Here is a 106,847-nt window from a genome sequence, read left to right on the forward strand (position 1 = left end):
GAAAATAGCAAGTAACTTGGACCAGTGTTGATCATTTAGCATTGTTCGAGGCATAGCGAGTGTAAAATTGGGTTTGGCGATTTAATTTTACTATCTCGCTATTTTTTTAATCAACAAATGTCAACAGGCCCTATTTATTAATCAGTTTCATATTCGTCGCTGATAAATATGTCCATAATAAGTTTTGGCTTGCTGTCAAATTTGTCCAACGTTGATTGCCACCATTGGTACAGCTATATCGAATTAAATCCGCACGGTTATTTTGCAAACGTCCCGTATTTAAATCCATACATTGACCACTTTGACGAATCGTTGTAGTCGCAGGGTCCATGGTCCAAATTTGGTTGGTTTGGTTTAACATGCAGCGTTCTAGCGTCACTTTAGCTGAACCACCGTTGCCTGTTATGCATTGATCTGGATTTGACTTGCTGTGTATCCGACCAATCGCATCATATACCCACTGTTCCGATTCGTCCGCAGTACATCCGCTTGGACCACTAATATATAAGTTTAATTTTCCATCGGTTAATGTTTCTGCTTTCAAACAGTTATTACCATTTTTGATCAATGTTGCCTGATCAAACAAACCTTCCTGAGATACTGAAAGCTTTGTCATAAATGCGTCGAGTGCGCTTTGTGCCTCAGGAACTTGATTGGTTAGGTCTTGTGCATACACATTCATCCAACGATTTAGTCGGTATGCTGTGTTTTGTTGCGACTCATAACGGGTTAATTGCTGACGCGCCACACTATTCATCAATGACTTGTCATTTTTATATGACTCATACAGCATTTTTTCAGTTGGATTAAGAGCAACAACAGCATTTGCAGCTTGCGCTTCCAAAGCACTTTCTAATTGAGGAAGTTCGATAGCACGCAAAGCACTATAACCATGCTGACGTCCAATTTTGACGGCCGGCTTGATCGCTGTGCTGTAAACTGGAATATCAATATTTGCTAATAATTTGGCTTCTTCACCTGCTTTTTTACAGTATAAATTGACCTTCTGTGGTTGATCTGCCAAAGCTAAATTGACATGCAGTTTATTGGCATTACTACCTAGTCGTACAGGTGCTAAAGCAATATTGTTGACTTTATTCGTGTATTGCACATTCAACCAACATGCAGCTTGGTCTAAGGCCGTATTGGCCGCCGTTAAATCATAAACATTACCCCAGTTTGAACGTGCCGCAGGATATAACAAACCGACTTGATTGACAGGATCATAGCCCCCTAAAATGGTAATGACAGGCTGACCAAATACTCGTGGTCGTGGATAATTTTGATCTGCGTTATACCAAACCGGAGCCGTCGAATTTGGCATCTTCGGTTGAGCGACTTCCATTTCACGAGTGGTTTTATTCCACTTTTTGTAGCCGGTAGGTGATGTTTCATCCCAGACATAACGGTCAAAGTGCGGTTGAATTTTCAGGAATGTGCTGTAACCCGTATAGTGTGTGTAGCGTGATACATTACTATCAGGATACCCGCCGGACATGGCATCTTTTCCGTACGGAAACAAATTTTTAAAATTTGGGATACCATTCGCTCCATCCCACTTCCATGTCGCCGTCCATGATAGATTTCCGCGCATCATATGACGGTTAGCAATATAACCCCATCCACTGTCCGCATGATGTGCAGCCCAAAATAGATTGTCACCTACCTGACCAGGGTAATGTCCTAAACCATAGTGATGGCCAATTTCATGGCTAAATTCATTCCCTACAGAATCATAAAGTATCAGCATGCCATTACCACCACTCAGTCCATGAGTATGCACACCATTGGCATAGTTCCCCTTCGTATGATGGACAACTACTGTTTGGGTTAATTGTGGCTGACTTTGGTTGGCCATAGATGCACTAGTAATACCCCAGTTAGCAAGGTTTATACCAACACTAAAGGTTGATTTACCGACATCCTCGCGCATGTCTCCTGCATAAACACCACCATCTCCGGCACTTTTACTGTCATAAATAACACCTGAAGATACCATTGCACGTGTTAACTGAATATCATCATATTGTGCAACCGTCATTTCTGCTGCAGGAATGGTTTGGAAATAATCTGTGCCCGCTTTTTCAGGCTCTAGTAGCATATAGTGGCCAGTAGAATTTGGCTTATCTGCCAACATACCAACACGGATATTATTTAAAACCAATTCCCCTGGTGCAGCAAAATCGATTTTATCCTCAGCCAATTCACCGCTGACTTTATTTGCATCGATAAATTTTAATCTTAGACCGGGTTTAACTTCATCCCAATTGAGTTTCGTGGTCCACGCGCGTTTACTGTACCAAACATCTGGACGACCTCTTTGCCCACTCTGGTCTGAAACAGGCATTTGCGTCGGATCATCCAATGTCGCGGTACGAATTAAGCGATTGTTTTGATAGATTTCTACTTTGAGTTGCTTGATGTTTTGCATATCAAGTGTTGGCGTCACGATAAGCAGCGCTTCTTTTTCACTGGTTAACCGTGGCATTTTCTTGGCTTCGTTCGCATTCGGATCGACGACATGACTTTGACCAAATTGAACTTGCGCTGAAAAGTTGCCGACTAAATCATTTCGTATTTCACGAACAGCATCATTTGCATCGTAGTCATAAAAGCCAATACTGGTATCATCGACTATGTCTTGGGTCGGTTCTGGATAACTTGAAGTTGATGCAGAACCACTTGAACTATCACCACCGCCTCCGCCGCCACAAGCAACTAACATCAATGACACAATACAAATTGATAACTTGTTATATGAAAAACCTATCACACTTTTCACTACCACTCCCCAATTAGCCACAATAAAATCCAATAAAGAGACTTATATAAAATATATAAATCAATAATTTATAAAAAAGTTAATGCTATTTTCTTTTATTTAATTATTCAATTGCCGTGTTTTGTCACTTTTTAACAATTCAAATAAAATCTAAATATTTAGTATTGTCTGAATCACGATTGGTGTGACAGGTACTTCACTTTTCAACTAAAATTAAGATGTAGGCCTTTAAATACAATCGTATATTCCCGACAAAAATTGTCAGGATATTTTTAGAAACTTTGTAAATAAAAATTTTTAGAAATGGTTTAATCCCATATATTTTTTATGGTATTTTAATTTTCATCCTAGGCAGCCATTGCTGTACAAATGAAAAGAGGGATAAAAATGTCGATTAACCAATTTTTGCCATCATTAGAAAAATTTGCAGAAGCAGAAAATCAATATATTGAATATTTTACATCGAAAGGTGAAAAAGACATTTTAGGTAAAGTCATTTCAAATATGAAATCAACCGCTGAGATTCAAGCCTCTCAAGGCGTAGATTCATGGTTAGCATATGGCGTGTACTTACCAGCTGTAGAACGTATTTTTGCAATGCATCAAGGGGAAACAGAAGCTGAATTTTTTGAACGCACACAATATCCAGTTGAACTCGTACAAGCGTATAGCATTAAGGATCATGACATTGCGACATTGATTGCTGCAGACAAATACAGTCGAATCCACCAACAACATCTCCCTGTCAATACTAGTCGCTGGCCTTATAGTGACGACGGCTCAAGTATTGATTTAAATCAGTACCCTGCACGAATTAAAGCCAATATTTAATCTTTTACATAATGAAATACTGAAACAGATAAAAAAGGCATCCGCACATGGATGCCTTTTTTAATTTTTTTATTATTAGCAAAATTTCTTAAAGTTGCTGTTCAGCTTGCTGAAATTCACGAATATTTAATTCATTTAGTTCACCACGCCAGATCCATTTCAGTTTTGACTCAAGGAATACATCTCCTTCAAACCAAACAAATAGTCCTTCCATCATTTTCGGCCAGTCTTCGCGTGTCACGATATTTTTACCTGAAATAATGGCAAGAATTGCAGCCAAAATCGTGTCATGACTCACCGCTAGACTCAGCCCATAATCATTGGTTGGATGAGTGTTGTAAATCAACTCCAATACATCTACTACCCCATGAATGGGTTGTTTCATACCCGGCAAAGCATTATTCACAAAACTATTGATAAAGCCTAAAGCACCTTGCTTTTGAAAGTATGGTCCTGCTTTTTTTATATCGAGCACAAAACTTCCCGGCTCGACCAATAATCCTTGTTCAATGATCTCGATATGGTGGGTATTCGGTTCAATCGTGACATTATCTGCACCTTGAATCATCAATGCCGCCGTATCCACACAGCGCTGAATTGGACTCGAAATACAGTGCTGAATAACACGATCGGTATTTTCAACCAAATAGCTGCCCCACGCTTCGGCTAAATCACGTCCTTGATGGGTCAGTTGCAAGTCATAACCGGCCAAGCCTTGTCCTTGTACAACTTCACGAATGGAATGACGTGTAAACAATGTTACAGGCGTCTTTTCATCCGGCAATAAGTCTATTGCTTTCAGCATACTAGGAGGGAGCAAATCTAGGGCCATAATTGACAGTTCTTAAATGCAGGAGATTTAATGGAGTGTGCTGACACTATAGCATGAACCCGATTTAGCTCAAGTTTTGTCAGGCATGTTTGCCAAAGCATTTAAGGCCAATTCTTTCATTTCGGCATTTTTAAATGCAATAAATCCACCATTTAATAAAGTCGTGCGTTGGTTATATAGAAATGCGCGACCTTTAAAATCAATCAATCCACCACCAATACGCTCGATTAAACATTGTCCAGCACTAGTATCCCATTCACAGGTAGGATGAAAACGCGGGTAAATATCCACTCGATCTTCTAACATCATACAAAACTTATATGCACTACCAGCATGGTATGCCTGATAAGGACTAAGTTTTTCTAAAGCGTCTAGATAGTCCTTATAAATCGGCTTATTTTTAGCACTTTGACTCAAGCCAACGTGTACGACATTCTCTACAGAGGTTTGAACATATTCATACCATGTGGTTGACTGGCTATCATATTTCAGCGGCAGTCCCGCAAATGGACAAATATATACGCTGTATTCCCCGGGGATCGCCAATATGGCAAAGGTAGTATTAGCCCCCTCAACCAGACTCAGATTAATGGTAAATTCAGGTCTTTTATGTAAAAACTCTTTGGTACCATCCAAAGGATCAAGCAGCCAAAATTTTTGCCATTGCATACGTTCAGACTTGTCACCTTCCTCTGACAATACAGGCAAGCTAGAAACTTTAGATAATGCTTGGGTAATATAGCTATTTGCACGATAGTCAGCTTGCGTTACAGGTGAATCATCACTTTTACGTTCCACATCAAAATCTGCACCTGAGCAATAACGCCGATATTCTTCTCGCAAAATTTCGCAAGCTTGTGTCACAATGGGAACCAACTGCAAAATCAGTGGGTCTTGCGGTGCTGTTGTTGTTTTAAACATAGAATACCTTTATATGCCAAATTACTCAGAAAAGCCGACTATCATTTTCGATATGGACGGATAGCTTAATAAACCATTAATTTAAAATATTTATTTATAAAAAATACTCTAAAATAAGTTTTTATGTACACAATCTTGTACACATTTAATTATCTGCTCTGATTAAGTATAAGCAAAAAGTACTAATTTAATACTTTGAAATTATATAATCTAAGTATTACTAATGAAGTGGTAGCAACACATGATCGTCATGAAGAAAAATAAAAAGTACCTCTCTTATGTAAAACAAGAAGAGGATCTTGATTATTGGGAATAATCAGAAGTGAATTTTGTTGATCAGTCGGGCTGGCATTGGACCAGTGATTACGAAAAGGCCAAGTATTTCATGAGCGTTCGGGATGCGAATATATTCTTGGCAAAAAAGAAGGGTGATTTCTGGGAAGGTGTGGAGATAGTTAATGAGTGATTTAAAGAAGCCCTCAAGTGAGGGCTTTTATTTTAATTATCCTGAGCCGCATACTTCAAGTTATCTGCTACCCGATTCGTCCACCCTTTGCCGTATGTTGACCATTTACTAAGTGATGTGTAGAACTTCAAACGTTCAGCAGTCAATGAGAGCAATACATCATTAAGATCTAATGCATTCACCGCTTCAATTGTTTTAGGGCCAATAATACCGTCAGCAGTTACGCCAGCTACTTGCTGTAATTCTTTGATCGCTCGAACTTTCCCTGCATTAATTGCGAAATCCCAAAGCTGAAAAGTAATCGCTGAATGTAGGCCGTGACCGCCGAGCTTATCCCACCAATCTTTTTTATAAATTTGCTTTGCTTGAGCAAGAGTCAAATTTTTAATATCAAGATTAGGATAAGTATTTGCAGCTAAACCAAACTTAGTACCTTTCAGTGTACCTGCGCCCACCTTGCCGCCAGTCCAGTTACCCGGATCACGCTTATCAGTACTATATCCACCTTCGTGCCCGATCAAACGACGAAATGCTTCATCAAATGTAATTGAATCTGCTGGCATGCTTGCGAAACCCAATAATGTTGGCTCGGGATGCAATTCAGGTTGATATTTCTTTTTACCGAAATAGCTCAGAATCGGCAAGATAACTGATAAAAGTACTGCGTGGTATTCAACTGGTATCACTTGCGTATCTATACCCTGCTGTAAAGCAGTAGGAAGTAAACCCAAAATAAAAGCACCCCATAAAGGCCACTTCACAGATAAATACTTCAAAGGGTTGTCTGAAATAAATTTCACTTGTTGTCCTCCCTATGGCTTTGAAGTACAGCCATGTCTTGCTTAAGTTGATTGATCGAATTGATCGTCCATGCACCGCCTGTTAAAGCCACGCTTAGTATGAATCCCATACCAAAGCGAAGCATCGAAATTGCACCTTGATTTATATGATTCTGCTGTTCGAGCGCTTCAACTTTTTCACGCTGCTGATCTAGAGCTGTGTGATACCCCTTATTTGTTGCGTTCGCTTCAATCAGCTGCTCAGAAACTTTTTGCAGCCGATCTGAAACTTCATTTAATTTTTTCCACAATGCTGCACTAGGCTCATTCACTATTACCCCCAATTTTTTGACATTAAAAAACCCTGATCTAATTAAAGATCAGGGTTGGTGGTGGTTTGTTGGGTATCAAGAACTAAGCAATCATGCTATATGCTCCTCTAAATTTTTAAAAATCTGCATTGGTTCGCTCTATATCAGTTTTACAGATAATAGAACTTTTACCACAATAAACCCCTTTCGAGGGTTCTGGTTATACTGGGGTTATGCTTGCTGAATTATCAGTCGCAACCCACGTCGCTGTTGGTGTACCTCCAGTTGCCATCATAAATTTACCAGTTACATCATTGAACACAGTTTTTCCAATGTATTTGTTTTCTGTATTTACACTATGCACAGCACTTTGCAGACGTTCTGTAAATGTCCACGTCACATCGTTTCGACTAACAGGCATAGGACTCCAGACTGTGCTACCGTTACCACCTTTATTGCTAAATAATGCAATCTGAGGGTAGTTTGATAGGTCTGATATATATTGAATATTCTTGCAAAGTGGACTCATTGACTCTGTATAATTCCACAGATCAATGTACCCTTTGAACTTGTTTGGTGCGGTGAGCGCTGTATTTTCAATATAAATCATACTACTAGCCACTGTTGGCGCACCCCAGACTAAAAAATCTATTGATTGCGTAGTACCGCCGATAGAACCGCGTATGACTCTTGTGTACGGAGAGTTCTTTAGTTGCAATCCGCTTGCAGTATCTAAACCCTCAATATCAACATCAATTAACTTACTGTTCGCCTTGTTTGCAAAGTAGACGTATTTATGAATTAACCCTCGAATAAGAGAGACAGTTCTGTCATTGTGTATGTTCTCGTCGGGTGTTGTGAATGTAACACTATCAAAACTAGAATCAGTTGTTTTCAAATATTCCAACTCAGGCTTGTAACTAGTTGATACTTGATCGTAAGCGTGCAAAGCATAACCATCGGCTGTAATATCCTTAAAATAAACACCGAAAGATTTTATCACTAAAACTTTACCAATGCCCTCGGCTTTCACATCACTATACTTCAGATCATTTGCATAACGGATGGAAAACAAACCAGTGGTTTCGACTGTAGCAGACTTATCTTTGATGCTACGAAGATGCATATTTAAATACCCATTATTTCGTGAGCAGTAATCACTTGCTAAATATGTAGAGTTGTCACCGTAAACGCCATGGATAGTACAATCATGCGAAAAACTAAGCTCCACTACAGACTCAGCATTATTTGCAGTAATGTTTTCTGCATGACAATCCCATGAAGTATTGATGTAGAACCCTATGTTTGAGCCTGTAATACCATCTGCTGATTGTGTATTAATGTCTCTAGCAACACAGTCGTGACACCCCTCCCAAAGAATGATAGACGAGTCAACATTACCTAATAAATGCCCCTTACAACTCAAAAACTTAGACAAGTATGATCTGCGAATCTGCAAGCCAAACTTCTCTGTTTTTGATGTGCAATTAATCATTGCACTATCAACACAAGATGTTAGCTCTGCACCGTAGCCCAGACCAGCAAACGAACAATTTTCATATTTGACATTTAAAGCTAGACTGGCATGTAGCATTTTGTTCTGGGATGCTACATCTCGCTTGAAATGGGTATTCTTAAATACAACATTAGATGCCCCACCTAAACGTATAACATTCGGAGTGTTCCAGTTAGCATATTCAGGAAGCGCGTTTTCATTAAGAAAAATGCCTGTTGTTATTGGAACTAAAGGGTAATTGTGTTTAAGTTTACTCTCTAGCGCAAGTGTATTTCCAGTTACCTCTTTGACAACAGCAAACTCGCATTTCCACAATGGCACATCATCTCTATTCCAGATGTGCGCATTCGTTGCTGCATCACTTTCCATAACTCGCCACATATCACAATAACCGTTGTTAATCATGATTGTGTCGCCAACGGCAAACCCATCGGCATTTTGAACACGGACAGTAAGATCACCTTGAGCAGAACTGTACTCAAACTTAGAGAACGGTACACCAGCGTCCAATGCTTGCTGATAGCGGTAATAAGCTTCTGCGCCATAATGACCTGCATATTCAGTTCTAGCCGAATTGTATAGTGCGTTACAGAAGTTGCTAGACGTATTTACGGTAGCTCCTCTAAGATCGATAATCGTATCGTCAAAATAAATTACTTGACCAGTAATTGAGTGATTTTTAATGTTGGTTGTGACAACACCTCCGCCAAGCTCTTTTGCTTTCAGTAGCGCATTCTTAAACGCTGTTGTATTATCCCCACCCTCTACAGCACCAAAATCCTCTAAAAATATAAATCTTTCTTTTTGAAAGTTGTTAATCTCTTGCTGTGTTTTGCCACTTGCATCAACAACAAAAGAAGCGTCCCATCCCTTGTCTACGGCGATCTGAGCAAGTCGCTGCATTAGATAATTGTAATATTCATCCAACTGATCAAGTGCTACGCCTTGCTTTCTAATTTCTTCTAATAAGAAGGCTTTGAGTTCATCATCTTTTTTGTCGACATATTGCTTCATTAACCAATTAGCTACGCCTAACTCTTGAAGCTTCCACCAGATCCAATCAAAATCCTTATTGACTAGATCAGGCCGAAATGAATTGTCATAAGCTTGATAGTTACGATCACGTCGATATGGTGTATTGCGCTGCAGCGTAATCTTTTTGCCATTTTCTGGCGCTGCATTAAACGTCACTTGTTTATTATTTAATGACCATGTCGAATTATCAGTTTCGGCATCGTCAATCATCACAATTAAGTGATCTTTATTTTCACAATCAAAATCAAGCGGAAAGACTGTAGTAGTACCGTTTGCTGTATATTCTTTAAATGGCGTTTGAGGTTGTACCGCCATGAGAATCCCCTTTAATCAAAGTCTAAAGTGGCTTCTGCAATGCCACCGTTTGTCCTCCAATTAGGGCGCTCATTGGCTTCATTAGTTCTGTGTATTTTGCCGACACGTTCAGGCTGATCCGTGATTGCACCAGCGAGTGAATCTAGCTCATCATCTTCTTGATCGGTGATAGCTGGGTTAAAGGCACGCATTTTTTTATATTGTGGCGATGAGTTCTCACCTTCTTCTTGTGTATCGACGACTGAAGCATGCACCCATAGCAAACCTGAAACTAAAGGCCCTTCGATTGCACTTAATATGCGTTTGTTCTTGGCACCAACACTGTGATGCTCTGTTACACCACATCGAATGCCACGTTTCTTTAATGCCGCTTTAAGTGAAGCAGCTGCAAACCCACCAATACCATTATTCTCAAGCACGACGCGTGGCACGTGGAATTCTTCAATCAGGTCGCAAAGCTGCCAAACTTGACCGCCTGTAACATTGCCACTTGGATCCGTTTCAATTACCTCGCCTTTTAGAGCTATAGATCTGTGCCAATACTTATTACCAAAATCGTCATGTAGCACCAATGCGACCGATGAAATATCAGATTTGGTTTTACCGCTAGATGGGTCCCACCGGCATGTAATACCAATAATCTGACGTTCACCCAGCATCATAATGTACTGGCCATTTGCTCGTTTAAGCACAGGTTCACAGTCATAAACAATCATCTTGTCAGGATCAAGCCGCACCTCACCTACTGGCTTGGCATGCATCTGGTACTGTGAATCCCATTCATTAAGCGTTCGGCATTCTCTACGACGTTCTTCCATCACTTTCGGTGTAAAACGTTGTGGCCATAGTGATTCACTGTATAGATCAATCAAATAATGTGATTCTTTCAATACGATTTTGTAGGTTGAGCCAATTTTGTAAACAGCATAATCTTCATCAGGCTTCAACAACTTAGCTGTGTGACTAATACCACTAAAAACATATATTGGTTCAAAATCAACTAGGCATTCACTGACATGTTCATAGCGTTTTTCTTTTTCGAACATTTTTAAAATCATGCATTTTGCACCTTGTTTCTGTACTTGTGTATAAAGTGAATCGTGTGTGTGGGGAGTTCCTACAAACAGCTTTTGTCCACCTGGTATGAGAATGTGCGTTTGTTCAGATAAGCGATAGCGAAGTTTTTCACGCGCTTCTGGTGTTCCAATGTTGGCTGGCATTTCCACGTCATCGTTTTGAATCTCATTCGCACGTGCACCAGTCACGTTTGAAAGCACTCCACGCGCATGCAATGAACCATGGCGCACATCTTCAGATCCATTTACCCACCATTTTTGCAATTCGCCACGTGCTTTATGTACACCTAATAATTGGCAAAGTGGATGCTTTTCTATAACTTGTTGAGTACCACGGCTACACTTAGATGCATCTCCATCTGTTGCGCCTTGGTGCAGAATTAAATGCTGTTTATTTATGAATAGTTTCCAAGCATTATAAATATCGAGCATGGTTGATTTACCATGACCACGTGGCATCATCAACAAGCCTAAAGGCCCATAGTCTTCCAAGAAGTCACATACATCTAAGTGGAAGTCAGGCACGTCCCATCCCAATGCCTCTGCATAGATCAGGAAAAAGGCGGCAAACGGAACGTGAAATGACATTAGCTAGGTCGCTGCTTACGTTCTTCTAATTTCTTGGTTACAGATTCAAGTAACTTAGCAGCCTGTTGTTCAGGTGAAATTGATCGCCCATCCGTATTACCAGTCGTTTGTGCATCATCATTCAAAATGCGCTTTAATTTCTCCATGCAAGTGAGTGCTTCTTTTGCGCCTTTGTAGAGCCAAACTTTATCCCCACGCCCTTCCTTATCAAAAAGATCTTTACCATAAGCTTCTGTCACTAAATCAACGGCATCAGTAGCTGCCATTTCTAAACTAAGCTCCAATTTCTCTTTAGTTTCAGGCTTTAACTTTCCAGCTTTATTTTCATCTGCCATAAAAAATCCCCCTTATAAGCAACTTATAAAGGGGATCGTGATTAGCTTTGTTGGGTAAATTAATTAGCGATGGATAAACAACTAATTTATATGTATTATTTGTGCGCAATTTTACAAACAATTCGAGGGGGTATTTATGAAAACTTTAATTCTTGCGGCTATTTTAGCTTTACCTACTACAATGACTTTTGCTGGTTCATGCGATCATAGCTGGCAGTCTGCTAAAGACGGTTCATCTTGTGGTGATCGTGCTGCTGACCGTCGCCCAGGTGGTCGTTAATCAAAAGAAGAAGGCTGCGTAATGCAGCCTTTTTTTATTTATTGAATGACTCGCTCAAAATCAGGCGCTTGAATATCAGTAATATCATCACCCCAAAAGCGCGTACGATCATGTTGTCGTTCTGCTTTGCGCAAAAGTTTTTCTCGGTATCCGGGTGCAACCATATCTTGCATTTCATCAAAAATCATTCGATTAGCAACTGCCTTGGTGTACCACAAGTTTTGTGCAGGTATTTTATTTTTTAAAGCTTTGAATGCTTCATTGCCTGCGCTAGTATCCTTGCCCTCATAGTACTGTGTCAGGTTTCCAACTGTTAAGCCTAGTGCCGTTTTTACATCAGAACCGAAAGGGCCAACCATAAAATCTGTCGCACTTCGCCCACTGGTATCAGTACCCGCCACAAGAATGTCACCAAGAATAGATAAACCACCACCTTGCACGGCTGATTTCACTAAAAAATTAGAATTGAATCCTAGGGTGTAAGGGTTCTCACCATTCCATACATTTGCTGGGTCATTACCATTAGCAAGTTCTTTAAGTTGAATTACCAGCGCCCCGAGTAGCAAAGTCATTCCAAAAATAGATGCTCCATAGCCAGCCTTGCTCATTTTGGTAGGCTGGCTCATTGCACGACTACCATGGCGCATAAGAAATGCCACAGGGAATGATTTAAATTGCAGCATGGACTTAACAATTTCCCCCATGCCAGTACCTTTCTTTTGCCCTGCATTCATCCATGTACGTTCACGTAAGCCAGCTTCAACCACTGCCATACCTTGCTCATCCAACAAATGCGCTTGAAAGCTAGTGGCTATTTCATCTTTAACTTTTTGAGGATCACCAAAGGCTATTAGTTTTTCATCAGGTATTTCATAGATTGAACGAGCAGACATAAGCTGATTGCCCTTGCGATCGATAACTGGTTCAGCCAAACGCATGACTTCCCATGCTCGTTCACTGAGTCCTGTTTTAGTCATCAGTTCACGATCCATTTCACTGAGATCAGACCAAGCCTTATCACGACTAAGACGACCATATTTTTCCATCAGCATTTTTGTGAAGCCAACTTTTGAAGCAGCTGTCAGTGCATTCAGTCCAGATACTCGCATTACCTGTGAAGCTACGGCACTGGACACACGTGCAAGCTTTTGACTTTTGCCACTTACCGAAGTCAGGCCATCATCTGACCAACGCGCAATCGAACCTAACATTTCCTCAGTTGCTAGACCTAAGCTGTGTGCAAGCTGGCGATCTTCTTTATTTTTAGGGTTCAGTTGAGAAATGAGTTCGCCAAAAGTTTTACGGTAGGCGATGCCATGAATCGAAGCTGTTTTTTTAATCATGGCTTGATCCGTGATCGATGAGAGCGTTGTACCGCCTAGCATCGAAGCAACGTTCATAGATCGGTATGCAAGGCCCATATTTGCAAGAACTTCGGATTCGGGTGTATTAGCCCCCATAAACTCATCAAACATGGTCTGAGCACGGTTAAGAGTCTTGTTTTCTTTACTTAAAATCAATCCTTTTTCGCGGTCTTTTTTATTAGCTGCATCCATTAAAATACGCATGGCATTTTTTGGATTACTGCCTAAGTTTTCAACCAAAGCGATATCTTTAGACAGGCCATTAATATGCGCTTCAACCAAGTCTACAAACGGCATCCCACCAAAATCTGACTGATACTCAAGCCATGCATCTGCATCCTTAAAATGCAGTACCCGACTTTCACTATGGCGTGATGTAACTTTTGAATTACCGCCAAAGGATTGCCGACCTATTTCAGTTTTATTTGCCCCATTACTGGTGAGCGTATCGAATGAATATTCAAGCAGACTACGGATCTCTTGCTGTGAATAAAACGAACCATCTTCATGAACGTACTTTTCAGTATTGATTAACTGCTCAGCTTTATTTACCCACGCCTCCTTACCTGCCAAAAGTATTTTTTGTAGATCGTGGGTTTGTGGTAACCCCCAATCATCTAGCTTTCCAATATCACCACCTGAACGGTTAAAACGCTGACGCATACCTTCAAAGACTTCGCCCATCTTGTCACTAATCTGCTTTGCCAGTGGGTCGCCTGTGTTATCACCAAAACGTTCACGGACAATTTTCATTACTAATTCTTTGTCAGTGAATACGCCCAGGCCTCCTTTAACATTGGTGTAGAAGTCCACAAGCTCACCACGGTAAATTGCTGCAGTCGCACGTGCTTTGGAGTCAATCGACTGAATGCCGGACATATCACCATGCGGGGCAACCATGCGGTCCACGACTTCGGATGCAGATAAGGTCGGATGGTCAAGCTGTGCAAGGTTTTTGTTCTGAGTGAGAATGTCACGCGCTGCAATGGCATGTTTTCGTTTTAGTTGTGCCTGAATATCTTGTGCGACAAATTCACCGGCTTTAGTAAGCTTTTCAGCATCGGATAAATTACGCCATGCTTGAATGTCTTTGCGTGCTATAGCTTTTTTAGCATCAATTACACGTTGATCAATATTCGCGGCTTCTTGAGCCGTTAATGAGTCTTTGCCGAGTGCTTTGGCTACGGCTGCTTTGCATTGGTCTTTCATAAAAAATGCTCAAATGTTTTTAGCATCTGAGCATGGTTTTCAATTAAGTTTGTTGGGTAAACCTATTCCCCAAACTGTAAAGCACAACTAATCGCAGTCTGAGCCGCTAAAGTATCTTGCTGTGCCTGCTTCGCTTCTGCTTCCAGTTCATCCAAACGTTCACGTAAAGTCATTGTGATTTCTTCAGGATTTCCGTCAGGATCATAACGAGTCACACTGATATGCTGATCAGGGTTTTGCATAATGATATCGAGAGCTGCAGATTCTTCTGGACCATCACCGAATAATGAACCTTGTCGCGGATCTCCCATCCCCTCGATTCGATCAATCTCAGACTGAATATTTTCTGAAATGCCTTTAGCACTGCGTTTATTGGTATCAAACACGTTTAAAAACTGCTTTGCACCATCACTTAAACCGTCATCGATGAGCTGATTTTGATTTAAATAATCAGGTACGTTTTGACCATTGGCTTTCAAATCACTGAGCTTTTGTGCCGCCTGTGCCAAATCCTTAGACAATGTGTTTGCATGTCGACCACCTTGTTTGACCAATGCATCTAATTGAGCAAGTTGTGGAGCTGCACGAAGCAAGGCATTCAATACAGTCTTACTATCATCATCGATATTTTCATATAGTCTCGTTACAAGCCTAGAATCACCATACGCACTTTGCATAATTGCGGATTCAATGCGCTGTTTACCCGTTTGAGACAGGCGACCATCATCAGTTAGAACATTGGGTTTTTCTGATTCAGGTAGAGCATTCACAAAGCCGCGAACATAATCCATTGAACCATCAAGGTTAATCGATCCGTCGTTATTGATTTTAAGCATTGAGGCATCGGGCAAACGATCTATATCACTTACTGCTCGCTCAGATGCGCTGTATTGCGCCACATCCGCTTCATTGGCTAACTTGGTGAATTGCACACGGTCTGTGTCTGTTAAGCGTGTACGCACTAAGACAGGACGGTCAATACCTGAAATATCCCAACCCTTCTCCGCTGCATATTGGTCAAGGAAAGCACGGTAATCATCTGCTTTGCCTGATTCATAGGCTTTGGCAATTGCTAAGGTTCGACCGTTGCCCGACTCAACCACGTTATCCAAACCAATGATCGGCGCACCATCTGACAGCTTTGGAGATTCACCCAAAAACTGCGGCTTTAAATCGTTGGCCATATTTTCAATTTGTTGGCGACTGGCTTCACGTGTGCGGTCACGTGGTTGTAGATCCGCTGGATAAAGTGGGTTTACACCATAGGCTGTATCATTTGATGCAATTAGTTCACCAAGTGATTTAACCTCGAAAGCCATGTCATAGCTTGAGCCATCCAAGCCATAGGCAGTGGTAATATTATTACCAGTGTAATTTTTATATTTACCAGTATTGATAAATTCCCTTACACGATTCACATAATTAATGGTTTCTTGCGCCTTAGGTTTACCATTTTTCTGCATGGCTTTACCATTTGCAAAACCACCGTTGTAATGTGCCGCCAGTACTAAAGGATCTTTGGTTTTGTACTGCTCTGACATTTCCTTCACAAGATACAAAGCCATTTCTGTAGCGTGTTCTGGATTATTGATATCCCATTTCTTTTTATAGTTACGCTCAAGCCCTGCCTTGGTCTCTGGCATGATCTGCATAATGGACTGCGCACCTTTTGGTGATACCTGATTATTATGCGACTTCTCACCTGCACGACGAATTGAGAGTAAAAGCGGAACAGCCCACTCCATATCCATTTGCTGTGCTTTTGAATGCAATACAGAATCTAAACGTGGATCATCATAGCGAATGTTTTTGTATTCACTTGGATTGATCGTAACAGGCTTACGCTTTTCCTCACCTTCAACAGCATGTTGCACTCGTACAGGACGACCGGCACGAATATCACCAGTAGCACTATCCATATTTTTTAAATGATTATTGGCTTGAACTGCATTGGCTGGCTTCACAGGTGCGGCTGCATCATCAAACTCAAGCTCATTCAATACTAATGCAGCTTGCTTTTGCTCTGCTGTGACCTTGCTGTTATCAAGAAATGCACTTGCTCCACGTGCTGCACCAAAAAATAAAGTATTTAAAAGAATATCCGTTGTAACGGTCTCAGCATTGACCTCATATTTTTTGGCTTGTTTTTCATAGTCATTCGCTTCAAGTATCTGACCACTCACAAACTGCCCACCTTGTGATACACCACTGGCACTCAAGACAGATAAAAGCCCATCCTTAAGCACACCACCTGTTCCCTTAAAGCCATATGAAATCGGCAATACGGTAGCAACAGCAGCAACCGTACCATCCAAAGCAGCTACTTTAGTTGCTGTATCTTCGTCCACGCCCTTAGAGATCAAATCTTCGCGGCTATAGTTCATCTCTGAACCACCTGTTACAGCGGCTGCACCTAAAGGACCAGCAACCACACCGCCACCTAATGCACGTGTAGCAACGTCTGCAATGCCAAAAGTGATATTGGCGGCTGTACCTGAATTTGGTGCATCTTGTAGATCTTCAATTTGACTGACCAAAGCATCCCGACGATCTTTGTTTTTGGCTTCATGCACATCGGTAAATGATGGCTCTCGTACATCAAGTCCACCATCTAATCCACCGTTTTGTACATCATCAATTGCATATTGCAAATGGTCTGCAACACGCTCAAAGGGTTTCTTAGCAGTGTCATAAACTTTGATTGCACCAGCTGCGACACCACGCGGTACCGCCGTACCAATTCCATCAAATAGACCAGGTTCTTTTTTTGGAGCTTTACCAGTTAAACCCTTTGCATTCATGTCGTCAAATGACTGTTGCTCACCGTCATTTAATTCTGAAATCCAATTCGCCATTACTTAGTCACTCCGTTCATGTAGATCCGCCACTGCACGCCATTCACAACAAGTGGTTTACCACGTTCATTGATCAAGTCGTATTGGATATCACCTTTTTTAGTTCGCACTGTTGATTGACGTAAACGTAATGATTTAAGGTCTGATTCTGAAATACCTGTGCTTTTAGAAATGCCTGAATAGCCTGAATCTAAGCGATCTTCAAAAGAATCGTCAGACATACCGTATGGCTTAGATACTTTCCAATCTTGGACTTTGCCGTCTGCATAGTTTTTAAATGAGCCACGCTGAGAATAAACACCACCAGTAGCCATACTCAACGCAGTTTTAAGGATTTCCTTATTCGGCAAATCATCACTCTTTGCATGTTGATAACCACGTGCATCCATCGTGTCGACGTAAATAGCTTTGAATACATTAAACAGATTATTCGCAGTTGTTCCTGAAACGGTATTACCTACATACGCATTAAACTCTGCTTTTAGATCTGCTTCTTTAGGCATGATGAGCTGCTTGTTTTTTAGTAATTGTGTGCCGTTCACAATAGACGTAGCTAAATCACGGTTATCTGTAGACTTAAATCCATTTGATCGTGCTAAACCTGCAGCAATATAGTTTTGATCTCCACCACCCAACTGACCCAATGTTGCACCCCAAATGGTTGCCGCATTTGCATGGCCTTTACTCTGTGATTGGAGCTGAGCAATAAAATCTAATTTGCCTTGTACACTTAAACTATCAAACGCTTTTTTCGCTTCAGGTAAATCCTCCGCAGAAATAGGCCGTACTTTTACATTTGGATCTTTCAAAGCAAGCTGACTCGTACCATTTTGAACCGCCTTACTCACCCATGATGACGGATTTGATTTAAGCTCAGCACCGCTTAAGCTATGCACCTGTAAGCCAGTTTCACGCACAATTTGATTTGGATTGTTTTTCGCAGTTTCAAGTTTGTCTTTATACAGCCCCTCAAATACACCGAGCAGCTTTTCTTCTGTGACAGCATCAGCCGAAGCAGTATTTTTCATATTGGCTTTTTGCTGGTTAATACGCTTAAGCATTTCACTGGTTAGCAAGTTTGCAAACTTTTGAATGTTGACCGACTGCGCTTTATAAAATTGAAACTCCTGTTCGTATTCTGTGCCTTGTACTAATGATCCAATATTTGACTCATATTCTGAGTCTTGAGCACGACCAGTTAATACATTGGCTTTATATTCATTCAGGAATTTACCCGCTTCTGAATTGCGTTTATTGGTTTCTGCCTTAAGCTGGGTATTTAATGCGTCAATCCGACTTAAAACACGGTCTTTGTTTTGCTGGATTTGCTTTCCATCAAGATAACCGAACTTATTGGAATTTAAGTCTGTCTGTAGGGCTTGTAATGATTGAATATCTTTACCCTCTAACGCCACGGTGATTCGATCATCAATCTCTAATTGATCTCGCACACCCTCGTAGGAGTAAAGTCGAGACTGCTTATCAGCTTCTGATAAATTTAGTGTTGTTAGATTTGACTCCAGATAATCACGGCCCTTTACTCTGTCATAGCGTGTGGCAATCTCTCCATAACGATCAGCAAGAACCACGCCTTTTTGAGCATCTGCACGCAATTGCAAAGGCAAAAAACTAGAGGACTGTTGGTTAATATTTTCTGTCCAATAGGTTTTTAAATTTGATTGTGCATGTCCTGGTAATTCGGATTCTAATTCCTTGTAACGCACATCAGACCACGTTCTTAAAGACTGGTTGGCTACTTCTGCTGTTTTAGATCCATTCGATACATCGTTTTTCAACAATGTAATTTGCTCAGACATTTCAGTCGTTATTACATCATCAAGCTTTACTTTTGCTTCTTGAGCAGCAATCTGGTCATTTTGCAAAGCCAAAGCTTTTGCTGATGCTTCTGCCTGCCGCTGTTGTCTATCTTTGGTTTCTGCATACTGTCCAGCAACTTGCGACATATTCTGCAAAGCACCCGCAATCATCTTTCCTGTTTGATCTTCAGGTAAGTGAATACGCTCAACTTGAGGCATAGCATTACCAAAGTTACCCATTGGGATTCTAGCCATTACTTCCATCCTCCTGAGTTGTGACTTTGTTGAGATTGTTGTGTAAGTGCTGTATCAGTATTGGCTTTATCCTTTTTCCCAGCAAATTTACCCATGGCTGCAAAAGTATCAGCAACACCAACCGCTGCCGCGGTTTTAGCATTACTTTTAAATCGACTGGCTTCCGCTTTTAATCGTTGCGATGAGTTGTATCCTGTAATTTCAGCCATGTTTGCATCGTAATTGGCTGCCTGTTCAATCTCATCATTGATCACCAATGAAGTGCCTTCATTCACATCAAGACCATTTTCAGCAAGTGCAGCACGTGCCATAGACTGCGCTTTTTCTTTATCCTTGCGAATGCGCTCTGCTTCCAAACGTCCACGTGCTTTTTGAGCTTCTGCATCAGCTTCAGCCTGTTCACCAGCGGCCTTGTTGTTTTGATAGCTCGAATAACCTTGAATTGCTGTGCCCACAACTACGGCTGCTGCCGCTACATACGCCATGCTCATGCAATAAACTCCTTATCTTGAAAGCCGATACGTGCAAGATAGCTATCTATCTCTTCCTCAGGAACAGTCAGCTCATCTTCCAAAACATCGGGATCGGTTTCGTCTGTTGGGTGGATCGTCAGCCAAGAACTATCTTCGTGAAAATAACCAATGCGTTTTGTACCTGGTTGCGAAAGCATTACTTGCCCTGCATAAACAGTTTTAATGCCGTCCTCAGTGATGAGCGACACAGCGCCTTTAAGCAGAATATTGAAATGCTCTGTGCTGTGCATTTTGCTAATAACCAACGTGCCTGCTTTAGCATCCATTTGACGCATATAAACACCAGGACCAAAGTGGTGGACCACTGGTGGAGTTACCTCATCAATCTGATTTTCTTTAATTCCATCAATAATATGATTTTGAATTTTCTTAACGACTTCGATATATGATCGACGTTCAGCATTTCCTAAAATTTCAGTCAGTAAATTAATTTTTTCTGAATCAATAATTTCACTCATGCTTATAGCTCCATATCCAAAAGTGTGCCGTATTGCTTAAATCCAAAATGCTCGTACAGACGTACGCAACCACGTGTATTAATTCCTGTCGTGGTACCACACTGGATACGACTTGCGCCCATGTTTTTTGACCACGCAATGAAAGCATCTATCAGTAAGAATGATGCTTGTGTAGATCTATACTCAGGGGATACATAAAAGACTTGTTCGAATGCAATAACATCATCGTTGAACCAATCTTTTGTTGTTAAGCAAACGATACCGCCTGCAATCCTATTACCATCCTCAACAACAAAAATCACACCTTGATCATTCACCACACTTTCAAGATTTTGCTGTAATGCCTTGGCATCAAATTTTCGACTGGAATAGTTAGGGGCTTCGCTTATAAATTCTTGCCCCAATGCAACCAAGGCGGTCACATCGGGTATTTTTGCTACACGTAATTGCATTGTTATTTCTCATTGATAGACAACTGCATAGTGATAGCTTGCAAGTGGAACGGTAGCGGTTTGCTGTGTGTTATTACTAAAGGAATTCTATGAAGATCTTCCCATGATCCGCCTTCCTCTAAGTGATAGCCAGTTTTAGGTTTCCTTGGTGCAAGCGGGTTATCGTCATAGGTGAAGATTTCAATCATTTCACCGTTTAGTTCTGGTGCAATCGTATTGTTAAAAAAGAATGCGGTGCGATCTACTTTTGCCTTATGCAGCATACTGGACAATGGCGCTTGATTTAACTCAGGTGGGAATAGCTCAACAGTACAGTGGATCGGTAGACCCACCTTAATACCTTTGCCATTTAGATCATCGCCAACATTCAATTTAGTACCATTACCTTCAAAGGCTACTTGATAGATAAAGTCATTATCTTGGTGATAAATTGCAACATCTTCGAGTAGAGTTGGCTTCTCAATACCTCCACTCTCCACTGTCACTGTGTGCTGAGAATCCACATAAGCAGCAAAAGAAACTTCTTCAAGACACGTAGCACCAGAACGATTTACTAGCATAAATGTTCTATCTGAACCCAAGTGTGTTGGAATAGAACACATGCTAATAACTTCACCACTAAAGTCATGCTGCGCCCATGCCAGTACTTCTTGATCACGGTTAAATGTGATTGTTGCCACCTTGCCATCACCCAGCACCAACCAAACTAGGCTTTCAGGCTCTTGCATGTAGGAGATTTCGTTCACACCACCGTGCTGCTCACCAATGTGAGAAGAAAGCGAACTAACTTCTGGAGATACCAGACCGTCAACTTCATATCGATACGTTAATGCTCGGACACGCTCACCGCCACGCTGAACAAATAACAATTCATTGCCGACACGTTCGGGTCTGGTGGCTGGGTATGCACCGTATGCGCTGTGCTCATTGATGTTTACTGTTGTCGGAGTTAATGCCCCATCTGAATCAATCATGTACTCACCGCCCGATGTTAAGCACACAACACCGCGCTGAGCTTCTAAAAATAGAATACTGTTTGATAGGCCTGACGCAGACACAATGCTGAATGCATCCCCATCTTCCGTGGTTTCTAGGAAGTTACCATTACCCCCAACCGCACTAAACCACACCTTATTCGGTGCTTTTTTTGTATTCGATAGAACTAAGCGTTGTTTGAAGAACGTGCAGCAGCGTGGGTAGCCATTTTCTACACTAAAAGCAGGCGGCAAGATCGACCAAGAACGTTCAATAGCAGTAATGTCTGCATCCAATTTCTTAAGAATTTCACCATTTACATGGTTTGCATTAATGAACTGGGTGATCTTAATAATCCCGCCATTCACTTCAATCAGATTACCAATATCAGCAACTGTAAATGTTGCCCCCGCACTTACAGACACCTCTGCCCAATACAGCTCACTTGTATTAGGTTGCTTATCGGTACTGTCTCGTAACGCTTGATAATACTTGCCGCTATAAGTAACCACATCACCAGATAGATAAGCTTGAGTGCTTAACCAGCTGTTGTAAGCATCAAGAGTAAAAGACACTAATGCACCAATATCCTTTCCTGATGGCTTTCCTTTACGAAATGGAGATCGAGCATTCTCAGAATCCGTCGGCAACTGAGTGTAAACAAATTGGTTTAACTGCCAGTTTTCAAAGCTTGTATCACATAAAAGACGGTGCACCGGCACTTCGCTGTGCGTGAGATACATTTCATAGCGATACTGTACAAACTGTATATCGTGTATTTGATTCTCACTATATGGCGACACAATACTTGCAAGCACTTCGAGTGTTTTTGGGTTAATAATCTCAACCAAGTTCGGCTTAAAAACTATTAAAAATGCATTATCTGAATTGACTACAAATGGAATGAGTCGCACTGCACCCAACTGATCCGACAAATACAGCGTACCCGGTCTTTTGCGTACGCCACCTTCGACAAGTGGAATCACATTCTTAAGCGTTTTAGCTCCATTGCTGTACTGCTGAATATCTGTGCGCGTATACAGTGTTGGTGCCAATTCCCCAGCACTAAAGTTATTTTTCGTGATGACCTGCTTCATTAGTAGCGTACCCCCATTAAGTTAGGATCATAATTAGCAGCAAAGTCTTGTGATGGTCGTTCCTGACCATTGATTGCACGCGCTTGTTTCAGCATGTTTTGCAGCTTTTGCCACGCGCTGTCAGCTTCGGCATTGCTGCCTGTGATGGGTTTTGCCAATTTATTTACGATGTATAGCGACATGCATTCAGAAAACAGTGAATCCCAAAGCTCCTCGTTATCTTCATCGCAGATATAAACCAAGTTGATCAGACTTGTATTCGCCAAAATATGGCGGCCTTCCATTTCATAATTTTGCCGCCCTGAGTCATACACACGTAAAAAATCCTTAGGCAATGGGAAGGCATGGCTATAACCAAAGGCTGGGTGTGTCGTAACTGGGGCAAGCTGTGCACGTTTCTTAGCAAATGACCATGGGTGCATACGTAATAAAGAACGACGACTTGAATCATAGATAGAAGCACAACGTCGTGCGTTCTCTGTATTGTCATCAAAGGATTGAATTGTCTTAGCACCGATCATGCTCAACGCTTCATTACAGATAGATACTCTTGTAGTTGTCATAAAAAAAAGCCCTCAAGTTTTGATTAGCTTGAGGGCTTTTAGAATGCGGTTTGTTGGGTGTTGGATTAACCACCTAAAGCACTTAAATATTCTTGATCATATTCGATTCGAGAACCTAAAATATTAGAGTACTGCTCCATAGCTTCCGCCTGAAGCTCCAAACTGTTTACTTGCTCATCGGTCAAAAGTGGCGCTTGATCTGTACCAAGCTTAGCTAAAAATGTATTTAAGGCGTTGAGCTTAGTATCAAGTTCATGCTTTTCAGATTGCATGCGTTCGATGTGGGTTTTGGGTGCAAGCTTATAGGTTCGTTCGAATACATCTGCTGGCGACCAAGAAATATAACCTGTATGACGTTCATCATTTGGTTTACCACCATCAACATATTCCACTAAATAACCCGGTTCGACTGGATCTTCATTTTCAGGAATTTCCCAACCTCGGTACTCGTTATACTCACCACGTGTCATAGCGACAGCTGAAAGTGATTTAGTACCAATATACGCCACCATTGATAAAGCTAATAATTTTTTTGACATTTTAATTTTTTCCCATTTAGATTTATTAAAAAAGACCTAACACCCCATGCCAAGATGTTAGGCCAAAGCCCTGCTTATGCTGCTGCGTAATCAATCGCAACGACTTTCAGTTCATTCGCACGACCAGCTGCCATTGAATGAACACCGCCAACCTGTTTGATACGTTTCTTATCTTCACGAATACCGATACCAAAGTCAGTGATAGCAGCATCACCGTAATGCACCGCAGATTTACAGTACATTGGTGCACGCTTAGAACCTTCGGTAGCACCGGCAATAACTTTTTCGTATGCAATCCATTCAACACCAAGCCACTTTATACCCACTGCACCGTCTTGAAGCATTTGAATCTTCATGTGGTCAGCATTGGTCAACGTGTTGTCGTTCAGGAATTCTTCCATCATGTCGGCTGTGTAGATCTGGAACAGCTCCTCGCCATTCTGCTCATCACATTCGTTTTTACGGAACAATGATTTAGCTTTAATGATTTGCTGCTTTAAGGTCATGCCTGTTGGTGCAATGATTTGCCCAATTGGAAGCACCACGTTTGATGTAGAAGAAGAACCATCATCCGCCACAGTTTTACGTGAAATCGAACCAACAAGCGCTTGATAGATAATGTCATCTACTTTGCGATTGTGGGCGTTATGCAAAAGCTGCATGTATTTATCATCAGGATGCGCTTTAAGTTTTGGCTCATCGCGCTTTTCAATCGGAATGAATAAATCGAAGTCATTCATCAAGACTGAGCGAACACCAGCATCGGGGATCGTCCACTCAGTGTCACCATAACGTGCACCTGATGGCTTCATTTCCACTTGGCCCATATCATTAATCGTGAATGATTCACCATTGATACGACCACGGTTTGTGACTGTTTTAAGCAAGCGCGAGATATTCTGTGCACATGCCAATTCATAATTGTCATGGAACTGTTGTACAAACGCCGCCGTAATTTTATTTTCATTTGCAATAGGCATGAATTACCCCTTATTTAAATTGCTTCTGGTAAAAGCCTTCTACTTGAGCAAAAACACGCTTGTGGTCTGGGTGATTCGAATTCAAGTAAGCTTCCGACTTCATTAATGATTGAACATCAAGAGCACCGCTTTGTTGGGTATTAGAAGGAGGTGCATCTTCCTGTAGCTGCTTGCCGAAGTACGCAGCCATTTTGAGAACTAGCGGATTATTACCAAACTCAGGACTATTCACTTCCTCTGCTGTCAAAATGCCGTGTTGAATTGCATTGTTTGCAGCTGCCTGAGCAAAACCAAAGTTAGCCGAAGTTTCACCACCCCACGCTTCAGTCATTGCTGTTACGCATGCTTCATTGTCTAAGTGCTGGGTCTGTTCCATCAATGCAGGAAGTAAGTCGTTGTACTCACCCAATAAGAAATTCAGAGCATCGTTATTCAGTCCGGCTTTATGTGCGCGATCTAAGAACTCTTGGTTTTCAGGAATTGCTTTAAAGTCTTCATAGTCGAAGCCTTCAACATTCACTTCATAATCATCAATCGATTCAGGTGCACCAGCTGGCGGTGTCATCGGTTCGGCTGGATTGTTATCTTGTGGTGCTGGATTTTGCTCGCCACCCAATAAGCTATTGTCTACTGGTGGTTCTGCTGGAGTATTTGTTAAATCAGTCATTTACTTCTTCCTTATAGTTTGGATCGTTTGCACGATTAATTTGTTTAAGAATGAATTGAATTACTTCGCTCTGGCCTGCCCTAAAGCATGACTCTCGATCTGCTTCATGGCCGCCACGAACGTATGTTGATTTGCAGAAAATAGACGTTAGATGCTCTAAAACACGCATTCCATTTGCATCGATATCAAATAAATTGCGGTAAGTTTCCGCTGTGACAGGACGGTAATAGCGCCGCTTAATCAATGTTCCTGTTTCAGCTTCTGATTGATCGGCCTGGTTAAGTTTGGCTTTTGCTGCCAGTTCATCACTGAGCTGCTGTGTCAGCATGTTGCGCTCATTCCAAACCGACCAAAGCAACACAGATACAATGAGCAGTAGAATTGCCAATACAGCGATAATTAAGATCATTGCATCACCTCAGTAGGCATTTGTTGCGCCATTTGATTGCCCATACCTTTAGCAATTGCATCACCGGCTTTATCCATCATTGCCGCCTGCTGTTGTGCCTGAGCTTGCTCTTCTTGTGCCTTTTGACGTGCTTGGCGTAGCTGTTGAACTTTGTCGGCTGTACGCATAATGGTTTGAGGCACACCGCGCCCTGTGCCTGTAAGCACAGCAACAGCATCAAAATCGACGTTATCGAGAATGGTTCGATCGACTTTAGCAATGCTTGAAAGACTCATGATGTATTGCTCAGTTGCGTAGACTTCTTCCATGCGCTGACTTCGTGCCAGTGGTGACACAAATTTGAATGAAAGATTGCGCCCCCAAAGTTCCTCAGGTGCTTGCCCCAAAACATCATCACGTAATGCCAGGCCAAAACAGCGGTCTAAGATTCCACGCAAATACTCAGTTTGTAGGCGGCCATACATAGGTCCTAACAACTGACGGATCATTTCAACACGGGTATTAATCTCTGTTGCTGTCATTTGAGTGGTGCCGATTGGTGGCAATTGATCAGCCATGAGCTTGCGACGAATACCGCCTTGTAGACTGGTCAGAAGGTAATCTGCGATTTGAAAGTTTGTTCCATCATCCAAGCGCTTCATCGAATCAACACTATTGGCCACAATCACTTTACGTGGACCAATACGAACCGTATGAGGATTTAAGACGCCATCATCTTGAGCAATCCACATACCACCTATCTGTAGATCTGCAGCACGCACGGTGTTTTTAACAAGTTCATTTGCTGTTTTGGCATCTGGTAAAGCCAAAGTCATTTGACCGTTGCCATAGACTGAACCGGGCAATTTGCGCAGGCGTGGCACTGAGCATGGGAATTCGTGATAACCCGACTCCTTCAGCATCTGCTTATTACTCACATCAATATGATATGAAGCAAAAGGCATTGCTTTATTGAGCTGCCCTGCACCAACTTGTTTGCGTGGTTGAATGACATGTAATAGCTTGAACTTGGTGTCTGGACTGGTTGTGGCTACAGTGACAACGGAATGATGACAATTGTCCTCACCGTAGGTATTCACCATGGTTTGGGCCGTCATCTCATGTTCACGGTAAATCGTATCAATCAAACCATCAGAACGAGTTGAGCCAATAAAACACGAACCAATAGGCCATGATTCAAAGACATAACCACCTTGCGCCACGCGATCAATATCAACGTACATCACACCCCAGCCTGCCGTAACAACATCTGTAAGCGTGTCAAAGTTCTCGCTATCAAAGTTTGAAGCGTGGATATTGCGCCACATGAATTGACACACATCTTCTAGCCAGCGCTCACCTTCTGTTAGCTCTGCAAGATCATCAACGCCATCAGGTTGAGCCTTAAACCAAATTGAATTGGCTGGCGTTACACCGTTCATAATCATAGAGACAAGGATCTGAACAGAATCAGCAGCGGTTGAATCGTACAAATCTGCACGTTCCATTTCGCGCTGACTCTTAACATCCGAGCCACTAAAGCTTTGTTGACGCTCAGGCGCACCGTACCGGTAGCATTCTGCCCAATGCGATTCAAACACAGCACGCGCAGTTTTAAGCTGACCTAAGCGCGCACAATACATACGAGCGTCATTATTCATTAGCCACCGCCTAAGGTTGTTTTGGTTTCGGCTTTAGAGCCAAGAAGACTGCGGTTATCTGAGTTTGCAGTACGGCGACCAGCACGCTTTGCATTTGCTTCCGCTGTCGCTTTTTCTGCTGCTTTTTGAGCATCCGCTTCCGGATCTTGTTGAACGACTTTTGGTTTGCTTCCCATGATTATTCCTCCTTCATCATCCAGCCTTTAGGGCCTAGAACGGACTTCATGCGTTTTGGTTGTTGCGCGGCACTAGATGTGCCAACTGATTTGCCTCGTAGTTTGGCTAATTCTTTTTTTACGATTGCCAACTGCTCTTTGGTTTCTTCTAGATCTGCAACCACAGCATCAAACTGTTCAACTGGAATGAATGCACCTTCTGGTACTTCTGCACCTTCTTCCGTTTTAGGCTCAGCATCTTTAGCGTCTGGTGTACCTAAAATTTCTTCCAGTGCTGCATCTGCCTGAGCTGCTGTAGTTGTTTCTTTTGGTGTTTCTACACCCGGTGTTTTTGTTTGACGGCCAGCCATAAAAAAAAGCCCTATCGTTGGTTGATATGGCTAATTTGCGGGGTAATGTGTTTGGGTTTGTTGGGTGATAGAAATACTTTTGATTTACTATATTTTTTACTTTTTGGATGATTATGGAATCAATCGATTTTGGCTGGTTGTTTACTTAAATCCTTTAACGCTTGCTCAATCTGTTTACCGATTTCAGCTCTCTGTACATACAAGTAGCCCCCATCTATGAAATAAAATTTAAATGGCCAACCCATTTCATCCCTATAACTAACAACTTGTTTGATTTTTCTTAAGTCTACAAGTCGATCTTGTTGATATTCACACCAACTTCCATCTACTTTAATTTTAAAATTTTTATCAAACTCACTCACTTCCCCAACTCCTTATCCAACTCAGCAATCACTTGATCACACAGCCCACCATCTTCAAAAATATCCATCTGGCCAATCTTGTACGTGTATGTCAGCCACTCACCTTCACGTGGATAAATATCGATACCTGTCTCAATCCTCCACAGATGAATGAATGCGTCGCCATTATCGTAGTTTGGAATCCCTCCACGCGCCCATTCTGAGACTGTAGATGCACCTGCCACTGGTAATACATCTGCAATCTTTTCATGTGTCCAACCGAGTTTGAGTAGATCCAAGATCATTCGATTGAAGTCTGGACGCTTATATCCACGACGTTGCACTATGAATTCTTTTACCTTCTTTTTGGTTCGATTGTTAACGAAACGCGCGCGCGCGCGAGGGAACTGTGTCAAAGCAATAGAATCAACCGTTTCAACCATTCTTACATCTCCCATACTTTAATTTTTATTAAGCCGCCTTTGATGACGTTTCCTCGTTTTACGAGCAGCTCATCAAACTGTTCGTCATCCTCACAAAATCCACATTTCACTAAGCTATCGATCGTCGCTTTTAAGTGGTTATCGATGTCACGCTTTTGGTGTGTTGGAAAATGAAAGATCACTTCCATCTTTAGCCGTGAAGTGAGTCTGAGCGCTGGTACAAGCGCAATAACAACAGCGTGAAAGCTTCGTGCTTTGTCGCTTAACTTCATGCCACGGCCTGTCCGCTCCCAGTAGTGATTTACGCTCGGTGGTGTTGCAGCAATTTCACAACTCAAAACCTGATTTTCAATGCATTGCGTAAAATGCGCTGAATTAACGTCTACAGCGTTTTTATTTGCCTTGTGTACCTTTGCTTGATTTTCCTCTTGAAGTCGCACACGCGAGAGATGAGCTTTGTTTCTGTGCGCTTTTAAATGAGCTTCAAGCTTTTGTTCGCTCCAACGTAGTGTCATGCTGCACCCCCTACTTGCTCCACAATCGTCTTAATGGCCTTAAGCGTTAATTCGTGGTCGTCACTCGGTACAACAAATAGACTTGCAATCATTTGAACTTTCTTTGCGTACTTTTGAGCATCTTTGCGATATTCATTACGCTCGCGATCTAATTTCTCATTGAAAGCAAGCAGCTCGGCATGTTCTTTTTGAAGTTGCTCAAAGCTCATCTCTAGGTAATCACTCACAACCCACCCCCTACACGCCCCAATCCTTTAATTTTTGCTGCCAGTTCAGGTGGGCAAGGAATACCGGTGCGTGGCTTATCCTCTGGTGTTTGAAGTGACTTAGGTGGAATCCACATGATTTGTGTTCGGTTCTGTTTTTTGGCTCTGATTAAGTAATCCGTGTAAATTTCGATAAACGCTTTGTGCGCTGCTCTTTGCCCTTCCACACTCAAGATCTGTTTGACTTCATCCAGCGTTCGCTTTGCCATAGTCGTAATTTGCTGAGTTTCATCTTTGACAAAATTCAACGCTTTCGCCCATGCCATTTCTGCTGTCCACCAGTCCCCGTCATGTACACACCAAGATCTAAACTCAGGAAGTGATGGGCACCATTTTTCCGTGTTCATGCGTTCCAGGCCACGGCGAAGATCATGTTCAGATAATCCATTCAGGATTGTGCATGCTGTGATCTGGAGTTGTGCCGGCTCAATCTCTCCGTATTTTCTATCGAATGCATCACCGTAGAGTGATTGCATACGCGCTAAGAGTTGATCTGCAATTTCAACTGGAAAATTGATTTCAAACGCTGAATGGTATTTTTGAATATTGCTCATGGATTAATTACCCCCTGACCAAAACGGTGTGCTTTTTTCGGTTGCTGCTTTTGCGCCTTCGGTTGATTTGATTTCTGCTGAGTTTTGTTTTGAGCGTTCTCAAAGTTCTTGAGCCAGTTCAACCAGGTCGTCATCCATTTTTGTGAAATTCGTTTTTCAGCCGTCATTGACCACTGGGCGAGATTTCTGAGTTCGCCGTTGATTTGTTCATCGGTGAGTTTTGGAAAACTGATTTTTGCTTGTGCAGTAAAATCTGACTGTGCTGGATATTTCTGAGTGAGTTCTCTCAGCGTGTAGGCTTGCTGATCATCAAGACGGTATTCAATGAATTGAAGCATCGGTCTGTTCTGCGGTGAAAACTGTTCCGGCGCTTTATTATTATTTTCTAAAGATTCTATAGGAGTATCTATTGTGTGTTCGGTTTCCGAACTAGTTACTGGTTCGGTAGTCGAACTAGTATGGTTCACTTTCCGAACTAGTTCGGTAGTCGAACTAGTCTTGCTAGTGAACTGATATTTTAGTGATATCTCATTTAAAACGTATTTTTTTACGCCCCTTGAACCAGTACCAGCAATTGAAACAACCTTGAGTTTTAATAGCTCATCTATGCCGTTCCTAACAGTTTCACGGCTTAATTTACGCGACCCTTTCAACTCCCCACCCTGTAGCTGTGAATAGCTCACAAAATCAGACTCTTTGTTGTGTCCATTAATGCGGTTTTCCAGCTCTGCATAGACGTTACGTGCAGCATCACTTAGAAACGGCCATACTTCTTTACGGTACAAGCGACTAGACATTACATAGCCTTGTACAAACTTATCGCTATACATGTTTCCAGCCTCTTGTTCAGGAGGTGAAGGCTTCTTAAATGGAATAACTTGTGCAGTATTCAAAATTCACCCCCTCTTTCGAAATAAGATTTAACTCGGCTCGTACCTTTTCGTTTTTCAGGGCGATATCTAGTGTCATAACAACACTTACATGCAGCCTCATAACCAATAGTTCTTTCGCCCTTCTTATTGGGCTTGTTGCGGTACGTAAACCAAAATTCACTATCAAGCGGCCAATATTCTTGGCACTCAATACAAAGTTTTTCTTTGCCTAACTCGGTTTCAATAAATTTAGGCAGTGTGTTTCCTTTGCTTGTTAATTCGTTGCGTGCTAAATTCAACATCGGTTTCCAACCTCGTTTATATTTCGGTATGAACGGCAGAAAGGCTCAGCTGGTCGCACAGTTGGGCCTTTTTTGTTGCCTGTTGTTTTGGTAGAGGTTCAGCCGTCAATTCAAAAATTGGCGTGTCCACGATATCTGTGGTCATACGCATGAGTGATGCGAGATGATTTATACGTTCCCGAACTTCAGAGATATTCGATATGCCAAGACTTCTAATGTGCTCAGATAATGTTTTGCTATCAGATTTAGCAATTGCTTCCAGATCCCGCTTTTCTTCATACGTGCATTTGAATGTGATGCTTTCAGTTAATTTTTCAGACATGCTTTCTACCTCACACAGCCTTATCGCGCAGCTCAATCCAAATATCTTGATAGGTGTCTGGAAAAAGTTCTTTTCTTGTCGAAAGACCACGATCTTCAGCAATAACAGCAAGTCGGATTTTTCTTTCAGTGGGGATTTTCTTCCATCCGCTCACTGATGGAACTCTGATCCCAAGTAATCGAGCAACGGCAGCTGGTCCACCAAGAGCTTCTATAAGCTGTGCATCATTCATGTTGTTCTCCTAAATAATCATCCAATTATTAGGCATTCCTTATTTTTATTCAATAGGAATACCTAATTTATTTCGTGTTAGGATTTCCTAATGAAAACACTTGCTGAACGTCTTAAATATGCCATGGAAGTTTTACCGCCTAAGAAAATTAAGGGGGTCGAACTTGCACGCGCCGTTGGGGTAAAGCCACCATCTGTTAGTGATTGGCTTTCTGGTAAATCGAAAAATATGGAAGGCCCGAACCTGATTCGAGCAGCCCAATTCCTAAAGGTAAATTCAAAATGGTTAGCTACTGGTATCGGTAAACCTACAGATGAAGAAACAAAAAGTGAGTTCAGTAACGTAAGTTTTAATACTTCACCAGTTATGGAAATTCCTGTTTTAGATTATGTTCAAGCTGGCTTGTTTGGGACTGTTGGATATGATGGAATCAATCCTAAAGATACAACCTATACGACTTATCAAAGTGCAAAACCTTCTGATGTATTTGGTTTGACGGTTGAAGGAATGAGTATGGCACCTGAATTTTTACCAGGTGATTCACTTGTAATTGATGCATCTTTAGCACCACAACCCGGTTCATTTGTTATTGCTCAGAATGGATCCTATGAAGCCACTTTCAAAAAGTACCGGGTAATTGGCTATGATGAATATGGACGTGAAGAATTTGAACTGGTTCCATTAAACCCAGACTATCCAACACTATCTTCAAGAGATCATAAAATATCGATCATTGGTGTGATGGTTCGCCATGAGCGATGTTATAAATAATAAGAGAGTAAAATGAAAAGACTATGGAACTATGGGACTTCTACACCAATTCAAAGGATTGGTGTAATTGTTCTGGGGGTGGGATTGTTGTCACTTTTCTCATGGATGATTAAAGAGGATCTGAGCTTTGAGGATCTATTTAATAGCTACTACCTGCCAGGTAAAAGAGATTCCATGTTCTTTCATCTGTTCTTTTATTTTATTCCTCTAGGAATCTTAATGTCCTGGGGGTATCAGGTTTTAATAAAACTGAAAGAATGGATTTTTAATGATAAGCCCAAGGAGGTGGAACAAAAACGAGAGCCAAAACAGAAGCAGCCTTACGCACCACATCAGAAGAACTTACATTTCAAAAACAATCTTGCCGCCTTTCAATTCGCTACAAAAAACTATGCAGCGAACATGGAACCTGGAAAAATAAATCTTGGTCTCGTCCAGGATGTATTTCAAACTCAAGATGGCAATCAGCAATTTCTCATCCAGCTAGCCGATGTGGGTAAAACCACCCTAGTTAGTGGCTTTAATGATAAGCATGGCGATAAAGTTACTAAAGGAAATTTGGTTTATTGGGGGTTTGTTGAACCTGTTAATGACCTCAATGCTTTAAGAATCTCTGGAATTGGCCATGTTCTTGCCACACTATCCCCTGAATACGATCCAAACCAAGGAAAGTGGGAAATCAAGAATGATCTTACTAAATAATTCACCTAATGAAATGACCGCCATCTAGGCGGTTTTTTTACGCCTATCAAAAATAAACTAAAAAATATTAGGAATACCTATTTACTTATTTATTAGGATTGCCTAATATTTGTCTTGTACCTAATAAACCGAGAACGCCCATGAATCAATTTAAAACCTTAGCAACTGGCACCAATCACACAAGCCTAATTGTGTGTGATGGCGAAATTAAAGTTGTTCATTGTGGCGAAGTTATTGCGGTTATCACCAACTGGTAAAAACAAAAAAGCCCGCAGGGACTGGAAATCTAGCGGGCTTGCAATAAAGCGAGATAAGTATGAAAGAAACTGCATCACATAGCAACACGCCAGCTTTCACAAAGAACGAAAGCAATACAAAGCCTGTTCTATATCAACACCCTACTGCTGCCGAAATGCAGACTTCACGCTGGGAAATTATTTGGGCGAATGCCAAAGACTTTGCCATCTTCATCGCAACTGCATTTGTCATTTGGTTCGTTATCACACTGGCACTTGTTTATTTCTTTGGGGGTTGATCATGGACTTAAGAGATCAATTTGCAATCGCGGCATTACAAGGACTTTTAGCTAATCCTCAAAACTGGATGGTTGAAAGCGAAGTACTTGCATCAGCAGCTTACAAACATGCCGACGCAATGATTGCAGAGCGTGAAAAAGACGATGTTGAAACCAAAGATCAAATCAAGAAAATGCTGGTAAACGCAATTCAGAAAGCACATCCGGGAATGCAAACTTCGGTATTTTTACCTGGGCGTGATCTAATTTTTCAGTTGACTACTGGTATGGCTTTCTAGGAGCTGACATATGAATGCATTTGTTACACCTCGAAAAAATATCACTTCAATTCGAGCGTCGTCTTTAAGTGATTTGTTTGACTGCCCTGCGCGTTGGGAAGCTAAAAACCTTTTGAATAAACGTATTCCAACTAGTGCGCGTACACGACTTGGTACTGCAATTCATGAAGCAGTGACTCAATGGGATTACCAAAACCTTATTGGTGAAGAAATTTCAACTGAAGAATGTGAAGAAGTTCTGCATCACCAGATCTGGCAACCAAATGAAGAAGTTGATTGGACTGACCTAGATCAGAACAGCGCAGAATATATTGGCCAGTCATTGATGCATAAATACATCACTCAGATTGCACCAACTCAAAAATTTATCGGTGTAGAGGTTCGTTGTGAGTCTTTAATTCTTGCTGATCTAGGCATTGAACTTACTGGAACCATTGACCGTATTTATGAAAATGAAGAAGGTGAATTGGGTATCGGCGACATTAAGACCGGTAAAAGCTCGGTAGGTAGTGACGGTATTGTAAAAATCGCAGGCCACACCCCGCAAATGGGTATTTATACGGTCTTGGCATCTCATGCGCTACAAGAGCCAGTAACAGCACCTTCCCGAATTTATGGCCTCACCACGGCAAAAACAGATAAAGGTCAGCACGTGGGAATTGGCGAAATCGAATCACCTGCTCAAGTCTTACTTGGTACTGATGAAGAGCCAGGCCTCCTCCATTTCGCTGCCAAAGTCATAAAAAATGGCGTGTTCTTCGGCAACTCAAAATCAATGCTATGCAGTGAAAAATTCTGCCCTGCTTTCGCTACATGCAAATTTCGCAAGTAATTAATTTTTCAAAAATATAAGGAATAAATCTATGACATCTCAAGTAATGACAACTGAACAACTTCGCACTCAACGTAAACCTGACGACGTAGAGGCTAGCTTTAATACTTATCGTGGTTTCCAAGCTATGTCGCACATGGCTGAAAGCTTAGCGAATAGTACAATTATTCCTGAAGCTTTCCGCAATACCATCATGATTAAAGATCGTTATGACCAGCAAGCTAAAAAATGGCTCTTTCGTCCTGAGCATAATCCAAATGGGGTATCTAACTGCATCATCGCTTTGAATATGGCACAACGTTTGGGCGCAGATCCAATGATGATCATGCAAAATCTATATCTTGTAGATGGTCGTCCAAGCTGGTCAAGTCAATTCATTATTGCTGCGATAAATAGTAGTGGCCGTTATAGTCCTTTGCGTTTTGACATCTCTGGTGGTGATGAAGAAATTGAAATCCCTTACGCTGTGACTGATTGGGTCTACAACCAAGCAACCAAGAAAAAAGAGCCTGTAGAGGCTAATCAAGTTGCACGTGTTAAAAACTATAAATGTGTGGCATGGGTTGTTGAGAAGGCTACAGGTGAGCGCCTTGAGTCAACACCAATTACAATGGAAATGGCAGTGAAAGAAGGTTGGTATCAGAAGAACGGAAGCAAATGGCAGTCAATGCCAGAACAGATGCTTCGATATCGTGCTGCTTCATTCTTCGGTCGTATCTATGCTCCTGATCTTCTTATGGGCCTACGCAGTCAAGATGAAGAAGTTGAGTCAATGATTGACGTTACTCCCGAACCTGCACCACAAGAAGAACCAACTACACTTAACAACATTAAGCGAAATGTTGTTAAAGAAGTTTTAGGAAGTGAGCCAAATCAAACCTCAGATGATGTAGAAAAAAAGGCATCTTCTGCAAAAAAGCCTGAACCTGTAGCCGAGCAAGCACCACCAGTAGAGAAAGAAGCTAAAAAGCCGACTTCTGCTGAGCTGAAACGAGAATATGCAGCCAAGTTAAATAAAGCTGAAACTTATGCTGAATTAAATCAACTTCATGAACAGTTCATTATTAATAAAGAACTGACTGGCCCTCACCTTGCCTATTTGAAAGACACATACACTCAGGCTAAAGAAAAATTTAAGCCTAAAGAAGAACCAGCTAAGGATCTCATCGTTGGTGAGCTTAAAAGACTTCAAGAAGAGGCTGAGGCTATGGTTCAAAAAAATAAACAAGCCGAAGGCGCACCAGCTGTAAACGAGATCAAAAGCAATAGCATTGCCAGTGGCTTAAAAGTCTCAATTGAAAATGCTGAAAATTTGGATGCACTGGCCGTTGTTGCTCAGACCATTCGCGACAGCAAGCCAAGTTTGACAGTCGATCATATGGCAGAAGTTCTACAGACTTATGCAGCTCGTAAAAAGTTCATTGAGGATCAACAAGACATGTTCGCTGGTGTATCCGATGTGACTTGGACTGATAAGGCTATTGCGGATATTGAAGCCGCAAAGAATCAGGATGAGATCAATTTTATCTTCACTGATCCACAGTTTGAAGAACAGTCTGATCCGGATAAGCAACGCATTAACAATGCAGCCCAAAAACGTGAAGCAGAACTATTCGGCTGATTTGGATAAGGCCGCACTCGGTGCGGCCAGTTTGGTGATCTATGAGTAGCTTCAAAGTTAGATGTTGGTTTGCCGCAATGCTGTTTGGTTTGGTTTTTTGGATTTGTGTTGGACTTATTGTTTGGAGAGTCGTGTGATGGAATGGGTTGATTATAAAAAGAAATCACCGCGTATAGATGGGCGGTATCAAATATTTATTTCAGGCGAACAGTTGGCAGCAGACTATAAACATCCTTTTGGTTTTGCATGCCCTATTGATGGATGTGCATTCGTTCAAGAATTAATTACCCATTGGGCGGTATTAAACAACGATCCGGTGATTGAGTTGCCTGAAGAAATGGTTAAAAGTTTGAAGGAGGTATCTTAATGGGATTATATATTTCAACGCCTGATTTGTTGAAGCGCTACGGTATTACCAAAGGCACTTTGATCAACTGGCGTAATAAACAGGATTTTCCTGAGCCATTGATCAAAGCACATGGGCGCTCAAGCAGTCGTTATGGCATCAAGGCTGTAGATGCTTGGGAAAGAAGTAAAGGGTTGCTTGAGTCATTAGAAATACAGCCTTTAATATCGAAACGCTCGTGATTATTCAATATGGTGCAGAGTTTATGGAACCACTTCTCATAAGCCTGCGCCTGTTCATCCATGTATTCATGTAAATCATAGGTTCCCCATACAGCAGGTAACCCATGACCCAGCATAATTTCACAAATATGCGGTGGCGCTAATTCGGATATATGTGTTCTCATCGTCCTGCGCAAATCATGCATAGTCCAATGCTGCATCTCTACATCAAATCGCTTACGCACATTGTCATTCACATATGGTGGAATTGTTGTTTGAAAGCTTTTTGAAAGCTTCGTATATGCTTTACCTTTTAAGTTTGGAAAAGCATATTCACAGCTATCAGGCGACAGTGAAAAAACATACTTAATGAATGGCACAATTTGTGGAATGAGGGGTCGGATAATCGGCTTGTGGGTACGGTCCCCCATCTTGTGATTCTCTGGTGGTACGTGCCAAATCATTTCCTGAAAATCAAAGTCAGATTTCTTAGCCAATCTTAATTCTGATACACGGCAGCCAAAGAACAGCAGCATAATAATAATGGCTTTGTTTTTTGGTGATATGGCATTTGATCTCAGAGAAGCATGTACCACCCAGAATATTTCCTGTTCTGAAAGATAACGCGAACGCTTCACTTTCTTTACGTTTAAATCAGCTGCTTTAAGATGCTGAATAGGCTGATTCATTAATTTCCCGTGTACACACCCCCAGCGCATAATCATTTTGAGATTACCAAGTATTTTCACTGCTACCGTTTTAGCATCATCTGTAATTTCAAATAATAGCGATGACCATTCTTGTAGGGTGATATCGTCACAAATTCTACGACCTATACGTGGATAAACGTGAATTTCAAATGCCCTTAAATCATATTCTTTTGAGACTTTATTTACGGCAATTGTATTAAACCAGAGGTCACATATTTCTTTGACGGTCAGCTGCTTCAGATAGTCGCTTTCCCCTTTTAGCTTAAGTTGCATTGGGTCCTTGCCTTGATCTAGCTCAATTTTATATTTATGAACCTGAGCACGAGCATCTTTTAGACCTAATAATGGGTATGTACCTAGATCTAGTCTTTTGGCTTGACCACCAAAACGATAGCGATATTGAAAAACGACTTTTCCCTTTGGGGATATTCTGACGGACAAACCATCTCTATCTGTTACAACTTCGACTTTTTCTCGCGGTTTCCCATTATTTGATTTTAGCCAACTATCACTTAAAGACATTTAAATTTTCCAGTCCAAATACTTTATACTCTGTACATATTCAAGCAGAGCAAAAATATGTACACACATATGTACATATTTTTTCTTGAAAGGTAAATAACTTTGTTAAACTTTGAAATTATTTGATCATCGTTAATAAACGCGAAAGTTGAGCAATTTCATTGAATCTAAAGCTTTTCTATATGCTTTGTTAAACTTTGAAAATCTTTGGAGAATCTTGAATGCAAAAACCGACTATAATTTTCGATATGGACGGTACTTTACTCGATCTTGCTTATGATGATTTCATTTGGAATGAGCTGCTGCCAATTCGCTATGCTGAACAGCATCAGTGCTCACTCGAACAAAGCAAGCAAACGCTATTTAGTTTTTATCAACAGCATAATCATACCCTAAAATGGTACTCATCTCGCTTTTGGACGTCACAAGTTGGCGTTGATGTTTTGGCAATGCAAATAGAACAAAAAGCCAAAGTGGCTAAACGCGAAGGCTGCATTAAGCTGCTTACCTATCTAAAAGAAAATGGCTATCCTATTTGGCTTGCGACCAATGCCGACTTTGCAGGCTTACAATTCAAACTCGAAGAAACCGGTCTTCGTGATTATTTTGATGTTATCGTCAGTTCAGAAACTCTCGGTCATGCCAAAGAGTTTATTGAGTTTTGGCAAATATTAGCAAGCAAACACCCCTTCTATGCAAAAAACTGTTACTTCATTGATGACACAGAAAAAGTGCTCAATGGTGCAAAACTTTTTGGGATTGAACAGCTCTATTCGATTCAGCAACCTTCATCTGCCAAAGCGCCTCGCGAGACTTGCAATTACCCAATGCTGTCCACATTAACAGATTTAATCCCTATTTTAGAAGCTCAAACGACTGAGCAAGCCGAGGAACAGAAAAAATATGCGTAAATCAAATCTAGCCGAAGATGCGGTTGGTATGCGTATAGACAAATGGTTGTGGGCTGCACGTTTTTTTAAAACACGCTCTATTGCCAAAAATGCTATTGAAGGCGGTAAAGTTCATCATAATGGCGAACGCGTTAAAGTCTCTCGTGAAGTTCGTGTAGGCATGGAATTAACCATTGCACAAGGCCTTGAGAAAAAAACCGTGGTGGTGAAAGCACTGTCGGATGTTCGTGGGCCTGCCCCAACCGCTCAGCTGCTTTATGATGAAACTGAGGTCAGTATTGCAAAACGGGAATTGCTCGCATCACAAAGAAAGTTGCATAATCTAGCTCGGCCAGATCATCGACCAAGTAAAAAAGATCGTCGAGATATTGGTAAATTTAAAAGAGAAAATGATCAACAGTTTGACCAGCAATGGTCTTATAATGATGATTAAGTTAAAGCGTCACAACATGTCGCACCTGTTGTGATTTTCATAGAACAAAAGGATGATTTCTGTCACTATACCCTCGTGGAACAGATTTAAACTGAATACATCCACTTGAGTATATTGTTTCGTGACATCGTATTGAGGTTGTAAGATGGATGATAATAAAAGCAAGGCGTTAAATGCGGCCTTAAGCCAAATTGAAAAGCAGTTTGGTAAAAACACCGTTATGCGTCTTGGTGATAATACCGTGCAGGCAGTTGAAGCTGTCTCTACAGGTTCTTTAACATTAGATATCGCACTAGGTATTGGTGGTTTGCCTAAAGGTCGTATCGTAGAAATCTACGGTCCTGAATCTTCTGGTAAAACGACTATGACATTACAAGCCATTGCACAATGTCAGAAAGCTGGCGGTACTTGTGCATTCATCGATGCTGAACATGCATTAGACCCTCAATACGCACGTAAACTTGGCGTAGATATTGATAACCTCCTTGTTTCACAGCCAGACAATGGTGAACAAGCACTTGAAATTGCAGACATGCTGGTACGTTCAGGCGCCATTGACCTGATCGTTGTCGACTCGGTCGCTGCACTGACCCCTCGCGCCGAAATTGAAGGCGAAATGGGTGACTCACACATGGGCTTACAAGCTCGTCTGATGAGCCAAGCACTGCGTAAAATTACCGGTAATGCGAAACGTTCTAACTGTATGGTGATCTTCATTAACCAAATTCGTATGAAGATTGGTGTAATGTTTGGTAGCCCAGAAACCACAACGGGTGGTAATGCACTTAAATTCTATGCATCTGTACGTTTAGATATCCGCCGTATTGGTCAAGTGAAAGAAGGCGACGAAATCATTGGTTCAGAAACCAAAGTGAAAGTTGTGAAAAACAAAATGGCTCCTCCATTCCGTGAAGCGATTTTCCAAATTCTTTATGGTAAAGGCGTGAACCATTTAGGTGAACTTGTTGACCTTGCGGTACAACAAGAAATTGTTCAAAAAGCAGGTGCTTGGTATTCATACCAAGGTGACAAGATTGGTCAAGGTAAAAACAATACCATTCGCCACTTAGAAGAACACCCTGAACTTGCACAAACCATTGAAAAACTGATTCGTGAACAACTTCTGACTACAGGTACAGCACCTGCAGAAGACAAAGATGAAGAAGAACCGGACTTTTTAGATGCTTAATTACTGCATGCTTTAATAGCAGACGAAACGCCCTACGGGGCGTTTTGTTTTGCACTCAAATTTTGTATTAAAATGACCCCATGACTAAAGACCATTTTCCACGCTTGCTCGACTATGAAGCACTGAAACAACAGTTTACAGAAGCTGAAGAACCCACCTGCGTAAATCATGCTGCACAAACTGACATTCCATATGACAATGCTTCGGTGATCGATCACACTGCATTGCATTTTGATGCCAATGGTAAAGAGGTTCATACTGAAAAAAAACCAGGTCTGCGCGGCTCTCGTTTACGCTCCTACGCCTTTGCAGTACTCACACGTAAAGAATACTCAAAAGCGGATTTAATCGAGAAATTAGCACTGTATGCGGATAGTCGTGAAGAAGTCATACACTTGGTGGAAGAACTCGCACGTGAGAACTATCAAAGCGATCAGCGTGTAGCAGAAATGCTGTTGTCGAGTCAAAAGCGTAAAGGTAAAGGCCCCAACCGTATAAAGCTCGCGTTAAAAAATAAAAAAGTAGACAGTGAATTAATTCAGGATGAATTAAAAGAAACAGATTGGGTCGCCGAAGCCTACCAGCTCAAGATCAAAAAATTTGGCAAAGCGGTTGAACATGATCCAAAACAAAAAGCCAAACAAATACGTTTTTTACAATATCGAGGCTTTGATCTCGATACGATTTTTAAAGTAATTGCACGTAAAGAATTTGATGACGAATAACAAAGATATAGATCTAAATGAAGAATTAATAAAACTAAAATAAAGAAGAATCTAGGATTAAAAAAAATGAGAGGAAGTTTAATTTATTATGATTGAAACTGGTGGCAACCCTACCAGCAAGACTTCGGCACATCATATTTCTACTACCGTTGCTACCTTCCGGTCCTGGCGGGGTTTGTAGAGTACAATTGCGAAGTAACCGGCAGGGCTACCATTGCAAGAACAGAGTATAGAGATTTTTGATAAACATGCAAGACTAAAACCAAGAATTCCTGAGTAGAAAACACTGTTTGATTATTTATAAATCAATATGATGGTCGATGATGTAGAAAACGTGAAACATCATCACTATATTTTTACTTTAATACACAACAAGATTGTAAAAGCTTATTGCAATTCAGAACTTTGGCGTTTTTAATGTGCTTATCGTTTTATCTAAAGCAGTCTGTAATAAAACTATTCAATACGGACATGCTTGCAACTACATGGAATTTTTATGATGTTTAAACAGCATGTATTGTGTGCCCTTACATTGACTTGCTCAGGTACGCTATTTGCCAATATTCCAATTGAATCTCGCGGTTTGAGTGGCGCAGATAATGGCACTGTGTATACAGCAAATAATACAGCCATTCAAACAGGTGCTGGCTCTACCCCTACGCCAACCAATTTGAATTGGCAGCTCATGCAGAAGAACCAACAGCTCGAAAATGAATTGCGTAGCTTACGCGGTAAAATGGAAGAGCAAGACAATATTATCGAACAATTAAAAAGTGAACTTACAAACCGCTATGCAGATTTAGATCAACGTTTAGAGCTACTCCAACAAAAAGTAGATCCGAGTGAAGACACAGAGGCTGCGGAGGATAACCAACAAGGTACTGCACCCAGCAACAGCTAATACAGTCCCTACACCGGTTAAACAACCTACAGCACAAGCAACTTTAAGCTCATCTGCAAAACAACCTGTAAATACAGGCGGTGACTCACTTGAGCTCGAGAAAGCAGCTTATACCGTTGCTTTAGATGCATACAAACAAGGTGGTGCGAAAAAAGCCATCGCACCGATGAAAAATTTTATTAAAAATAATCCTAACAGTGTTTATATTAGCAATGCATATTTTTGGCTAGCTGAATTCAACCTTGCTGTTGAACCGACTAACTACGCAGAAGCGAAAAAGAACTATAGTATCGTGGTAGATCAATACCCTGAGTCGACCCGCGCGCCTAGAGCGTTATATCAACTGTATAGCATTGCAAAAGACGTCGATCGAAATAGCAGTTTAGCAACGCAGCTCAAAACCAAGCTTACCCAAAAATATCCAAAATCTGAAGAAGCAGGCTTTGTTAAAAAATAGTCCTATTTTTAACGCAAAAAAAAACACCTTATAAGGTGTCTTTTTTTATTCGCAGCATTTAGCGTACGATACCGCGCTTAGACTGCTCAAGTGAGTCAATCAACAATTGCGCTTCTGCCACTTCAGGCAAAATTTCAGTACGAATACGCTCAATCGCTTCATTCGTCGTTAAACCATCTTTATAGATCAATTTAAAAGATTCACGTAAACCTTGAATCACATTTTTAGACCAACCTTTACGACGCATGCCTTCTATGTTCATGGCAAAAGCATGGGCTGGATTACCAGATACCATGACATAAGCAGGTACATCTTTCAAAATAAGAGATGCACCACCAATCATACTGTAAGAATCGATTTTACAGAATTGATGAATACCAGAGTTACCACCTACGATGACATAATCACCAATGTGGACATGACCTGCAACGCCGACGTTATTAGCAAAGATATTATGATCACCTACCACACAGTCATGTGCAATATGTGTATTCACCATCAATAAATTATGACTACCAACTTTAGTTAGACCCTGATCTTGAACAGTACCACGGTGTAAACTACAGTGTTCACGAATCGAGTTATGATCCCCGATTTCTAACCAAGTTTCTTCACCAGCATATTTCAAGTCTTGGCAGACTTCACCAACACTGGCAAATTGAAAAATTTCGTTATGTTGACCAATACGGGTATAACCACCCACCACAACATGTGAATGCAGTTTAGTACCCGCTCCAATTGTGACTTTAGGACCAATAATACAATATGGTCCAATTTGCACATCCGGAGCAATTACTGCTGATGAGTCAATAATGGCGGTAGGATGAATTAATTCGTTATTGCTCATGCTGTCTCTGTTTTCTGATGCGAAACCATAATTTCCGCGGTTGCTGCGACTACGCCATCTACAGTGGCAACACAATTATATTTGTAAATGCCACGCTTTTGCATCACTAATTCTGATTTTAATACAAGTTGATCGCCTGCAACGACTTGTTTTTTAAATCGGACCTTTTCTGCACCAGCAAATAAGAACAACGAACCCGCTGAAGGTTTCTCATTATTCATGATGAAACCTAAAATACCCGATACTTGCGCCAATGCTTCAACAATCAGCACGCCCGGCATAATTGGGTATCCTGGGAAATGACCTTGTAAGAATTCTTCGTTAATCGTTACATTTTTATAGCCTACAATCCCGTTGTCAGTCACTTCAACAACACGATCAACCAATAAAAACGGATAACGATGTGGCAAGTATTCACGAATAGTCTGAATAGTCATTGGTAATTCAGGTTTTATGAAAGCTGGGGTATTCGACTCTGTCATCATAATTATTTACGCAATTTAAATGTTGATTCAAGGGACTCAATTTGAGACTGCATATGATCAAGTCGTTTGACCAATTGGGTCAATGGCACATCTGCTAATTGTTTAAAACGGATTGCTGCCTTTTTCCAAGAACCACTTTCAAGCATCGGCGTACCTGAAGAATAACTTCCAGCAACGGAAATACTTTTTGTGACCATTGACATACCGGTAATTGTCACATTATCTACAATATTAATGTGACCTACGATACCAACAGCCCCTGCTAGCACACAATTTTTGCCAATAGTTGTACTACCTGCAATGCCACATTTCGCAGCCATTGCCGTATTTGCACCAACTTTGACGTTATGCGCGATTTGCACAAGGTTATCAATAATGACACCATCTTCCAAAATTGTGTCATCTAAAGCACCACGGTCAATACTACAATTTGAACCAATACGCACATCATTCCCGATACGTACAGAACCTAATTGAGCAATACGATGCCATTTCCCTTGATAAGGCGCAAAACCAAATCCTTCACCACCGATCACCGTATTCGCATGGATACGTACACGATCACCTAACTTGGCTTCACCAGTAATCGTCACATGCGAATCGATAAAACAATCTTTACCAATTTCAACACCGTGATCAATCTTCACTTGTGATTCAATGCGAGTACCTTCGCCCACCACACTATTCGCACCAATCACCACATAATGCCCAATATAAGCAGTATCAGAAATGATTGCAGAAGGATGAATTTGGGCAGTACTTTCAATTCCTATTTCTACAGATTTCTTTTCAAAAACATGCGTTAGAATAGCGAAAGCCAGATACGGATTGGGTACAACAATGAAGTTTTGCTGTGAAGGGATTTGTGACTGCATGTCTGCAGTCACAATCAGCGCACCAGCCTTAGACTGTTGAGCTTCATTCAGATATTTATCTGCGTTTAAAAATGCAAGCTGATGTGGTTGAGCACTCTCCAAACTTGCCATTCCGCTGAATTGCAAGTCTAGCTGACCAATACATTGACCTTGAACAAGTTGAGCAAGCTTTTCTAAACTGAATTTTTGAGAATTCATTGATTATTTAATTGCATTAACCTTTTGAATCATTTTATCAGTTAAATCAAACTTAGGGTCATACGCAAGTGCTGAATTTTTATTCAAAACAACATCTAACTTATTTTCTGTGCGCAATTGTTCTGCAACTTGCTTGATTCGAGTATCCATCGTGCGATTTAAGGACTGGATATTACCTTGAACCGAAGCTTGAACTTTTTGCTGTAAATCAGTCAGCTCTTTGAGTTTAGTTTGATACTGTTGACCCATTTGCTGCTTTTGCGCAGCAGTCAACTTATCACCACCTTGCTGAGCTTTTTGTTGCATTGCTTCCAGCTCTTTAGCAAGTGATTCAATTTTAGTGGTTTGTGGTTTCAATTGCTGTTGAATTTGAGCATTTTGTTGTTTTATATAAGTGCTTTGATCCACCACCTTTTCTAAATCAACCACACCGTAACCTGCTGCATGTACCACAGCAGAACATGACATACCCAATACCGCCAAACCAGCAAATAATTTATTCATCTTATCAACCTGTAATTTTGTTATTCCCAGAAGGGTCGTACTTAGAACGTACGACCAATCTCGAATTGGATTTCTTTTGTTTCATCGCCAGCTTTGTCATTTAGTGGGAATGCATAACTCAGTGAAATTGGACCAATCATCGTGATCCAAGTAAAACCTGCACCAACGCTATAACGCATGTTATTCATATCAAAACCGTAGTTATCTTTACAGTATTGACGGTCTTCACTAGATTTAGGAACGTCACATTGGGTGTCAAATACTTGTGCGCCTTCAGCAAACAATACTGGACGAACTTGACGCGCCCAATCGCCTTTAAATGGCACAGGTAAAGCCAATTCAGTACCAAATTGAATTAAAGCATTACCACCGACTTCTTCTGGATCGTAGTCAACCTGATTTTGCGCATCATAATACACACCAGGATATTTCGGCCCTAGAGTACTGTTGTCATAGCCACGTACCGAACCAAAACCACCTGCATAGAAATTTTTGTAGAACGGTAAATCATTACCATAGCCTAACTTACCGTAACCACGTAACACAAAGTCTTTACCGAGTGGGAAATAAGCTTGTGCGTCGTAAGTGATTTTTTGATATTCAACATCACTGCCCGGTAATGCAATTTCGGCATTGACGCGGTGTGACATACCCGATGTAGGGAATACCGGGCGATTCAAGGTGTTGTACGACCAACCTAAGTTAAGGTTATAAGTTAAGAAATCACCTTTAAATTCATTGTCGTAAGTAATTTCTTCAACAGCACATTTATAACCAATTATTTCGTTTTTATCATTATAAACAGGTACAGTATTTTGAGACTCACCATTAGCATCTTTTGGGCAGTAAGAACCTTTCCCTGTAGCTTTACCACCGTTAGCAAGTAAGTAGTCACGGACATACGTAGATACATATGGGCCTGTAGTTACATCAGTTTGATCAACATTCAAACCCATACTGATACTTTGGTTTTCATCGATCGGATAACCAAAGTTGATACCACCACCAAAACTATCAGTGACGTAGTTGTTAACGTTATAGTCGTTATCTAACTTGGTTTTACGGTAGTACATGTTATAACCACGGCGTACACCATCAATAGTGAAATATGGGTCAGTTACACTTAGGTTGTAGTAATCTTGAGTCTCTGAACGTGACAAATCAATAGAAACTGCATTACCTGTACCCAAGAAGTTGGTTTGACTCAAACCTGCTTGGAAAGTCACACCCCCACTTTGTGAGAAACCAACAGCTAAAGTACTTGTACCCGAATGCTGTTCTTCAACATTTACATTTAAATCAATTTGATCTGGCGTGCCCGGAATACGTGCAGGCTTAACATCAACGGTTTTAAAGAAGCCCGTACGTTCTAAACGCACTTTAGACAAATCGATTTTTTCGTTACTTGCTAATGCGCCTTCCATTTGACGCATTTCACGACGTAGAACTTCATCAGCTGTTTTCGAGTTACCTGTGAAATTAATACGGCGAACAGTGACTTGCTGGCCCGGATTCACATAGTAATTTAAATCAACCAATTTGGTGTCTTTATTGATTTCAGGAACAATGTTCACTTCTGCAAAGTAGTAACCTGCGTTACCGTATTTACGAAGTAAAAGTTGTTTCACACCATTCACTTTTTCTTGTGAATATAAATCGCCATCTTTATAGAGTTTTAAAGCGTTTAAATCAGTTTGCGTATAAAGCGTATCACCTAAGAAATGGGTTTCACCAAACTTAAATTGTTCACCTTCATCCACCGAAACTTCGATAAAGACGTGTTTTTTATCTTCACTCAAATTCAGACTTGAATTGGTAATGTTGAAGTTGATGTAACCTTTGTTGAGATACATCGCACGTAAAGCTTCTAAACTCGCAGCCATCTTTTCACGTGCATAGCGGTCATTACGAGAAATGATCGAGTTCCAACCACTTTCTTTTAATGCAAAAATTTGTTTAATTTCGCTTTCTTTAAAGACCGTATTACCAATGATATTAATATCAAATACTTTGGCAGATTGACCTTCTTCAAACTCGATTAAGACATTTACACGGTTATTCGGTTGAGCTGTTGTAATCACTTTTACATCAGCATCGTAGCGACCTTGCTGCATGTACTGTTGTTCTAATTCAGTTTCAACCGTTTGCAAAGATGATTTCTTTAAAACTTCACCTTCGGACAGACCCATTTTCTTTAAGCCTTCTTCCAAGGCTTCTTTAGGAATAAGTTTATTGCCTTTTAGCTCAACTTTAGAAATTACTGGGCGTTCAACCACTGTATATACAACGGTATTACCGACTTGTGAAGACTTCACATCATCAAACAAACCCGACGCAAACATGCTACGAATTGAGTTTGAAATGATTTGATCATTGACACGATCACCAGCGGAGAATGGGATCATTCCGGCTACATTGTCAGGAGTTAAACGCACTAAGCCATCAACACGAATATCTTGTACTACAAAATCATCTGCTGCATATACTTGTTGTGCTACGGCCATAGCACTAACCAGTGCCAATGGCATAAATAAATGTTTGTGCTGCATGCCAGTCTTTTCCGCTGTTAATTTATTTCGTATAACGTTCTTATAAACGCATAATGTCATTGAATAGAGCCAGTAGCATCATGCTACCCAGCAATACCATACCAATTTTTAATCCAACCAATTGTATTTGTTCAGAAACAGGTTTACCACGAATTAATTCAATAAAATAGTAAATTAAATGACCGCCATCGAGCATAGGAATTGGTAGTAAATTTAAAATACCTAAACTTACACTCATCAGTGCCATAAAGGAAATGAAGGTTTGCCACCCCATTTCAGCACTTTGTCCAGCCACTTTCGCAATGGTAATCGGACCAGATAAATTATCCAAACCCACCAAACCACGCACCATTTTTACAATAGAATTCAGGATCATACTAGAGATCTGACCTGTTTTTTCTACTGCTTTGCCCATCGCTTCTACAGGCGTGTATTGAATGGTTTGTTTGTATTCGGCTGGAATATTGACTTTACCCGGATCGCTTTGTACACCTAAAAGCCCTGTGACTTTACCCATTTGGTCACGCTTACCTTGCGGCATCACGCTTAAATGCACAATTTTATTTTGTCGTAAAACATCAATTTTAAGTAACTTTTCTGGAGAAGCTTGTACAACTTGTACAACATCAAACCAGTCTTTCATTTTTACGCCATCAATCGAAACAATTCGATCACCCACTTGCATCCCTTGGCGTATTGCTGCGCCATCTTCACTGAGTTTTGAAACCACTGCAGGAATTTCAGGACGATACGGTGTAAAACCAAGAACATCGAGTGGTGACTGAGTTTGATCGCGTAAGAAACTTTGAATCGGTAAACTGAAGTTTTGAATTTGCCCTGCTCGTTCAGCTTGAATTTGAATATTGCCAGTTTCACCTACACGATCAACCAAGGCATAATTCAAGCGCTCCCAAGTGGATACTTGAGTGCCATCTACGGCAGTAATTTTATCACCAGACTGCATTTGCGCAGCTGCTGCAGGCGTATTCGGTAAAATTTTACCTACGCGCGTATTGAGCTGTTCCTGAGCTGGTAAAAATAAAATCCAAAACAACACTACTGCAAAAGCCAAGTTAATGAGTGGCCCTGCCGCAACAATTGCAATACGCTTCCAAGGGTGTTGTCGGTTAAATGCTTTTGGTAAGTCTTCTGCTGCGACATCACCTTCTCGTTCATCCAACATTTTAACATAACCACCTAGTGGTAATGTAGACAGTTGATATTGAATACCCGACTTCTTTGACGTCCACTTAAGTAGTGTTGGGCCAAAACCAATCGAATACACCAAAACCTTTACGCCCAGTTTACGTGCAACGAAATAATGCCCAAATTCATGAATCGCTATCAGCGGTCCAAGTAGCAATATTGCTGCAATAATCATAAACAAGGCATTCATGTCTTAACTTCCTGAATTCAATACTGCTTTTTCAGCAACCATACGTGCCGATTTATCTGCATGCAAAATAACATCAATATTATTTGCAGCTGAGTTTTCAACTTGCCCCAACACATGTTCCACAATTTGAGGGATTTGAGTAAAGCCAATTTTCTCATGCAAAAATGCTGCCACGGCGATTTCATTGGCTGCATTTAAAATCGTAGGAGCTAAGCCCCCAGCCTTCATGGCTTGACGTGCTAATTTTAGTGCTGGGAATCGCTGTATATCAGGCTGTTCAAAGTTTAACTGTGAATGAACAAATAAATCTAATGGAGGCACATGTGTTTGAATACGCTTTGGCCACGCTAATGCATGAGCGATAGGCGTACACATATCAGGATTTCCCATTTGTGCCAAAGTCGAACCATCTACATATTGAACCATTGAATGAATGATACTCTGTGGATGGACAACAACTGTTACAAATTGTTCTTCAACTGCAAAAAGATGACAGGCTTCGATTAATTCCAAGCCTTTATTCATTAGCGTTGCAGAATCAACTGAAATTTTTTGCCCCATCGACCAATTTGGATGCTTACAGGCTTGGGCCGGCGTTACACTTTGCAATTGTTCTAAACTATGATGTAAAAATGGACCACCAGAAGCGGTAAGTAAAATTTGTTTGACACCTAGCTTTGGCTGACCATGACGCTCACCTTGTAGATAAGTTTCAGGTAAGCATTGGAAGATTGCATTGTGTTCAGAATCGACCGGCAGCAACAAAGCATTATTTTCACGTGCGGTCTGAATCATGATGTCACCCGACATCACCAGCGCTTCTTTATTTGCAAGCAACACGCGTTTACCTGCTTTCGCAGCAGCCAATGTAGGTAGCAACCCTGCCGCACCCACAATAGCTGCCATGACCACATCAACTTGTGGATGTTCTGCTACTGCGATTAATCCTGCTTCATCATGCAGGATTTCAATATCAGTTAATTTTTCAGCTACGAGTAATTGGCGCAGTTCATCCACTTTATTGAATGGAACAACTGCGATTTTCGGTCGATATTGTTTGCATATTTCGACAAGTTCTACAATTCGGCTATGTGCAGTGACTGCAAAAACTGAATACTCTTCGGGGTGCTGTTGCAGAATCTTTAAAGTACTTTGACCAATGGATCCTGTTACACCCAATATACAAACAGATTGTGACATCTATAAATCTACGCCAATTAATTTTAAAACATACATACCTGCTGCAAAGATAGGTGCTGCAGCAAGCAACGAGTCGATACGGTCCAGCACACCACCATGTCCCGGAAGAATACGACCAGAATCTTTGATCCCTGCACGACGCTTGATCATCGATTCAAACAAATCACCAAGTACTGAACTAAATACCGTTATTACTGAAAGAATTAAAAATAAAATATGTTCAGCGATGCTTAAATCTAGATAAATAATTTCAACAATAATGACAATTAGCATTGCAGTGAATAGACCGCCGTATAAACCTTCGATCGATTTATTCGGGCTCACATCTGGTGCAAGTTTTTTCTTACCAAATTTACGTCCCACGAAGTATGCACCACTGTCTGCACCCCATACCAACAGGAACAGATACATGAGCCACCACGGTGAGTTCATCCACACAGAAAAAATAGCAGTTACCGCAGCAGGAACTAAGACTAAACCAATACCACTCAGACTCGGGTTATACCAGTTATCGTAATCAGGATAAGACTTCACCCAATAGACACTTAAGATCCAAGTAAAGATCGAAGCCGCCCAAAGCAGTAATGCAACATCTGTAAAATGCAATGCTAGTGCTGAAAGAATAGCAGTGACTAGACCATAGCCCCAAGCGAAAGGTTTAATCACATTTTGTGTATTCCGCGGCATGAGTTTGAACCACTCATAACCCGCGACAGCTGATGCAATAATCATCAGCACAAGCATTGGGTATTTAGACTCGGTTGCAAACATGCAACTCAGTACAACTGAAACCAGTACCAATGCGGTTATTATCCGCTCTAACATTTATTTATTCTCAAACTGCTCTTGTTGAATCTGCTCTGAAGTCTTACCAAAACGACGTTCACGACCACCAAATACCGCTAGTGCGTCGTCAAATTCTTCAATGGTAAATTCAGGCCATAATGTCTGGGTAAAATAAAGTTCTGCATACGCAGCTTGCCAAAGCAAGAAGTTCGAGAGACGGAAATCACCACCTGTACGAATTAACAAATCTACCGGAGGTAGATCACTTAAACTGACATATTGACCAAAGACTTCAGCATCCACTGCTTCAAGATTTATTTTGTTAGTTAAAACATCTGCTGCGATTTTTTTTGCAGCCTGTGTCATATCCCACATACCACCGTAACTAATTGCAATAGTTAAAGTCATGCTGTCGAAATTAGCAGTCCTTTGTTCAGCTTGCAACATTAAGTCACGTAAGTTAGGAGATAAACGAGAACGATCACCAATAAAACGTAGGGAAATGTTAAATTTTTCCATGCGTGGCAACTGTTCATGAATGGTTTCTTCAAGAAGAGCCATCAACAAATCAACCTCAAACTGAGGACGATTCCAATTTTCACTCGAAAAAGCAAAAACCGTCAGTGCTTGGATATTTCTATTACGACAATGTTCAACGATGGGATCTAGGATGTCCTTTCCAGAACGATGCCCTTCACCTTTTTGCATTTGATTCTTTTTGGCAAAACGATTGTTGCCATCCATAATGATGGCAACATGTTTTGGAAGACGGGAAGTTTCTTCAGATGAAGTCATTAAAACTTAGACCTTCATCAATTCAGCTTCTTTTGCAGCCAGACGTTTTTCAACTTCAGCAACGAATTTGTCTGTGATTTTTTGAATGTCATCACCCGCACGACGCTCATCATCTTCAGAAATTTCTTTTTCTTTCAACAATGCTTTGATATCACCCAAAACATCACGGCGGATGTTACGGATCGCAACTTTTGCATTTTCAGCTTCGTTACGTGCAACTTTCTGCATGTCTTTACGTGTTTCTTCTGTTAATGCAGCCATAGGAACACGGATGGCATCAGCAGTAATCGGGTTTAAGCCTAAGTCAGATTCACGGATTGCTTTATCAATTGCAGCAACCATTGAACGTTCAAAAGGCTGAACAAGTAAAGTACGAGAGTCTTCTACACCCACGTTCGCTACTTGGTTTAATGGCACATCAGAGCCATAGTAAGGAACCATAACACCATTTAAAATTGATGGGTGCGCGCGCCCTGTACGAACTTTAGCAAAACCATGCTCTAGAGAATCTAGAGATTTGTTCATACGGTCTTCTGCGTCTTTTTTAAGATCGTTAATCATGTGATCTTCCTTACTTAATTCGAAAAGATGTAAATTCTAAAATAGCTTGTAGTATAAAGAGCTTTAAGGCCCACGTACATTAGTTAGTAACGTGAGTACCCTCTTTTTCACCCATTACCACTGAAAGTAATGAACCTGATTTGTTCATATCAAATACTTGAAGTGGAACGTTGTGGTCACGGCATAAGCAGATCGCAGTTAAATCCATCACACCCAGTTTTTCATCTAAAACTTGGTCAAATGTTAATGCATCGTATTTCACTGCATCTTCATATTTACTTGGATCTTTGTTGTATACGCCATCAACCTTCGTCGCTTTAAGGATAAGATTGGCTTCAATCTCGATACCGCGTAAGCATGCCGCTGTATCTGTCGTAAAGAATGGGTTACCCGTACCTGCGACAAATACACACACTTCGCCACGAGTTAAATGACGAATAGCATCACGGCTAGAGTATGATTCAACTACTGCACCAATGGGTAAAGCTGACATTAGACGAGTTTTGATATTACGTCGTACCAAAGCATCACGAAGTGCCAAACCGTTCATCACAGTGGCCAACATACCCATTTGGTCACCTGTTACACGGCCAACCAAACCATCTTTTTGTAATTGGCTGCCACGGTAAAGGTTACCACCGCCGACAACGATACCCACTTGAACACCCAAACCAACAAGGTGCGCAATTGCGAGTGACATCTGATCGAGCACTTGTGCATCGATACCCATCTCTTTATTGCCCGCTAAAGCTTCACCTGAAAGCTTAAGCAGGATGCGACCAAAACGTGGTTTTTTAGAATCAAGCATCATCAACTCCGAATTATTTAATTTCAATTATTTTTAATGAATCGTTTAAACAGACTTAACCGAGATCAGTTTTGCAAATAAGTCATATTCATCTGCATCTGTGATTTCCACTTCAAGTAAATCACCTGCTTTAATCACTGACTTATCGATATCTTCAACAAATACATTACCGTCAATTTCAGGTGCATCTGCATAAGAACGTGCAACAGCAACTGGGAACTCTTCTTCAAGATCATCCACCAGTACTGTCATTTTCTGACCGATACGGCTTTGCAATTTCGCAGCAGAGATTTCTTGCTGAACTTGCATGAAACGTTCATAACGCTCTTGTTTAATTTCTTCAGACACATGATCTGGCAAATCATTTGCAGTCGCGCCTTCAACTGGTGAGTAAGTAAAACAACCCACACGATCAAGCTGCGCTTCTTTTAACCAATCAAGCAACATTTGGAAGTCTTCTTCAGTTTCACCCGGGAAGCCCACAACAAATGTAGAACGAATCACCAGCTCAGGACATTTCTCACGCCAAACTTTTAAACGCTCCAGTGTATTTTCACTGTGTGCAGGACGTTTCATGAGTTTTAAAATCTTAGGACTTGCATGCTGGAATGGAATATCCAAATACGGCAGGATTTTGCCTTGCGCCATTAAGTCAATCACAGCATCTACATGTGGATATGGATATACATAGTGCAGACGCACCCAGATACCCAATTGACCCAATGCTTCACACATGTCATAGAATTTGGTTTTAACGGGCTGACCGTTCCAGAAGTCCAATTTGTATTTGGTGTCTACGCCATAAGCAGATGTATCTTGAGAAATCACTAAAACTTCTTTTACGCCTGCTTTTTTCAGTGCTTGAGCTTCAGTCAATACTGAACCTACTGGACGAGAAACCAAATCACCACGCATACTTGGGATGATGCAGAATGTGCAACGATGGTTACAACCTTCTGAAATTTTCAAATAAGCATAATGTTTTGGTGTTAATCGAATACCTTGCTCAGGTACTAGATCAATAAACGGATTGTGTTTTGGTGGCTCAGGCACGTATTCGTGCACAGCCTCCATCACTTCTTGATATGCCGCAGCACCTGTCACTTTTAAGACATTTGGATGCATTTGGCGAATTTTGTCTTCGTCTTTACCTAAACAACCAGTCACAATTACGCGACCGTTTGAACTCATCGCTTCGCCAATGGCATCTAACGACTCTTGTACTGCAGATTCAATAAAACCACAGGTATTTACAACTACTAAATCCGCACCATCATAATCTGATGCTACATCATAACCTTCAGTCTTTAACTGAGTTAAAATTCGTTCGGAATCTACCAATGCCTTAGGACAACCTAAAGAAACAAAACCGACTTTGGGGGATTTCATGAATCTGCGCTCCACTATAATCCGCGTATTGTATGTCTTTTCAAAACATAAAAACAGGTGAAAAGGCCACTCTTTATATCACGCACCAAAATAATGCTATAAATTCATTCACATAATTTCATTTGCACCATTTTAATGCATTTTAGATTTACAGACTGTTTTTAATCGGCTATACACTTTATTTAAAGTCTTAAATAAGCGCATTTATTCAAATAAGCATCAAAACTTAGCGTATTTCTCAAATAGTTGGCTTATATCTTGCATAAGTTGCATCAATTCGAACCTTATTAGATTGAACGATTTGCTTTATGAAGATGCCATTGCGCCATTTTAAGACAGGAACCTCTCGCTAATGGATCAGACTATGACGATTGATTACCGGCTTTTAGTGGATAATTTAACCACTGCCATTTTATTGGTCGATAGCAACCTGAATATTTTTTATTTAAATTCATCTTGTGAAGCGCTTTTTGACATAAGCTTACTTCGTGCATCAGGTCAGCCTGTATTAAATTTACTTCATATGCCCGATGATGAATTCAATACGCATGATGCATTAATGAATACATTAACTTCTGGCCAGCACTATACGCGCCGAGAAGCAACGATTAATGTCAACTTTAAAGACATTCATGTTGATTACACCGTGTCACAGCTCAACTCTGGCAAACCCTACCACCCGTTGCTATTGATTGAACTCAATCAAATCGACCGGATGTTGAAAATCTCTAAAGAAGAAAACCTAATTCAACAGCATCAAGTCGCACGACAACTGATTCGTGGTGTTGCCCATGAAATTAAAAATCCACTCGGTGGTATCCGTGGGGCGACACAACTTTTAGCGCGTAGCTTAAATGATCCGAAGTACAGTGAATTCACCGACATTATTATTAGTGAAGTGGATCGATTACGTAATCTTGCTGACACTATGCTGGGTTCAAGACAACTACCAAGTTACGAACCAGTCAATGTGCACGAACCACTTGAACGTGTCCGTTCACTGATCGTCAACCAAACTAAAAAGAAAATTAAAATCACCCGTGATTACGACCTTTCTTTACCAGATGTTCTGGCAGATCGTGATCAATTGATTCAGGTCATGCTAAATATCAGTGTTAATGCTGTTCAGGCGATGACTGAAAATAAAGAGTTCTTTGTTGAGCATCAACCAGAACTCACCTTGTGCACACGAATTCAACGCTTAGTCACCATCAACGGTGTATTAAAACGTTCTGCGGTGCGCATTGACATTGAGGACAATGGACCGGGTGTCCCACAAGAAATATTAGAATCCGTATTTTACCCTTTAGTGACAGGACGAGCGAAAGGCACAGGGCTCGGCCTGAGCATTGCACAAAATATTATGCATCAACATAACGGAATGATTGAATGCCAATCAGTTCCTGGAAAAACAGTATTTAGCCTATATTTACCTTGGGAGTCAGATCATGTCGCGTAATAAGATTTGGGTCATCGATGATGATCGCGCCATGCGTTGGGTGCTGGAAAAAACATTCAAAGAAGAAGGTTTTGATGTTACCAGTTTTGAAGAAGCACAATCCGCTTTAGATCAGTTAAGTGTCGATGCGCCAGATGTTATTTTGACGGACATTCGTATGCCGGGTATTGATGGACTGACCTTTTTAGGCAAAGTCAAAGGCAACTACCCTGACTTACCTGTGATCATCATGACCGCACATTCAGATTTAGAATCTGCTGTGTCAAGCTATCAAACGGGTGCATTTGAATATCTACCAAAACCTTTTGATATTGATGAAGCTTTAGCACTTGTAAACCGTGCAATTTTGCATATTGCCAAATTACAACAACAAGAATCTGCTAAAACCATTCAACCGATTCAATCTACAGAGATTATTGGTGAATCTCCTGCTATGCAGGAAGTCTTCCGTGCTATTGGTCGTCTTTCTCAATCACACATTACTGTATTAATTAATGGTGAATCAGGCACGGGTAAAGAATTGGTTGCGCATGCATTGCATAAGCATTCACCACGTGGCAACAAGCCTTTTATTGCCCTCAACATGGCGGCAATACCAAAAGATTTGATCGAAACTGAATTATTTGGTCATGAAAAAGGCGCCTTCACCGGTGCCAACACGCAGCGTCAAGGGCGTTTCGAACAAGCCAATGGCGGAACACTTTTCCTTGATGAAATCGGCGACATGCCATTTGAAACTCAAACACGTTTACTGCGTGTTTTAGCGGATGGCGAATTCTACCGCGTTGGTGGTCACATTCCAGTCAAGGTGGATGTGCGTATCGTTGCAGCGACACACCAAGACTTAGAAAAATTAGTACATGAAGGTCGCTTCCGTGAAGACTTGTACCACCGTCTAAACGTGATTCGTATTCATATTCCAAAACTTGCACATCGTAGTGAAGATATTCCGATGCTTGCACAGCACTTCCTAGCAAGTGCAGGTAAAGAACTTGGGGTAAGTCCGAAGATTCTTCGTCCTGAAACGCAAGAATACATGCAAAAACTGCCGTGGCAAGGTAATGTACGTCAGCTTGAAAATACCTGTCGTTGGTTAACGGTTATGATCACAGGCCGTGAAGTTTATCCAGAAGATTTACCGTCTGAATTAAAACAGATTCCAATTCAAGGCACAGATGGCAATCCTGCTACTCAAGGGATTGATCGTATTGGTGTGCATCACTGGGATGAGTTACTTGGTCAATGGGCCGTACAAAAACTTAAAAATGGTGAGATGAAAATTCTCGACATTGCCACACCAATGTTTGAACGCACCCTCATCAATGCAGCACTACAGCAAACACGTGGGCGTAAGCGCCATGCAGCAGAACTTTTAGGTTGGGGTCGCAATACCTTAACCCGTAAACTCAAAGAACTCGGTATGGACAGTGCCGAAGATGATGTCGAAGAAGAATTAGAAAGTTAATTTTCTGATTAACATTAAAAAAGCCAGTCACTTGACTGGCTTTTTTAATGTTAAGATTTTTTAGCAAAACTTTATGCTGTAAAGCCTATATAGCGTGAATAACCTTCCACACCTAAATCAGACTTATAAATCAGAAACTCAGGGAAACCTGAGGCGGTAATTTCAGTAAACATATGATACTGATCATCATTGGCATGCAAGTCATCGACTGTATGCTGCATGGTTTGCTCAAATTCATCGGTAATAAACTCAAAACCAATATCCATTGCAATAAACAGCACATGCTCACATGGCTGCACATACTGCTCTTCTGACCAATCAATCACTTGCTGCTGACAATGTGGACACTGAATGTTATCTGAAGGAGAAATATCAAGTTCGATCAATTGATAAGACATAGAAGTAAATTTATTCATAAATATTAGATTTATTCTAACAAAACTAAGTTTCAGCTAAAGATATTTATTCAATAAAAAAGGAGCCGTAGCTCCTTTAAATTTGACTGATTTCGATTATTTCTTAAGGGATGACTTATAGGCAGATAATGCAGCCACCGCGATAGCCGACAAAGCAATACCCGGCGCACTTGCAATTAAAATACCTGTCGTTCCTAGACCTAGCGCCAAAATCTTGCCTGTAAGTAATGGACCTGTCATTGCACCCAAACGTCCCCATGAAATTGCACTTCCCACACCTGTCACTTTCCCAGCTGGTGTATAGAAAATTGGAGAGATCCCATACAAAATCGATTGACCACCTGTAGAGAAAATTCCGCCCATGATGCCTGCAGCAATAAGTACAGGAATGGAATTTGTTGTAAACAGCACAAACAATGCCACAAACAAACCTGAATAGATAATCACTGCCATTTGCCATAATTTTAGGCGATCCAGCAAGTAGCCTAAACCCAGCGTACCAATCACTGCGCCCACTTGGAACATCAACATGATCATAAAAGCTTGTTGCTTTTCCAACCCTTGTTCCATAAGCAAGTTAGGCAACCAACTGATCAGAATATAGTTCACCATTAAGGTAAAGAAGAAACTCAGCCAAAGCGGCAATGTATACTTATAACGCTGTTCAGCAAAAAGGATTTGCCCCATCGGTGGAACCGTTTCCTTGGTTTCTGCCTGAACTTTTTCTGTACGCTTATCTTTTAAGATAATCGCCATGAATGGAATCAAGATTAAAGGCGTTAAACCACCAATTAAAAATAGTGTATGCCATGAGATATCTTTAAAGACAATACCCAAGCCAGCAACAAAGATTGCACCTACGGGTAAGCCACAGTACATCAAACTATTTAAGCGCCCACGGTTAGCATCCGTCGCTTCATCACCCACCACCGAGATCATCGTTGGCATCGCAGCACCCAAACCTAAACCTGTAAAGAATCGTGCGATATATAAAATTTCAATACTTGGTGCAACTGCCGTAATCGACATAAATACACCGAAGATAAAAATCGACAGCATCAGGACTTTCTTCTGTCCCAAATAGTCAGCGACACGCCCCCCAAAGAACGCGCCAAATAACATACCAAACACACCTAAGCTAAACACATAGCCCATTTGCACTTGATCTAAGGAAAATGTCGCTGCGATTCCTTTTGCTGCGATACCGGGCGCTTGCAGGTCAAAACCTTCAAAAAATGCTACCCAGAAACACAAAAATACCGTTAGAAATTTTTGCATTTTTCCCGATTGTTGATTTGCCATAATCGAACTCCATTCATGTAGCGTAAACCCACTTGTACGCCATGCCCTGAAGTTTCGGCTTTATTGGGTAGAATAAATACCACTACAAAGGTCGAAATTCACACGACCAAAAGCCCACCATTAAAACCTAAAACTTTGTATATCAATATTTTTTAGATCTTATTTTTTATTTATAATTAATTATCAATCACTTAGGTTTATGAAAGGTTTTAATAATCAAACCATAGCTAAAACTAATGATGATCAAAATATTCATTTAATCCGATCAAATACCAACAGCCAATAATTTATTGGCAATAAAAAAACCCGCAACTGAGCGGGTTTTTTATTTAACTCAAAATCTTATGCAGATTTTTTCGCTTGGTTATTCTTACGAATCGTAATCATCACCAATTGAACAGCTGCAGGTGTTACACCTGGAATACGACTTGCTTGTGCCAATGTTTCAGGCAATACATTCTTCAGCTTCAGGGTGATTTCACGTGAAAGACCAGAAACGACATCGTAATCAAAATCAGCAGGAATACGTGTATCTTCCAAACGTTTCATTTGCGCAACATCTTCTTGCTGACGGTTAATATAACCCGCATATTTCACAGCAATTTCAATTTGCTCTCCAACAAATGCTGAAACTTCTGAACCAGTCAATTCAGCAATTTGAGAGAAATTGATATTTGGACGTTTGAGCAAATCGATCGCATTGGTTTCTTTAGACAGGTCATCACCCGTCATTTCAACGAATTTTTTGCCTAGTGGATTGTTTGGCGCTGCCCAAAGGTGTTGTAAACGACCTTTTTCAGTTTCAACAGCTTCCATTTTTTGGCAGAACGAATCCCAACGCGTATCATCTACCAGACCCATTTCACGGCCAATTGCTGTTAAACGCTGATCTGCATTATCTTCACGCAACATCAATCGGTATTCCGCACGTGACGTGAACATACGGTATGGTTCTTTAGTACCGAGAGTAATCAAGTCATCAACCAACACGCCCATGTACGCTTCATCACGTTTTGGTGTCCATTGCTCTTGATCCCATGCACGACGTGCTGCGTTTAAGCCTGCAAGCAAACCTTGCGCACCCGCTTCTTCATAACCCGTTGTACCGTTAATTTGACCTGCAAAATACAGGTTATTAATCGATTTGGTTTCTAAAGAGAATTTCAATGATTGTGGATTGAAATAATCGTACTCAATCGCATAACCTGGACGCAATATATGCGCATTTTCCATACCACGAATCGATCGAACCAATTCAAATTGAACGTCGAATGGTAAAGAAGTTGAAATACCGTTTGGATAAAGCTCATGTGTGTCCAAACCTTCAGGTTCCAAGAACACTTGATGCGAATCTTTATCGGCAAATTTATGAATTTTATCTTCAATCGATGGGCAGTAACGTGGACCCACACCTTCAATCACACCAGTATACATTGGTGAACGGTCTAAGCCACCACGAATGATATCGTGAGTTTTCTCATTGGTATGTGTGATATAGCAATTGATTTGCTCAGGATGCATCGACGCATCACCCATGAACGACATAGTCGGAGATGGGAAATCACCCGGCTGTGGCGTCATCACAGAGAAATCAACTGATCGTGCATCGATACGTGGTGGTGTACCAGTTTTTAAACGACCTACAGGTAAGTTCAATTCACGAAGGCGCGCAGCCAATGAAATTGAAGGAGGATCGCCCGCACGACCGCCTGAAGCATTATTTAGACCTACGTGGATCACACCACCCAAGAATGTACCTGTAGTTAATACAACAGTTTTCGCATCAAAGCGAATACCCATCTGAGTAACCACACCTTTTACAGTGTCGCCCTCAACGATTAAGTCGTCAGCTGCTTGTTGGAAAATATCCAAGTTCGCTTGATTTTCTAAGGTTTCACGAATCGCAGCTTTATAACGAATACGGTCAGCCTGTGCGCGAGTCGCACGAACAGCTGCACCTTTACGTGAGTTTAAAATACGGAATTGAATACCGCCTTTGTCAGCAGCCAATGCCATTGCACCGCCAAGCGCATCAATTTCGCGTACTAAATGTGATTTACCAATACCACCGATGGCTGGATTACAGCTCATCTGCCCTAAAGTCTCAATATTATGAGTTAAGAGTAAAGTCTGTCGACCCATACGTGCCGCAGCAAGAGCTGCCTCAGTACCCGCGTGACCGCCGCCGATAACAATGACATCGTAAACTTTAGGATAATGCATAGTGGTAAAGGAGATTAAAAAAGGATGACGGAAGATTATAGCAAAAATTCACCGATAAGTTGACTGATTAACTCGATTTTATTGTTATTGACTACTGTTTTATGCCTATATATTTCTTTATGAACATACATACTTTGCATATTCCATATAAAAATATACATTTCTCAAGCAAATGTTACTCGAAGATTGTTGTTTTATTCTGATGATTTTTTATTCTGTTATAGATCCCATGAGAATCATAAGGACTATAAGCATGAATAAGAATATTTTGCTATCCACGGTTTTATGCGGTTTATGTTTATCACCACTTGCTGCCTCAGCCAATGATAAAGTTGAGAAAGTGTATGATGCACAGCGATATCAACAAGTCTGTAAAGGTAAAAGCCAAGGCGCTCAAGTATCATTTGCCTATCGCGGTATTATCTGGAATGGTACCTGCGAACCACAATTTTTTAGTTCTTCCAAAAATGCAAATCTTCATGGCGAAGAAGCCGAATTATTAAGCACATGTAGTGCAGATGCAAAAGCCACTACTGCAACGATTAATGGACAAGAAATTAAAGGAAAATGTGCTTTAGGGTTCACTCCTCCTCGTCCTAAATAAACAATTGTCGATAAAAATATCGACCAATTAACAGATCAAAAATAAAGCGGGTAAAACATCAGTTTTTACTCGCTTTTATTTATTGCTTATTTATCAAACTGAGATAAACTCAAAAACACTATAAGGATAAAAATATCAGGAAATTCCATGGATTCGGGATTATTTGCATTTTTTCTACCCATTGCTTTAGCCATTATGATGATGGGTTTGGGACTTGAACTTTCAGTCAAAGACTTTTTACGCGTTGGACGCTATCCAAAAGTTATTTTCATCGCTTTATTTACTCAGCTCATTCTACTGACCAGCATTGCGTTTTTCCTGTGTAAGTTGCTTGAGTTACCCCCTTTACTCGCGGTCGGGCTCATGTTGCTTGCGGCTTCACCCGGTGGCCCCACAGCAAACCTTTATAGCTACCTATATAAAGGTGATGTTGCATTAAATATTAGCTTAACGGCCATTAACTCAGTTGTTTCGTGCTTTACATTGCCTTTTATTGTCAACCTTTCCATTTTGCATTTTGTTGGTGAAAGTACCAGTATTGGCATGCCTATCGATAAGATCACCCATGTATTTCTGATTATTTTGATACCGGTATGTTTCGGTATGTTTATTCGTAACTCCTTTCCGACCATTGCATATCACATCAACAAACCGATGCGAATGTTATCTATTTTTTTATTAATTCTTATCTTTACACTCGCAGTTTTGCGCGAACAATCCAACATTATTACGTATTTTGCCAGCGTCGGCATTGCAACCTGTTTACTCTGTTTCAGTGGACTATTTTTGGGTTACTTAATTCCATTCCTCTCGGGTGTGCCTGAAAAACAGGCTCGTGCGTGTACCTTTGAGATTGGTATTCATAACACCAGTATCGCCCTAACCATCGCACTGAGTGTGCTTGAAAACACCACAGTGGCGATACCTGCCGGTGTTTATTCTATTTTTATGTATTTATTGGCGACCTTATTTGGTTTTATTTTGACGCGCCGTGGCAGTCACTTGATTCAACAAGTGAAAACCTAAACTATTTTTTCTAACGCAATCACCATAAGGACTTTGGTGAAAAACCATTAAATATGCTCAAGGAGAATAAATAAGATGGATTCTGGAATTATTACGGTTCTTTTGCCATTAGCACTGGCCTTTATTATGATCGGGCTTGGGTTAGAACTTACCCCCAAAGATTTCGCACGTGTCACCAAGCACCCTAAAGCCGTGTTGATCGCATTATTTTGCCAGCTCGTGTTGCTTGTCGGTATCGCCTTTCTACTATGTAAACTGCTAGCATTACCACCACTGCTTGCTGTCGGATTGATGCTACTCGCAGCCTCACCCGGTGGTAGCACAGCTAACTTATTTAGCTATCTATTTAAAGGTGACTTGGCTTTAAATATTACCCTGACCGCCATCAACTCAGTCATTGCAGCATTAACCCTTCCATTGATCGTGAATTTTTCGATCATGCACTTCATGCAAGAAGGGCAACAAATCAGTCTGCAGTTTGGAAAAATCCTCCAAGTTTTCGGCATCATTATCATCCCTGTCGGTATAGGCATGCTGCTTCGTCACTATGCACCTAAACTGACTGAGAAACTGCATAAACCACTCCGTATCTTTGCTGTGGTCTTTCTCATCTTAATTATTATCGGTGCTATTTACTCTGAACGACAAAATATTGCGGCTTATCTAACTCAAGTTGGCTTAGCAACGGTTCTATTCTGCATCTTCAGCTTATGTATCGGTTATTTTGTTCCGCGACTTTTCGGCATCAATAGTGCTCAGGCACGTGCATGTGCATTTGAAATCGGGATTCATAACAGCACGTTGGCCATGACCATTGCCTTAACAGTGATGGCCAGCTCTGCAGTTGCAATGCCTGCGGCAGTATATTCAATCTTTATGTACATCTTTGCCGCTGTATTTGGCTTCCTAATTACACGTTTTGCACCAATCTCGACAACGACAACCGAAACAATTAAAAGTTAAGGCACTGAAAAGTTAAAAGGATGCCACGTGCATCCTTTTATTTTTTGTCAATTTTGATAATCGCTAACTGCAAGTTGCCGAGTTCCGTTACAATAGCTTTTTATAAAACTCATTTAGGTTATGTCCGTGAAGTGGTTACAAATTCATATTACTGTTGAAAAAGCTCAAGTTGATTACACTGAAACGCTGCTCAGTTCTTTAGGTGCAGTCAGTGTCACGCTAGATGATGCAGAAAATCAGGATTTACTTGAACCACTTCCAGGTGAAACACCACTTTGGAATAAAGTGATCGTAACTGGTATATATGCACAAGAAGATGATGAAGAAATTGATGTTGCAGCATTAGAAACATTTATTAAAGCTCAACTTCCTGATGCGCCAATGCGTAGCGAATTCATTGAAGACCAAGAATGGGAACGCACATGGATGGATGCTTACGAGCCTATCCAAATTGGTGAAAAATACTGGATCGTACCAGAATGGATGGAAGCGCCAGAAGCAGACGCCGTAAACATCAAACTAGACCCAGGTCTGGCATTTGGTACTGGCAACCATGCATCAACATTCTTATGCCTACAATGGTTAGGTAAAGTTAACCTTAAAGATAAAATCGTAATCGACTACGGTTGTGGTTCTGGTATTTTAGGTGTTGCCGCTTTACTTTTGGGTGCCAAAAAAGTTTATGCCACTGATATTGACCCACAAGCCGTTTTAGCAACACAACAAAATGCCGAATTGAATGGTGTACTGGAAAATCTGTATGTAGGCCTACCTGAAGAGTTCAACCAAGAGCTCGCTGGACAAAAAGCCGATGTATTTGTTGCCAATATTCTTGCAGGCCCTCTAATGGCCTTGGCTGCAGAATTCTCAACTTTAATTAAATCTGAGGGAGAGTTCGCACTTGCAGGTGTGATTGAAGAGCAAGTTTCTGATGTTTCTAGTGTTTATTCTGAATTTTTTGATATATTAGACGTAGAAAAACGTGACGAAACATGGTGCCGAATTTCGGGTAAACGCCAACAGTATTAAAATTTAAAATGTGTACTTATGAGCGACAAATTAACTAACTGCCCAACTTGTTTTACAACATATAAAGTAACTGTTCCGCAGCTTACTGTCGCTCAGGGCATGGTTTGTTGCCCAAAGTGCTCTACATCTTTTAATGCACTGTCTCATTTGGTGGTAGATAAAGCGTTGTCTTTTTCTACCCCTGAGCAAGAAAATGCACCGCAAAAAAACTCCAATACTATTATTAATGTCAGCGAATTTAATAATACGCTTACACCAGTGACTGTTGAAGAAACACCAACCCACCATTTATTAAAACTATTTGATCAAAAAGTCGAAAACTCTAATATCGATCTAAAAACTTATTTAAATAACTTAAATTATTTCAGCACCGAACCAATCGGCAACCTGCCTGCTGTAAATTGGGCAGAACAGGCTGAAAAAGATAAAAAACGTACCCCACTGAACTATTTTATGTGGTTCTGTATTAATGCTTTCTTATTTGGTGCACTTATATTCCAGTTTTTCTGGTTCAATCCTCAATATTTAAAAAATAGTCCAGTGATGGGTGCTGCATTCACAGCAGTGTGTGATGTCTTTAATTGTTCACGTCTCGAAGAACACTACAGTTTAATTAGTACCAAAAAAGTCAAAATTCGTAGCATTGGAAATAATGAAACACGTTTTACTGGTGAAATGATCAATTTTCATGACCGTAGCCTTGCCTTACCCAATATGAAAATCTCACTAAAAGAAAATGGTGCTGAAATAGCAAACTATACGCTTTTACCTGAAGAGTATTTGGACAAAAGTCTGCATGGCATCCAACGGATCCCAAAAAGTAGTCCTTTTAAATTCCAATTTAGCTTGCCTATTGCACGCAAAAGCTTCGATAATTATTCAATTGAGTTGATTCGCCCCTAATATTGGAAAAAACTATTAAAAAACTAAAAAAAACATAAAAAAAATGCAGTTTTCTTGCTCACTTTTTCCTAGACAATGGTATGATACGCGCCACGAAAGCTTTGTGCTGCAAACTCCTCGCTAATTTTTCACAACAAATACAATCCCAACCGTGCGCTTTAATATTTATTGCGTATTGAGTAGATTTTTTGTTTGTTTTTTAGGCTGTAACAATTATTAATCTATTGTTACGCTTATTTTTCGAACAATTTTGCGAGTTGTGTCAAGCTACAAGTAATGTACAAGTTTTAGAACTCCGCATTAGGAACTAAAACGGAGTTCATTCAAGTTTATAGACCACTTTTAACAAATCACTTTACCCAAGTGATATTTGATTTTTCGGATTAATTCGCATGAATAGCAAATCTCCTATTTTTACTGCACAATCTGATGTCGCTCTTCGTATTCACGTAGATCGCGCAGTTCGCCATTACTTTGCACAATTGCAAGGCGAGCAACCATCTCAGGTATACGATATGGTGCTGGCGGAAATGGAGAAGCCTCTTCTATCTGTAGTTCTTGAATATACACGTGGTAATCAAACCCGCGCTGCTGAGATTCTCGGCTTAAACCGTGGTACTTTACGTAAAAAGTTGAAAGCTCACGGTTTAATGAGTGAATAAATGATAAAATGCTTGCGGCTTCCGCAGGCATTTTTTTTAACCTGCATTTTGCTAATTTTGTTTTAATCTGTTCCTTGAAAACTGTGACGAAGATCATGACTATTAAACGCGCTTTAATCTCTGTGTCTGACAAGACTGGAATTGTTGAATTTGCACAAGAACTTGCTGCTCTAGGGGTAGAAATTTTATCTACTGGCGGAACATACAAATTGTTGAAAGACAATAATGTTGCCGTAGTTGAAGTTTCAGAGCACACAGGTTTCCCAGAGATGATGGACGGCCGTGTAAAAACGCTACATCCGAAAATTCATGGTGGTATCTTAGCTCGTCGCGGTCTAGACGAAACTGTGATGGCTGAACACAACATCGATGCAATCGATTTAGTTGTTGTTAACCTTTATCCGTTTGCTGCGACTGTGGCTAAACCGAACTGCTCACTTGCTGATGCGATTGAAAATATCGACATCGGTGGTCCGACTATGGTTCGTGCTGCTGCGAAAAACCATGCATCTGTAGGTATCGTAGTAAATGCATCTGACTATGGAACTGTTGTTGAAGAGTTAAAAGCTGAAGGCGCATTATCACATGCAACTCGTTTTGACCTTGCGGTTAAAGCATTTGAACATACTGCACAGTATGACGGCATGATTGCATCTTACTTAGGCGCTCGCGTAGGTAAGGAAGAAGGTCAAGCAGATAAATTTGCGCGTACTTTCAATACTCAATTGAACAAAGTTCAAGACTTACGTTACGGTGAAAACCCGCATCAATCTGCTGCTTTCTATGTAGAAGACACAGCAACTGAAGCATCTGTTTCTACTGCGAAACAACTTCAAGGTAAAGAATTATCTTATAACAACATCGCAGACACTGACGCAGCACTTGAATGTGTAAAATCATTTGCTAAGCCTGCATGTGTCATCGTAAAACACGCAAACCCATGTGGTGTAGCTGTATCTTTAGACGGCATCCAAGCGGCTTATGACCTTGCTTATGCAACTGACCCTGAATCTGCATTCGGCGGCATCATTGCATTTAACCGCGAATTAGATGTTGCAACTGCGCAAGCCATTGTTGACCGTCAATTCGTTGAAGTGATCATTGCTCCGAGCGTTGCTGAAGGCGTGCTTGAAGTGACTGGCGCGAAGAAAAACGTACGTGTACTCGTATGCGGCGAGCTTCCTGCAATTACTGAACGTAAAGCTCAGTTAGATTACAAACGTGTGAATGGCGGTTTGTTGGTTCAAGACCAAGACTTAGGCATGATCACGAAAGATGACCTTAAAGTTGTGACTAAACGTGCGCCAACTGAAGCAGAAATTGATGACTTGATCTTTGCTTGGAAAGTTGCGAAATACGTTAAGTCTAACGCGATTGTTTATGCAAAAGGTCGTCAAACCATTGGTGTTGGCGCAGGTCAAATGAGCCGCGTTAACTCTGCTCGTATTGCAGCAATTAAAGCTGAACATGCTGGTTTAGTGGTTGAAGGTGCGGTAATGGCATCTGACGCATTCTTCCCATTCCGTGATGGCATTGATAACGCTGCAAAAGCGGGCATCAAATGCATTATCCAACCGGGTGGTTCTATGCGTGATGAAGAAACAATTGCTGCAGCTGATGAAGCTGGTATTGCAATGGTCTTCACTGGCATGCGTCATTTCCGTCACTAATTGATTAAAAGTCGTATTTATTGATCCCCCTAAATCCCCCTTTGTAAAAAGGGGGACTTTTCACGTAAGAAACCATAACTTTCAAGCGTGATCCCCTCCCTTTTTTAAAGGGAGGTCGGGAGGGATTCTATTCTTTTGAGGGATTTTTAGATGAATATTTTAGTTTTGGGTAATGGCGGTCGTGAACATGCATTAGCATGGAAAATCGCACAAGATGATAAAGTCACAAAAGTATTTGTAGCACCAGGTAATGCGGGTTCTGCAACTGAAAATAAATGCGAAAATGTTGCACTAAATATTTTAGACAATGCTGCGATTATCGACTTTGCTAAAAACAATGCAGTTGATTTAATCGTGGTTGGTCCTGAAGCACCGCTTGTAAATGGCGTTGTGGATGCTTGCCGTGAAGCAGGTGTAAAAATTTGGGGTCCAACTCAATTTGCTGCACAGCTTGAAGGCTCTAAAGCATTTGCAAAGCACTTCTTAAAACGCCACAACATTCCAACTGCTTTCTATGATGTATTTACAGAAGTAGATGCGGCTAAAGCATTTGTTGAAAAAAATGGTGCGCCAATTGTAATCAAGGCTGATGGTCTTGCTGCGGGTAAAGGCGTAATTGTTGCCATGACCAATCAAGAAGCATTTGATGCGATTGATGACATGCTTGCAGGCAACAAATTTGGCGATGCTGGCTCACGTGTAGTAATCGAAGAATTTCTTGCAGGTGAAGAAGCTTCTTTCATTTGTATGATTGATGGCGACAACATTTTGCCAATGGCAACGTCTCAAGATCACAAGCGTATCTTTGAAGGCGACCAAGGCCCAAACACTGGCGGTATGGGTGCTTACTCTCCTGCTCCTGTTGTGACTGCTGACGTATTTGAAAAAACCATGAATGAAGTGATGCGTCCTACCGTTGAAGGTATGAAAAAAGACGGTCATGTTTATACAGGTTTCTTATACGCAGGCCTAATGATTGATGAACAAGGTCAACCTAAAGTGATCGAGTTTAACTGTCGTTTTGGTGACCCTGAAACTCAACCAATCATGATGCGTTTAAAATCATCTTTAGTTGATTTAGTTGAAGCGGGTATTGCGGGTAATTTACCTGCGAAAGCGGAATGGGATGAGCGTAAAACTGTAGGTATCGTTCTTGCGTCACGTGGCTACCCTGAAACTTCTAGCAATGGTGATGTGATTTCTGGTTTAGACACTGAAATGGCTGATGCGAAAGTATTCCATGCTGGTACTAAAGCACTTGAGACTGGTGATATTGTGACTGCAGGCGGTCGTGTTCTTTGCGTAACTGCGCTTGGTAATACGATTGGTGAAGCTCAAGCGAAAGCTTTAGAACTTTGCCAAAAAGTGACTTTTGATGGTGTTCAATACCGTAAAGATATTGGCTACCGTGCAATTGCACGTGAAAATGCTTAATCATTCATTTGATTAAATAAAAACCCCGCTAAGTGCGGGGTTTTTTATAAATAAATAGCTCAAATAACGGCTTTTATCATCTATATCCATGATTAAAAATACACGTTTATAGAGGTTCTTTAAGATAGTTTTTAAGCCTATTTTGTACTAATTTTTCAGTTAAATTATCTTTGTAGCTAAAATAGATAATATCCACTCCATTTGCTTTACTGAGTTGAAGCTTTTCCTTATCCCTTTGCTTTGTTCTTTTTAAACCTTCTTCTCCACCAAATAAGTTGACAGCAAGATAGTGTTGTTGCCCTTGGTACTCAATCGCTAAATTTAGCTCAGGGATATAGACATCAAACCTTTGTCTATTCAACCAACTTGGTGATGCTTCTCTTTGAACCGTGTATTGAGGAAATAGCAGATTGATATAGTTAAATAATAAGGTTTCATTAACCCACCTTTCACCTATACGTGCAACACCTTTTAACTCTCTAATATGGTTTTCCGCATCCCTTTCACTGATACCTTCCTGAAATGCGTATTTAGCAATGTAAGCGCCATATTTAGCTTTAAAAGCCGAGCCATACATTTTGTGGCAATAGATTAAATCTGAATTGGTATTGGTGTAGATATGGCAAATCGAAACTTTAACAGATTTATGTTCTAACGCATTTTTAAGGTGAGTGTGGCGTACAGCCAACCCAATCTGATTTTGGGCAAGAGCATCCTTAAAACATGAGCAAAAGAAACTTTCTCCTGTCATTTTGTTATAGAAAGTCTGCCGCCACTCATAAAAGCCTAATTTTGATGGTAATAAACTTTTTGGTGGTGTCATTCGTGAATAAAGCTTAGTTAATAATGCTTGTGGAAATTCAACGGAAAGAAGCTGTATTGATGTTTTGTTTTTGGTTTTCATTTTTGTATTTTTAATATTGTACTTCCTAGTTATTCCTCCTCCATAAAGGAAATCACACAATATAATAAATGAAGGTAGTTTAACTTCCGTAACATCCAGATCTATGTCCTTATCACTGATTAGCTCAAATTGAAGATAAGGGATTATCATTTTCCCTTTGTCTATATACTCTTTCAGTGATAAGTGATCATCATAGTATCCAAATGTGTAATTCTGCTTTATTTCAGTTATTGAGATTGAATCCGGAGTACTAAAAAAGTGAATAAGAGCTTCATATAAATCTTCAAAAACTGTTGTTTTTTCCCGCCCAAGATTTTCTTGGCATAATACGAGAAATTCATCCTCTGAAAATTTGTATTGCAACTCCATATTTACTCCTTATCAACTAAATATATGTAAAAGCCTATTAAGATTAGTTCATCAAATCAAATTACATCTCCCCCAAATACTATTCACTTATATCAATTCCATCATCATGTACACTATAAATTATTTACATTAGTCTCAGTAAGAAAACACCCATACAAATTAATATTTAATATGCATATTTTTATCCAAACCCCTCGCCTTATCCTCCGCCAATGGCAAGACTCCGACACTGCCCCATTTATCCAAATGTGCGCAGACGAAGACGTCATGCGCTATTTCCTCAAAAAGCTGAGTGCTTCTGAAGCCACTGCGTTTATGCAGCGCCTACGTGATGCAATAGAAACACGTGGTTGGGGTTTATATGCCGTCGAGCTTAAAGCCACAGGCGAATTTATTGGCTTTATCGGCTTACACGTACACCCACCTGAGTTTGAAATAGCCGATGCACCTGAAATCGGCTGGCGACTACTACCGCAATATTGGCATCAAGGTTATGCCACCGATGGAGCAAAAGCTGTACTCAAACATGCTTTTAGAAACTTAAGACTAGATAAAGTTATTTCCTTCACTGCAAGTTTGAACACACCATCAGAACGTGTCATGCAACGCATAGGTATGCATAAAGTACGCGAGTTTAATCATCCGCTTGTACCAGCAGAACACCCATTAAACCGTCATGTGCTGTATGAAATACAGCGTAGTGATTATTTGCACATCCCCTTTTGCTAATTCAATAATTATTCACGGCAAAACTAAAGTACATTAACTCTGCCAAACAGTGGCTATAGATGATGTTAAAAAGCTTAATTTTAGTCACCGCAGGATTTCGTATAAGACAGCAAAATCATTCATGTAATCATATAAAAAACCCCGCTAAATGCGGGGGTTTAAACTCTAAACAGATCAATTACTATGGCTTTGGAAGTAAAAATCATAAGTCACAATGCTAAAGCAACTCCAAACTGTTTAAGCATGCTCAATCAAAATGGCATACATAATCAATGACATCAGTACATTGCACTTTAAAAATAGAATCTTGTGGAACAATAAAGCTTTCGCCTGACGTATATTGAACAAACTCGCCCTGCTCGCCAATTTGCACAACACACTGCCTCGATGTGATTTCAACACGTTCTTTCACATGCGCCTCAAACGTCATGGGTTGCTCTGATGGCAAAAATACACCGATGGTTTTTTGACTACCATCTTCCATTTTTAAAACATGGCTCACTGATCTACCGCCATAATGAACCGTAGGCTTTTTTACAAATGAGACGAAATCAAACTGATTTGACATAGCGTGCCTCACATAGCAATTTATTATGATCAATTATTAAGCAGTTTATATTAAACAATATAGCGGATTCAATCTTCCTCAGATTTAGATCTAAGATTTTGAAAAACCATGAATTAGAGTTGAACTTCAAATATATCAATAAAGATTTCAATGCAGATTAGATTGAAGCACTTCGTTATTTTCACATATGAATGTTACAAATTTTGTGTATGACAGGACTTATTTCATTTTTATCATTTTTTCAGCAATACATTTTAAAATTTGTTATATAGACCTAAACTTATACAAATGACGTACTTAAATAGTTTAATTATAAATAATATATTGTTTTTACTTATTAAATTATTTAATTAAACATATTACATATACATTTTTGGTGCTAAGCATAACTTTTTAAATCACTATATTGAATAATAAAAAATTGATATGATGCCTAGTGAAATATAGAGATTTGCTTTATTAAATCTTTTGTTTACAGCAGCTTGCAATGGCTATCTTTTCCCATTTGGAAATAGACTCAGATCTAATTGTATAAGTCTGTGTAGCATTTTAAATTATTAAGCATCTATCAGCCTGTCTGATAAAAGACTTAAGTAAATCTCTCCATAATATGATTTGTGAATTTATTAATTTTATAAATTTACTCGGGTGAATATATGAAAAAGCTCCTAGGATTAGTTCTCGGTTTATCTGTGGGCCTTTCAGGCTGTGGTAAACAAGAAGCCCCTGCAACTGACGCCGCACAACAAAAAGACACTGCAGAAGTGCAAACTGTTACCATGGCTTCGACTGGTTCAGATGCTGATATTTGGCGCTATATTGCTACGCTTCCTGAAACCAAAGAAGCTGGCATTAAACTTGAAGTGAAAAACTTTACTGACTATGTGTCTATGAACACTGCTGTAGCGAACAAAGAAATTGATGTTAATGCATTCCAGTCATATGCCTATATGGTTGCGTTTAATGACAACAATAAAGATAAAATTGCACCGCTTTCGACAACTTATTTAGAACCAATGGGTATCTATTCAAGCAAAGTCAAAAAACTTGAAGAGTTTAAAACAGGTGCAACCATTGCGATTCCAAATGATGGCGCAAACGAATCACGTGCATTGTTACTACTTCAATCTGCTGGCTTAATCAAACTTAAAGCTGATTTTGACGATGTAAAAGGTACACCTGCTGACGTCACTGAAAATGCGAAGAAAATCGTAATCAAGCCAATCCAAATGGCGACTGCGGTTCGTGTTAAAGACGAAGTTGATGCGATTGTTTTGGGTAATACCCTTGCAATGGAAGGTGGTTTAAACGTACTGAAAGATGCGGTTTACTATGAGCCAATCGATCAAAGTACAAAAATGAACGTGAATATTCTTGCTGTTGCTGCTGACCGTCAAAATGACCCAGTTCTACAAAAAGTGGGCGCGCTTTACCACACTCCAGCAGTTAAAGCTTACATCTATGAACATTTTGGTGGTACTAAAATTGATGTAAACAAACCAACTAGCTACCTCACTGAAGCAAAATAGTAATATAATTTCTTCAAATAAACAGGCAAAGTTTACTTTGCCTGTTTTTTCATTTTTGAACCCTTTTTTGACGCTATGATCCAATTTAAAAATATCTCCAAGCATTTTGAGCTAAAAGGCCAAACCGTTACAGCACTGGATCAGATTAATCTGGACATTCCAGATGGCTGTATTTTCGGTTTAATTGGCTACAGTGGTGCAGGCAAAAGTACCTTAATCCGTTTAATTAATTTGCTAGAACGTCCGAGTGAAGGGCAAATTATTATTCATGATAAAGACTTTACTGCTTTAAATTCGGCAGAGCTGCGTCAAGAAAGAACCAATATTGGCATGATCTTCCAGCACTTCAATTTACTGCAAACCAAAACAGTTGCAGAAAATATTGAAATGCCGCTTAAACTTTTAGGTGTGTCTAAAGCTGAACGCCAAAAACGTTTAGAAGAGTTGCTCGAATTTATTGACTTAAAACATAAGAAAAATGCTTATCCAGATGAGCTCTCTGGTGGTCAAAAACAACGTGTCGGGATTGCCCGTGCGCTTGCCAATCATCCTAAAATTTTACTGTGTGATGAAGCAACATCTGCTCTCGATCCGCAAACCACCAAATCGGTATTGGCGTTATTAAAGAAAATCAATCAAGAACAAGGCATTACCATTGTCATGGTCACCCATGAAATGGATGTGATTGAATCCGTTTGTGATTATGTTGCGGTAATGGAACAAGGGAAAGTCATCGAACATGGCTCAACTTTAGAGATTTTTAGTCAGCCAAAACACAATACAACGAAAAACTTTATTCAAACTGTATTACAGCAACAGCTCCCTGTTAATATTTTAAATAATTTAGAAAATCAAAATCATAACAGTATTTATTGTTTAAAATTCCTCGGCAGTTCGGCACAAGAAACTGTGATTCAGGCGGTAATTAAACAGTTTGATATTAGCCTGAATATTTTGTTTGCCAATATGACTGAAATTAATGGTGCGGTGATTGGACAAATGTTCGTTCAGCTATTAGGTGATACAGCATTGATTCAACAAGCGGTGGCGTTCTTAGAACAACATGGTGTTGAAGTCACTCAAGCAGGAGTTCAGCAATGAGAGATTTAATTGTTCAATGGCTGACTCAAATTACAGCACCCTTTTGGAAAAGTTCTTTGTCTATGGATCAGTTCGTCACTGCCCTACAAGAAACTTTTCACATGGTGTTCTTTGCCATGCTCTTCGGCTGTATTTGGGGTTTTATCCAGGCCGTGATCTTATATGTCTCACGTCCACAAGGCATTTTGCCTAACCGTGTCATCTACCATGGTTTGAACCCGATAGTGAATGCGCTGCGTTCATTGCCATTTATTATCCTCTTGATTGCGGTCATTCCTTTGACCAAAGTCATTGTAGGGACATCAATTGGGACTTGGGCTGCGATTGTTCCGCTCACAATCTATGTTGGTCCTTACATTGGTCGTCTGATTGAAACATCGTTGCTCGAAGTAAATGACGGCATTATTGAGTCTGCTCAAGCAATGGGTGCATCTCCGCTGCAAATCATAACTAAATTTGTGCTACCAGAGTCTCGTAGCTCTTTGATTTTAAACTTAACGACTGCAACGATTAGCTTAATTGGCGCAACAGCCATGGCGGGTGCAGTAGGTGCAGGCGGTATCGGTGACCTTGCTATTTCTTATGGTTATCAACGTTTTGATAGTAGCGTGGTGATCATGACCGTGATTGTCTTATTGATTTTGGTGCAAATTGTACAAAGTCTTGGCGATTGGTTATCGAAGTTACGTTGAGCCATCACGATTTATATAAGCTCTCTTCGGAGGGCTTTTTAGTGTTTAAAATTTAGTTTTTAATGCAGAACTAAAACCAAGATTTCTTTGACCCTAAATTACTTTGACGGCAAATTAGCAACACAATAGAATTTAAAATTCGCCCCTCAACATTACGTTTCCAAAAACTTGAATTACGACAAAACATCAAAAGAACAGGATTTTATATTCCCCATACAATCTACACTGACAGCACAAATTTTCCGCTTAACTTTTTTCACAACTGAGATATTGATCACTTCAGCAGCATCTGCATCCATTGCTGATTATGACTATGTCACTAGTATTAAGGTAAATGATGTTGACTTAGCCTTACCCTTGTCTGCATCAAAAGTAAATGCATTAATCAGCAAAAATCCAGTGAAGCCAAAATATGAATTTTCAGAATGTACCGGTAATACTGAATTTCATGTCACATCAAAAGGTAAATTTCTAAAATTTGAAATTTATGCTGAGGACAATCCTCAAGTTAAAAATGATTCATTCTATAAAAATAAAAACAGCTTCGCCCAACTTGGACAAACCAAAGGGATTGTTTGGATGGAATGGGACAACTCCACGCTAATACACGATAAAATTCAAATTGGATCAAAAAACCTAACAAGCCAATATAACTTTCAACAATTTGTCAAAGACTTCCCCAAAAGTGCAAAATTAGCCAATCCAAATGAAGTTGCTTATGTGATTTTACTCTCACCTGCTCATGCCAAATCCGTGCTGAAAGAGCCGCAAAACTATGATCTACCCTATATCGGCAACTTAGCCTTCAACTTTAAAAATGGCAAATTAACTGCCTTTTCAGTGAATCAAGGTATTGCTTGCTAAATGGTGCTTGTCATACAGCGTTTATTGATTAAACAGTGAATTTATAAATCTGTATAAAGCCATGCAATAAACGCAAGTTTGATCTCAGAGCATGCTAAAATCAGCAGCTGTTTTCGCAGGGACTCATCTATGCACTTTGTACATCTTGGTATTTTTACAGAATTTTCCATTACTGAATCTATTGTACGTATACCTGATCTTGTAAAAGCTGCAGCTGCAGATGAAATGCCCGCTCTGGCCATTACTGACCTTTCAAATCTACATGCTGCTGTAAAATTCTATAAAAAGTGCTTAGATAAAGGCATTAAACCCATATTTGGTTCAACCATTCGTTTGAATGATGCTGAACACAAAGCTACTCTTCTAGCGATGACCAATAAAGGTTGGCGCAGTCTAACAGAGTTGGTTTCTGAAGGTTATATTTCTGGTCAACAGCTTGATATTCCTTGCGTAAAAAAAGATTGGATTTTAAATCAACACCAAGACTTGATTGTTTTACTGGGTATGCAAAGTGATGTCGGCAAAATGCTTTGCTCTTCCAACCCGCAAAAAGCTGAACCACTGTTAGCTGAATGGGTCGAAAAATTTGGCAATCGTGTTTATCTAGCGATTACACGAACTGAGCGCTCGGGTGAAGAAGACTTTATTCACGAAGCAGTAAAACTTGCGAAGAAATTTAACATTGGTGTGGTTGCTCATAACGATGTGCATTTTATACGTAAAGAAGATTTCGAGGCACATGAAGCACGCGTTTGTATTGCCGATGGCTATGTCCTCGGTGACAATCGTCGCCCTAAAAATTACAGTCCTGAACAGTATTTTAAAACTGCCGAGGAAATGACGGAGCTGTTTGCAGACATTCCAACGGCTATAGAAAATACCTATCACATTGCGCGACGGTGTAATGTGTCATTACGTTTAGGCTTCCATGACCTTCCCGATTATCCAATTCCTGAAGGTCATACAATTGACACCTATTTTGAACATTTATCAAAAGAAGGTTTAGAAGAACGTTTAGCGCATTTGTACCCTGTCGAACAACGTGGTGACGACTGGCCAGAAATTCGTAAGCCTTATGATGAACGTTTGGCTTATGAAGTTGGGATCATCCTGACCATGCAATTCCCAGGTTACTTCCTGATTGTCATGGACTTTATTCAATGGTCTAAAGGTAATGGCGTCCCTGTTGGTCCAGGCCGTGGTTCGGGTGCAGGTTCCTTGGTTGCCTATAGTTTAAAAATTACTGACCTAGACCCACTACGTTATGACCTACTGTTCGAGCGTTTCTTAAACCCTGAACGTGTATCAATGCCCGACTTTGACGTCGATTTCTGTATTGCAGGTCGTGACCGTGTTATTGACTATGTTGCACGCACTTATGGTCGAGATGCGGTCTCTCAGATTGCAACTTTCGGTACCATGGCGGCAAAAGGTGCAATTCGTGACGTAGCCCGTGTCTTGGGTAAATCTTATGGTTTGGCTGACCGTATTTCTAAAATGATTCCGACCAAGCCTTTAGGTTTAAGTTTGGAAGAATCCATTGAGGCCGAACCACAGCTAAAAGATATTGTCACCAATCCATCTAACCCAGATAACGACGATGCAGCCGAAATTTGGGAAATGGCACTCAAACTTGAAGGCATTACCCGTAATACAGGTAAACATGCCGGTGGTGTGGTTATTGCACCAACTAAGTTAACTGACTATTCGGCTGTCCTATGTGATGCAGATGGAACTAACCGTGTAGCCCAATTCGATAAAGACGATGTGGAAGCTGCAGGTCTAGTTAAATTCGACTTCTTGGGCTTACGTAACTTAACGGTAATCGAAGATGCCATTAAGCACATTAATGCCCGTCCAGATATCACTACACCTGTCGACATTTCCTTAATTCCTTTGGATGACAAACCTGCCTATGCTGTGTTCGCAGATGCAAACACCACAGCAGTCTTCCAGTTTGAATCCGTCGGCATGAAAAAAATGCTGAAAGAGGCACGTCCAAGTAAGTTCGAAGAAATTATTGCTTTCGTGTCTTTATACCGTCCAGGCCCGATGGATCTGATTCCTGACTTTATTTACCGTATGCATGGTGGCGAGTTTGAATACTTACATCCATTACTAGAAAGTGTCCTTGAACCGACATACGGCATTATGGTGTATCAGGAACAGGTAATGCAGGCAGCGCAATTCTGTGCTGGCTATAGCTTGGGTGGTGCGGATTTACTTCGTCGTGCCATGGGTAAAAAGAAAGTCGAAGAAATGATTAAGCACCGTCAGATCTTTACTGAAGGTGCTGCAACCAAAGGTATTGATGCAGATACGGCCAACCATATCTTCGATTATATGGAAAAATTCGCAGGCTATGGTTTTAACAAATCCCATGCCGCAGCCTACGCCCTTGTTGCATATCAAACCGCTTGGTTAAAAGCACATTTCCCTGCTGAATTTATGTCAGCAGTGATGACCTCGGAAATGCAGAATACCGATAACGTGGTGTTCTTGATCGATGACTGTCGTATTAATGGTCTTGAAGTCTTGCCACCTTCGGTCAATATGTCTTTATATAATTTCCATGCCAGCGATCCAAAAACCATCGTCTATGGTTTAGGTGCGATCAAGGGTGTCGGTGAAGCTGCCATGCAGTCTGTGATTGACTCACGTATCCAAGATGGCCCATATAAAGATCTGTTTGACTTCTGCCATCGTATTGACCTAAAAAAAATCAATAAGCGCACGCTTGAAGCATTGATTCGTGGTGGCGCATTGGATTGTTTAGGATTAGAGCGCGCTGACTTGATGGCGCAATTGCCAGAAGCTGTACAAGCGGCTGACCAAGCCCGCACTAACCGCGAAACAGGGATGATGGATTTATTTGGTGAAGTTGAAGAAGTTCAGCGTAAACCTTCTAAACCTGTTAAACCGTGGTCAGATGAAGTTCGTCTTAAAGGTGAAAAAGACACACTCGGCCTTTATTTAACAGGTCACCCGATTGATGTGTATCGCCCAGAGTTAAAAGCCTTTATTTCACAGCGTATTAATGAACTTACGCCTACACGTCGCGGTGTCACTACAGTATTTGCAGGCTTAGTCGTCGATGTAGCCAACTTCCCGAACCGTATGATGGTGACACTCGATGATGGTACAGCACGTATTGAAGTGTCTGCGAATCACGAACGTTTTAACCGCTTCAAAGACGTGATTCAAAACGAAAAAGTGGTGGTGATTGAAGGTGAAATTTATGAACGTGAAGGTTTTGACCGCCCTATGGGTCGCTTAACTAAAGCCTTCAGTCTGAACGAAATCCGTCAAAAACGTGCCAATGCGATTCAAATCAAATTAACGCCGGAACATTTTAGTAAAACGCTCTCACGCGATATCCAAAATATTCTACTGCCTTTCTGCAATGTCGATATGTGTACGCATATTCCTGTGCAGTTATATGTTGACTACCCATATGCGACGGCTGACATTCATTTGGGCTTAAACTGGAAAGTTGCCCCACTGGATGAATTACTGTCTAAGCTGCGTGACTACTTTGGTAAAGAATCTTTGCATGTTGAATATCATGTCAAATCCAAAGCAGCCAAAGCGGTAAGTTATGAACAAGCCTCTATTCCTGCGCAGGTTCCGCCACCGCCAGATGGGATGAGCATGGATGATGCCATGGATTTATACCAAGCAGAAGCCAATCAATTTTCTTAAAGTTTAAACGCTGTTTGAACTGCTTTTTTAAATAAACATATTGGAAATATCATGAATCAAACTGACAATGCTGCGGTTTCAGCACATCTCTCCCATGTGCGTATTGTCATGGTGAATACAACATTACCCGCAAATATTGGTAGTGCATTACGTGCCATGAAAACCATGGGACTTTCAAAGTTGGTCTTAGTTGCACCGAAGACTTACCCGCATCCGGACATTAATGCTTTGGCTGCCGGTGCTGTCGATTTAATTGATCAAATTGAAATCGTTGAATCATTAGAAGAAGCTATTAAAGATTGTCATATTGTCTTTGGTACTAGTGCGCGTAGTCGTACCATCCCATGGCCATTACTTGACGCTCGCCCTGCTGCCGAAATGTCTCTCAAAGCGGTCTGTGAACAACAGCAAGAAATTGCCGTGGTGTTTGGCCGTGAAGACCGTGGTTTGACCAATGAAGAATTGGCAATGGCCAACTACCACGTCACTATTCCAGTAAATACTGAATATGGCGTATTGAACGTTGCCCAAGCGATTCAAGTCATTTGCTATGAAATGCGCATGGCCGCCCTTGCACATACCGAGTTAACGGCAAATCCTGATGCCAATATGCATGTTACCGATGACATCGATATGGAATGGGATGAACCTTTGGTGACCCATGAAATGATGGAACAGTTCTACCCGCATATTGAAAAAATGCTGGCAGAGATTGAATTTATGGATCCAAAAAATCCAAGATTATTACCTTTACGCTTGCGTCGCCTATTTGGACGTATACAATTAGATCGTATGGAATACCACTTATTACGTGGCATCTTTAGCCGAGTACAGGCTTTAAATAACGGAACATGGAAAAAATCTACAGACAATGAGGATCAATCTAATGCTTAAGCAGCTCAAAGAAGATATACAGGCTGTATTCGCGCGCGATCCTGCTGCACGAAATACGCTCGAAGTCTTAACGACTTATCCAGGAATTCATGCCTTAATCATGCATCGTATGGCACATGAACTTTGGAAAAAAGAGTGTAAAGGCTCAGCTCGTCTATTGTCTTCTTTTAGCCGCTTTGCCACAGGCATTGAGATTCATCCGGGTGCGAAAATCGGTCGTCGTTTCTTTATTGACCACGGTATGGGTGTGGTGATTGGTGAAACAGCTGAAATTGGTGATGATGTCACCCTCTACCATGGTGTGACCTTAGGTGGCACGACTTGGAACAAAGGCAAACGTCACCCAACTTTGGAAGATGGTGTAGTGGTTGGCGCTGGTGCAAAGATCTTGGGCCCATTTACGGTGGGTAAAAATGCCAAAGTCGGTTCAAATGCCGTGGTGACCAAAGAAGTTCCTGCGGATACTACCGCTGTAGGTAATCCAGCACGCTTTATCACCAAAGATAAGCCAAAAGATGAAGCGGAAACCCGTCGTCGCGATTATGCAGAAAGTATTGGTTTTCAGCCTTATGCTGCAACACAAGACCAAACTGACCCAATGTTAGAAGGTATGCGTGTATTGTTAGATCGTATTCAGCACAATGAAAAACGTATGAATAATTTGTGTCAGCGTTTGTCTCTCCTTGACCCAACGTTCAAAAAGCAACAGCTTAATGAACAACCTTTTAGTCAGGAAGAACTTAAAATCATTGAAGATGTGCGCCGCGAATGCGAAGCTCAAAGTAATCAATCTAAAGCTTAACCAAAAGCAATCATAATAAGTTGCCTTTAACTTGCATGTTGTTCAGAGTTTTTTTAGACTGACCAACGTGCTTTTTTGTATAAAATAAATTAATGGATGAATCATATGACGCTTAAGCCCTTGGCAGTTGCTTGTATTGCTTTAACCCTTGCCGCTTGTGGAAGCGCCCCAACTAAAAATAATGCTCCTAAAGATGCCATGATTTTTGTAGAGCCTGAACTGACTCCACCGTTCTACGCACTCAACCCATTTAACTACGATGCACCACCTCCTTTTGAATTAAATTTACAAAAAGCTGCAGCACAGCCTGTGACTAAGATGGTGGTAACTAGCCCGACCGACCCATCTAAACAACTGACACTTGAAGAAAACCGTCTGATTATTCCAATTGTAGACAGCAAAGAACGTTCGATGAAATTTGCTGCTTTAGCAGGTGACAATGAAATCGACATTACTGAAATTGATGATTTCTTACAGCTTGTTGAAGGTAAAGCACGTCACTATCCACCACGTTTTGTTCAACGCCAAGAACGCAAAGGGTTTGAGCTTAAACTCAAGGAAGTTACGCAAAAATTAGATACGCTTGCGTCTAAAGACAACGCCTCTTTTGATATTTTAGTTCGTGCATTTAAAGCCAGTGTGATGGCACGTAACCTTGATTTGGGTTCTGTGTACACCACTAAATCATTAACTTATGCACAGCGTATTTTAAAAATCAACCAAGATGATGCAGAAGCAAATTTCTGGTTCGGTTTCGGTTTATCTGAAGGTGGCGGTCAACGTGAAGCGATTCCATACTTAGACAAAGCAATGAAAGCCGGTGTTCAAGAAGCGTATCTTTCTGCAGCAAATAACTATATTGCCATGGAACAAAAAAAGAACGCCATTCAGGTTTTAAAGAACTATAAAGTTAAATATCCACAAGAAGCAGAAGTTGCTGATCGTTTAATTCAAGAAATTGAAAAGCAAGGTCGCTGGAATGTTTGGCAAGTTTTAAATCCACCTAAAGCTGCGTCTTAAATCAGACGATTTAGAAAATTCTTTTGAAAAAAGACCGTTTTAACGGTCTTTTTTCATTTAAGGTGAATTGAAAATCCTGACAATTATCGTATGATTTGAAAATACTTAACCTTATGCGCGGCCTCTTTATGCAGCAAAATATTAAAAAAATACTGCTCCTTGGAATCATAAGTACAAGCGTACTGAGTGGATGTCAGGTCGTCAGTGTCAAAAATCAAAAACTCAATGTTTCGATTGCCAATGAACGTGAAAGTATTATTTCTCGAAACAAACTCAGCGAAGCCAGTTTAAATGTCTTGTCGATGACAGGTCGTGAAGCCAAAGCGTGTATAGAAGACCCGAAAGCCTGTGTTGATGAACTACAACAGATCCCTCAAATTCAAGATGAACAATTATTGTCTACGGCAAGTGAATTATATTTAGCCAAAGCCATCGAATATGAGTCTTCTTCAGCCTGTAAATTAGGTCTTCTCAGTAGCCACAAATCAGAAGAAAAACAAAAAATTGAACAAGACACTTATAACAAATGTTTAGATCAACAGCTGACGCTACTGGATAAAAGTATTCGCTATAGCCACGCCTATATGTTTAAAACCAAACGTGCGCCTGCTGACCGTATTTTTGATAACCGCCAAGTTCAAATCCGAGATTTCTATAATCAAGGGATTGCTAAACTGGTTAGCAGCTATGCACTACGTTATAAACCGCAAGAAGTCACCCAACAGATCAAAGTCGGACAAACCACCTATCATATTGACTTCAGCCACTATCCTGAACTCAAAAATCGTAAAATTGAACAATTGATGTCAACCTATAACCTCAACTTCTCAGGTTTACGTTCAATTACCCGCCGAGATGGTTTTGGTTCCGAATTTCTTGTGGTTTTACCCGAAGAACATACAGTTGAAACAGGCAAAGCCAAATACATTATCAACCCGATTGATTTTAAATATCCGTCTGGTTCAAACCCTAATATCCATCAAGCGCGCTATTTAGCTGCAACCTTAACAGCGGAACCTCTAAGCACCACAACTTCAGTTGATCAAATTTTAAATCAGCATGAGTTTCAAATTAAGGCTTACGACCCGTACAAATATGAACAGGTCAATATTGCCAATAAAAACTATGCCCTTGCAGCCAATTTTTCAGCACCTTATGGTCTTTGGTTAGCACAAAACAACTTGGGTAAGGCCGCGTATTTATCCCTAATTGACCGTGATGAAAAACTCACGATGCCGCATCTCTACATGCTTGAACCGTATAATCCTGACAAAAAAGTCATCGTCTTGGTACATGGTCTTGCCAGTAGCCCTGAAGCATGGATACGTCTCACCAACGATATTATGGGCGATTCAGTGCTACGTGAGCATTATCAAGTGTGGCAAGTGTTCTATTCAACCAACATGCCGATTATTGAAAGCCGCTTCCAAATTTATTCCATATTGACCCAGACCTTTAATAAAGTCGACGCCAATGCTTCGGCTAAAAAAGATGCGGTCTTAGTCGGTCATAGTATGGGCGGCATTATTGCACGACTACTGGTCAGCCAAGCAGATACCACTCAATCTGCTTTAAAAATGATGAATTCGCGTCAATTAAATCAGTACCGCAATATTCCAGTCGTGAAGCAACGTATGGTAATTGACGATATTCCAAATTTCAGCCGTGCGATTTTCTTGGCTGCACCGCATCGTGGTACTGAATATGCAGATCGCTGGTTTACCAAAGCTGCTCGAAAAATCATTAAACTTCCGGGCGCTTTCTTATCGGCTATGGGTGATGTGTTAACTCAGGAAGAAGACCTGAAAGATTTATTCCGTGAAATCGACCACGGCTTAATCCAAAATGGACCTAGTGATTTGAGCCATCAATCCAAATTTATTGCGCTCACTGAAGATATTCAACCGCGTAAAGGCTTGAAGTTTCACTCAATTATGGGAAATAACACCAATAGCCAAGATAAAAATGTAATCTCAGATGATGTCGTGCCATACACCAGTGCGCATTTAGAGGATGCTGTTTCAGAAAAGATCATTAAAGGTGGTCATTCAATTCAAGAAACCCCAGAAGCTGTACTCGAACTGCGCCGTATACTACGACTGCATTTGATTGAACTTGGCCTCTATAAGCCATAATGCAATACAACATTTAATTCGATCTACATATTTTAAAACCGATCTCAGGATCGGTTTTTTTCATTTCTGCATTTACTTGAATATGCCAATATTCACATAATTATTATATAAGCCTTTATTTTTTAATCATTTTAAAACTCAAAATCACTTGTTAAATTTTATACAAATCTTATATTAGAGATAAATACGGGTTAAATATAGACAAAAAAGTTGTGCACATATCCTAAATTTTTTATGAGCATATCGAATTATGAAATTAAAAGGCTCAAAGTTACTTCATCGGGATGAAATTGAGGGTTTAATCAAAACTAGATTAAATAAAGTTTATTTTACGCCAAATTTAGAATCCATTTATCAGCCGCTCTACCGTGATGAAGCGGCGAAAGAATTTCGTTTTCGCGGAATCATTATTTTTCTCCTGTATGCCCTGTTATGTTCGGGGATTTATCAAGTGATTCCATAACGCAGTTTTGTAGATTCCTCTGTATATTTGGGTAGTGTTTATCATTCTGATTGCATGGGATTTATCTTTTTTTCCGCATTAAACCCTTATTTTAATGTTTATACTTGCCTAGGCTCGATGTGCGCTGTTGCGATCATATTTATCATCTTTACTATGATTTGTAATGATCACAATGATGGCTATTACATGCAGCCATGAAGTATGCCGTGGTCATCATCTATGCCTTTGTAGGTATGCGTTTTTTATATTGCCATGGTTGCTGGTTGGTAGAACATGACCCACTGACTGGGCTAGCAAACCGTCGTCCGCTATAAGGAGCTTTAGAACAGCAATGGCGTTATGCCCTACGTCATCAACAACCGTTAAGCATCATGGTGATCGATATCGATTTTTTTGAAAATTAAAATGATCATTTAGGACATCAGGCGGGTGATATCTGCCTGACCCAAATTGCAGAGGTTTTATCCCAAATCACCAATCGAAGTGGTGAGTTAGCCGCGCGCTATGGTGGCGAAGAGTTTTTACTCCTCTTTCCGATGTTAACTGAAGCTGAGATTGCACCTTTGGCAGCAGATTTATTACACCGTATTCAATCTCTCGAACTTCCACATCCAGCTAGCCATATTTCAAAATTTGTGACGATTAGCATCGGCACGGCAACAATCATTCCATCTAAACCTGATAAAATTCAGAAATTTATATAGGCTGCCGATCGTGCACTTTACCTTGCAAAAGGCAGTGGTCGTAACCAATATCGATTAGCTCAGGCTGAAGCGCAGTTAGATGTTTGAGTCAGTCTATCGCTTTGTAAATGTATCGATTATTGAATTTACACATAGACTTTTTAGCGTTTATAAATAAAATTTTGACTGCTTTTTTTACATGCAGACAAACCTTTTCTGGCATTTTCTTGTCACTTTTTTTGCTAGAATCAGCAACACGATTTGTTAACGTACACCTGTGGTTTTGAATGAAGAGACAATATAAATATAAGGACTTTTTCTAAATCCAATTTTCATCAAAATAGTGTTATTCGTTTAGCAGCGCACAAATTTTTATTTTAAGGTATTTCGTTTCATGCAAGCTGATAATTCCAAAGTTGACCTTTCAACCCTGACCCCGATGATGCAACAGTACATGTCAGTCAAAATGCAAAATCCGCATTCACTGATGTTTTATCGGATGGGTGATTTTTATGAGCTCTTTTTTGAAGATGCGCATAAAGCAGCAAAACTCTTAGGAATTACATTAACGCATCGTGGTAAAGCCAATGGTGAGCCTATTCCTATGGCTGGTGTCCCATACCATGCTGCTGAAGGCTATTTAGCCCGCCTTGTAAAAAAAGGTGAAACGGTGGTGATCTGCGAGCAAATTGGTGAGGTGACAGGCAAAGGGCCGGTTGAGCGCGGTATTGTCCGTATCATTACCCCGGGGACATTAACGGACGATGCACTGATTGCCTCTCATCAAAGTTCAAATTTAGTCGCGATCTGCTTACAACAAAATCAGATCGGGATTGCTTTACTAGACCTCAGTGCAGGTATTTTTAAAGTTCAGCAAATGGACTATCAGCTGGAACAATTGGCAATCGAACTTTCGCGTTTAATGCCGAGTGAAATTTTGATTGATGAGGATCTCATTGACCCGAATATTGTTGAGCAAATTAAACGTCAATTAGACTGCCCTGTTACCAAGCGTCCAAACGTCGACTTCAATTTAAATAACGCGCAAAAAACGCTGTGTGACCAATTTGCCGTAGCCACACTTTCAGGTTTTGGTATTGACCATTTGCCTTTGGCGAAAGCTGCCGCAGCGGCTTTGATTCACTATGCAAAAGTCACTCAAAAAACCGCTTTACCCCATATTCGCAGCATTCAACTCGAACAAAGTAGTGATTTCGTGGCGCTCGATCCCGTCACTCGTCGTAACTTAGAACTGATTGATCCCCTATTTGAACATGGTACTTCCCTGTTCCAACTAATCAATGATTGCCAAACTGCGATGGGCGGCCGCCTATTGAGTCGTACCTTGATGCAGCCTTTACGAGATACCGCTTTATTGGATGCACGTTTAGATGCATCACAAGCGATGCTGCAAGGCTATCATGAGTCTCCGATCCGCTTAGTTCTCAAAGAAATTGGCGATATTGAACGTGTGCTATCTCGTGTAGCTCTCGGCAGTGCTCGTCCACGAGACCTAGTTCAGTTACGTCAAACTTGTGCACAAATTCCCTATCTTCGACATGCACTTGAACCGATCATTCAGTCACACCAATCTAAGCTGATCGCTCAGTTAAATGATGAAATGGGTGATTTTCACGGCTTACATGAGCGTCTCATGTCTGCCATCGTAGAAAACCCGCCAGTGCTTTTACGTGATGGAAATGTGATTGCCGAGGGTTTCGACACTGAACTTGATGAACTACGTAAAATTCGTGACCATGCGGGACAATTCCTCATTGATCTCGAAATCAAAGAGCGTGAACAAACCGGAATTTCAACCTTAAAAATTGGTTATAACCGAGTTAGTGGTTACTATATTGAACTAACTCGCGCACAAGCTGAACAAGCACCTGATCATTATATTCGCCGCCAAACCCTTAAAAATGCTGAACGCTACATTACCCCTGAGTTGAAATCTTTTGAAGATAAGGTGCTTTCGAGTGAGTCACGTGCATTAGCGCGCGAAAAAATGCTCTTTGAGCTATTACTTGATGAGTTACGTGCAGATATTGGCAACTTACAAATGATGAGCGCCGCTATAGCGCAAATTGATTTACTGGCTAATTTTGCCCATCAAGCTCGATTACGAAATTGGTCACGTCCTGAATATAGCCCTGAAGTTGGGATCAAAATCAAAGCCGGACGTCACCCAGTTGTGGAATCTCTGAGCAAATCAGCATTTACTCCAAATGATACTAGTTTGGACTTTAATCACCGCATGGCGATTATCACAGGGCCAAATATGGGCGGTAAATCGACCTTTATGCGCCAAACTGCCTTAATCAGCTTATTAGCCTACTGTGGTAGCTTTGTCCCTGCCCAATCTGCCGTATTAGGGCCGATCGATCGGATATTTACCCGTATAGGATCTGCCGACGACTTGTCTACAGGCAAATCAACCTTCATGGTGGAAATGACTGAAACCTCACAGATTCTACATCATGCGACCAATCAATCATTGGTACTGATGGATGAAGTCGGACGTGGTACGAGTACCTATGATGGCTTATCTTTGGCGTGGGCATGTGTGCTCGATCTCACCCGTCGCATTAAATGTTTATGCCTATTTGCAACGCATTATTTTGAGCTCACCGAGTTAGGCAAAGACGCCAATATAGATAACTATCATGTGACTGCTCGTGAGCTAAATGGCAACCTGATCTTACTGCATAAAGTTCAACAAGGCCCGGCGAGTCAAAGTCATGGTCTACAGGTGGCAAAGCTTGCAGGTATTCCTGCAGCTGTGATCAAAGAAGCGCAAAATCGCCTTCGTATATTAGAAACTCAGCAAAAACAGCAACTCAATACGGCTGTACAAACCGATCTATTCTCGGCACTCGCAGAGCCTGAAGTCATTGAACGCGTAGTTGAAGTTGAAAAAACATCGCCCGTACTTGATGCCTTAGCAGATATTGATATCGATAACTTAAGTCCACGTGAAGCATTACAACAGCTTTACGCTTTAAAGGATTTACTTAAGATCTAAATTGAGCAGAAGCGATAGATGAGATATGCAAAGAACACCAATGAAGGTGTTCTTTGCATTGACACCATTCAAACGCGTAAATTAGTGAATGTTTGCTATCTACTACTGCGGCTATTCAGCAATAAATTGATAAAAAATTAATGTTCTAAAATGTTTCATGCTTAAAATGCACATAAAAATATTGTTCGATAAACAGATGTAATTTAATTAGTTTTTGAGTATGATTCTCATTCATTGTGAAATTTACATAAATTGTTCAGTTTTTAGTGATTTTAACAGCACTGCATATAATAATTATCAATAAAAGGAATTGTTAGTTACCCTATTTTTTGCCTAAAATACACCATTAGTTTATTAGAACCATATTTTTTAGGTAGCTGTCGCCATGACCTTTGTTGTCACTGAAAACTGTATTAAATGTAAATATCAAGACTGCGTAGAAGTTTGCCCTGTTGACTGTTTCTATGAAGGTCCAAACTTCCTTGTTATTAATCCAGATGAATGTATCGACTGTGCGCTATGTGAACCTGAGTGTCCAGCTAACGCGATTTTCTCTGAAGATGAGTTACCTGAAGGTCAAGAAGTATTTATCGAACTTAATACTGAACTTTCTCAAAAATGGCCGAACATCACTCAAATTGGTGATCAACCTGCCGACCGTGAAGAATGGAACGGTAAAGCTGATAAATTACAATATCTTGAAAAGTAATTTTACGCTTTCATGAAAAGATCAGCACATGCTGATCTTTTTTTATACTTAAAGCACACATTTCATTGCAAATTATTCAAATTTTCTCAATCAAATTGGATTAAAATAGAACGAGTTTATAAATAATTGATTTCTATAATGAAGCATTTACTCAAGGGATTATTGTCCGTTGCAATATTCCCTCTTGTTTTCATTGGTTGTACAACTACACCACAAAAACAAGGTCACACTATTACAACTCCCGACGGTAAACGTATTTACATACCTCAAGAAAAAGTGACGACCATCAGACAAGCCCCGCCTAAAGTGGTGCCTTATGCCTACAATTCGTGGGTCGCGTCTGTCGATAATTTACGTCGCGTTCGAGACTATGAAGTCTTTTTAGAGAAAAATGGTGTAGGCAATATCATTCCATCATTTGAGTTGATGCGTACTGCACGTGACTGGCAAAAATGTGGTCGCTCAGAATATATGGTACCTAACCGTGAATTATGGCAAAACCAAATTGCAACCTTACGTGTCTTTAAATATTTAGTAGCTGCCAATATCTTAACGGACTTTGAAGTGACATCGGTTTATCGTGATTTGCCTTTGAACCAGTGTGCCGGTGGTGCAAGTTCATCTCGTCACTTATACAACTCGGCGATTGATTTCCGTATTGGACCTGCGTATCCACAGCCCGAAGACTATAGTTATATTGAAAATACCAAGTTCCGTTTATGCCAATTTTGGTCACAACATGGGCAAAGCCTCAATATGGGCCTAGGTCTATATGCCAGCGGACAAATTCATATTGATACTCAAGGCTACCGTACTTGGGGGCCTGATCACTCAAGTCGTTCATCAATGTGTAATTACTAAAACATTACATCGTCATACCAAGACCTCTTCGGAGGTCTTTTTTGTGCATAAAATATACAAATACAGAACAATAAATTGCGATGTTAGTGGAAAGGTTTAAAATGCTTGCATCAATCACGAGGTGCGACAACATGCAACAAATGTGGACAGACATTGATGCTTACATCGATTCACATTTAATTCCTGAAGATCCAATACTGACTCAAACACTTCAACATACAGATGAACGTGGCTTTCCAGATCATCTTGCTGTAGCGGCCAATCAAGGCATGCTGCTACAAATGTTAATCCAAATGAACAAGTGTAAACGTGTTTTAGAACTTGGAACTTTTGCAGCCTACAGCACCATGTGGTTAGCACGTGCCTTACCTGAAGATGGTTACATTCTGACCATTGAAGGTCGTGATACACATGCTGCCCTGGGTCAAGAAAATATTGATAATGCAAAGCTTGCACAAACGATTGAACTAAAATGTGGTCGCGCGGCAGATATTTTACGTGCCCTTCCTGAAGATACTGAAGCTTTTGACTTTATTTTTGTCGATGCAGACAAACAGAGCTACCCTGAATATTTAGAATTAAGCCTAAATTTATCTCATTCAGGTACAGTGATTGTTTTAGACAATGTGATTCGTGCAGGTGAGATTCTGAATGCCGAAAACCACAAGCCAAGTATTGAAGGTATCCGAGATATGTTCAAAGCCATGCAAAATCATCCGAAAATTTTATCCTGCACGGCACTTCAAACTGTAGGTTGTAAAGGTCATGATGGTTTTGCGATTGCAATCGTTAAATAATCTAAATCGAGGTGTTTTTTAGCCACCTCGAATAAAGGTATAAAAAATAATCAATACAATATTTTATTTTTAAAACAACTACTTACAAACACTACACACAGAGTTATCCACAATTTATGAGGATAACTCTGATTATTTTTAACACAACAACTTATTATTTATTTACTCGCATTTGTCCGTCTATTAAATCACCTATTTGTTGTTTCATCTTATTTTACAACCAACAGTGGAACACTCGAATTTCTGAAAATACTGGTGGTAATACTGCCCAAGAAGAACTGATGGATTTTACTGTGACTAAATGCCCCCAGTACGATTAACTGGATACCATGCTCTTGTTGATAGTCCAGAATATTTTCCGAAACATCGCCATAGCGGTATTCCGTCACCACATCGAGCCCCGCATTGGTTAAATAATTTTTTGGATCATCCAAGATTTGTGGGTGATCTCCAACATAGACCAAATGACATTGTAAAAGTTTGAGTAGGTCACTTTGTGCCACACGCTTCATTAACTCAACACATTTAGGCGAATATTCATAGGCAAAAATAAAACGAGTCGGTGGTTTAAACGTTGGCCCTACAGTCATAACTGTACAACTTGCACCACGTATAAAGTTTTCAACATTACTACCAAGCGGCTTATTGCGCTCTGCTGAACGTTCACCCACGCGACCAATTAAAACAATATCGTCATCTTGCAACACATTAAAACTTTGCTCTAAGAAGTCGCCCTTTTCCTGAATATGGGTGGTTTGAATACCATGCTTATCTTGGATCATTTCAGAAATGTGTTTGAGCAAGTTATTACTATAATCTAACGCTAAATCACTTTGTTTTTGTTCTAACTCCGCGAGTTCTTTCAAGAGCATAGCATTACTTTCAAACCCAATCACTCCACTGATTTCACCTAAGTGATAACTTGCCGGATAGTAATCAAGTATTTGCAGTAAAACCAACTCACGGTGAGTTTGTTTAGCAACCCAAGCAGCAGCATCAGCTAGTGCATTAATGCATGGAGAAGAGTCGATACAGGCGATAACTCGTTTCATGATTAGCCCTCGTTTTATTATTGCTTGGCTATAAAATGTTGTTTGTTATTTTTAACTTATCACAACTCTGTTTCACTGTGCATGCATTTGTGTAAGCATAAAAACGATTTATGACCTATTTGGCGATTATTTATTCACGATATCGAATGAGTTTTGCAGGATTTCCCGCAATGATTGCACGCGCTTCGACATTTTTCGTCACCATACTGTTCATGCCGACCACAGCCTGCTCAGCAATGTGAATGCCATCCTTGATTCCAACATGCGCACCTAGCCAAACATCACGCTCTATCTCAATCCCTTGTGATCGTACAGCTTGCTGATAGATCGGTTGATTGACATCCATTCCATGATCAAAAGCGTATAAATGGCAATATGCCGCCATACGAACCTGATCGTGAATTTTGATACCCACTCGCCCACCATCTAAAATACAGTGATGATTGATCGCCACTTCATTGCCAATTTCAATTGGGCCATGCAGGGTGCAATCTGCAGCGATAAAGCTGTTATCTCCAATGACAATCTTACGTCCTGGTTCGGCAAAAATATGAGCCAATGGCGATATAAAACAGTTTTTACCAATTTCAACAGTTTCCATCGATTTGAGATAGCCTTGATATTCGTGTTGCCAAGCTTCAGCCCAACCACGATTTTTCGGTTTGAGTGACCAATACAACCAAGGCATATAATTCAGACGATGCTTATGTTGCTCTCGATATTTCAATAATGGATCTATTTCATTCACCTTCAGCAGCCTCGATGATATGCAATTGTTCACGTCCGCGAGTTATATCCTGAATTTTTAACTGTAGCGGTTGGATTTGATGAATTTGCAATGATGTAAATACATTTACGCCCTGCGCTGTATAGTCTTCCTGAAATTCAATTTGCTGCTGATTGAGTTCATATTGGAAAATTGCCCATTCATTAAACTGACAACTAAATTGCACTTTTTTCTTCTCAATAAGTTCAATTTTTTCAGCCTGCAACAGGCATTGACCTGCACAGCCACCATAGGCACGTACCAATCCCCCTGTCCCGAGCTTAATTCCACCATACCAACGATTAACCAAGACCAACACGTTGGTTAGGTCATTCCCTTCTATGGTTGCTAGAATGGGCCGACCTGCTGTGCCTGAAGGCTCACCATCATCATTAAAACGTACGGTATGTCCAATTTTCCATGCCCAACACTGATGTGTTGTTGAGATATCTTTATTGGCTTCGAGAAATTCTTTAACGGCTTGTTCATTTTCCACAGGAACTGCGATGGCTTGAAAACGACTTTTTTTAATGTCTTCTTCATATTCAAACTGTGCGGCGAGTGTAAATGGCATAACGTCTTTAGATCCTCTATCAACGGATATTATAGCGTTTTTTGAAAGACTTACATCCACAAAAAAGCCCCCAATACTGGAGGCTTGATTGGCACTGCGCTATTAACGTTCGCGAAGTGCTTCTTTTGCTTTATTGAATGGCTTGATTAAGTACTCAAGTACAGTTTTCGAGCCGGTACGGATATCAACTGTCGCCACCATACCCGGAGTGATACTAAAACTTTTACCTTCTTTATTGCTTAATTTATCACTATCTGTACGGATATAAACACGATAATAGAACTGATCTTGTTTCACTTCATCACGTAAAGTATCTGGTGAAATGACGGTCACTTTACCTTTTAGACCACCATAGATCGAATAGTCATATGCCGTAATTTTCACTAAGGCTTCTTGACCCGGACGAATAAAAGCAATATCTCGTGGTGATATACGTGCTTCAACCAAAAGCTGTTCATCCAAAGGTACGATGGTCATCAATTTACCATTTTGCGGAATCACACCGCCCAATGTCATCACATCAATTTCTTTGACCACACCACGTACTGGAGATTTAAACACGGTACGGCTCAGCGTATCCGATTTGCCTTTCACCACTTGTTGCTGCGATTCAATATCAGTATTGGCTTTCGACAATTCTTCCCGTGATTTCACCAAATATTGGTTACGGACATCATTTAACTGATTTTGTAAGTCATTCGCTGAACGCTTTAAACGAAGTACTTCAACTTCACTTGCTGCCCCTTTAGCAACGAGCGGCTCAGTCATGGCCAATTCTTGTTGAACTAACACCAATGCCTGTTTTAAGCCGGCAACAGATTCTTCCAAGTTTGCACGACGTGAATGATATAAAGCTGTTTCTTCCTTCACTAAAGCTGGAATCTTTTGAACATCTTCAGGAAAGGTTAATGGTGTACCATTCACTTCTGCACGTAAACGTGCTGCTGTCGCACGTGATGCCACAAGTAAAGACTCGGTTTCACCAACATTTGATGCGAAGCGTGTTGGATCGAGTTGCGCAAGGACTTGACCTTGTTCAACAATTTGACCTTCCTTCACATTCAACTTGGTTAAAATACCTCCCTCAAGCGACTGAACAATTTGTTCTTTCGAAGATGGAATCACTTTACCTGTCCCTGTAGAGACTTCTTCTAATTTAAACAACCAAGCCCAAACTAAAAGGATTGCCAGACCAATCGTAATAATCCAAATGATTAAACTCGATTTCGGTAATGGTGGCTCTTTAAAGCTGACTTTGGTCGAGCGTTGTATTTCTTGTTTATTTTCACTCATGATTTAAGCCCCAGCTACTTTTTTCTGAGCATTCTGATTCAGAATTTGATCACGAGGCCCATCCATGACAATTTTACCTTCATTCACCACAATAATGCGGTCAACCAACTCAAGTACCGCACGGCGATGTGTTGCTACCACCATAGTTCGGTTTTGTAAATAACCTTTTAAATGATCGATCAACTGCTTCTCAGATACGTCATCAATGGCTGCTGTAGGTTCATCAAGCAATAAAATATTGGGTTGACGAATCAATAAGCGTGCAAGCAACAAAGCTTGGCGTTGACCGCCAGAGAAGCCTACACCACCTTCTAAAATGATATGGTCTAGCCCTTCTTTTTTCTCTTGAACAAAGTGAATTGCACCCGTAATTTTCAGTACTTCAATCAATTGTTCATCCGTAGCCAGCGGAGCACCCAAGGTCAAGTTTTCACGAATCGTACCATAAAATAACTGTGAATTTTGGTTCAATAGCCCCATATCACGGCGTACATCTGCGGGGTCAATTAAAGACAGCTCAATCCCATCTAATTTAACTTTGCCTTGTACTGGCGTTTGCATACCCGATAACAATTGGAGTAGCGTCGACTTACCAGCACCGTTACGGCCCAAAATTGCGATTTTTTCTCCAGCCTTAATTTCCAGTTTTGGAATTAAAAGACTTGGACGTGGGTCATCTTCACCATACTTAAATGACACACCATTGAGTTCATAATGACCATTAATTGATGGTCGATGAATAAGATGAGAATAATCCGGTTGATCGACAGGTTTCTTCATGAGCTCATCCAGACCGGCTTTTGCCACTTTAGCCTGTTGTAAACGACCTAATACCCCTGCCAGTGCAGAAATCGGTGCTAACATTCGTGAAGACAAAATCGAACAAGCCACCAAAGCACCTGTGGTCATTTCACCTTTCATCACAGCAAAACAGCCGACAAGTACAACAATTGCAAACGTTAGACCCTGAATTTTTTGCGTCCATGCCGACATTAAGCCTACAATTTTACGTTGACGCATGCTGACATCAGCAGACACTTCATTCATGTGGTTCCATTGGTTTTGGAAACGTGATTCAGCACGAAGTAATTTGATATCCTCCATACCTTGCACAGATTCAACCAATAAGGCATTACGAATCGAAGACTCGCGCATACCCATTTGTGCAAGTTTAGCCAATGGTTTTTGCGCCAAAATCCCTGGAATAATCATCAAAGGAACCACCAACAGCATAACCCAAAATAGATTGCCGCCAATTAACCAGAAGATGAACAGGAACAAGAAGAAAAACGGTAAATCGGCAATCGCAGTAACAGTCGTCGAGGTGACCATTTCGCGTACCCCTTCTAATTCACGAATCTGTGAAATAAAAGTACCTGTAGATTTTGAGCGTTCGCTATTTTTAATTCTTAATGCATGACCAAATACACGATCTGAAATTTTCAAATCGGCACGTTTACCAATAATATCCGACAAATAAATTCGTGAAACACGTAATGCAAACTCAAATATCGCTGCAATTAACACCCCACCGGCAAGTACCCATAAAGTCGGTACAGATTGAGATGGAATAACGCGGTCGTACACGTTCATTGAGAACAAAATAGTGGCTAGGGCCAAAATATTCGCCATTAATGAAGCAAACATAATGTCGATGTAGCGTTTCCAGTCTTTTAAAACGATCGACCAGAACCAATTTTTTTCGAACGGCTTGATGTATTCATCAACACGTGCATCGGGTACAGATGACTCTGGACGCAGAATATATATATTGCGAACGCCATGGCTCAATCGTTCAATAGAGAAGACTTGAGATAGGCCTTCATCACCGCTTAGTTGAACACTGGCATTACCGTCTACGTCGATGCGTTCTACCACACCCACTTCACCACCGATAAACTCAACCAATACAGGTAAGCGCCATGGATTGAGCAGATTTATGTCGTATTTGTTTTTACGAACACTTAATCCAATTTGGCGTGCCATAACTGCGACCAGTTCATCGGCATTTTTGTGTTGATCCCAATCCAACTGCAACCGTATACGTTCTTCAGAGGGTTCAATTCGATAATGCTTTGCAATATTCAGAACCGCTTGTAGCCACGGTTGATAATTTATTGTATTACTCATGGCTGAACTTCAAACCCCTGAATAGATATATTATTAAGTTCATAAATATTTCGTGAACGCCCTGTCACTTGGATGTACTGTGCAAGTGCAGAGTAAATATCATATTGCGATGTCACAATTTCTTGTGCGGCACTATGTATGGCTTGCTCTGCATTCAGTAGATCGACAACCGTTCGAGTTCCTAATTTATATTGTTCTTGATACAGCTCTTTGGTTCTTACCGTTGTTTCACGCCGCTGCACCAATATCGACATTTGACGCTTTTTATTTTCGATTTGTTCTCGAATCATTCGGACTTGATCAATCACATCCAAATATACTGTATTCACTTGTGCTTTAGCCGCTTCTTCAGCATAGCTTGCGGCACGTGTTTGTGCTGCGATTGCTCCACCTTGGTAAAAATTACTGGTGGCTTCCAACATGATTGAATTATATAAACCATCATCTTCATCATTATTTGGATTACGGCCATTCACCGCCTGACTCAGACTGCCTTTGACATTGAGGGTTGGATAAGCACTTAATTTTGACTGTTGCTTTTGCAATTTGGCAATTTCAACCCCAGCCTGTGCTTTCATCATGCTCGGAATCATCTTGAAATCCGGATCTTCATATAGAGCTGCAGCCGTTAAGATGCGATCTGGGATCACCCAATTGATCTGACTTACATCAAAACCTAACAAGGTACGAAGTCGCTGTTGGTACTGTCGAAGTTGAGTTTCTTGCACAATTAAATTTGATTCTGCAGCTTCTAAATTTGACTTGGCTTGAATAGGGTCTGCTTGACTACTGATCCCTGCGGTTGCACGTAAGTTAGCAATCTCAGCAATCCGACTCACACCGGCAATTTGCTGCTGCGCAATTTTAGCCACTTCTTGATATCGTTTAATGTTGATAATTGCATTTGCAACATCAAAAGAAACTTCATCTAAATTTACAAGTACATTAGCCTGCTCTTGTAACATTTTTGCTTCTTCAATGCCTACTGCACTTTTGGTTTTACCAAAGTCATATAACATCTGCGTCGCATTTAAAGATACCAACTGACGTCCACGCTCGCCTTTTGTCAGATCTGCGGTACTTAATCCACCTGAAATTTGGGGATAATATGCAGCATTCGCAAGGTCAATATTGGCGTTTTGCGATGCGACTGTAGCAATACTTTGTGTGATTTCTGGACGTCTTTGGACGGCGATATGTATCGCATCAATAAAACTTAGATTCTTCGCTACTGTGTTTGGATTATAGCTGCCTTGTTGCGTTCGACCATAAGCAACGGCTGGCATTTCTTGGACACGTGAGGTATCTAAATTATATTTACTGAGTTCTGTGATGTTAATTTTTTCGGCAGAAGGTTTCGGCTTATTAGGTAAAAAAATCTTATCTAATGTCTTTTGAATGGTACTTTGTGTAGTGCCAGTATCTGCTGCATACACTGAACCAATGGAAAAGGGTAATAATAATATACAAAAGAAATTGCACTTATTTTTACGCGGACGCCCAACTTCTGGACCATTCATCTTTCGTAATCGCATGATTTTTGCAGGTCGTATTTTTAGTTTAAAGTATACTGAATTCTTGCTAATTTTTTAGATTAATCGCTCAGTTTTTGTCATTTCAGACAATAACATAAACCCGCTGAATGAAACTAGCGCCATTCAACGGGAAATTTCTTATTTTATTCAATTAAACAGTAAAATCATCACCAAGATAAACTTTACGTACCGTTTCATCTGCAAGGACTTCTTCTGGAGTACCTTCTGCAATCACTGAACCTTCGCTCACGATATAAGCATGCTCACAAATCGCAAGGGTTTCACGCACATTATGGTCGGTAATTAATACACCAATACCACGATCTTTCAATGTTCGGATAATGTCTTTAATATCACCCACTGAAATAGGATCGACCCCTGCAAAAGGTTCATCGAGCAACATAAATTTAGGGTCTGCAGCTAAAGCACGTGCGATTTCCGCACGACGACGCTCACCACCCGACACACTCATACCAAGAGAATCTTTAATATGAGTGATTTTAAAGTCAGCAAGCAATTCCGTTAAACGTTGCTGACGTTGTTGCTTATTTAGATCTTTACGGGTTTCTAAAATCGACATGATATTTTCTGAAATGGTTAATTTTCTAAAAATAGATGCTTCTTGAGGTAGATAACCAATACCTTTACGAGCGCGCTCATGCATTGCTAAGTCAGACAAATCAAGATCATCTAAATGAATCTCACCTTTATCCATACGCACTAGACCAACGACCATATAGAAACTTGTGGTTTTACCTGCACCATTTGGACCAAGTAAACCCACAATTTGACCACTTTGCATGCTAAAGGATACATCCTTTACCACCCAACGCTTACTGTAGTTTTTGGCTAAATGTTTAATACATAAAGTTTGAACTTGCGAGGTTTGCTCCATTAATCACGTGCTCCTGGGAAGGACTTAGTGCTTGATGGTGGGATCACGATTTGTACACGACCTGAAGAAGATCCAGATTTATTTGGTGTACCTTCAGCAACGATATCGCCTTTATTCATACTGTATTTCAGGCTATTACCCCGAATACTTGCACCATCTTGTTGCAACAAAGCACCACCCGTCATGGTGATAATACCTGTTTCAGCATTGTAGACAATCTTCTGTGCTTGGCCTTTTGCATAGCCTTTGGCAGGGTCAGTTTTTTGTTGGAAATGTGCTGGCCCACCCGTTGCTGTAATCGTACTGATCTCTTTTTTGCTGTTTAAATTCGCAACGATTGAGTTTGCCTGAAGCTTCATCGAACCCTGTTCAATGATGACATTACCGGTATACGTCGTAATCCCAGTTTTTTCATTAAATGTTGCACGATCGGCAACCAATGAAATCGGTTGATTACGATCTGAAGGCAAAGCAAAAGCTGCAACCGAACATATCGCCAGTGAACCGAGTAGCACTGTACGTTTTAGGAAAGTTTTTGCAGTTTTTCGATTAAAATTATGGTTCATACTTTCCTCGAATATTAAAAAATTCGTATTGACCGTCGTTTAAATTTGCTTTTAAACCTTGGCTGACAAATTCGGCTTGTGGTGAAATCACCGTTACAGTCTTGTCCGTTTCTATTTCACGCTTTTTTGGAAAAGCAGTGAGTTCCTCAGTACGAAACTCCATTTGCCCTTCACGCATCAATTTCGTTGCAACCACATTGTCACTCAGTACGACTTTTTGGTTATCATCCATACCATTGGCTTGTTTGGCAAAGAACGTGGCATCGACAGCACCATCCTGATAGGTCGATGCTTTCAGATTCACCAAATGAGAAGTTTGCTTTTGCAAATCCTGCTCAAGTCGATCGACTTGCGCACGAATATGCAATTTTCCCTGCTCATCAGTCTGCGTCAGGTTAATGTTTTCAGCTGAGTAAGTCATACTTTTCGAAGAGTCCGCCTGAAGCTTATTACCCTTTCCACCGAAATAGTAAAAACTACCGCTTACAGCAGCAATGACCACAGCTGTCACGTATAAAACTTTAGTATCCATAAGCGGAGATTCAATCCAATGACTGCATCAATTTATTAATAAGGTGCACTTGCATATTTTTCAAGTAGTTCCTGGTATACACCTTTAGACACTAAAAGCATATCGCAAATTTCACGAACAGCACCACGTCCACCCATCGCCTGCGTAACAAGATCTGCACGGCGACGTACTTCTAAATGTCCATTCGGCACGGTCACTTTCATCCCTGCAATAGCAAAGGCTGAAAGATCGGGCCAGTCATCACCCATATATAAGCAATCTGAAGGATCAATACCGAACTGTGCGCAGGCTTCTGTCAAAGCAACGCCTTTGTCTTCACGACCTTGAAAAACCAAGTCCACACCTAAGTCAGACATGCGTTTTTCAACAATATTACTTTTACGGCCAGTAATAATGATGACTTTGATACCCGCTTTTTGCACCAACTTCATGCCTAAGCCATCTCGAATATCAAAGGATTTGATTTCATCGCCGCTATTGGTCAACGTTACAAATCCATCACTTAAAATTCCATCTACATCCAGTACCAGTGCTTCAATGTGACGCGCTTGTTCTAGCAATACATACGATGCCATTTTCTTAATTTACCCCAGCCTGAATCAGATCATGCATGCTGATAATCCCAATCACTTTATTGGCATCATCAACAACTACAAATTGTGTAATTTTCTTTTCGTTCATACGTTCTAAAGCATGTACCGCGCGTTCTTCTTGTGAAATCGTCAAAGGATTTTTAATCATCACTTCTGAGACTTTCATATTCACATCAAAGCCTTGCTGTTTATCAATCAAACGACGTAAGTCACCGTCGGTAAAGATACCCAATAAGGTATCGTTTTCATCGACAATCGTGGTGAGACCCAAACGTTTATTTGAAATTTCATACAGAACTTTATTCATTGGTGTCTCTGGCGACACTTTTGGTAAGTCTTCACCTGTATGCATAAGATGTTTTACATGCAATAACAAACGTTTACCCAACGCTCCAGCAGGATGAGAACGTGCGAAATCATCTGAAGTAAAGCCACGTGCATCCAATAATGCAACTGCAAGTGCATCACCTAAGGCTAATGTTGCAGTGGTACTTGAGGTCGGCGCTAGACCCAAAGGGCAAGCTTCTTGAATATTACCCAAGGTCAATGCGACATCGGCATTTTGTGGCATGGGACCTTTATTGTCGCCACTCATGGTAATTAAAGGAATGCCCAAATGTTTAATCAACGGCATGAGCATCATAATTTCATCACTCTTACCTGAGTTTGAAATTGCAATGAGCACATCACCTTTAACCAACATGCCCAAATCACCATGCCCAGCTTCACCCGGATGCATGAAGAAAGATGGTGTACCTGTCGAAGCAAAAGTAGCAGCCATTTTACGACCGATATGACCCGATTTGCCCATACCAGTAATCACTAAACGCCCTTTGCACTGTAAAATGATTTCGCAGGCTTGGCTAAAACGATCATCTATTTGCGTCGCTAATACTTGTAAAGCATGCTCTTCAATACGCAAAGTTTCTAATGCGACTTTCTGAAAATCGACTTGATTCGGCATATTTGGTGGATTCAAAGTTGTTATACCTTAAGCCGTGAGAGGTGCGCTCTCACTTTCAAAATAAAAAATTTTCACAATTTTATCATATCTATGCAAATAGCACGTTTCCAAATGTATAAGAATTCATGAATTATGCAGAAAAGATGCATTTCTTCTTTTTTATCTTAGGAACAGATAAATTGAATTAAACTCTCAAATGAAATTCAGCCCGAATCAAATGAGCCTTCAACTTCTTTTTCCAGCAGTACAATTACATCAAGCATTAAAAAATATCTGCTTTTTTGGGTTTTAACTTTATGAAAAAAAATGCTTAGGTTAAGATGAGCCATCTTTTGGTAGAAACAATTTGAAGACCTATGCAACCTTTTGTTCTATATAACTCAGAGCAACGTAAAAAAGTAGAATTCGTACCTCGCAAAGAAGGACATATCGACATGTATGTCTGTGGAATGACTGTGTATGACTACTGTCATATTGGTCATGCTCGAGTTATGGTTGCATTCGACTACATTATCCGTTTCCTGCGCAGTCAGGGCTGGAACGTTAAATACGTTCGCAACATTACCGATATTGACGACAAAATCATTGCCCGTGCCAATGAAAATGGCGAAAGCATTACTGCTTTAACCGATCGCTTTATCAAGGCCATGAACGAAGATGCTGCCAATTTAGGTTGTGCAGCACCTGATGAAGCACCATGTGCAACAGACTATATCGATCAAATGCAGAATATGATTGGTAACTTAGTCAACAAAGGTACAGCATATCCATCTGCAAATGGCGATGTTTATTTTGAAGTTGAAAAGTTTGCCAAATATGGTCGTCTTTCGGGTCGTAAACTTGACGATATGCAGGCTGGTGCTTCTGAACGCGTTGATGTAGAAGTAGAAAAGAAACATCCTTTTGACTTCGTGCTTTGGAAACATGCCAAAGAAAATGAACCTTCTTGGGCTTCACCATGGGGTAATGGTCGTCCGGGTTGGCATATTGAATGTTCAGCGATGTCGACCTGCTGCTTAGGTAACCATTTTGATATTCATGGTGGCGGTTCAGACTTAACTTTCCCGCATCATGAAAATGAAATTGCGCAATCTGAGGCATCTACTGGCGAACAGTATGTTAATTACTGGATGCACGTCGGCTTTATTAATGTCGATGGCGAAAAAATGTCGAAGTCTTTAGGTAACTTCTTCACTATTCGTGATGTGATGGATAAATTCCACCCTGAAGTGATTCGCTTCTTTATTGTGTCATCACATTACCGTAGCCCAGTAAACTTCTCTGACACTGCTTTAAAAGAAGCGAAAAATACCCTTTCCCGTTTCTATCATTCATTTAAAGCTTATCAGCAAGTCTATGGTGAAAAAACCGTAGAAACTTTGGATGATGCTTTAGTTGAGCGCTTTAATGCCGCTATGCGTGATGATTTCAACACCGCAGAAGCAATTGCGGTATTGTTTGAAGTCAACAAAGAATTGAACCGTGCCGTAAAAGATGAAAATGCTGAACAAGCGGCTGTGTATTATTCAACATTGCGTCACTTGACCAATATTTTAGGTTTGGTGCAACACAATGTGGATGATTTCCTGAAATCTGATATCGGTCAGGAAGCATTAGGCTTATCAGAAGAACAGATTGAAGATTTAATTCAACAACGTAAAGATGCGAAAAAAGCCAAAGAATTTGCCAAAGCAGATGACATTCGTCAATCTTTGTTAGATCAAGGGATTGTTCTTGAAGATACTCGTCAAGGCACTATTTGGCGCCGTGCTGATTAATTAAGCAAACAGAAGCATAGAGAGTTGACAGTTGTGTGAAATTCTCTATAATTCACCTCATTGCGGGAATAGCTCAGTTGGTAGAGCATAACCTTGCCAAGGTTGGGGTCGGGAGTTCGAGTCTCCTTTCCCGCTCCAGAATACGAAAAACCCTCATCGAAAGATGAGGGTTTTTTTATGTCTAAATCTTTCTTCAATGGCTTATTTTTAGATTTATTTACTCATGTTATGCACATAAAAGTAATTTCGCATTTAGGGATTGAATAAAGAGATTAGCTTTCGGCTGGAAGCACTCTTACGAAACGTTGTTTCTCACTCGGGAAAATGAGATGCGAAGCTTCGCAAGGAAACCATCTTGCGGCGCAATGCACCTCACAGACAAAACTCGCTCACTACCGTCAAATTATTCAAAGTATTAAAAAAACATTTTGATTAGAAGTCGTCCTGTCTCAAACAATTGCGGATGACATTACCGCGTATTTTTTTATTTGATGCAAAGCTCACTTCTAAAGTAACTGTGTCACCTCAGTTAATTATTATATTGTAGCGACGTTAATAGGCCTTAATTTCTTCCCAACGATTAAGGCTTTCCTTATTGCAATATGACCTTTCGCCTACCTGTTAAAAAATAATCTAACGAAATGTTCATCTCGCCAATTTTCCTCAATTTTTCTCCATAATTTTCCGTTATTCTTTGCCAAAATTACATTTGGACAACCAAATAATGCACGGCGCGCACACCACACTCAAACTGACCAGCTTAAGTTACGCATTAATTACGATCTCAACATCAATTTGGGCCGCAGATACTGTTCAAAATCCCCAAGAATCTGCAGCAGTTCAGCAAATGGAAACTTTAACATTTGAAGTTCCAACAGCAAGCACTAAGCCCAAAGACCCAGATATCAGTGCTGTCGCAAAAACCATTATAAGCCGTGATGAAATGTTGAAATTTGGCGATCAGTCAATCAATGATGCGCTGCGCCGTGCTGCAGGGTTTCAACTACCCGGTGCTGGCGTTGGTCCACGTGGTGGTGCAGGTGCTGGCGGCATGCGCTTTCGTGGTGGTGGCGCACCCGTGTTCTTAATCAATGGTGAACCTGTACAAGGTGGTCCTCGTGGTGGCATGTCAGTTGTTGATAGCATTACACCGGAAATGATCGAACGCCTTGAAATCACCAAACAACCGAGCGTCGCTCAAGGCTCGGTTGCTTCATCTGCTGTCATTAATATTATTTTCTCTGTACACGACAAATTTCACAGAACCCTTATCCTATCAGGATTCTGCTTTCTTAAAATTGCCAAAATTTCCTTAAACTCTTCTTTTTTCCCAAAACCAATTAAACGCTGAATCGCCATTTGAACA

General features: G+C 40.6%; 100 protein-coding genes, 1 tRNA gene, 1 other RNA gene and 4 pseudogenes. 43 read left to right on the forward strand and 63 right to left on the reverse strand.

The annotated features are described in order from the left end of the window. Positions 1 to 130: 130 nt before the first annotated feature. Complete coding sequence (locus tag FTT85_RS03750; RefSeq protein WP_180182964.1) at positions 131 to 2,725, reverse strand: M66 family metalloprotease; 2,595 nt, start codon at positions 2,723 to 2,725, stop codon at positions 131 to 133. 444 nt (positions 2,726 to 3,169) lie between these two features. Here FTT85_RS03750 and FTT85_RS03755 point away from each other — a divergent pair, with 444 nt between their 5' ends. Next, on the forward strand, positions 3,170 to 3,613 hold the full coding sequence (locus FTT85_RS03755; RefSeq protein ID WP_180182908.1) for a hypothetical protein: 444 nt from the start codon (positions 3,170 to 3,172) through the stop codon (positions 3,611 to 3,613). A gap of 88 nt (positions 3,614 to 3,701) precedes the next feature. On the opposite strand, the gene FTT85_RS03760 is transcribed toward FTT85_RS03755, so the two are convergent. From FTT85_RS03760 to FTT85_RS03790, 7 genes are all read right to left on the reverse strand, one after another. Further along, entirely contained in the window at positions 3,702 to 4,445 is a 744-nt protein-coding gene (locus FTT85_RS03760; RefSeq protein ID WP_078188709.1) for a histidine phosphatase family protein, read from the reverse strand. 69 nt (positions 4,446 to 4,514) lie between these two features. Next, positions 4,515 to 5,366 carry a 3'(2'),5'-bisphosphate nucleotidase CysQ gene (locus tag FTT85_RS03765; RefSeq protein ID WP_180182909.1) on the reverse strand — a complete coding sequence of 284 codons (852 nt, stop codon included), beginning with the start codon at positions 5,364 to 5,366 and terminating at the stop codon, positions 4,515 to 4,517. 498 nt (positions 5,367 to 5,864) lie between these two features. Next, a complete protein-coding gene (locus FTT85_RS03770; protein ID WP_180182965.1) occupies positions 5,865 to 6,380 on the reverse strand; it encodes a glycosyl hydrolase 108 family protein in 516 nt (171 codons plus the stop codon). Between the two features lie 248 nt (positions 6,381 to 6,628). Continuing rightward, positions 6,629 to 6,943 carry a hypothetical protein gene (locus FTT85_RS03775; protein WP_180182910.1) on the reverse strand — a complete coding sequence of 105 codons (315 nt, stop codon included), beginning with the start codon at positions 6,941 to 6,943 and terminating at the stop codon, positions 6,629 to 6,631. Between the two features lie 199 nt (positions 6,944 to 7,142). Beyond that, a complete protein-coding gene (locus FTT85_RS03780; protein WP_180182911.1) occupies positions 7,143 to 9,788 on the reverse strand; it encodes a hypothetical protein in 2,646 nt (881 codons plus the stop codon). Between the two features lie 11 nt (positions 9,789 to 9,799). Further along, positions 9,800 to 11,452 (reverse strand): phage terminase large subunit, encoded by a 1,653-nt coding sequence (gene terL / locus FTT85_RS03785; protein ID WP_180182912.1) that lies wholly within the window; start codon positions 11,450 to 11,452, stop codon positions 9,800 to 9,802. Then, the gene (locus tag FTT85_RS03790) at positions 11,452 to 11,787 is read right to left on the reverse strand and encodes a hypothetical protein (RefSeq protein ID WP_180182913.1); all 336 of its coding nucleotides are present in this window, start codon (positions 11,785 to 11,787) and stop codon (positions 11,452 to 11,454) included. The genes terL and FTT85_RS03790 overlap by 1 nt, the downstream gene beginning before the upstream one ends. Before the next feature lie 136 nt (positions 11,788 to 11,923). Here FTT85_RS03790 and FTT85_RS03795 point away from each other — a divergent pair, with 136 nt between their 5' ends. Further along, entirely contained in the window at positions 11,924 to 12,067 is a 144-nt protein-coding gene (locus FTT85_RS03795) for a hypothetical protein (RefSeq protein ID WP_180182914.1), read from the forward strand. A gap of 38 nt (positions 12,068 to 12,105) precedes the next feature. Here the strand turns inward: FTT85_RS03795 and FTT85_RS03800 are convergent, their stop codons facing one another. From FTT85_RS03800 to FTT85_RS03915, 25 genes and pseudogenes are all read right to left on the reverse strand, one after another. Beyond that, on the reverse strand, positions 12,106 to 14,640 hold the full coding sequence (locus tag FTT85_RS03800) for a hypothetical protein (RefSeq protein WP_180182915.1): 2,535 nt from the start codon (positions 14,638 to 14,640) through the stop codon (positions 12,106 to 12,108). 62 nt (positions 14,641 to 14,702) lie between these two features. Beyond that, positions 14,703 to 17,495: a transglycosylase SLT domain-containing protein gene (locus tag FTT85_RS03805; protein WP_180182916.1), complete on the reverse strand. Its 2,793-nt coding sequence runs from the start codon at positions 17,493 to 17,495 to the stop codon at positions 14,703 to 14,705. Then, the gene (locus FTT85_RS03810) at positions 17,495 to 19,567 is read right to left on the reverse strand and encodes a methyl-coenzyme M reductase (RefSeq protein WP_180182917.1); all 2,073 of its coding nucleotides are present in this window, start codon (positions 19,565 to 19,567) and stop codon (positions 17,495 to 17,497) included. Before FTT85_RS03810 ends, FTT85_RS03805 begins: the two co-directional genes overlap by 1 nt. Then, positions 19,567 to 20,058: a hypothetical protein gene (locus tag FTT85_RS03815; protein WP_180182918.1), complete on the reverse strand. Its 492-nt coding sequence runs from the start codon at positions 20,056 to 20,058 to the stop codon at positions 19,567 to 19,569. Before FTT85_RS03815 ends, FTT85_RS03810 begins: the two co-directional genes overlap by 1 nt. After that, positions 20,055 to 20,558 (reverse strand): hypothetical protein, encoded by a 504-nt coding sequence (locus tag FTT85_RS03820; RefSeq protein WP_180182919.1) that lies wholly within the window; start codon positions 20,556 to 20,558, stop codon positions 20,055 to 20,057. Before FTT85_RS03820 ends, FTT85_RS03815 begins: the two co-directional genes overlap by 4 nt. Positions 20,559 to 20,560: 2 nt before the next feature. After that, complete coding sequence (locus FTT85_RS03825) at positions 20,561 to 21,010, reverse strand: GNAT family N-acetyltransferase (protein WP_180182920.1); 450 nt, start codon at positions 21,008 to 21,010, stop codon at positions 20,561 to 20,563. A 2-nt stretch (positions 21,011 to 21,012) separates the two neighbouring features. Further along, positions 21,013 to 23,082 carry a carbohydrate-binding protein gene (locus tag FTT85_RS03830; RefSeq protein ID WP_180182921.1) on the reverse strand — a complete coding sequence of 690 codons (2,070 nt, stop codon included), beginning with the start codon at positions 23,080 to 23,082 and terminating at the stop codon, positions 21,013 to 21,015. Beyond that, a complete protein-coding gene (locus tag FTT85_RS03835) occupies positions 23,082 to 23,645 on the reverse strand; it encodes a hypothetical protein (protein WP_180182922.1) in 564 nt (187 codons plus the stop codon). Before FTT85_RS03835 ends, FTT85_RS03830 begins: the two co-directional genes overlap by 1 nt. A 65-nt stretch (positions 23,646 to 23,710) precedes the next feature. Beyond that, entirely contained in the window at positions 23,711 to 23,926 is a 216-nt protein-coding gene (locus tag FTT85_RS18930; protein WP_373886877.1) for a hypothetical protein, read from the reverse strand. Positions 23,927 to 23,941: 15 nt separating this feature from the next. Then, positions 23,942 to 24,115, reverse strand: a pseudogene (locus FTT85_RS03840) (DUF2829 domain-containing protein); the annotation flags it as partial. A 143-nt stretch (positions 24,116 to 24,258) separates the two neighbouring features. Beyond that, a complete protein-coding gene (locus tag FTT85_RS03845; RefSeq protein WP_180182966.1) occupies positions 24,259 to 25,158 on the reverse strand; it encodes a phage capsid protein in 900 nt (299 codons plus the stop codon). Between the two features lie 16 nt (positions 25,159 to 25,174). After that, a complete protein-coding gene (locus tag FTT85_RS03850; protein ID WP_180182923.1) occupies positions 25,175 to 25,831 on the reverse strand; it encodes a hypothetical protein in 657 nt (218 codons plus the stop codon). Then, a complete protein-coding gene (locus FTT85_RS03855; protein ID WP_180182924.1) occupies positions 25,824 to 26,240 on the reverse strand; it encodes a hypothetical protein in 417 nt (138 codons plus the stop codon). Before FTT85_RS03855 ends, FTT85_RS03850 begins: the two co-directional genes overlap by 8 nt. Then, a complete protein-coding gene (locus tag FTT85_RS03860; protein ID WP_180182925.1) occupies positions 26,237 to 27,880 on the reverse strand; it encodes a portal protein in 1,644 nt (547 codons plus the stop codon). The genes FTT85_RS03855 and FTT85_RS03860 overlap by 4 nt, the downstream gene beginning before the upstream one ends. Further along, complete coding sequence (locus FTT85_RS03865) at positions 27,880 to 28,056, reverse strand: hypothetical protein (RefSeq protein ID WP_180182926.1); 177 nt, start codon at positions 28,054 to 28,056, stop codon at positions 27,880 to 27,882. The genes FTT85_RS03860 and FTT85_RS03865 overlap by 1 nt, the downstream gene beginning before the upstream one ends. A 2-nt stretch (positions 28,057 to 28,058) precedes the next feature. Then, complete coding sequence (locus FTT85_RS03870) at positions 28,059 to 28,406, reverse strand: hypothetical protein (RefSeq protein ID WP_180182927.1); 348 nt, start codon at positions 28,404 to 28,406, stop codon at positions 28,059 to 28,061. A gap of 119 nt (positions 28,407 to 28,525) precedes the next feature. Further along, positions 28,526 to 28,768, reverse strand: a complete 243-nt coding sequence (locus FTT85_RS03875; protein ID WP_180182928.1) for a hypothetical protein — start codon at positions 28,766 to 28,768, stop codon at positions 28,526 to 28,528. Then, positions 28,765 to 29,190, reverse strand: a complete 426-nt coding sequence (locus tag FTT85_RS03880) for a hypothetical protein (RefSeq protein ID WP_180182929.1) — start codon at positions 29,188 to 29,190, stop codon at positions 28,765 to 28,767. The genes FTT85_RS03875 and FTT85_RS03880 overlap by 4 nt, the downstream gene beginning before the upstream one ends. 2 nt (positions 29,191 to 29,192) lie before the next feature. After that, positions 29,193 to 29,705 (reverse strand): RusA family crossover junction endodeoxyribonuclease, encoded by a 513-nt coding sequence (locus FTT85_RS03885; protein ID WP_180182930.1) that lies wholly within the window; start codon positions 29,703 to 29,705, stop codon positions 29,193 to 29,195. Beyond that, positions 29,702 to 29,932, reverse strand: coding sequence for a hypothetical protein (locus FTT85_RS03890; RefSeq protein ID WP_180182931.1), 231 nt, complete (start codon positions 29,930 to 29,932; stop codon positions 29,702 to 29,704). The genes FTT85_RS03885 and FTT85_RS03890 overlap by 4 nt, the downstream gene beginning before the upstream one ends. After that, on the reverse strand, positions 29,929 to 30,525 hold the full coding sequence (locus FTT85_RS03895) for a restriction endonuclease (RefSeq protein ID WP_180182932.1): 597 nt from the start codon (positions 30,523 to 30,525) through the stop codon (positions 29,929 to 29,931). Before FTT85_RS03895 ends, FTT85_RS03890 begins: the two co-directional genes overlap by 4 nt. Next, positions 30,522 to 31,418 (reverse strand): hypothetical protein, encoded by an 897-nt coding sequence (locus FTT85_RS03900; RefSeq protein WP_180182933.1) that lies wholly within the window; start codon positions 31,416 to 31,418, stop codon positions 30,522 to 30,524. The genes FTT85_RS03895 and FTT85_RS03900 overlap by 4 nt, the downstream gene beginning before the upstream one ends. After that, positions 31,415 to 31,699, reverse strand: coding sequence for a hypothetical protein (locus FTT85_RS03905; protein ID WP_180182934.1), 285 nt, complete (start codon positions 31,697 to 31,699; stop codon positions 31,415 to 31,417). Before FTT85_RS03905 ends, FTT85_RS03900 begins: the two co-directional genes overlap by 4 nt. Before the next feature lie 16 nt (positions 31,700 to 31,715). After that, positions 31,716 to 32,021, reverse strand: coding sequence for a hypothetical protein (locus tag FTT85_RS03910; RefSeq protein ID WP_180182935.1), 306 nt, complete (start codon positions 32,019 to 32,021; stop codon positions 31,716 to 31,718). Positions 32,022 to 32,031: 10 nt separating this feature from the next. After that, positions 32,032 to 32,253: a Cro/CI family transcriptional regulator gene (locus FTT85_RS03915; RefSeq protein WP_064096023.1), complete on the reverse strand. Its 222-nt coding sequence runs from the start codon at positions 32,251 to 32,253 to the stop codon at positions 32,032 to 32,034. Between the two features lie 90 nt (positions 32,254 to 32,343). Here FTT85_RS03915 and FTT85_RS03920 point away from each other — a divergent pair, with 90 nt between their 5' ends. The 8 genes from FTT85_RS03920 (at position 32,344) to FTT85_RS18665 (ending at position 37,580) form a co-directional block, all read left to right on the forward strand. After that, on the forward strand, positions 32,344 to 33,024 hold the full coding sequence (locus FTT85_RS03920) for a LexA family transcriptional regulator (protein WP_180182936.1): 681 nt from the start codon (positions 32,344 to 32,346) through the stop codon (positions 33,022 to 33,024). Between the two features lie 12 nt (positions 33,025 to 33,036). Further along, on the forward strand, positions 33,037 to 33,726 hold the full coding sequence (locus FTT85_RS03925) for a hypothetical protein (protein WP_180182937.1): 690 nt from the start codon (positions 33,037 to 33,039) through the stop codon (positions 33,724 to 33,726). A gap of 316 nt (positions 33,727 to 34,042) precedes the next feature. After that, entirely contained in the window at positions 34,043 to 34,261 is a 219-nt protein-coding gene (locus FTT85_RS03930; RefSeq protein ID WP_180023389.1) for a hypothetical protein, read from the forward strand. Positions 34,262 to 34,263: 2 nt separating this feature from the next. Next, positions 34,264 to 34,539, forward strand: a complete 276-nt coding sequence (locus FTT85_RS03935) for a hypothetical protein (protein WP_180182938.1) — start codon at positions 34,264 to 34,266, stop codon at positions 34,537 to 34,539. Positions 34,540 to 34,549: 10 nt separating this feature from the next. Further along, a complete protein-coding gene (locus tag FTT85_RS03940) occupies positions 34,550 to 35,371 on the forward strand; it encodes a PD-(D/E)XK nuclease family protein (RefSeq protein ID WP_180182939.1) in 822 nt (273 codons plus the stop codon). A 31-nt stretch (positions 35,372 to 35,402) separates the two neighbouring features. Continuing rightward, a complete protein-coding gene (locus FTT85_RS03945; protein WP_180182940.1) occupies positions 35,403 to 36,992 on the forward strand; it encodes a recombinase RecT in 1,590 nt (529 codons plus the stop codon). A gap of 133 nt (positions 36,993 to 37,125) precedes the next feature. After that, positions 37,126 to 37,359, forward strand: coding sequence for a hypothetical protein (locus FTT85_RS03950; protein ID WP_180182941.1), 234 nt, complete (start codon positions 37,126 to 37,128; stop codon positions 37,357 to 37,359). Further along, positions 37,359 to 37,580 (forward strand): hypothetical protein, encoded by a 222-nt coding sequence (locus FTT85_RS18665; RefSeq protein WP_257232076.1) that lies wholly within the window; start codon positions 37,359 to 37,361, stop codon positions 37,578 to 37,580. The genes FTT85_RS03950 and FTT85_RS18665 overlap by 1 nt, the downstream gene beginning before the upstream one ends. On the opposite strand, the gene FTT85_RS03955 is transcribed toward FTT85_RS18665, so the two are convergent. Beyond that, complete coding sequence (locus FTT85_RS03955) at positions 37,490 to 38,791, reverse strand: site-specific integrase (protein ID WP_180182942.1); 1,302 nt, start codon at positions 38,789 to 38,791, stop codon at positions 37,490 to 37,492. The genes FTT85_RS18665 and FTT85_RS03955 overlap by 91 nt on opposite strands. Positions 38,792 to 39,012: 221 nt before the next feature. Here FTT85_RS03955 and FTT85_RS03960 point away from each other — a divergent pair, with 221 nt between their 5' ends. The 4 genes from FTT85_RS03960 (at position 39,013) to FTT85_RS03975 (ending at position 42,049) form a co-directional block, all read left to right on the forward strand. Continuing rightward, positions 39,013 to 39,702, forward strand: a complete 690-nt coding sequence (locus tag FTT85_RS03960) for an HAD-IA family hydrolase (RefSeq protein ID WP_218955425.1) — start codon at positions 39,013 to 39,015, stop codon at positions 39,700 to 39,702. After that, on the forward strand, positions 39,695 to 40,135 hold the full coding sequence (locus FTT85_RS03965; protein ID WP_168377604.1) for an RNA-binding S4 domain-containing protein: 441 nt from the start codon (positions 39,695 to 39,697) through the stop codon (positions 40,133 to 40,135). The genes FTT85_RS03960 and FTT85_RS03965 overlap by 8 nt, the downstream gene beginning before the upstream one ends. Before the next feature lie 145 nt (positions 40,136 to 40,280). Further along, entirely contained in the window at positions 40,281 to 41,324 is a 1,044-nt protein-coding gene (gene recA, locus FTT85_RS03970; protein ID WP_180088428.1) for a recombinase RecA, read from the forward strand. A gap of 80 nt (positions 41,325 to 41,404) precedes the next feature. Further along, a complete protein-coding gene (locus FTT85_RS03975) occupies positions 41,405 to 42,049 on the forward strand; it encodes a regulatory protein RecX (protein WP_180182943.1) in 645 nt (214 codons plus the stop codon). Positions 42,050 to 42,157: 108 nt separating this feature from the next. Here the strand turns inward: FTT85_RS03975 and ffs are convergent. Beyond that, positions 42,158 to 42,254: signal recognition particle sRNA small type (ffs, locus tag FTT85_RS03980), an RNA gene on the reverse strand. Positions 42,255 to 42,545: 291 nt separating this feature from the next. Between ffs and FTT85_RS03985 the strand changes: the two are divergent. Further along, positions 42,546 to 43,407: pseudogene (locus FTT85_RS03985) on the forward strand (YbgF trimerization domain-containing protein). 58 nt (positions 43,408 to 43,465) lie between these two features. Here FTT85_RS03985 and lpxA read toward each other — a convergent pair. The 12 genes from lpxA to rimO form a co-directional block, all read right to left on the reverse strand. Further along, positions 43,466 to 44,254, reverse strand: a complete 789-nt coding sequence (gene lpxA / locus FTT85_RS03990) for an acyl-ACP--UDP-N-acetylglucosamine O-acyltransferase (protein ID WP_180078389.1) — start codon at positions 44,252 to 44,254, stop codon at positions 43,466 to 43,468. Beyond that, positions 44,251 to 44,736 (reverse strand): 3-hydroxyacyl-ACP dehydratase FabZ, encoded by a 486-nt coding sequence (gene fabZ / locus FTT85_RS03995; RefSeq protein WP_180182968.1) that lies wholly within the window; start codon positions 44,734 to 44,736, stop codon positions 44,251 to 44,253. The genes lpxA and fabZ overlap by 4 nt, the downstream gene beginning before the upstream one ends. 5 nt (positions 44,737 to 44,741) lie before the next feature. Continuing rightward, positions 44,742 to 45,812, reverse strand: a complete 1,071-nt coding sequence (lpxD, locus tag FTT85_RS04000) for a UDP-3-O-(3-hydroxymyristoyl)glucosamine N-acyltransferase (RefSeq protein WP_180182944.1) — start codon at positions 45,810 to 45,812, stop codon at positions 44,742 to 44,744. A 3-nt stretch (positions 45,813 to 45,815) separates the two neighbouring features. Continuing rightward, a complete protein-coding gene (locus tag FTT85_RS04005; RefSeq protein WP_180048911.1) occupies positions 45,816 to 46,316 on the reverse strand; it encodes an OmpH family outer membrane protein in 501 nt (166 codons plus the stop codon). Between the two features lie 41 nt (positions 46,317 to 46,357). Next, complete coding sequence (gene bamA / locus FTT85_RS04010; protein ID WP_373886876.1) at positions 46,358 to 48,925, reverse strand: outer membrane protein assembly factor BamA; 2,568 nt, start codon at positions 48,923 to 48,925, stop codon at positions 46,358 to 46,360. Continuing rightward, the gene (rseP, locus tag FTT85_RS04015; RefSeq protein WP_180182946.1) at positions 48,906 to 50,261 is read right to left on the reverse strand and encodes an RIP metalloprotease RseP; all 1,356 of its coding nucleotides are present in this window, start codon (positions 50,259 to 50,261) and stop codon (positions 48,906 to 48,908) included. The genes bamA and rseP overlap by 20 nt, the downstream gene beginning before the upstream one ends. Before the next feature lie 3 nt (positions 50,262 to 50,264). After that, positions 50,265 to 51,461, reverse strand: coding sequence for a 1-deoxy-D-xylulose-5-phosphate reductoisomerase (ispC, locus tag FTT85_RS04020; protein ID WP_168377611.1), 1,197 nt, complete (start codon positions 51,459 to 51,461; stop codon positions 50,265 to 50,267). Continuing rightward, complete coding sequence (locus FTT85_RS04025; RefSeq protein WP_180114012.1) at positions 51,462 to 52,286, reverse strand: CDP-archaeol synthase; 825 nt, start codon at positions 52,284 to 52,286, stop codon at positions 51,462 to 51,464. It lies immediately after the preceding gene. Beyond that, positions 52,287 to 53,042 (reverse strand): polyprenyl diphosphate synthase, encoded by a 756-nt coding sequence (gene uppS / locus FTT85_RS04030; protein WP_180182947.1) that lies wholly within the window; start codon positions 53,040 to 53,042, stop codon positions 52,287 to 52,289. Between the two features lie 6 nt (positions 53,043 to 53,048). Beyond that, the gene (gene frr / locus FTT85_RS04035; RefSeq protein ID WP_078188724.1) at positions 53,049 to 53,603 is read right to left on the reverse strand and encodes a ribosome recycling factor; all 555 of its coding nucleotides are present in this window, start codon (positions 53,601 to 53,603) and stop codon (positions 53,049 to 53,051) included. A gap of 79 nt (positions 53,604 to 53,682) precedes the next feature. Then, the gene (pyrH, locus tag FTT85_RS04040) at positions 53,683 to 54,411 is read right to left on the reverse strand and encodes a UMP kinase (protein ID WP_078193535.1); all 729 of its coding nucleotides are present in this window, start codon (positions 54,409 to 54,411) and stop codon (positions 53,683 to 53,685) included. Between the two features lie 45 nt (positions 54,412 to 54,456). After that, positions 54,457 to 55,800: a 30S ribosomal protein S12 methylthiotransferase RimO gene (rimO, locus tag FTT85_RS04045; RefSeq protein ID WP_180182948.1), complete on the reverse strand. Its 1,344-nt coding sequence runs from the start codon at positions 55,798 to 55,800 to the stop codon at positions 54,457 to 54,459. A gap of 352 nt (positions 55,801 to 56,152) precedes the next feature. Between rimO and glnL the strand changes: the two genes are divergently transcribed. Together glnL and glnG are read left to right on the forward strand one after the other, a co-directional pair. Then, positions 56,153 to 57,259 (forward strand): nitrogen regulation protein NR(II), encoded by a 1,107-nt coding sequence (gene glnL, locus FTT85_RS04050; protein ID WP_180182949.1) that lies wholly within the window; start codon positions 56,153 to 56,155, stop codon positions 57,257 to 57,259. Next, entirely contained in the window at positions 57,249 to 58,724 is a 1,476-nt protein-coding gene (gene glnG / locus FTT85_RS04055; RefSeq protein ID WP_078193538.1) for a nitrogen regulation protein NR(I), read from the forward strand. The genes glnL and glnG overlap by 11 nt, the downstream gene beginning before the upstream one ends. A 71-nt stretch (positions 58,725 to 58,795) precedes the next feature. On the opposite strand, the gene FTT85_RS04060 is transcribed toward glnG, so the two are convergent. From FTT85_RS04060 to mnmG, 3 genes are all read right to left on the reverse strand, one after another. Next, positions 58,796 to 59,122, reverse strand: a complete 327-nt coding sequence (locus FTT85_RS04060) for a hypothetical protein (RefSeq protein WP_180182969.1) — start codon at positions 59,120 to 59,122, stop codon at positions 58,796 to 58,798. A gap of 114 nt (positions 59,123 to 59,236) precedes the next feature. Continuing rightward, complete coding sequence (gene mhpT / locus FTT85_RS04065; RefSeq protein ID WP_180010134.1) at positions 59,237 to 60,442, reverse strand: 3-(3-hydroxy-phenyl)propionate transporter MhpT; 1,206 nt, start codon at positions 60,440 to 60,442, stop codon at positions 59,237 to 59,239. Between the two features lie 342 nt (positions 60,443 to 60,784). Then, positions 60,785 to 62,665, reverse strand: a complete 1,881-nt coding sequence (gene mnmG / locus FTT85_RS04070) for a tRNA uridine-5-carboxymethylaminomethyl(34) synthesis enzyme MnmG (protein ID WP_180182950.1) — start codon at positions 62,663 to 62,665, stop codon at positions 60,785 to 60,787. 253 nt (positions 62,666 to 62,918) lie between these two features. Between mnmG and FTT85_RS04075 the strand changes: the two genes are divergently transcribed. From FTT85_RS04075 to purD, 8 genes are all read left to right on the forward strand, one after another. After that, a complete protein-coding gene (locus FTT85_RS04075; protein WP_078188731.1) occupies positions 62,919 to 63,269 on the forward strand; it encodes a hypothetical protein in 351 nt (116 codons plus the stop codon). A gap of 147 nt (positions 63,270 to 63,416) precedes the next feature. Further along, a complete protein-coding gene (locus FTT85_RS04080) occupies positions 63,417 to 64,295 on the forward strand; it encodes a bile acid:sodium symporter family protein (protein ID WP_180003878.1) in 879 nt (292 codons plus the stop codon). A gap of 75 nt (positions 64,296 to 64,370) precedes the next feature. Beyond that, positions 64,371 to 65,258, forward strand: coding sequence for a bile acid:sodium symporter family protein (locus FTT85_RS04085; RefSeq protein ID WP_180054442.1), 888 nt, complete (start codon positions 64,371 to 64,373; stop codon positions 65,256 to 65,258). A 126-nt stretch (positions 65,259 to 65,384) separates the two neighbouring features. Beyond that, positions 65,385 to 66,287: a 50S ribosomal protein L11 methyltransferase gene (prmA, locus tag FTT85_RS04090; protein WP_180182951.1), complete on the forward strand. Its 903-nt coding sequence runs from the start codon at positions 65,385 to 65,387 to the stop codon at positions 66,285 to 66,287. An 18-nt stretch (positions 66,288 to 66,305) separates the two neighbouring features. After that, positions 66,306 to 67,190 carry a DUF3426 domain-containing protein gene (locus FTT85_RS04095; protein ID WP_180054446.1) on the forward strand — a complete coding sequence of 295 codons (885 nt, stop codon included), beginning with the start codon at positions 66,306 to 66,308 and terminating at the stop codon, positions 67,188 to 67,190. A gap of 392 nt (positions 67,191 to 67,582) precedes the next feature. Beyond that, a complete protein-coding gene (fis, locus tag FTT85_RS04100) occupies positions 67,583 to 67,852 on the forward strand; it encodes a DNA-binding transcriptional regulator Fis (protein ID WP_001086304.1) in 270 nt (89 codons plus the stop codon). Between the two features lie 95 nt (positions 67,853 to 67,947). Continuing rightward, complete coding sequence (gene purH, locus FTT85_RS04105; RefSeq protein WP_180182952.1) at positions 67,948 to 69,522, forward strand: bifunctional phosphoribosylaminoimidazolecarboxamide formyltransferase/IMP cyclohydrolase; 1,575 nt, start codon at positions 67,948 to 67,950, stop codon at positions 69,520 to 69,522. Positions 69,523 to 69,672: 150 nt separating this feature from the next. Further along, positions 69,673 to 70,956 (forward strand): phosphoribosylamine--glycine ligase, encoded by a 1,284-nt coding sequence (gene purD, locus FTT85_RS04110; RefSeq protein WP_180182953.1) that lies wholly within the window; start codon positions 69,673 to 69,675, stop codon positions 70,954 to 70,956. A 106-nt stretch (positions 70,957 to 71,062) separates the two neighbouring features. Here the strand turns inward: purD and FTT85_RS04115 are convergent, their stop codons facing one another. Next, complete coding sequence (locus FTT85_RS04115; RefSeq protein ID WP_180182954.1) at positions 71,063 to 72,229, reverse strand: hypothetical protein; 1,167 nt, start codon at positions 72,227 to 72,229, stop codon at positions 71,063 to 71,065. A gap of 171 nt (positions 72,230 to 72,400) precedes the next feature. Here FTT85_RS04115 and FTT85_RS04120 point away from each other — a divergent pair, with 171 nt between their 5' ends. Next, positions 72,401 to 72,958: a GNAT family N-acetyltransferase gene (locus FTT85_RS04120; RefSeq protein ID WP_180182955.1), complete on the forward strand. Its 558-nt coding sequence runs from the start codon at positions 72,401 to 72,403 to the stop codon at positions 72,956 to 72,958. A gap of 247 nt (positions 72,959 to 73,205) precedes the next feature. On the opposite strand, the gene FTT85_RS04125 is transcribed toward FTT85_RS04120, so the two are convergent. Beyond that, positions 73,206 to 73,526: a pyrimidine/purine nucleoside phosphorylase gene (locus tag FTT85_RS04125; protein ID WP_180111074.1), complete on the reverse strand. Its 321-nt coding sequence runs from the start codon at positions 73,524 to 73,526 to the stop codon at positions 73,206 to 73,208. A gap of 656 nt (positions 73,527 to 74,182) precedes the next feature. On the opposite strand from FTT85_RS04125, the gene FTT85_RS04130 reads away from it, so the two are divergent. The 14 genes and pseudogenes from FTT85_RS04130 (at position 74,183) to FTT85_RS04195 (ending at position 92,803) form a co-directional block, all read left to right on the forward strand. After that, positions 74,183 to 75,055: a MetQ/NlpA family ABC transporter substrate-binding protein gene (locus FTT85_RS04130; RefSeq protein ID WP_180182956.1), complete on the forward strand. Its 873-nt coding sequence runs from the start codon at positions 74,183 to 74,185 to the stop codon at positions 75,053 to 75,055. A 75-nt stretch (positions 75,056 to 75,130) separates the two neighbouring features. Next, positions 75,131 to 76,156, forward strand: a complete 1,026-nt coding sequence (locus FTT85_RS04135) for a methionine ABC transporter ATP-binding protein (protein WP_168377623.1) — start codon at positions 75,131 to 75,133, stop codon at positions 76,154 to 76,156. Further along, on the forward strand, positions 76,153 to 76,848 hold the full coding sequence (locus FTT85_RS04140) for a methionine ABC transporter permease (protein ID WP_078188742.1): 696 nt from the start codon (positions 76,153 to 76,155) through the stop codon (positions 76,846 to 76,848). The genes FTT85_RS04135 and FTT85_RS04140 overlap by 4 nt, the downstream gene beginning before the upstream one ends. Before the next feature lie 270 nt (positions 76,849 to 77,118). Then, positions 77,119 to 77,712 carry a hypothetical protein gene (locus FTT85_RS04145; RefSeq protein ID WP_218955427.1) on the forward strand — a complete coding sequence of 198 codons (594 nt, stop codon included), beginning with the start codon at positions 77,119 to 77,121 and terminating at the stop codon, positions 77,710 to 77,712. Between the two features lie 129 nt (positions 77,713 to 77,841). Continuing rightward, positions 77,842 to 81,414 (forward strand): DNA polymerase III subunit alpha, encoded by a 3,573-nt coding sequence (dnaE, locus tag FTT85_RS04150; RefSeq protein ID WP_180182957.1) that lies wholly within the window; start codon positions 77,842 to 77,844, stop codon positions 81,412 to 81,414. A gap of 51 nt (positions 81,415 to 81,465) precedes the next feature. Then, complete coding sequence (locus FTT85_RS04155; protein WP_180039995.1) at positions 81,466 to 82,308, forward strand: RNA methyltransferase; 843 nt, start codon at positions 81,466 to 81,468, stop codon at positions 82,306 to 82,308. After that, the gene (cysE, locus tag FTT85_RS04160; protein ID WP_078188746.1) at positions 82,301 to 83,110 is read left to right on the forward strand and encodes a serine O-acetyltransferase; all 810 of its coding nucleotides are present in this window, start codon (positions 82,301 to 82,303) and stop codon (positions 83,108 to 83,110) included. Before FTT85_RS04155 ends, cysE begins: the two co-directional genes overlap by 8 nt. A gap of 105 nt (positions 83,111 to 83,215) precedes the next feature. Beyond that, positions 83,216 to 84,130, forward strand: a complete 915-nt coding sequence (locus FTT85_RS04165; protein ID WP_180182958.1) for an ABUW_2363 family tetratricopeptide repeat lipoprotein — start codon at positions 83,216 to 83,218, stop codon at positions 84,128 to 84,130. A gap of 128 nt (positions 84,131 to 84,258) precedes the next feature. Next, a complete protein-coding gene (locus FTT85_RS04170; RefSeq protein WP_180182959.1) occupies positions 84,259 to 86,265 on the forward strand; it encodes a triacylglycerol lipase in 2,007 nt (668 codons plus the stop codon). Between the two features lie 250 nt (positions 86,266 to 86,515). After that, positions 86,516 to 87,519, forward strand: a pseudogene (locus tag FTT85_RS04175) (diguanylate cyclase). Between the two features lie 286 nt (positions 87,520 to 87,805). Continuing rightward, entirely contained in the window at positions 87,806 to 90,436 is a 2,631-nt protein-coding gene (gene mutS / locus FTT85_RS04180) for a DNA mismatch repair protein MutS (protein WP_180111057.1), read from the forward strand. A gap of 385 nt (positions 90,437 to 90,821) precedes the next feature. Next, entirely contained in the window at positions 90,822 to 91,145 is a 324-nt protein-coding gene (fdxA, locus tag FTT85_RS04185) for a ferredoxin FdxA (RefSeq protein WP_004651686.1), read from the forward strand. Positions 91,146 to 91,283: 138 nt separating this feature from the next. Beyond that, positions 91,284 to 92,006: a D-Ala-D-Ala carboxypeptidase family metallohydrolase gene (locus FTT85_RS04190; RefSeq protein ID WP_078188751.1), complete on the forward strand. Its 723-nt coding sequence runs from the start codon at positions 91,284 to 91,286 to the stop codon at positions 92,004 to 92,006. 131 nt (positions 92,007 to 92,137) lie between these two features. Continuing rightward, a complete protein-coding gene (locus FTT85_RS04195; RefSeq protein WP_168377631.1) occupies positions 92,138 to 92,803 on the forward strand; it encodes an O-methyltransferase in 666 nt (221 codons plus the stop codon). Positions 92,804 to 93,012: 209 nt separating this feature from the next. Here FTT85_RS04195 and FTT85_RS04200 read toward each other — a convergent pair whose 3' ends face one another. From FTT85_RS04200 to FTT85_RS04250, 11 genes are all read right to left on the reverse strand, one after another. After that, entirely contained in the window at positions 93,013 to 93,855 is an 843-nt protein-coding gene (locus FTT85_RS04200) for a universal stress protein (RefSeq protein WP_078188753.1), read from the reverse strand. Positions 93,856 to 93,985: 130 nt separating this feature from the next. Beyond that, entirely contained in the window at positions 93,986 to 94,603 is a 618-nt protein-coding gene (locus tag FTT85_RS04205; RefSeq protein ID WP_180074086.1) for an acyltransferase, read from the reverse strand. After that, the gene (locus FTT85_RS04210; RefSeq protein ID WP_180182960.1) at positions 94,596 to 95,195 is read right to left on the reverse strand and encodes a YigZ family protein; all 600 of its coding nucleotides are present in this window, start codon (positions 95,193 to 95,195) and stop codon (positions 94,596 to 94,598) included. The genes FTT85_RS04205 and FTT85_RS04210 overlap by 8 nt, the downstream gene beginning before the upstream one ends. Before the next feature lie 102 nt (positions 95,196 to 95,297). After that, positions 95,298 to 96,488 carry an HlyD family type I secretion periplasmic adaptor subunit gene (locus FTT85_RS04215; RefSeq protein WP_078193562.1) on the reverse strand — a complete coding sequence of 397 codons (1,191 nt, stop codon included), beginning with the start codon at positions 96,486 to 96,488 and terminating at the stop codon, positions 95,298 to 95,300. Positions 96,489 to 96,491: 3 nt separating this feature from the next. Continuing rightward, positions 96,492 to 98,618 (reverse strand): type I secretion system permease/ATPase, encoded by a 2,127-nt coding sequence (locus FTT85_RS04220; RefSeq protein WP_180129433.1) that lies wholly within the window; start codon positions 98,616 to 98,618, stop codon positions 96,492 to 96,494. After that, complete coding sequence (locus FTT85_RS04225; protein ID WP_180182971.1) at positions 98,615 to 100,138, reverse strand: TolC family protein; 1,524 nt, start codon at positions 100,136 to 100,138, stop codon at positions 98,615 to 98,617. The genes FTT85_RS04220 and FTT85_RS04225 overlap by 4 nt, the downstream gene beginning before the upstream one ends. A gap of 166 nt (positions 100,139 to 100,304) precedes the next feature. Next, positions 100,305 to 101,048 carry an LPS export ABC transporter ATP-binding protein gene (gene lptB / locus FTT85_RS04230; RefSeq protein WP_078188759.1) on the reverse strand — a complete coding sequence of 248 codons (744 nt, stop codon included), beginning with the start codon at positions 101,046 to 101,048 and terminating at the stop codon, positions 100,305 to 100,307. Further along, a complete protein-coding gene (lptA, locus tag FTT85_RS04235) occupies positions 101,048 to 101,614 on the reverse strand; it encodes a lipopolysaccharide transport periplasmic protein LptA (RefSeq protein ID WP_180059071.1) in 567 nt (188 codons plus the stop codon). Before lptA ends, lptB begins: the two co-directional genes overlap by 1 nt. Beyond that, positions 101,604 to 102,146, reverse strand: coding sequence for an LPS export ABC transporter periplasmic protein LptC (lptC, locus tag FTT85_RS04240; protein ID WP_180182961.1), 543 nt, complete (start codon positions 102,144 to 102,146; stop codon positions 101,604 to 101,606). The genes lptA and lptC overlap by 11 nt, the downstream gene beginning before the upstream one ends. 35 nt (positions 102,147 to 102,181) lie before the next feature. Then, entirely contained in the window at positions 102,182 to 102,721 is a 540-nt protein-coding gene (locus FTT85_RS04245) for an HAD family hydrolase (RefSeq protein WP_078188762.1), read from the reverse strand. A gap of 4 nt (positions 102,722 to 102,725) precedes the next feature. Further along, complete coding sequence (locus FTT85_RS04250; RefSeq protein ID WP_168377848.1) at positions 102,726 to 103,703, reverse strand: SIS domain-containing protein; 978 nt, start codon at positions 103,701 to 103,703, stop codon at positions 102,726 to 102,728. A gap of 356 nt (positions 103,704 to 104,059) precedes the next feature. Here FTT85_RS04250 and cysS point away from each other — a divergent pair, with 356 nt between their 5' ends. The 3 genes and pseudogenes from cysS to FTT85_RS04265 form a co-directional block, all read left to right on the forward strand. Continuing rightward, the gene (cysS, locus tag FTT85_RS04255; protein WP_180182962.1) at positions 104,060 to 105,481 is read left to right on the forward strand and encodes a cysteine--tRNA ligase; all 1,422 of its coding nucleotides are present in this window, start codon (positions 104,060 to 104,062) and stop codon (positions 105,479 to 105,481) included. A 62-nt stretch (positions 105,482 to 105,543) separates the two neighbouring features. Then, positions 105,544 to 105,619, forward strand: a tRNA-Gly gene (locus tag FTT85_RS04260). A gap of 586 nt (positions 105,620 to 106,205) precedes the next feature. Next, a pseudogene (locus tag FTT85_RS04265) lies at positions 106,206 to 106,718 on the forward strand (TonB-dependent receptor plug domain-containing protein); the annotation flags it as partial. Between the last annotated feature and the right edge of the window lie 129 nt (positions 106,719 to 106,847).

This window comes from Acinetobacter sp. YH01020, assembly GCF_013420275.1.
Lineage (GTDB): Bacteria > Pseudomonadota > Gammaproteobacteria > Pseudomonadales > Moraxellaceae > Acinetobacter > Acinetobacter amyesii.

Coding starts and splice junctions, on each gene's coding strand:
- FTT85_RS03750 (WP_180182964.1), bottom strand. CDS start 2,725: ATGTTAGTTGCTTGTGGCGGCGGAGGCGGTGGTGATAGTTCAAGTGGT.
- FTT85_RS03755 (WP_180182908.1), top strand. CDS start 3,170: ATGTCGATTAACCAATTTTTGCCATCATTAGAAAAATTTGCAGAAGCA.
- FTT85_RS03760 (WP_078188709.1), bottom strand. CDS start 4,445: ATGGCCCTAGATTTGCTCCCTCCTAGTATGCTGAAAGCAATAGACTTA.
- FTT85_RS03765 (WP_180182909.1), bottom strand. CDS start 5,366: ATGTTTAAAACAACAACAGCACCGCAAGACCCACTGATTTTGCAGTTG.
- FTT85_RS03780 (WP_180182911.1), bottom strand. CDS start 9,788: ATGGCGGTACAACCTCAAACGCCATTTAAAGAATATACAGCAAACGGT.
- terL (WP_180182912.1), bottom strand. CDS start 11,452: ATGTCATTTCACGTTCCGTTTGCCGCCTTTTTCCTGATCTATGCAGAG.
- FTT85_RS03790 (WP_180182913.1), bottom strand. CDS start 11,787: ATGGCAGATGAAAATAAAGCTGGAAAGTTAAAGCCTGAAACTAAAGAG.
- FTT85_RS03795 (WP_180182914.1), top strand. CDS start 11,924: ATGAAAACTTTAATTCTTGCGGCTATTTTAGCTTTACCTACTACAATG.
- FTT85_RS03800 (WP_180182915.1), bottom strand. CDS start 14,640: ATGAAAGACCAATGCAAAGCAGCCGTAGCCAAAGCACTCGGCAAAGAC.
- FTT85_RS03805 (WP_180182916.1), bottom strand. CDS start 17,495: ATGGCGAATTGGATTTCAGAATTAAATGACGGTGAGCAACAGTCATTT.
- FTT85_RS03810 (WP_180182917.1), bottom strand. CDS start 19,567: ATGGCTAGAATCCCAATGGGTAACTTTGGTAATGCTATGCCTCAAGTT.
- FTT85_RS03815 (WP_180182918.1), bottom strand. CDS start 20,058: ATGAGCATGGCGTATGTAGCGGCAGCAGCCGTAGTTGTGGGCACAGCA.
- FTT85_RS03820 (WP_180182919.1), bottom strand. CDS start 20,558: ATGAGTGAAATTATTGATTCAGAAAAAATTAATTTACTGACTGAAATT.
- FTT85_RS03825 (WP_180182920.1), bottom strand. CDS start 21,010: ATGCAATTACGTGTAGCAAAAATACCCGATGTGACCGCCTTGGTTGCA.
- FTT85_RS03830 (WP_180182921.1), bottom strand. CDS start 23,082: ATGAAGCAGGTCATCACGAAAAATAACTTTAGTGCTGGGGAATTGGCA.
- FTT85_RS03835 (WP_180182922.1), bottom strand. CDS start 23,645: ATGACAACTACAAGAGTATCTATCTGTAATGAAGCGTTGAGCATGATC.
- FTT85_RS03850 (WP_180182923.1), bottom strand. CDS start 25,831: ATGACTGATTTAACAAATACTCCAGCAGAACCACCAGTAGACAATAGC.
- FTT85_RS03855 (WP_180182924.1), bottom strand. CDS start 26,240: ATGATCTTAATTATCGCTGTATTGGCAATTCTACTGCTCATTGTATCT.
- FTT85_RS03860 (WP_180182925.1), bottom strand. CDS start 27,880: ATGAATAATGACGCTCGTATGTATTGTGCGCGCTTAGGTCAGCTTAAA.
- FTT85_RS03865 (WP_180182926.1), bottom strand. CDS start 28,056: ATGGGAAGCAAACCAAAAGTCGTTCAACAAGATCCGGAAGCGGATGCT.
- FTT85_RS03870 (WP_180182927.1), bottom strand. CDS start 28,406: ATGGCTGGCCGTCAAACAAAAACACCGGGTGTAGAAACACCAAAAGAA.
- FTT85_RS03880 (WP_180182929.1), bottom strand. CDS start 29,190: ATGGTTGAAACGGTTGATTCTATTGCTTTGACACAGTTCCCTCGCGCG.
- FTT85_RS03885 (WP_180182930.1), bottom strand. CDS start 29,705: ATGACACTACGTTGGAGCGAACAAAAGCTTGAAGCTCATTTAAAAGCG.
- FTT85_RS03895 (WP_180182932.1), bottom strand. CDS start 30,525: ATGAGCAATATTCAAAAATACCATTCAGCGTTTGAAATCAATTTTCCA.
- FTT85_RS03905 (WP_180182934.1), bottom strand. CDS start 31,699: ATGTTGAATTTAGCACGCAACGAATTAACAAGCAAAGGAAACACACTG.
- FTT85_RS03910 (WP_180182935.1), bottom strand. CDS start 32,021: ATGTCTGAAAAATTAACTGAAAGCATCACATTCAAATGCACGTATGAA.
- FTT85_RS03915 (WP_064096023.1), bottom strand. CDS start 32,253: ATGAATGATGCACAGCTTATAGAAGCTCTTGGTGGACCAGCTGCCGTT.
- FTT85_RS03920 (WP_180182936.1), top strand. CDS start 32,344: ATGAAAACACTTGCTGAACGTCTTAAATATGCCATGGAAGTTTTACCG.
- FTT85_RS03925 (WP_180182937.1), top strand. CDS start 33,037: ATGAAAAGACTATGGAACTATGGGACTTCTACACCAATTCAAAGGATT.
- FTT85_RS03930 (WP_180023389.1), top strand. CDS start 34,043: ATGAAAGAAACTGCATCACATAGCAACACGCCAGCTTTCACAAAGAAC.
- FTT85_RS03935 (WP_180182938.1), top strand. CDS start 34,264: ATGGACTTAAGAGATCAATTTGCAATCGCGGCATTACAAGGACTTTTA.
- FTT85_RS03940 (WP_180182939.1), top strand. CDS start 34,550: ATGAATGCATTTGTTACACCTCGAAAAAATATCACTTCAATTCGAGCG.
- FTT85_RS03945 (WP_180182940.1), top strand. CDS start 35,403: ATGACATCTCAAGTAATGACAACTGAACAACTTCGCACTCAACGTAAA.
- FTT85_RS18665 (WP_257232076.1), top strand. CDS start 37,359: ATGGGATTATATATTTCAACGCCTGATTTGTTGAAGCGCTACGGTATT.
- FTT85_RS03955 (WP_180182942.1), bottom strand. CDS start 38,791: ATGTCTTTAAGTGATAGTTGGCTAAAATCAAATAATGGGAAACCGCGA.
- FTT85_RS03960 (WP_218955425.1), top strand. CDS start 39,013: ATGCAAAAACCGACTATAATTTTCGATATGGACGGTACTTTACTCGAT.
- FTT85_RS03965 (WP_168377604.1), top strand. CDS start 39,695: ATGCGTAAATCAAATCTAGCCGAAGATGCGGTTGGTATGCGTATAGAC.
- recA (WP_180088428.1), top strand. CDS start 40,281: ATGGATGATAATAAAAGCAAGGCGTTAAATGCGGCCTTAAGCCAAATT.
- FTT85_RS03975 (WP_180182943.1), top strand. CDS start 41,405: ATGACTAAAGACCATTTTCCACGCTTGCTCGACTATGAAGCACTGAAA.
- lpxA (WP_180078389.1), bottom strand. CDS start 44,254: ATGAGCAATAACGAATTAATTCATCCTACCGCCATTATTGACTCATCA.
- fabZ (WP_180182968.1), bottom strand. CDS start 44,736: ATGACAGAGTCGAATACCCCAGCTTTCATAAAACCTGAATTACCAATG.
- lpxD (WP_180182944.1), bottom strand. CDS start 45,812: ATGAATTCTCAAAAATTCAGTTTAGAAAAGCTTGCTCAACTTGTTCAA.
- FTT85_RS04005 (WP_180048911.1), bottom strand. CDS start 46,316: ATGAATAAATTATTTGCTGGTTTGGCGGTATTGGGTATGTCATGTTCT.
- bamA (WP_373886876.1), bottom strand. CDS start 48,925: ATGACATTATGCGTTTATAAGAACGTTATACGAAATAAATTAACAGCG.
- rseP (WP_180182946.1), bottom strand. CDS start 50,261: ATGAATGCCTTGTTTATGATTATTGCAGCAATATTGCTACTTGGACCG.
- ispC (WP_168377611.1), bottom strand. CDS start 51,461: ATGTCACAATCTGTTTGTATATTGGGTGTAACAGGATCCATTGGTCAA.
- FTT85_RS04025 (WP_180114012.1), bottom strand. CDS start 52,286: ATGTTAGAGCGGATAATAACCGCATTGGTACTGGTTTCAGTTGTACTG.
- uppS (WP_180182947.1), bottom strand. CDS start 53,042: ATGACTTCATCTGAAGAAACTTCCCGTCTTCCAAAACATGTTGCCATC.
- frr (WP_078188724.1), bottom strand. CDS start 53,603: ATGATTAACGATCTTAAAAAAGACGCAGAAGACCGTATGAACAAATCT.
- pyrH (WP_078193535.1), bottom strand. CDS start 54,411: ATGCTTGATTCTAAAAAACCACGTTTTGGTCGCATCCTGCTTAAGCTT.
- rimO (WP_180182948.1), bottom strand. CDS start 55,800: ATGAAATCCCCCAAAGTCGGTTTTGTTTCTTTAGGTTGTCCTAAGGCA.
- glnL (WP_180182949.1), top strand. CDS start 56,153: ATGGATCAGACTATGACGATTGATTACCGGCTTTTAGTGGATAATTTA.
- glnG (WP_078193538.1), top strand. CDS start 57,249: ATGTCGCGTAATAAGATTTGGGTCATCGATGATGATCGCGCCATGCGT.
- FTT85_RS04060 (WP_180182969.1), bottom strand. CDS start 59,122: ATGTCTTATCAATTGATCGAACTTGATATTTCTCCTTCAGATAACATT.
- mhpT (WP_180010134.1), bottom strand. CDS start 60,442: ATGGCAAATCAACAATCGGGAAAAATGCAAAAATTTCTAACGGTATTT.
- mnmG (WP_180182950.1), bottom strand. CDS start 62,665: ATGCATTATCCTAAAGTTTACGATGTCATTGTTATCGGCGGCGGTCAC.
- FTT85_RS04075 (WP_078188731.1), top strand. CDS start 62,919: ATGAATAAGAATATTTTGCTATCCACGGTTTTATGCGGTTTATGTTTA.
- FTT85_RS04080 (WP_180003878.1), top strand. CDS start 63,417: ATGGATTCGGGATTATTTGCATTTTTTCTACCCATTGCTTTAGCCATT.
- FTT85_RS04085 (WP_180054442.1), top strand. CDS start 64,371: ATGGATTCTGGAATTATTACGGTTCTTTTGCCATTAGCACTGGCCTTT.
- FTT85_RS04095 (WP_180054446.1), top strand. CDS start 66,306: ATGAGCGACAAATTAACTAACTGCCCAACTTGTTTTACAACATATAAA.
- fis (WP_001086304.1), top strand. CDS start 67,583: ATGAATAGCAAATCTCCTATTTTTACTGCACAATCTGATGTCGCTCTT.
- purH (WP_180182952.1), top strand. CDS start 67,948: ATGACTATTAAACGCGCTTTAATCTCTGTGTCTGACAAGACTGGAATT.
- purD (WP_180182953.1), top strand. CDS start 69,673: ATGAATATTTTAGTTTTGGGTAATGGCGGTCGTGAACATGCATTAGCA.
- FTT85_RS04115 (WP_180182954.1), bottom strand. CDS start 72,229: ATGGAGTTGCAATACAAATTTTCAGAGGATGAATTTCTCGTATTATGC.
- FTT85_RS04120 (WP_180182955.1), top strand. CDS start 72,401: ATGCATATTTTTATCCAAACCCCTCGCCTTATCCTCCGCCAATGGCAA.
- FTT85_RS04125 (WP_180111074.1), bottom strand. CDS start 73,526: ATGTCAAATCAGTTTGATTTCGTCTCATTTGTAAAAAAGCCTACGGTT.
- FTT85_RS04130 (WP_180182956.1), top strand. CDS start 74,183: ATGAAAAAGCTCCTAGGATTAGTTCTCGGTTTATCTGTGGGCCTTTCA.
- FTT85_RS04135 (WP_168377623.1), top strand. CDS start 75,131: ATGATCCAATTTAAAAATATCTCCAAGCATTTTGAGCTAAAAGGCCAA.
- FTT85_RS04140 (WP_078188742.1), top strand. CDS start 76,153: ATGAGAGATTTAATTGTTCAATGGCTGACTCAAATTACAGCACCCTTT.
- dnaE (WP_180182957.1), top strand. CDS start 77,842: ATGCACTTTGTACATCTTGGTATTTTTACAGAATTTTCCATTACTGAA.
- FTT85_RS04155 (WP_180039995.1), top strand. CDS start 81,466: ATGAATCAAACTGACAATGCTGCGGTTTCAGCACATCTCTCCCATGTG.
- cysE (WP_078188746.1), top strand. CDS start 82,301: ATGCTTAAGCAGCTCAAAGAAGATATACAGGCTGTATTCGCGCGCGAT.
- FTT85_RS04165 (WP_180182958.1), top strand. CDS start 83,216: ATGACGCTTAAGCCCTTGGCAGTTGCTTGTATTGCTTTAACCCTTGCC.
- FTT85_RS04170 (WP_180182959.1), top strand. CDS start 84,259: ATGCAGCAAAATATTAAAAAAATACTGCTCCTTGGAATCATAAGTACA.
- mutS (WP_180111057.1), top strand. CDS start 87,806: ATGCAAGCTGATAATTCCAAAGTTGACCTTTCAACCCTGACCCCGATG.
- fdxA (WP_004651686.1), top strand. CDS start 90,822: ATGACCTTTGTTGTCACTGAAAACTGTATTAAATGTAAATATCAAGAC.
- FTT85_RS04190 (WP_078188751.1), top strand. CDS start 91,284: ATGAAGCATTTACTCAAGGGATTATTGTCCGTTGCAATATTCCCTCTT.
- FTT85_RS04195 (WP_168377631.1), top strand. CDS start 92,138: ATGCAACAAATGTGGACAGACATTGATGCTTACATCGATTCACATTTA.
- FTT85_RS04200 (WP_078188753.1), bottom strand. CDS start 93,855: ATGAAACGAGTTATCGCCTGTATCGACTCTTCTCCATGCATTAATGCA.
- FTT85_RS04210 (WP_180182960.1), bottom strand. CDS start 95,195: ATGCCATTTACACTCGCCGCACAGTTTGAATATGAAGAAGACATTAAA.
- FTT85_RS04215 (WP_078193562.1), bottom strand. CDS start 96,488: ATGAGTGAAAATAAACAAGAAATACAACGCTCGACCAAAGTCAGCTTT.
- FTT85_RS04220 (WP_180129433.1), bottom strand. CDS start 98,618: ATGAGTAATACAATAAATTATCAACCGTGGCTACAAGCGGTTCTGAAT.
- FTT85_RS04225 (WP_180182971.1), bottom strand. CDS start 100,138: ATGAATGGTCCAGAAGTTGGGCGTCCGCGTAAAAATAAGTGCAATTTC.
- lptB (WP_078188759.1), bottom strand. CDS start 101,048: ATGGAGCAAACCTCGCAAGTTCAAACTTTATGTATTAAACATTTAGCC.
- lptA (WP_180059071.1), bottom strand. CDS start 101,614: ATGAACCATAATTTTAATCGAAAAACTGCAAAAACTTTCCTAAAACGT.
- lptC (WP_180182961.1), bottom strand. CDS start 102,146: ATGGATACTAAAGTTTTATACGTGACAGCTGTGGTCATTGCTGCTGTA.
- FTT85_RS04245 (WP_078188762.1), bottom strand. CDS start 102,721: ATGGCATCGTATGTATTGCTAGAACAAGCGCGTCACATTGAAGCACTG.
- FTT85_RS04250 (WP_168377848.1), bottom strand. CDS start 103,703: ATGCCGAATCAAGTCGATTTTCAGAAAGTCGCATTAGAAACTTTGCGT.
- cysS (WP_180182962.1), top strand. CDS start 104,060: ATGCAACCTTTTGTTCTATATAACTCAGAGCAACGTAAAAAAGTAGAA.